Raw genomic sequence first — 102798 nt, forward strand, 5'->3', positions numbered from 1 at the left:
CGCGGCCCGCTCGGGGTCCTTGGCGAACAGCTCCCGCAGCAGCGGGGTGTTGACCGGCCCCGGGCACAGGGCGTTGACGCGGATGCCCTCGCGGGCGAACTGCACGCCCAGTTCCCGGGACATCGCGAGCACGCCGCCCTTGGAGGCGGTGTAGGAGATCTGCGAGGTGGCCGCGCCCATCCGGGCGACGAAGGACGCCGTGTTGATGATCGACCCCTTCCCCTGGCGCCGCATGTACGGGATGGCGGCCTTGCAGCACAGGAACACCGAGGTCAGGTTGACCTCCTGGACCCGCTTCCACGCCTCCAGGCCGGTGTCCAGGATGGAGTCGTCGTCCGGCGGCGAGATGCCCGCGTTGTTGAACGCCACATCCACCGACCCGTACGTCTCGAACGCCGTGCGGAACAACGCCTCCACCTGCTCCGGGTCGGTGACGTCCACCTGCACGAACAGGCCCCCCGCCTCGTCCGCGGCGGCCTTGCCGGAACTCGCGTCGACGTCGCCGCACACCACGTGCGCGCCCTCCGCGGCCAGACGGCGCACGGCCGCCAGGCCGATGCCGCTGCCCGCCCCGGTGACCACGGCGGTACGGCCCACGAGGCGGCGGCAGACGGGCTGCCCGCTGGTGTCGGTCATCGGTCGGACCCTTCCGTGCTGATGAAGACGTTCTTGGTCTCGGTGAAGGCGGCCAGCGCGTCCGGGCCGAGCTCCCGGCCGAGCCCGGAGGAGCCGAAGCCGCCGAACGGCGTCCAGTACCGCACGCTGCTGTGCGAGTTGACCGACAGGTTGCCGGCCCGCACGGCCCGGGAGACCCGCAGGGCGCGGCCCACGTCACGGGTCCACAGGGAGCCGGCCAGCCCGTACTCGGTGTCGTTGGCGAGCCGGACCGCGTCGGCCTCGTCCTCGAAGGGCAGCACGACGGCCACCGGCCCGAAGATCTCCTCGCGGGCCGCCGGCGCGTGCGGCGCGACACCGGTGAGCACGGTCGGCGGGAACCAGAAGCCGGGGCCCTCGGGCGCCCGGCCGCGGATCGCGGGCACGGCGCCCTGGGCCACGGCGCCGTCCACCAGGGTGCGCACCCTCTCGAGCTGGGTGCGGGAGATCAGCGGGCCCATCTGCGTCCGCTCGTCCGCGGGGTCGCCCACCCTGACGGACGCGACCGCGGGCTCCAGCAGTTCCAGGAAGCGGTCGTACACCGGGCGCTGCACCAGGATCCGGGTGCGGGCGCAGCAGTCCTGCCCGGCGTTGTCGAGGAACGACATCGGGGCGCCGGCCGCCGCGGCCTCCAGGTCGGCGTCGGCGAAGACGATGTTGGGACTCTTGCCGCCGAGTTCCAGGGTGACCCGCTTCACCCGGTCGGAGCAGAGGGCCATCACGTGTCTGCCGACGCGGGTGGAACCGGTGAAGACGATCTTGGCGACGCCGGGGTGGCGGACCAGTGCCTCGCCCGCGACGTCGCCGCGCCCGGGCAGCACCTGGAGCAGGTGCTCGGGAAGCCCCGCCTCGAGGGCGAGTTCGGCCAGGCGCAGCGCGGTGAGCGGGGTGGTCTCGGCGGGCTTGAGGACCACCGCGTTGCCCGCCGCGAGCGCGGGCGCGAACCCCCAGGCGGCGATGGGCATCGGGAAGTTCCACGGCACGATGACACCCACCACGCCGAGCGGCTCGAGGAAGGTGACGTCGACGCCGCCGGCCACCGGGATCTGACGGCCGTTGAGCCGCTCCACGCCGCCCGCCGCGTAGTCCAGCAGGTCGCGGACGTTGCCGGCCTCCCAGCGCGCGTTGCCGGCGGTGTGCCCGGCCTCGCGGATCTCCGTCCGGGCCAGTTCCTCGACGTGCTCGTCGACGACGGCCGCGAACCGCCGCAGCAGGCGGGCGCGTTCGCCGGGGGCCAGGGCCGCCCACGCGGTCTGCGCGCGGGCGGCCCGGCGCACGGCCGTGTCGACGTCCTCCTCGGTGGCTCCGGCGACGGTGGCGATCACCTCCGCCGTGGCCGGGTCGAGCACGTCGAGGTCGTACGGGTTGCTCATGCCGTTCCGTTCTCGGCGGTGTGCCTCAGAGCCGTTCGAAGGAGCGGCGCAGCTCCCAGTCGGTGACCGCGGCGTCGTAGGCGGCGACCTCGACGCGGGCCATGTTCAGGTAGTGGTCGACCACCTCGTCGCCGAAGGCGGAGCGGGCGATGTCGCTGTGCTCCCACAGGTCGGCGGCGTCCCGCAGCGTGCCGGGCACCCGGGCGTAGCCGGCCGCGTAGGCGTTCCCGGCGCAGGCCTCGGGGAGTTCGAGCTTCTGGTCGATGCCGTGCAGGCCGGCCGCTATCAGGCCGGCCAGGGCGAGGTAGGGGTTGACGTCGCCGCCGGGCAGCCGGTTCTCGAACCGCAGCGACTGCCCGTGTCCCACGACGCGCAGCGCGCAGGTGCGGTTGTCGTGGCCCCAGGCGACGGCGGTGGGCGCGAACGAGCCGGGCTGGAAACGCTTGTAGGAGTTGATGTTCGGGGCGTACAGCAGGGTGAACTCCCGCAGTGCGGCGAGCTGTCCGGCCAGGAAGTACCGCATGGTCTCCGACATGCCGTCCTCGCCGTCGCCGGACATCACGCTGCGGCCGTCGGTGTCCCACAGCGAGAGGTGGACGTGGCAGGAGTTGCCCTCGCGTTCGTTGTACTTGGCCATGAAGGTCAGCGAGAGGCCCTCCTGCGCGGCGATCTCCTTCGCCCCGGTCTTGTACAGGGCGTGCTGGTCGCAGGTGGTGAGCGCCTCGTCGTAGCGGAACGCGATCTCGTGCTGCCCGGGGTTGCACTCCCCCTTGGCGGACTCCACGACCATCCCGGCGGCGGCCATCTCGTTGCGGATGCGGCGCAGCAGCGGCTCCATCCGGCCGGTGCCGAGCACCGAGTAGTCGACGTTGTACTGGTTGGCCGGGGTGAGGCCGCGGTATCCGGCGTCCCAGGCCTGCTCGTAGGTGTCCTTGAAGACGATGAACTCCAGCTCGGTGCCCGCCTTGGCGGTCAGTCCGTGGGCGGCCAGCCGGTCCAGCTGGCGGCGCAGGATCTGACGGGGCGACTCGGCGACGGGGCTGCCGTCGGACCAGGCGAGGTCGGCGGTGAGCAGGGCGGTGCCGGGGTGCCAGGGGATCCGCCGCAGGGTGCTGACGTCGGGGTACATGGCGAAGTCGCCGTAGCCGCGGTCCCAGGAGGACATCGCGTAGCCGTCGACGGTGTTCATCTCGGTGTCCACGGCCAGCAGGTAGTTGCAGCCCTCGGTGCCGTGGTCGAGCACCTCGTCGAGGAAGAAGCGGGCGGCGAACCGCTTGCCCTGCAGCCGTCCCTGCATGTCGGTGAAGGCGAGCACGACGGTGTCGATCTCCCCTGCGGTCACCAGGGCCTTGAGTTCGTCGACGCCGAGGTGGGGTGTGCGGTCGGCCACGGGAAGGTCCTCCTTCAGGCTCGCGCACAGGCCCTTCGGCCTGCCGCGGTCCTTAACGTACGGTTCGGGGCGTTCACCGGGGAAGGGGGCACGACGGGGGTTCCCGGGGCGCCCTCCGCCCCCGAGGGCTCCGGTTCCCTCAGGTTGAAAACCTGAACGGGACCCACAAGGGTGTGCGGCAGGACCGTGGGAGGAGTGCCGTATGTCCGGACGTCCGTTGATCGGGGTCAGCACCTACCTGGAGGCAGGGGTGCGGTGGGGCTCGTGGGAGCTGGACGCGGCGCTGCTGCCGTCCGGCTACCACCGGCTGGTGCAGCAGGCCGGGGGCATCGCGGCGCTGCTGCCGCCGGACGCGCCGGAGCTGGCGGCGGAGGCGGTCGCCCGGCTCGACGGCCTGCTGATCGCGGGCGGCCCGGACGTCGACCCCGCGCGCTACGGCGCGGAGCGCGACCCGCGCACGGGGCCGCCGGCGCCGGAGCGGGACGCGTGGGAACTGGCGCTGGTCGGGGCGGCGCTGGAGGCGCGGGTGCCGCTGCTCGGGGTCTGCCGCGGCATGCAGCTGCTCAACGTCGCGCTCGGGGGCACGCTCGTGCAGCACCTCGACGGGCACGCCGGGACGCCGGGCGCGTTCGGGCGGCACCCGGTGGCTCCGGTCCCCGGCACCCGGTACGCGGAACTGGTCCCGGAGGTGACGTCGGTGCCCACCTTCCACCACCAGGCGGTGGACCGGCTGGGCGCGGGGCTGGTGGTCGCGGCGCGGGCGGTGTCCGACGGGACGGTCGAGGCGGTCGAGCGGCCGGGGCCCGACCTCGTCCTCGGCGTCCAGTGGCACCCCGAGATGGGCACCGACCTCCGCCTCCTCCACGCCCTGGTGCACGCCTCCGCTTTGACCCGCGCGTAGGGGGGCCGCGGCCGGGGTGCCCCTTGTTGACGGTGACGCCGGGCCTTGACCCGCGCGTAGGGGGGCCTGCGGGCCGGTGCCGCCCGGCCGTGGACTGCGGGCAGTGCTGCCCGGCCGTGGCTTCGCGGGCGGCACCGCCCGGCCGGGGCGCGCGGGCGGGGACCGCCCCCGTGCCACGGCCGGGGCGCGCGGCGCGGAGTCAGACGCGGGTGAGGGCGAGGAGTTCGCGGGCGGGGCCGACGGGGCGGTGGCCGGCGGGCCAGACGGCGCGGAGGTCGCGGCCGAGCCGCAGGGACGGGTCCAGCCGCACGGGAACCAGCCGCCGTGCCGCGACCTCCTCCGCGACCGCCAGCTCGCTGACCACCGCGGGCCCCGCCCCGCCGACCGCCGCCGTCTTGACCGCCGTCGTCGAGGACAGCTCGATCAGCGGCCGGGTGAGCCCGCCCAGCGCGACCTCCAGCACCTGCCGCGTCCCCGACCCCTCCTCGCGCAGGATCAGCGGCGTGCGGGCGAGTTCCCCGGCCGTCACCGGCTGCCGCCGCCGCGCCCACGGGTGCCCGGGCGCGACGACCACCAGCAGCAGGTCGTGCGCGACGACCGCCGAGTCCAGCCCCTCCGGCACGCTGAGCCCCTCCACGAACCCGAGGTCGGCCTCGTCGGACCGCACCCGCCGCGCCACCTCCGCCGAGTTGCCCGCGTGCAGCGAGACCGCCGTGCCGGGCCGCCGCTCGCTCAGCGCGATCAGCCATCCCGGCAGCAGGTACTCGGCGATCGTCATGCTGGCCGCGACCCGCAGCCGGGAGTCCCGCCGGTCCTTGAGCGCCTGCGTGCCCGCGTCGAACGCCGCCGCCGCCTCGACCACCTTGCGGGCCCAGTCCGCCACCAGCTGCCCGGTGTCGGTGAGCCGGGAGCCGCGCGGCGAGCGGTCCACCAGGGCGAGCCCGAGGTGGCGTTCCATCGACCGCACCCGGCTGCTGGCCGCCGGCTGCGAGACGCCCAGCTCGCGGGCCGCCCGGCCCAGACTTCCCAGCCTGGCCACCGCCAGCAGCAGCTCCAGCGCCCCGAGGTCCGGCACCCGGTGGGCGAGGGACCCGGCCACGTAGGAGGCGTCGTGCTGGTCGTCGGGGCGGCTGCTCATAACCTCAGCTTATGTCCTCATAGGAACGGGCCCTCTGCCCGCCCCGGGGCCCGCGCCGGAGGCTGGGGACATGATCCGCGCTGTACGTCATCTCGGCCCCAACTGGTACGCGTCCGTGATGGGCACGGCCGTCCTCGGCACCGCCGGCGCGGGGCTCCCGTCCGGTCTCGGGGAGGCGCGCGACCTCTGGGCCGGTCTGTGGGCGCTGTCCCTGCTGATGCTGGTGGCGCTGCTGACCGCCCGCGCCCTGCACTGGCGTCACCACGGCGACCAGGCCCGCCGCCACCTGCTGGACCCGGCCGTGGCCCCGTTCTACGGCTGCCAGTCGATGGCACTGCTGGCCGTGGGCGGCGGCGCGGTCACGGTCGGCCGGGACTGGATCGGCCTGCCCGCCGCCGTCGCCCTGGACGTCGTGCTGTTCGCCGCCGGCACGCTGACGGGCCTGACGGCGGCCGTCGCCGTCCCGTACCTGATGGTGGTGCGCCACCGCCCCGCCCTCGCCGACGCGTCCCCCACGTGGCTGCTGCCGCTGGTCGCGCCGATGGTGTCGGCGGCGCTGGGCCCGCTGCTGGTCCCGTACCTGCCGCAGGGCGCCGCCCGCGAGAGCGTGTCGACACTGTGCCTGGCGCTCTTCGGCCTGAGTCTGCTGGCGGTGCTGGTCACCCTGCCCGTGGTGTTCGCCCGGCTCCTCACCGGCGGACCGCCGCCCCTGGCCCTCACCCCGACACTGTTCCTGGTCCTGGGCCCGCTGGGCCAGTCGGCCACCGCCGCGGGCAACCTCGCGGCCGTCGCGCCGGGCGTCGCCCCCGCCCGGTACGCCGAGGTGGCGGACGTCGCGGCGGTGCTCTACGGCGTCCCGGTGACCGGCTTCGCCCTGCTGTGGCTGGCCCTCGCCGCCGCGCTGGCGGTGCGCGCGGTCCGCGCGGGCATGGGCTTCTCGATGGCCTGGTGGGCGTTCACCTTCCCGGTGGGCACCTGCGTGACCGGGGCGACCGCGCTGGGACACCGGACGGGGCTCGCCGTGTTCGACGCCCTCGCGATGACCCTGTACGCGCTGCTGCTCGCCGCCTGGGCCGCCGCCGCGTTCGGCACCGCGCGGGGCCTCCTGCGCGGCGAGCTCCTGGCCGGCCCGCCGGCCGCCGCACCGCTGCCCGCAGTGCCGCCCTCCACCGCTCCGGCACAGGCCGCCTCGACCGGAACCGCTCCGGCACAAGCCGCTTCGACCGGAACCGCTCCGGCACAGGCCGCCTCGACCCGATCCGCTCCCGCACAAGCCGCTCCGGCAGGACGGGCCTCCGCCGGAACCGCCTCCGGGCGCACCCCGGCGACGGTCTGACCCCGGGCGGGGCGGGGCGTGAAGGACCGCTACCGCGCCCGGTCCTGCGTCGCCTCGATGTGCTCGGCCACCGCGACCACCACCACCCGGGTCCCCGGCTCGGTGGCCCGCCACCGGTGCCGGACCCCGCCGGTGAGGTAGAGCGTGTCGCCGCGCCCCAGCCGGTAGGCGCGGCCCTCGGCCTCGACCTCCACCGCCCCGTCGGCGACGTACATCAGCTCGTCGTTGCGGTGCTGGAACTCGCGCCCCGCGTCGTACTCCCCGCTGATCTCGGTGGCGTGCATCTGGTGGTGCCCGCGCACCAGCGTGCGGGTCCGGGTCTCCCCCACCGCCGGCGCCGAGCCCTCGCCGCCGAAACCCTCGCCGCGGACCAGGTCGACGCTGCAGGCCGGGTCGGCCGCCGCCAGCAGTTCCACCGCGGTGGTCCGCAGCGCGTCGGCGACCTTCTCCAGGGAGCGCTGGCTGGGCCGCGCCCGTTCGTTCTCGATCTGGCTGAGGAACGGCACGGACAGGCCGCTGCGTTCGGCCACCGCGGCGAGGGTGAGCTCGAGCGCGCGGCGGCGCCGCCGAACGGCCGCCCCCACCCGAAGGGGCTGTTCCTTGTGGTCGCCCATCGCTCCGGCTCCCTCCCTCGCTGCTGTCGGCGCGCGCCCGAGAAGACCCGCGCGTACTCCATGGTGCGGGAAGTCCTGTCGAAGACTTCCTTGACCCCCGGCCCTCCGGCCAAACAGAACCCGACGGACCGTCACCATCGGTGTCCGCCGCGTGACGGACCGCACGACGAGGTCCGACCCCGGCTGCGAGGGCAGCCGGGGTCGGAGCGTAGCACTACGTGGCCGTCCGGATCCTCCCCGTGCACGAGACCGTGCACGGGGAGGCGTCCGGGCCGGCGGCCGTCACCCGCCGGAGGTCATCCGGCCGGGTACGTCCGGGTGTTCCTCGAGCCAGGCCTCGACGGCCTGTGGTTCCTTCCCCTTGCCCCGGCGGACGATCTCCGCCTCCAGCGAGGCGAGCTCCTCCTCGGACATCCGGAAGCCCTTGATCCAGCCGGCGAGCCTCGGGTACCGCTCGGTGAAGTCCCCGGCGGCGATGGTGTGGATCTTGTTGCCCGCGCCCCAGGCCTTCTTCGGATCGGCGAGCTTGGTCAGCTCGTACTCGTCGTAGGCCCAGTGCGGCGACCACAGGGTGACCGCCACCGGCTTCTTCTCCGCGTACGCGCGCTCGAGTTCGGCGAGCATGGCGGGCGTGGAGCCGTCGACCACCTCGTACTCGTCCTCGAGCCCGTAGGCCGGCAGGACGTCCTTCTTCAGCAGGTTCATCTCGCCGGTGCCCGGCTCGATGCCGATGATCCGGCCGCCGAACTCGTCGGCACGGCCCCGGAGGTCCCGCATGGAGTCGACGCCCTTGACGTAGGAGGGCACGGCGATCTCCAGCGAGGTGGGTTCGTACCAGCTGCCGAGGTCGGTCAGGTCGTCCTTGGTCTTCTCCCAGAAGTTGCTCTGGGCGTGCGGCAGCCAGGCGTCGAAGTTGAGGTCGACGTCACCGCTCGCGAGGCCGGTGTAGACCGGGCCGACGTCCATCTGCCTGAGGTTCATCCGGTAGCCGCGGTCCTCCAGGACGTGCTTCCAGAGGTGGGTGACGGCGACGTCCTCCTCCCACGGGAACCAGGCGACCTCCAGCGGCCGCCGCGTCTCCGCGTCGCCCTCGCCGCCCTTCGCGCCCTTCGGGAGCGGGGCCCATGTGTCGACCAGCTCGGGGTGCTCCTTCAGCCACGCCTTGACGGCCTTGTCCTGGTTGCCCTTGCCCGCCGCGTTGATCTCCGCCTCGAGCCCGGTGAGCTGCTTCTCGGACATCGAGAAGTCGCGCAGCCAGCCGGCGACGACCGGGTTCTCCTTCGCGTACCCGTCCCGCGCCAGCGTGTGGATCTTGTCGCCGGTGCCCCAGGCGCCCTCGGGGTCCTTCAGCTTCTTCAGCTCGAAGTCGTTGTAGGCCCAGTGCGGCGACCACAGGGTGACGGCGATGGGCTTCTTGGCCTCGTAGGCGCGCTTGAGCTCGGCGAGCATGGCCGGGGTCGAGCTGTCGACCACCTTGTACTCGTCCTGGAGCCCGTAGGCGGGCAGGACCTTGTCCTTCAGCAGCTCCATCTCGCCCGCGCTGGGCTCGATGCCGGTGATCCTCCCGCCGAACTCGTCGGCGCGGCCCTGGAGATCGGCCATGGAGTCGATGCCGTCCAGGTAGGCGGGGACGGCCAGTTCCAGCGAGGTGGGCCCGTACCAGGCGCCCAGGTCCTCCACCTTGCCGCCGTGCTTCTTCAGGAAGGGGCCGGAGGTGGTGGGCAGCCAGGCGTCGGTCTGGAAGTCGATGTCGCCGCTCGCGAGCGCGGTGTAGAGCGGCGCCACCTCGTACTGCTGCACCTCGACGTCGAAGCCGCGCTGCTCCAGGACGTTCTTCCACACGAAGGTGGAGGCGACGGCCTCCTCCCAGGTGACGTAGCCGATGGTGACCTTCTTGCCCTTGCCGACGTCCGCGGCGTCGCCGACGGCCGTGGCGGGGGCGGTACCCGTCCCGCCGACCGCTCCGAGCAGGCCCGCGGTGAGCGCCAGCGCGACCACGCCGACGCCCGCGACGACCGGTCGCGGCCGGTACGACAGCACCCGGGCGAGCCCGGTGGTGCGCACGGCGGCGGCCGCGCGGCGGCCGAGGGGGGACAGCTCGCGGCCCAGCGCGGAGGTCATCCGGTCGAGGTACACCGCGAGGATCACGATCGACAGGCCCGCCTCCGCGCCGAGCCCGACGTCGAGCTGCCCGATGGCCTCGTTGACGGCGCCGCCGAGGCCGCCGGTGCCGACCATGCCGGCGATGGCCGCCATGGACAGGCCCAGCATGATGACCTGGTTGACGCCCGCCATGACGGTGGGCAGCGCCAGCGGCAGCTGGACGCGCAGCAGCGTGTTGCGGCGGGTGGTGCCGAACGCCTCGGCGGCCTCGACCAGTTCGGGGTCGACCTGCCGGATGCCCAGCTCGGTCAGCCGGACGGCGGGGGCCACCGCGAAGATCAGGGTGGCGACGATGCCCGCGGGGGCGCCGGTGCCGAAGAAGATGATGGCCGGGATCAGGTAGACCATGGCCGGCAGGGTCTGCATGAAGTCCAGCACCGGGCGCACCGCGGCGCTCACCCGGTCCGAGCGGGCGGCCCAGATGCCCACCGGCACGCCCACGGCGAGCGCGATGACGGTCGCCACCAGCAGCAGGGCGAGGGTGGACATGGAGTCGGACCACAGGCCGAGCGCGTCCACGAACGCGAAGCCGAGGAAGCTGAGCAGACCGGCCGACAGGCCGCGCAGCCGCCAGGCGATCACCGCCAGGATGCCGGTCATGAGCAGCGGCTCCGGCGCCTGCAGGACGGCGTCCAGCCCGTCCCAGGCGCCCTCGAAGACGGTCTTGCACAGGTCGAAGAACCAGGCCAGGTGCGCGCGGAGCCATTCGACCCCGCTGTCGACCCACTCGCCGAAGGTGATGCGGGGCATCAGGCGGCCACCTCCCCGGCGCCGGCGTCCGGCCGGCCGCAGTCGGCGCTCCGCGTGGCCTGCCCGGCCTCGTCGGGGTCGACGTCGCCGATCACGGCGACCAGCCGTTCCTGCGAGACGGTGCCGACCAGTGCCCCGCCGGCGTCCACCACGTCGACGGGGTGACCGGTGCGGGCGCCCAGGGCGCACAGCTCGTCGAACGGCGTGTCGGGCGTGGCGGCCGGGCAGCCGCAGGCCGTCTTGCGGCCGCGGGCGGCCGGTTCCATCACGGAGGCGGCGGTCAGCACCTTGGAGCGGTCGACGTCCCGGGTGAAGGAGGCGACGTACTCGCCCTCCGGGCGGACCAGGATGTCCTCGGCGGTGCCGATCTGCACGATCTCGCCGTCGCGCATGACGGCGATGCGGTCGCCGAGGCGCATGGCCTCGTTGAGGTCGTGGGTGATGAAGACGATGGTCTTGTGCAGCGTCTTCTGCAGTTCGAGCAGCTGGTCCTGCATCTCGCGGCGGATCAGCGGGTCGAGGGCGCTGAAGGACTCGTCCATCAGCAGCAGGTCGGCGTCGGTGGCCAGGGCGCGGGCGAGGCCGACGCGCTGGCGCATGCCGCCGGACAGCTCGTCGGGCCAGGACTTCTCCCAGCCCTCCAGCCCGCACAGGGCGAGCGCCTCGGCGGCGCGCCTCTCCCGTTCGGCGCGCGGGACGCCCTGGACCTCGAGGCCGTAGGCGGCGTTCTGCAGCACGGTGCGGTGCGGGAAGAGCGCGAAGTGCTGGAAGACCATGCTGATGCGCCGTGAGCGCAGGGTGCGCAGCTCGGCGGCGGAGAGCGAGGACAGGTCCTGCCCGTCGAAGCTGACGCTGCCCGCGGTGGGTTCCAGCAGCCCGTTGAGCATGCGCAGCAGCGTGGACTTGCCGGACCCGGAGAGGCCCATGACCACGAAGATCTCGCCCGGCTCCACCGTGAAGGAGGCGTCGACGACGGCGGCGGTGATGCCGTCGGACCTCAGCTCCTCACGGTCGGCGCCCGCGCGCAGCCGCTCCACGGCCCGCTCGGGTCTTCTGCCGAACACCTTGTAGACGTTCTCGGCCCGCAACCTGGATGACAACGTTCAGCCTCTCGTCCTGCCGTCCCGATCCCCGGGCCGTTGGCAACTGCAACGGCCCGGCCAGGACCCGTGCCTGCCCGGGCCCCTTGGTGACAAACGCCTGTTCAGACCGCCTGCACGGCACGCTCACATTTGTGTCCCGTCCGAGACACTCCCCAACCACGGGTACGGCAAGATGGCGAGGCGTGACCGGACGACTGATGCTTCTCGACACCGCCTCCCTCTACTTCCGCGCGTACTTCGGCGTGCCCGAATCGGTGAAGGCGCCGGACGGCATGCCGGTGAACGCCGTGCGCGGGCTGCTGGACTTCATCGACCGGCTGGTCAAGGACCACCGGCCCGACGCGCTGGTGGCCTGCATGGACGCGGACTGGCGGCCGGCCTGGCGGGTGGAGCTGATCCCCTCCTACAAGGCGCACCGGGTGGCCGAGGAGCGCGAGGGGGGCCCGGACGCCGAGGAGGTGCCGGACACCCTCTCCCCGCAGGTCCCGGTCATCGAGGCCGTGCTGGACGCCCTGGGCATCGCCCGGGTGGGCGTGGCGGGTTACGAGGCGGACGACGTGATCGGCACCTTCACGGCGCGCGCCACCGGGCCGGTGGACATCGTCACCGGCGACCGCGACCTGTTCCAGCTGGTCGACGACGCGCGTGGGGTGCGGGTGCTCTATCCGGTGAAGGGCGTCGGCAACCCGCAGATCATGGACGAGGCCGCCCTGCGCGAGAAGTACGGGGTGGACGGCCGCGGCTACGTCGACCTGGCGCTGCTGCGCGGCGACCCGAGCGACGGCCTGCCCGGCGTCCCCGGCGTCGGGGAGAAGACGGCCGCCAAGCTGCTGGACCGGTTCGGCGACCTGGCGGGGATCATGGCCGCGGTGGACGACCCGGCCTCCGGCCTGACCCCGGCGCAGCGCCGCCGCCTGGACGAGTCGCGGCCGTACGTGGCGGTGGCGCCGAAGGTGGTGCGGGTGGCCTCCGACGTGCCGCTGCCCGAGGTCGACACGACGCTGCCCAAGGCGCCGCGGGACCCGGAGATGGTCGAGGCCCTGGGCGCACGGTGGAACCTGGGCGGCTCGCTGCAGCGGCTGCTGCTCACCCTGGAGGCGTGAGCGCGACCCTGGGGGCGTGAGCGCGACCCTGGAGGCGTGAGGGAGCGCGGCCGGGGCGGCGGACGGGCGGGGGGCTCGTCGCGGCAACGCCGGCGACATTCTCGCCGCATCGGACCGTGACCACTGATTCGGTGTTAGCTTAGGGGAGCCTAAGCTAACTCGCAGGGAGGCCAGTCATGGCAGCGCGCCCCGTCCGCAAGTCCCCGCCCGTGCCGCATCTGGGACGGGTGATCCGCACCCAGCGGCTCAGCCCGCACATGCAGCGGGTGGTCTTCGGCGGCGAGGGGCTGTCCGCCTTCGAGGCGGGGACGCACACGGACCACTACGTGAAGCTGGTGTTCCCGGCCGACGGCGTCGCGTACCCCGAGCCGTTCAGCATGGCGCGGGTCCGCGAGGAGTTCCCCCGGGAGCAGTGGCCGGTCACCCGCACCTACACGGTCCGCGCCTGGGACCCCGGACTGCGCGAGCTCACGATCGACTTCGTGGTCCACGGTGACGAGGGCCTGGCCGGCCCCTGGGCCCTGCGCGCCCGTCCGGGCGACACCATGCTGATGCTCGGCCCGGGCGGCGCCTACGCCCCCGACCCCACGGCGGACTGGCACCTGCTGATCGGCGACGAGAGCGCCCTGCCGGCCGTCGCGGCGGCCCTGGAGTCGCTCCCGGAGGGGGCCGAGGTCCGCGCGTTCCTCGAGGTCGCCGGCCCGGAGGACGAGCAGAAGATCGACACCGACGCGGAGATCGTCTGGCTGCACCGCGGCGACGCCCCGGTGGGTTCGCTGCTGGTCGCGGCCGTCGCGTCCATGGAGTGGCCCGCGGGCCGCCCGCACGCCTTCGTGCACGGAGAGGCGGGCTTCGTGCGTGACCTGCGGCGGATGCTGCGCGTCGAGCGGCAGATCCCCCGTGAGGACCTCTCGGTCTCCGGCTACTGGCGTCTGGGGCACACCGAGGACCGCTGGCAGGCCGCCAAGCCCGAGTGGAACGCCGCCGTCGAGGCCGAGCAGGAGGGCGCCCCCTCCGCGGGCGCGCCCGCCGCCGCGGCCCCCACCGACGCCGCGCCCGCGCAGGCCTCCGCCCGGGACCTCGCCCCGGCCGCCGCCTGACCGTCCGACCGCACGGAACCCCGCCCCGCCCATGGCCCGCAGAAGCTCCGCACCGCCCTCCCCGCTGCCGCAGCGCGACGGGGTCGACCCGGTGCGGGTCCGCCTGCCCGCGGGCGGCCCCGGTTCCACCGTGGGCGAGCACCTGCGGCTGCGGCTGGCGGCGGGGCCCGGGGTGATCGACGCGATGTTCGCCGAGGGGGCGGTCGTCGGCGCGGACGGGCGCCCCGTCGATCCGGCCACCCCCTACCGGGCCGGTCTGCACGTCTGGTTCCACCGCGAGCTGCCGGCCGAGGAACCGGTGCCGTTCCCGGTGGAGGTGGTGTACCGCGACGAGCACGTCGTGGTCGCCGACAAGCCGCACTTCCTGGCGACGACGCCGCGCGGCGCCCACGTCGCCGAGACGGCGCTGGCGCGGCTGCGGCGCGAGCTGGGCGTTCCCACGCTGACCGCGGCGCACCGGCTGGACCGGCTGACCGCGGGCCTGGTGCTGTTCACCGTGCGGCCCGAGGAGCGGGGCGCCTACCAGGCGCTGTTCCGTGACCGGCGGGTCGCCAAGGAGTACGAGGCGATCGCCCCCTGGGCCCCCGCGCTGGAGCTCCCCCGGGTGGTGCGCAGCCGCCTGGTGAAGGAGCGCGGCTCGCTGACCGCCCGTGAGGTCGAGGGCGAACCGAACGCGGTGAGCCGGGTGGAGCTGGTGGAGCGCCGCGGCGCCCTCGGCCGGTACCGGCTGCTGCCGGAGACGGGGCAGACGCACCAGCTGCGCGTCCACCTGTGCGCGCTCGGGGTGCCGATCCTCTGGGACCCGCTCTACCCCGAGGTGGCGCCGCGGACGGCCCCCGGCGACTTCTCCCGGCCGCTGCAGCTGCTGGCCCGCGAGCTGCGCTTCACCGATCCGGTGACGGGGCTGCGGCACGCGTTCCGCAGCGGGCGCGAGCTGGAGGGCATGCCCCCGCGGCCCGCGCCCCGCGAACGCGTCGGTCAGCCCACCGAGGAGTAGGCGACCACGCCGCGCAGCAGCGCGTCGACCGCCTTGCGCGCCGTCCTCGGCACGGTCGATCCCTCGGAGGGGGCCGCCGCGGCGATCTGGCCGAGCACGTCGATGACCTGCTTGCACCAGCGCACGAAGTCGCCGGCCGGCATCTCCGCCTCCCGCAGCACCTCGTCGAGCCCCTTGCCCGAGGCCCACATGTAGGCCGCCCAGGCGAAGCCCAGGTCCGGCTGGCGCTGGCCCACGCCCTCGGTCTGCCGGATGCGGAAGTCCTCCTCCAGCGCGTCGAGCCTGCCCCAGATGCGGACCGTCTCGTCGAGCGCGGCCTTGGCCTTGCCGGAGGGCACCTTGGGGGCCAGGGCGTCGTCCGCGGCGCGGGACTCGTAGACCAGCGCCGACGCGCAGGCCGCCAGCTCGGCGGGGAGCAACCCCTCCCAGACGCCGGCCCGCAGGCATTCGCTGGAGAGCAGGTCCAGCTCGCCGTAGAGGCGGGCCAGCCGCTTGCCGTGCTCGGTGACCTCGTTGCCGCGCAGGTAGTCCAGCTCGGTCAGCAGGGCGACGATCCGGTCGAAGGTGCGGGCGATGGTGTTGGTCCGGCCCTCGATCCGCCGCTCCAGCTGCGAGGTGTCGCGCAGCAGCCGGTGGTAGCGCTCGGCCCACCGGGCGTGGTCCTCGCGGTCGTCGCAGCCGTGGCAGGGGTGCGCCCGCAGGGCGGTGCGCAGCCGCTTGATCTCACGGTCGTCGGCGGCCTCGGCGCGGCGCTTGCGGTGCCGCTCGGGCGCGATGTGACCGGCCTTGGTGCGCAGCGCGGAGGCCAGGTCGCGGCGCGACTGCGGGGAGCGCGCGTTGAACGACCGGGGGATGCGCATCCGGTCCAGCGCCTCCACCGGCACCGGGAAGTCCATCTCGGCCAGCCGCTTGACCTGGCGCTCGGCGGTCAGCACCAGCGGGCGCGGGCCGTCGTGCCGGTCGAGCCCGCGGTGGCCGCCCGTCCGCCCCGCGGGCAGGCCCGGGTCGAGGACCAGGGCGAGCCCGGCGTACTTGCCGGTCGGCACGTGGATGATGTCGCCCGGCTTCAGCTTCTCCAGGGAGGCGGCCGCCTCCGCCCGGCGCACGTGGGCGCCCTGCCGGGCCAGCTCGTTCTCCCGGTCCTTCAGCTCACGGCGCAGCCGGGCGTACTCGTCGAAGTCGCCCAGGTGGCAGGTCATGGCCTCCTTGTAGCCGGAGAGGCCCTCCTCGTTCTTCTGCACCTGCCGGGAGATCCCGACCACCGACTTGTCGGCCTGGAACTGGGCGAAGGAGGTCTCCAGCAGCTCGCGCGAGCGGTGCCGGCCGAACTGCTCGACCAGGTTGACGGCCATGTTGTACGACGGCTTGAAGCTGGAGCGCAGCGGATAGGTGCGGGTGCCCGCGAGACCGGCCAGGTGCTCGGGGTTCATCCCGCGCTGCCACAGGACCACGGCGTGGCCCTCGACGTCGATGCCGCGGCGGCCGGCCCGGCCGGTGAGCTGGGTGTACTCGCCGGGGGTGATGTCGGCGTGGGTCTCGCCGTTCCACTTGACCAGCTTCTCCAGCACCACGGAACGGGCGGGCATGTTGATGCCGAGCGCCAGCGTCTCGGTGGCGAAGACCGCCTTGACCAGGCCGCGGACGAAGAGCTCCTCGACGACCTCCTTGAAGGTCGGCAGCATGCCGGCGTGGTGGGCGGCGATGCCGCGCTCGAGGCCCTCCAGCCACTCGTAGTAGCCGAGGACGTGCAGGTCCTCCGCCGGGATGGAGGCGGTGCGTTCCTCGACCAGGTCGCGGACCTTCTGGCGGGCCTCCTCGTCGTTGAGCCGCAGCCCGGCGTACAGGCACTGCTGGACGGCGGCCTCGCAGCCGGCCCGGCTGAAGATGAAGGTGATCGCGGGGAGCAGGCCCTCGGCGTCCAGGCGCTCGATGACCTCCGCCCGGCTGGGCGTCCAGACGCGGGCGCGTGATCGCCGCTCGCGCTCCCGGTCGGCCTCGCGCATCATCTTGCCGCGACGGCGCTCCTGGTAGGACGGGCGACTGGCCTCCAGCCGGGCCATCCGGGTCAGGTCCGGGTTGACGGCCTTGCGGCTGCCCTCGGCCTCCTCGAACAGGTCGTACATCCGGCGGCCGGCCAGCACGTGCTGGAACAGCGGCACGGGGCGGTGCTCGGAGACGATCACCTGGGTGTCGCCGCGCACGGTGTCCAGCCAGTCGCCGAACTCCTCGGCGTTGGAGACGGTCGCGGACAGGGAGACCAGGGTGACGGACTCCGGGAGGTGGATGATCACTTCCTCCCACACCGCGCCGCGGAAGCGGTCGGAGAGGTAGTGCACCTCGTCCATCACCACGTAGCCGAGGCCGAGCAGGGTCTGCGACCCGGCGTAGAGCATGTTCCGCAGCACCTCGGTGGTCATCACGACCACCGGGGCGTCGGAGTTCACGCTGTTGTCGCCGGTGAGCAGGCCGACCTTGTCGGCGCCGTAGCGGCGGCACAGGTCGGAGTACTTCTGGTTGGAGAGCGCCTTGATGGGCGTGGTGTAGAAACACTTCTTGCCCTGGCCCAGGGCGAGGTGGACGGCGAACTCGCCGACGATCGTCTTGCCGGAGCCGGTGGGGGCCGCGACCAGCACGCCCTTGCCGGCCTCCAGCGCCTTGCACGCCTCTGTCTGGAACGGATCGAGGCCGAAGTCGTACATCTCGCGGAACGTGCCGAGTGCCGTGGCCTGCTCCGCGGCGCGCCTGCGGGCTGCCGCGTACCGCTCGGCGGGAGAGAGATCCTCTGTCATCGTACGTTCGAGCGTACCGGGCGCCGCCGACAACGGACGATCTTTTGCGGGGCCCACTCGTCGACCCGTCGGCCGCGGCGCGGCAGGCCCGGCCTGGGCGGCCTGCCGGCTTCCGGCCCCGGTTCCGGCCCGGCGCACTCCGCGCCGGCCCGGCGGACGCCGCCGTCAGGCGGCTCCCGCCACCCGCACCGCGCCGGGGACGCACTCCGCGGTGATCGGCAGCGGACCGAGCCGCTCCCCGTCGACGTAGGCGGTCAGCCCCGGCGCCATCAGCTCGATCCGCGAGGCGCGGTGGGTGGTGACGACCGGGTGGTCGACGTGCGTCCCCCGGTAGACGCGGGGGAAGACCTTGAGCAGCGTGGTGCGGCCGCAGGCGCCGACGACGGTGACGTCGAAGAGCCCGTCGCGCAGGTCGGCGCCCGGGCAGATGCGCATGCCGCCGCCGTAGGAGGAGCCGTTGCCGACGGCGACCAGGGTGGCCTCGACGTCGCGCGTCCCGCCTCCGTCGAGGGTGAGCCGGTACGGCAGGGGTTTGAAGGCGGCGAGCTCCGCGACGATCGCCAGGTCGTAGCGGAAGCGGCCGACCGGCAGCCTCATCCGGTTCCCGCGGTCGTTGACCCGCGAGTCGAAGCCGGTGGCGATCACGGTGCCGAACCAGCGCCCGTTCACCCGGCCCAGGTCGATCGCGGTGAGCCGGGACTCCTTCAGCGCGCCGGCGATCCGCCGCGCCGCGGCCGCCGGGTCGCGCAGCGGGAGGCCGAGGGCGCCCGCGAAGTCGTTGCCGGTGCCGACCGCCACCACCCCGAGGGGGGTGTCGGTGCCGGCCACCGCCTGCAGCGCGAGGTGAACCAGCCCGTCGCCGCCGACGGCGACCAGGGCGCCCGTGCCGCCGGCCACCGCCTCGCGGGCCCGGTCAAGCGCGTCGTCGGCGTCGAGGCCGACGATCGTGCGCACGGAGAAGCCCGCGTCCCGGAACGCCGACGCGGCCGGCTGCGCCGCCTGGGCGCCCCGGCCGCGTCCCGCGGTGGGGTTGACGAAGAGCACTATCTCGCTGGTCACGGCGGCACCCTACGAGGTCCGCGTGGCGGAGGGGAGCCCGGTCAGGTCACGTCGTCGTAACCGTTGATCCCCTCGGGCCTGCCCGTGCGCCCGCCGTCGGCCTGCTCGGGGAGCATCGGCGCCGCGGCGACCGGTTCCACCGCCTCGACCGGCTCGGGCGTCAGGTCCAGCTCGGAGGCCTCGTCGTCCGCCGGGCCCAGTGCGTCGCGGCGCGTGCGGCGCCGGTCGTTGACCAGGGCGATGCCGGCAGCGGCGAAGTACAGGACCCAGATGGGGCCGGCCAGCGCCAGCATGGAGAGCGGGTCGGTGCTGGGCGTGGCGATCGCCGCGAAGAGCGTGATGCCGAGGATCATGCCCCGCCACCAGCCGGCGATCTTCTTGCCGGAGAGCACCCCGCCGAAGTTCAGCATGACCAGCAGGAGCGGCAGCTCGAAGGAGAGGCCGAACACGATGACCATCCGCATGATCAGCTGCAGGAGGTCGTCGAGCGGCAGCTGGTTGTCGCTACCGATGATCGAGAACTCCAGCATGACCGAGGCCATCTTGGGCAGCGACCAGTAGGCGAAGTAGCCGCCCATGGTGAACAGCGGGAACCCGGCCGCCACGAAGGCGTAGGCGTACCGCTTCTCGTGGCGGTGGAGGCCCGGGGCGAGGAAGCCCCAGAGCTGGAACAGCCACACCGGTGCGGCGAGCACCACGCCGGACGTCAGGGCGACCGTGAGGGCGAGCGTGAACGGGCTCAGCAGGCCGTTCTGCACGATCCTCGCGCACGTCGTCTCGTTGGTGTTCTCCGCGAGCTCCGCGAAGCTGTAGTCGCAGCCGACCGCCTCGAGGACGGGATCCGTGAAGAACTGGATGACGTCCTTGTAGAAGAAGGCGGCGACGACCGTGGCGACGACGATGGCCAGCAGGGACTTGACGAGCCGGTTGCGCAGCTCACGCAGGTGCTCCGCGAGGGGCATCCGCCCCTCGGGGTCCCTCTCCTGTTTGCGGGCAGACTTGAGCAACCCACGTCCTCATCTCGTGCGGCGGACCGGAGACTTGGGCTCCGGTCCGGACGTCAGCGCTTGGTCGTGTCGGTCGGCTCGCTCACCGGACGCGAGCTGGTCACGTCGCCGGGGGCGGCCTGGATGACACGCGGCGCCGGCTCCTCGGAGGCGGGCGGACCGGCGGGGGCCGCCTCGTCCTTCTTGCCCTCTTCCTTCATCGCCTTGGCCTCGCTCTTGAGGATGCGGGCGGACTTGCCCAGGGAGCGCGCCATGTCCGGCAGCTTCTTGGCGCCGAACAGCAGCAGGATGACGACGAGGATCAGAATGATCTCGGTAGGTCCGAGCCGTCCGAACATGTCTTTACCTTCTCACCGAGGCCAGTGGGGGTGTGTGGCTGACGGGGCGGACCGGGTCCGGCCTCCGTAAGCGATCGTAACGTCCGGGCATGAACGACAGGCATCCCACGGACGTACTCCCGGTCACACGAGCCGATGCCTCGTTCCCCGGCCCGCGAAGATGCAGCGTACCTGGCGCCGCCCCCGCTCGAACAGGGTCGGTCGGGTGGTCCCGCCGCGTGTGCGGGCCTTCGGCGCTCACCGGAACGAAGGCTTCCCACAGGTGAGCGCCCTGACGGCTCACAGGCTCCGGGCCGCCCGGGCGGTGCGCTCGGCGGCCCGCTCGAGGTCGGCCGAGGCCACGGAGATCCGGCGGGCCGAGGCCTCCACCTGCGCCCCCAGCCGCCGGGCCTCGACGAACACCCGTACGGCCAGCACGCCGAGCACGGCCGTGCCGAGGAAACCGAGGGCGACCGCGAGCATCGCCCAGAACATCGCACCGGACATGGGCAGGAGCCTACGCGCCCGCCGGGGCGGCGCCCGCACCGGCGGGGTCGGCCGGGGCGGTGGTGCCCTCGGACACGGTGGCGCCGGCCGCGCCCAGCGCCTCCGCGGCGTCGAACAGGTCCTCGCCGCCGCCCTCGCCGTAGGCGGCCAGCGCCTCGCGGGCGGCCCGCCGGGCGCTCTCCGCCAGCTCCACGGGGGCGACGATCCGCCCGTCGGGGCCAAGCCGCAGCGCCAGGCGGCGCAGCGACTCGGGGGCGGGGGTGCGGATGGTGATCCGCAGCCCGCCGTCGGGCAGTTCCTCGGCGGCCTCGTGCGGGTAGTACTCGGCGACCCAGCGGCCGGCCGGGCCCACCTCGACCACGACCTCCGGGTCGTCGGCGGAGGGCTGGACCAGCCCGGCGGACAGGTCGCGTGGCTCGATCCGCGGCGGCTCGGAGGGCTCGTCGAGGATGCTGATCTCGGCCACCCGGTCCAGCCGGAAGGTGCGGCGCGCCTCGGAGCGGCGGCACCAGGCCTCGACGTAGGTGTGGCCGACGCTCACCAGGCGGATCGGGTCGATCTCCCGCTCGCTGACCTCGTCGCGGGCGGGCGACCAGTAGCGGATCCGCAGCCGGCGGCCCTCGGAGATGGCCCGGTCGACGTCGGCGAAGACGCCGCCCTCGGACTCGAAGGTCACCGACAGGCGGGAACTGGCCTCGGCGCTCTCCCCCGCGGCGGCCTCCACCTTGGCGGTGGCGCGCAGCAGCGCCTGCCGGTCGCCCTCCCGCAGGCCGGGCAGCGTGGCGACGGCACGGGCGGCGACCAGCAGGGCGGTGGCCTCGTCGGAGGCGAGCCGCAGCGGCTGGGCGGCCTCGGCGCCCAGCGCGGCCGGGTTGTGCCACCAGATGTGCTCGCCGTCGGTGTCGATGTCGAGCAGGTCGCCGCCGCGGAAGCTGGTGCCGCACATGGGCAGCAGCTCGAGGTCGGCGATCAGCTCGTCCCCGCTGACGCCGAAGGCGCGGGCCACGTCGGCGACCCGGGCGCCGGGGCGCTCGCGCAGGTAGGTGACCAGGGAGAGCATCCGGCGGGTCTGGTCGATGGCGTTGGCGGGGCGGTTCCCCCGGCTGGTCGTCATGCTCGCCTTCCCCTCGTCGATGCGGCCCGCGTCGGTGCCGGCCTTCCCCTCGTCACTGCGGCGCCCGTCAGCGCGGCGCCCAACGTTGCGGCGCCCATCGTCGCGGCACTCATCGCTGCGGCGCCCGTCGTCACGGCGCTCGTCGTGGTGGCACTCATCGCCGGCGCCCCTCAGCCCTTGGCCACGGCGCGCAGCCGGTCGATCACGTCGGCCCGCAGCTCGGCCGGCTCCAGGGCCACCACGTCGGGCCCGAACTCGACCAGCAGGGCGTCGAGGCCGCGGCCGTACGGGATCTCGACCTCGTCCCAGCCGTCACCGAGCGGGCGGACGGCGGTGGCGCGGGCGCGCAACGGGTAACCGCAGCCGGCCCGGAGGCGGATCAGCGCGGAGCGCTCGGCGCTCTCCCCCGCCCAGCGGGCCACCGTCTCGCGGACGCGGACCACGTCGGGGACCTCGGCGGTGAACGCGCCGGCGCGGGTGCGGACCTTGCCGGTGATGCGGGAGAGGCGGAAGACCCGCTCGGCGCCGCGGTCGCGGTCCCAGCCGGCCAGGTACCAGTGGCCGCGCCAGCACTCGAGCGCCCAGGGCTCGACCTGGCGGGGCTCGGGGGCGGCGGCGGTGGCCTTGCGGTAGTCGAAGACGACCGGACGGCGGTCGCGGCAGGCCAGCATCAACGGCTCGAAGGCGGCCTCGTGGACGGGGATGCGCGGCTCGAGGGCGCCGTGGGCGGCGTACGGGTCGACGTCCTCGGGCAGTCCGGCGGCGCGCAGCTTCTGCAGGGCGCCGCTGGCCGCTCCGGCGAGCCGGGCCTGCTGCCAGACGCTGGCGGCCAGGCCGAGGGCGGCGGCCTCCTCGGCGTCCAGGGTGATGGGCGGCAGCTGGTTGGAGTCGTGGCGGGCGAGGTAGCCGACCTCGCCGTCGAGGTTCTCGACGGTCTCGATGACCAGTCCGAGCTCCCGGAGGTCGTCCTTGTCCCGCTCGAACATACGGTTGAACGACTCGTCGGTGGTGGCCTCCATGTAGGCCTCCAGGGACGCGCGCAGTTCACGCTTGCTCAGCGGGCGCCGGGTGCCCAGCAGGCACAGTGCCAGGTTCATCAGCCGCTCTGCCTTGGCAATCGCCATCGACGACCTACGCCCTCTCCCTCGTCACTTCCGACGGCCGACCGTACCGCTCCGGAGGGCTGGGGGGGAAATTCCGCAGGCCCTTGGTACGGCATTCCGCGGCCCCCGGTACGGCACGTGGAAAGGCACAGGGTCCGCGCCCGGACGGACACGGACCCTGAGGAGCCCACTGCGGTCGTTCCCGATCACGCTCCGACCGCCCGGAGGCGGTCGCGGATCAGACCGAGACCAGGTCGCAGACGAAGATCAGCGTCTCGCCGGGGCCGATGGCGCGGCCCGCGCCGCGGTCGCCGTACGCCAGGTGCGGCGGGATGATCAGCTGGCGGCGGCCGCCGACCTTCATGCCCTGCACGCCCTGGTCCCAGCCGGTGATGACCTGACCGACACCGAGCTGGAAGCGCAGCGGGGTGCCGCGGTTCCAGGACGAGTCGAACTCCTCGCCGGACGAGAAGGACACGCCCACGTAGTGGACGGAGACGACGTCGCCCGCCTTGGCCTCCTCGCCGTCGCCCTCCCAGATGTCCTTGATCTCGAGGTTCGCCGGCGGCTCGCCGCCCGGGAAGTCGACCTCGGGCTTCTCGATGCTCACGAATCTGTCTCCTGCTGATGGACGAAAAGATGCAACGGGATCAGTCTCCCATCCCGGGCGTCACATCTTCGCCAGCAGGTCCACGGTGAAGACGAGCGTCGAGTCCTTCTTGATGGTGCTTCCCTGCGGCGGGTTGTCGCCGTAGCCGAGGTCCGGCGGGATGACGATCAGGACGCGGCTGCCGACCTTCTTGCCGGCCAGGCCCTGCGCCCAGCCGGGCACGACCTGCTGCAGCGAGAACGAGGTCAGCTGGCCGCGGCTGTAGGTGGAGTCGAACTCCTTGCCGTCGGCCCACAGCACGCCCTTGTACTGGACGAGGACGGTGCTGTCCTTCGCCACCTCGGGGCCGTCGCCCTCGATGACGTACTCGGAGACCAGCTTCTTCGGCGGGTCGCTCTTGGGGACCTCGACCGAGGGGGCCTTGCCGTCGGTGTTGGTGCCGACCTTCGGCAGCGCGGCGTCGGAGGAGGCGACCGTCCTGCCCTTGGCGGAGCTGCGGGAGTTGAAGGTGTTCTCGATGTCCACGACGAAGACCAGGGTGTCGTCGCCCTTGATGCCGGCCTGCTCGTTGCCCTGCTCGCCGTAGCCCCAGGTGGGCGGGACGGCCATCATCACGCGGCTGCCGGCCTTCTTGCCGCTCAGCCCGTAGCGCCAGCCGTCGATGATGCCGCCCTGGGCGAGCTGGATGACGATCGGCGTCTTGCGGTCGTAGGAGTTGTCGAAGACCTTGGCGTCGTCCCAGGTCTGGCCGAGGTACTGCGCCTGGATGAAGTCGTTCTCGGCGACCGTGCGGCCGTTGCCGGCGATCAGCGTGCGCACGGCGAGGTCCTTCGAGGGCGCGCCGTTGCCCTTGGCCACCGTCGGCTTCTGCCCGAACTCGGTGCCGCTGGTGATCTTGGGGAGCGGACCGTCGACGATCTTCGGCGACGGCGCCGGGGTGGGGGACTGGGCGGACGGCTTGCCGGACGGGTCCGCCTCCTTGTCCGACGAGTCGGAGCCGCAGGCGGAGAGGGTGGCCAGTCCCGCGGGAACGGCCAGGAGGAGTGAGCGTCGGCGCACGATGGGGGCCTCTATCGATCGATCTTCGAGTTGGCTTCCCGCGTCACTCTACGGTGTTCGGACCCCGCGGCCCCCGTACGAGCACGCGGGGGCCGCGGATCGGATCCGCGGCCCCCGCGAGCGGTACGGCCGTCGTGCACCGGTGCGGTTACATGCCGGCGATCAGCTTCTCCACCCGGTCGTCGACGGACCGGAACGGGTCCTTGCACAGGACCGTGCGCTGGGCCTGGTCGTTGAGCTTGAGGTGGACCCAGTCCACCGTGAAGTCGCGGCGCTGTTCCTGGGCGCGCTTGATGAAGTCGCCGCGCAGCCGGGCCCGCGTGGTCTGCGGCGGCACCGACTTGCCCTCGAAGATCTTGACGTCGTTGCAGATCCGCTTGGCCTGGCCGTTGCGCTCCAGCAGGTAGTAGAGGCCCCGGCGGCGGTGGATGTCGTGGTACGCGAGGTCTATCTGGGCGACCCGCGGGTTCGACATGGTCATGTTGTGCTTGGCGCGGTAGCGCTCCAGCAGCTTGTACTTGATCACCCAGTCGATCTCGGTGGCGACCCGGTCCAGGTCCTCCTCCTCGATCGCTTCCAGGGTGCGGCCCCACAGCTCCAGGACCTGCTCGACGACGCCGGTGCGGATGCCCCGCCGGGCGACGAACTCGCAGGCCTTCTCGTAGTACTCGCGCTGCACCTCGAGCGCCGAGGCCTCCCGGCCGCTGGCCAGGCGCACCTTGCGGCGGCCGGTGAGGTCGTGGCTGACCTCGCGGATGGCCCGGATCGGGTTCTCCAGGGTGAGGTCGCGCATGACCGTGCCGGCCTCGATCATGCGCAGCACCAGGTCGGTGGCCCCGACCTTGAGCAGCATGGTCGTCTCCGACATGTTGGAGTCGCCGACGATCACGTGGAGCCGGCGGTAGCGCTCGGCGTCCGCGTGCGGCTCGTCACGGGTGTTGATGATGGGCCTCGAGCGGGTGGTCGCCGAGGAGACGCCCTCCCAGATGTGCTCGGCGCGCTGGCTGACGCAGTACACCGCGCCGCGCGGGGTCTGGAGGACCTTGCCCGCGCCGCAGAGCAGCTGCCGGGTGACCAGGAACGGGATCAGGATGTCCGCCAGCCGGGAGAACTCGCCGTGGCGGGCCACCAGATAGTTCTCGTGGCAGCCGTACGAGTTGCCGGCGGAGTCGGTGTTGTTCTTGAAGAGATAGACGTCGCCCGCGATTCCTTCCTCGTGCAGGCGGCGTTCCGCGTCGACGAGAAGTCCTTCGAGAATGCGCTCGCCGGCCTTGTCGTGGGTGACGAGCTCCGTCACGTTGTCGCATTCGGGTGTCGCGTATTCCGGATGCGAACCCACGTCGAGATAGAGGCGGGCGCCGTTTCGCAGAAACACGTTGCTGCTGCGGCCCCATGACACGACACGCCGGAAGAGGTACCGCGCCACCTCGTCAGGCGACAGACGGCGCTGTCCCCTGAACGTGCACGTGACGCCGTACTCGTTCTCCAGCCCGAAAATTCGGCGGTCCATGTCTGAACATTACGCCCGATCACCCGAGCTGAAACGGGGTTCGACGGTCCGATTCGGATCATTTTCCGATCCGGCGGCGACTCTCCCGAGATTCCTCGGCCTGGCGAGCACGCCGCGGGAGGCGAGCAGGACGGCCAGCGACACCGTTCCGGCGACGGCCGGGACGGCGAAACCGGCGCGGGTGCCGAGGCTCTCCAGGACCGGTCCGGCGATGCCGGTGCCGACCGAGGAGCCGACGGTGAAGGTGGTGACCAGCCAGGAGAACGCCTCGGTGACCGTGCCGCGCGGGGCGTGCCGGTCCACCAGGACGAAGGCGCAGGCGATGGTGGGCGCCAGGAACACTCCGGCGAGCGCGGCCAGCAGGGTCATGGGCGCGGGTGCGGGCATCGCGATCAGCGGGAGGTAGCCGAGGGCGAGGGCGGCGACCAGGCCCTTCAGGCGCCGCTCGGGGGCCCCGGCCCACTCGCGGGCTCCGTAGAGCCCGCCGCCGACCAGGGCGCCGAAGCCGAGCGCCGCGAGCAGGACGGCGTACACGGCGTCGCCGTCGGGGCCGGTGCGGTCGGCGTAGGCGGCCGCGGCGACGGTGATGGAGCCGAGGGCGATGCCGACGAAGAACAGCGCGCCCAGCAGCACCAGCAGCCCGCCCGAGCGCAGGGCGCCCAGCCAGTGCGCCTCCCGGGGCGCGGACCGCCAGGCCCGCGAGGGCGGCGAGAGGACCACGGACAGGGCGCCGAGCACGCCGATCGCGTTCAGCGCCAGCAGCGCGGCCATCGGCGACCACAGGGCCACGAAGAGGGAGACCAGCAGCGGGCCGACGGTGAACATCACCTCCTGCGCCACCGCGTCCATGGCGTAGGCGGTGTGGATCTGGTCGTCGCGGCGCAGCACGGAGGGCCACAGGGCGCGCAGTCCGCCCTCCAGCGGCGGGGTGAACAGGCCCGCGCCGGCCGTGGCCAGGTAGGCGACGGGCAGCGGGTCCAGGCCGGTGACGGCGAAGACGGCCATCGACGCGGCGGCCAGCACGGCGGCGGGCAGCTGCACCCGCGGCTGGCCGTGCAGGTCCACCAGGCGGCCCAGGACCGGCTGGCCGACGGCGTTGGCGACGCCGTACACGGCGGCCAGCACGCCGGCCAGGCTGTAGGAGCCGCCCTCGGCGCGGACGAACAGGACGATGGCGATCGCCGAGGTGGCGTTGGGCAGCCGCCCCACGAGCGTTCCCGTCAGCAGACGCGCGGCATGCCGGGCCTTGAGGATCTCCAGGTACCGCGAAAACATGCAGCGCCCCTCCGTTTTACGTATAACGTGAACGTCATACGTAGCATGGTCGACGACCCGTAGTCCAGACCGGAGAAGTGCGCCGACGATGCCCTCACCAGGCAGGACCCGCCCGACGAGCCGCGACGTGGCCCGAGTTGCCGGCGTCTCGCAGGCCTCCGTCTCCCTCGTCCTGGGGGGCAAGTGGCACGGCCGGATCTCCGCGCCCACCGCGGAGCGGGTACGGGAGGCCGCCCGCACCCTCGGTTACCGGCCCAACCTGGCGGCGCGGAACCTGCGCACCGGCAGCGCCCGGACGGTCCTGCTGGTGGTCCCCTCGCTGACCACGCACTTCTTCGCGGGGGTGCACACCGGCGCCGCCCGGGTGGCCGCGGCGCACGGGTTCTCGATCGTGCTGTACCCGTCCCCGGCCGGCGTGGGCCCGGCACGCGACCCCTTCGCCTCGGCCCCGGCCGCGCTGGACGGCGTGCTGGCCTCCTCCATGGCCGCCCAGGCGCTCACCGTGCTGCGCGGCGACCGGCTCCCCCTGGTGATGCTGGACAGCGAGCCCGACGCCACCCCGGGCACCGCCACGGTCAACCTGGACATCGCCGACGGCGTGCGCCAGGTGGCCGACCACCTGCTGGGCCTGGGCCACCGCCGCTTCCTCCACCTGCGGGCCGACGTGCCCTCCTGGACCTTCGCCCAGCGGGCCCGCGCCCTCGAGGAACGGCTCGCCGCCGTGCCGGGCGCCACGCTGCGCACCGCGGCCTCCTCGATGACCGCCGACCACGGCCGCGCCGCCGTGGAGGGCGCGCTGAGCGCCCCGGGCCCCCGGCCGACCGCCGTGGTCTGCGACGACGACATGCTCGCGGTGGGCGCCTACAAGGCGGCCCGCCGGCTGGGGCTGCGGGTGCCGCACGACCTCTCGGTCACCGGGGTGGACGACCAGGTCCTGGCGATGGCCCTGGAGCCGGAGCTCACCACCGTCCGGCTGGACGCCGAGCTGACCGGGGAGCGCGGCATGGAGGCGCTGCTGTCGGTGATCGAGGGCCGCGCCCCGGTGACCCACGACATCCCGGTGGAACTGGTCGTCCGCGGCTCGACGGGGCCCGCGCCCCGGACATGACGGTGCCGCGCGGTCACGGCGCACAGCCGTCACCACGCGGCACGGTCACGTCCTTCCGGCCGGGGCCGCCCGGACCGGGTCACTCCTCGGAGGCGTCCTCCGGGTCCTCGCCCTTCCCGGCGTCCGTCGCCGCGGCGCCGCCCTCGCCGCCGCCCGCGAGCAGCCGCTCTAGGCGCGGGCCGGTGATCCGGCGGAACTTCCTGCGCTGCGGCCGGGTGCGGTCCAGCACGGCCACCTCGAGGCGCTCGGCGGGGATCTCCCGCTCCGAACCGCTGGTGTCGCGGGAGAGGGCCTGCACGGCCAGCTTGAGGGCCTCGGCGAGGGTCATGCCCTCCCGGTGGCGCTGGTCCAGGTAGGAGCTGATCTGCTCCGCGTTGCCGCCGACCGCGACCGAGCCGTGCTCGTCGACGATCGAGCCGTCGTGCGGCAGCCGGTAGATCTGGTCGCCCTCGGGGGTCTCCCCGACCTCGGCCACCACCAGCTCGACCTCGTAGGGCTTCTCCCCCGCGCTGGAGAAGATGGTGCCCAGCGTCTGCGCGTACACGTTGGCCAGGCCGCGCGCGGTCACGTCGCCCCGGTCGTAGGTGTAGCCGCGCAGGTCCGCGTAGCGCACGCCGCCGATGCGGAGGTTCTCGTACTCGTTGTACTTGCCCGCCGCGGCGAAACCGATCCGGTCGTAGATCTCGCTGAACTTGTGCAGCGCGCGGGACGGGTTCTCACCGACGAAGACGATGCCGTCGGCGTACTGCAGCACGACCAGACTGCGGCCGCGCGCGATGCCCTTGCGGGCGTATTCCGCCCGGTCCGCCATCGCCTGCTGGGGTGAGACATAGAACGGCGTCGACACCGGTTATCCGTCCCTTTCCGTCGATTCCGTCGAAGAGTCTGTAGGGGTCACAGGGATCGTCCTGAAGGTCCGTGGTTCCGCGACGGGCCGTCAGAGCAGCGCCGCACGAGGGCCGTCGGGCTCCTCGAGCCGGCGGTCCAGGACCGAGCGGGCGATCTGCGAGGACTCCTGGTCCGTCAGCCGGCGGAACCCGTCCTCGGTGATCACGGTGACGATCGGGAAGATCCGGCGGGCCATGTCGGGGCCGCCCGTCGCCGAGTCGTCGTCAGCCGCGTCGTACAGCGCTTGGACGACCAGGGTGGTGGCCTGTTCCTCCGTCAGGTCCTCGCGGTAGAGCTTCTTCATCGAGCCGCGCGCGAACAGCGAGCCGGAGCCCGTGGCCGCGAAGCCCGCCTGCTCGTCGGAGCGGCCGCCCGTGACGTCGTAGGAGAAGATCCGGCCCTTGCGGCGGTCGAGGTCGTACCCCGCGAACAGCGGCACCACGGCCAGGCCCTGCATGGCCATGCCGAGGTTGGAACGGATCATCGTCGACAGCCGGTTGGCCTTGCCCTCCAGCGAGAGCTGGGCGCCCTCGACCTTCTCGAAGTGCTCCAGCTCCAGCTGGAACAGCTTCACCATCTCCACGGCGAGACCGGCGGTGCCGGCGATGCCCACCGCGGAGTACTCGTCGGCCGGGAACACCTTCTCGATGTCGCGCTGCGCGATCACGTTGCCCATGGTGGCGCGCCGGTCACCGGCCAGGACCACGCCGCCGGGGAAGGTGACGGCCACGATGGTGGTGCCGTGCGGCGCCTCGATCACGCCCTGGGTGGGCGGCAACTGCCGGTTCCCGGGCAGCATGTCCGGCTGGTGTCCCGCCAGGAAGTCCATGAAGGAGGAGGATCCCGGAGTCAGGAAGGCGGCCGGCAGTCGCCCGGTGTCACGAGTGTTGGCTTCCACGCAATTCCTTCCGAAGAACACGGCGTCCGCGCCGCGGTCGAATCACAGCCGCGCGGTTGGCAAGCTGCAGCACAGTTGTGTCACGGACCCTACCCGCACGGCGGCGATGATCCACCTCCGAACGGCGAAGCACGGGGGCCACCCAGGAGCAGTCCCCGTGCTTCGGCACTGTGCCTTCGCTTCGAAGGCCCTCCGGCCTTACTGGCCGCCCTTCTGGACGAACGAACGCACGAATTCCTCGGCATTGGACTCGAGTACGTCGTCGATCTCGTCGAGGACGGAGTCGACGTCGTCGCTCAGCGCCTCCTGCCGTTCCTTCAGGTCCTCGCTCGCCTGCGCGTCCTGCGCCTGCTCGTCGACCTCCTCGGTCGACCGCGTGGCCTTCTGCTGTCCGCCGCCGGTGTCCTTGGTCGCCATAACCCTCACCCCGCTCGGTTCGACGTTCTTGATCAGACCCTACAAGCAGGGTCCGACATCGACCCCACAGTTCCCACACACGGAGAAACCATCCCGATGATTCCCCTTCGGGACCCGTCCCACCCCGCATCCGGGGGTGGAAGATCGCTCAGTTGTTGCCGCTCAGCACCTTGACCAGGTCCTCCGCCGTCCGGCAGCGGTCCAGCAGCTCCTTCACGTGCGCCCGGGTGCCGCGCAGCGGCTCCAGCGTGGGCACCCGTTGCAGCGAGTCACGGCCCGGCAGGTCGAAGATCACCGAGTCCCAGGAGGCCGCCGCCACGTCGTCCGCGTACTGCTCCAGACAGCGGCCCCGGAAGTAGGCCCTGGTGTCCTCAGGGGGCTGTGTGACGGCCCGGAGCACGTCCTGCTCGTCCAGCAGCCGCTTCATCCGCCCGCGGGCCGCCAGGCGGTTGTACAGGCCCTTGTCGGGCCGCACGTCGGCGTACTGCAGGTCGACCAGGTGGAGCCTGGGGGCGTCCCAGTCCAGGGAGTCCCGGCGGCGGTAGCCCTCCATGAGCTCCCGCTTGGCCACCCAGTCCAGCTCGCCGGCCAGGCTCATCGGGTCCCTCTCGAGCCGGCCCAGGACGTCCTCCCAGCGGGTGAGCACGTCCCTGGTCTGGTCGTCCGCGTCGGCCCCGAAGCGCTCCTCGACGTACTTGCGGGCCAGCTCGTAGTACTCCATCTGGAGCTGCACCGCGGTCAGCCTGCGCCCGCTGCGCAGCTCGACCAGCCGCTTGAGCGACGGATCGTGCGAAACCTGGTGCAGGGTGCGCACCGGCTGGTCCACGGCCAGGTCGACGGCGATGAAACCGTCCTCGATCATGGAGAGGACCAGGGAGGTGGTGCCGAGCTTGAGGTAGGTGGAGATCTCCGAGAGGTTGGCGTCGCCGATGATCACGTGCAGGCGGCGGTACCGCTCCGCGTCCGCGTGCGGCTCGTCGCGGGTGTTGATGATGGGCCGCTTGAGGGTGGTCTCCAGCCCCACCTCGACCTCGAAGTAGTCCGCCCGCTGGCTCAGCTGGAATCCGTGCTCGTTGCCGTCCTGGCCGATGCCGACCCGGCCCGCGCCCGCGAAGACCTGGCGGGAGACGAAGAAGGGCGTCAGGTGGCGCACGATGTCCGAGAAGGCGGTTTCCCGCTTCATCAGGTAGTTCTCGTGCGTCCCGTAGGAGGCGCCCTTGTTGTCGGTGTTGTTCTTGTAGAGGTGGATGGGCTGCGCGCCGGGCAGCTGGGCGGCCCGCTCGGCCGCCTCGGCCATGATCCGCTCGCCGGCCTTGTCCCACAGCACGGCGTCCCGCGGGTTGGTGACCTCCGGGGAGCTGTACTCGGGGTGGGCGTGGTCCACGTAGAGACGGGCGCCGTTGGTCAGGATCACGTTGGCGAGGCCGATGTCCTCGTCCGTCAGCTGGCTGGAGTCGGCCACCTCCCGCGCCAGGTCGAAGCCACGCGCGTCCCGCAGCGGGTTCTCCTCCTCGAAGTCCCAGCGGGCCCGGCGGGCCCGGTGCATCGCCGCCGCGTAGGCGTTGACGATCTGGGACGAGGTGAGCATGGCATTGGCGTTCGGGTGGCCCGGAACGGAGATCCCGTACTCCGTCTCGATCCCCATCACTCGCCGTACGGTCATGCGGCCCTCCTTGCCCGGCGGCGCCCTCGGTCGGGGGCGGCCCTGAAGTACCACCCGTGCTCCGGCGCAGGTCCGCGTTCCGGTCGGCCCGCTGCGGCGGAGCGGCGGTACCGGAAAGCCTAGAACGCGACCGCGCCGGCGGGGAGATCATTTGCCTCTTTGCCACGCCCGCCGCGCCCGGCCGGGCGAGCGTCTGCCGGACGCCGCGGGAGTGACAGGCGGCCGCGGACGCCCCTACGGGCACCCGCGGCCGCCCCCTTCTCGCTACAGGTACTGACCGGTGTTGGCCACCGTGTCGATGGACCGTCCGGTGTCCGCGCCCTGCTTCCCGGTGATCAGGGTGCGGATGTACACGATCCGCTCGCCCTTCTTGCCGGAGATACGGGCCCAGTCGTCCGGGTTGGTCGTGTTGGGCAGGTCCTCGTTCTCCTTGAACTCGTCCACGCACGCCTGGAGGAGGTGGGAGACCCGCAGACCCTTCTGGTCCTTGTCCAGGAAGTCCTTGATCGCCATCTTCTTGGCCCGGCCCACGATGTTCTCGATCATGGCGCCGGAGTTGAAGTCCTTGAAGTACAGGACCTCCTTGTCGCCGTTGGCGTAGGTGACCTCCAGGAAGCGGTTCTCCTCGGACTCCGCGTACATGTGCTCCACCGCGGACTGGATCATGGCCTGGACCGTGGCGGACTTGTCGCCACCGTGCTCGGTCAGGTCGTCCCCGTGGAGCGGCAGGCGCTCGGTGAGGTACTTGCCGAAGATGTCCTTGGCCGCCTCGGCGTCCGGACGCTCGATCTTGATCTTCACGTCGAGCCGGCCGGGACGCAGGATGGCCGGGTCGATCATGTCCTCACGGTTGGAGGCGCCGATCACGACCACGTTCTGCAGGCCCTCGACGCCGTCGATCTCGGCGAGGAGCTGCGGGACGATGGTGTTCTCCACGTCGGAGCTGACGCCGGAACCGCGGGTGCGGAAGAGGGACTCCATCTCGTCGAAGAACACGATGACGGGCGTGCCCTCGCTGGCCTTCTCACGGGCCCGCTGGAAGACCAGGCGGATCTGCCGCTCGGTCTCGCCGACGTACTTGTTGAGCAGCTCGGGGCCCTTGATGTTGAGGAAGAAGCTCTTGCCCGCCGCCTGGCCGGTGACCTCGGCGACCTTCTTGGCCAGCGAGTTCGCCACCGCCTTGGCGATGAGCGTCTTGCCGCATCCGGGCGGGCCGTAGAGCAGGACGCCCTTGGGCGGGCGCAGCTCGTGCTCCTTGAACAGGTCGGGGTACAGGTAGGGGAGCTCGACCGCGTCCCGGATCGCCTCGATCTGGCCGCCGAGGCCGCCGATCTGGTCGTAGCCGATGTCGGGGACCTCTTCGAGGACCAGCTCCTCGACCTCGCTCTTGGGCACGACCTCGTAGACGTACCCGGAGCGGGGCTCGAGCAGCAGGGCGTCGCCGGCCCGGATGGTGACGTCGAGCAGCGGTTCGGCGAGCCGGACCACCTTCTCCTCGTCGGTGTGCCCGATCACCAGGGCCCGCTCGCCGTCCTCCAGGACCTCCTTGAGGGTGACGATCTCACCGACGCGCTCGAAGTGCATGGCCTCGACCACGTTGAGCGCCTCGTTGAGCATCACCTCCTGGCCGCGCCGGAGCTCGTCGAGGTCGATGCTGGGACTGACGTTCACCCGGAGCTTGCGGCCGCCGGTGAAGATGTCGGCGGTGCCGTCCTCGTTCGCCGCGAGGAACACTCCGAACCCGGCCGGCGGCTGGGCGAGCCGGTCGACCTCCTCCTTGAGGGCCACGATCTGGTCGCGGGCCTCACGGAGCGTGCCGGCCAGCCGCTCGTTCTGCGCGGACACGCCGGCCAGATTGGTCTGCAGTTCGACGATCCGCTCTTCGAGAAGCCTCGTGTGTCGCGGAGAGTCGGCGAGCTTGCGTCGCAGGACGGCGATCTCCTGCTCAAGGTAGGCGATCTGCCCGGCCGGGTCCTCGGACCCTCGACCCGGGCGGATGCCGCGGTTCATGTCGTCGTCGTGGGCTGCCACGGTCCTCACCTCCTCCAAAGGGAGCTGGACGCTTCCAGACCCTACCTGGGCGGGTGTCGATTGAAACCCTAGATCACGAACACCGTCGGAAGGTGTCCCATCTTCACCCTTGCGCTCTCCCTCACTGCCTGGGAGATACCCAAGGAACGCGGATCGAAAGCAGTGAACATCAACGGCTGTGACCGGGCGGCAGACGGCGTGGGGCTCAGACCTGTTCGGTCGCCTCCGGCGAACCGCGGTGGAACGCGCCGTCGGCCCAGCGCCAGTTGACGTCCTCCTCGACGTCGGGGCAGCAACTGGGCACGTCCTTCGAGGAGTACCCGAGCACGGTGGCCTCGACCTGTCCGTCCCGCACGGTGAGGGCGGTGACCGTGCGGCGCTCCTTGTGCCCCACCAGCGTGGCGACCAGGCGCGGCTTGCCGGTGTCGGCCGCACGGGTGATGACGTAGACGGCGTCCGGCGGCGTCCCCATCGCGCTGTCGCAGTGCACCGCGGCGACCGTCTCCGGGCTGCCGTCGCCGTCGAGGTCGCCGGCGGCCTGCCGGGCCACGACGGGCTCGGCGACCTCGCCGCACTCGAGCGGGAAGGACACGGCGTCCGCCTCGGGCGCCGGGCGGGCCGGGGCGGCCGGCGCGGCGGCCACCGCCTTGCCGTCCCGGGGCTGCGCCGCGGTGGCGTGGCCGGGCTGCACCAGGGAGGACAGGGCCATCACGCCGGCCACGGCGGTGGCCGTGGCGAGCCAGTGGACGGGGCGGGGGGAGGCGTGCGCGTGCGCCAGTTCCGGGACGTCGGGATGCTGCACGAGTGGGTGTCTCCCGTGGAGGGACGGTGCCGGTGGGATGCCCTGCATCGTGCCACACGTCACAGTTTCGCGGAACCGCGGGGTCACCGTGCGCGGGCCCTCCACGGGGCGGGCACCGCGCGTCGACCCGCCGGGCACCGCACGTCGACGTGCGGCGACGCGCGACGACGGGGCGCCGCCAACGACAGGACGCACCTGCCGGGTTGCCGTGCGGGGCGCGGCAACCCGGCAGGTGCGCCGGGGAGTTGCGGGAGCGTGCGGGTGGAGCCCGCGCGCCGGGGGTGGGCGGTCCGGCTAGCGGGAGCCGCCGTCGGCGTTGGGGCCGGCGTAGTCCTCGCCGTAGGCGCCCTTGGCGGGGCGGCGGCGGCGCATGGGCGGCTCGACGCCGTCCGCGAGGCGGCGGGCGGTGAGCAGGAAGCCGGTGTGGCCGATCATCCGGTGGTCCGGGCGGACCGCGAGGCCCTCGATGTGCCAGTTGCGGATCATCGACTCCCATGCGGTCGGCTCGTTGAAGCAGCCGATCTCACGGATGGACTCGACGGTGCGGGCCAGCTGCGTGGTGGTGGCCACGTAGCAGCAGAGGATGCCGCCGGGGACGAGCGCCTTGGAGACGGCCTCCAGGCACTCCCAGGGGGCCAGCATGTCGAGGATGACCCGGTCGACCTCGGTGTCGCTCAGGTTGTCCTGGAGGTCGCCCACGGTGAGCTGCCAGGCGGGGTGCTCGCCTCCGAAGTAGCGCTCCACGTTCTGCTTCGCGATGTCGGCGAAGTCCTCGCGGCGCTCGTAGGAGTGGAGCATGCCCTGGTCGCCGATGGCGCGCAGCAGGAAGGAGCTGAGCGATCCGGAGCCGACGCCGGCCTCCACGACGCGGGCGCCGGGGAAGATGTCGGCGAAGGCCAGGATCTGCCCCGCGTCCTTGGGGTAGACCACGGCGGCGCCGCGGGGCATGGACAGGACGTAGTCGGGGAGCAGGGGGCGCAGCGCCAGATAGGCGACGTTCCCCGTGGTGCGGACAACGCTGCCCTCGGGGGCGCCGATCAGCTCGTCGTGCGGGAAGGAACCCTTGTGGGTGTGGAAGTTCTTTCCCGCTTCCAGCGTGAACGTGTAGTGGCGGCCCTTGGGGTCGGTCAGCTGAACCTGGTCCCCGACCTTGAAGGGCCCGCGCCTGCGGGCGGCACCGGTCGGTTCGGACATGTGACCAGCCTACCGGTCCGTGACGGGTGTCCCGACCGGGCCGGTCAGCCGCGGCGGGCCATCGCCTTCACGAAGGCCTTCTCGACGTCGGCGGCCGACAGGACGCCGTAGATCGCGCCGGACTCCTCCACCACCAGGTACTCGGTGGCGGGGGCGGCCCGCAGGGCCTCCAGCAGTTCCTCGCCGTCCAGCTCGGCGGAGACCCGCATGCCCTCGGTGAGGTCGGTCGCCAGGGTGCTCACCGCGACCCAGGGGCGCCGGTGCTCGGGGACGCCGGCGATGCCGGTCTCGCGCACCAGGGACAGCGGCTCGCCCGCGGCGTCCACCACGACCAGCGCGCGGGCGCCGGCGGCGTTGGCGCGGCGCAGCGCCTCGGAGACGGGGGTGTCCGGCTGCACGGGGACGGCCCGGCGGGTGAGGGTGCGGGCGCGCAGCTCGGGCAGGCGCTCGCGCAGCCGGGCCATGCGGAGGCTGTTGCCCGCGCCGGTCCACATGATCGCGGCGACGACGGCGGCCAGCAGCGCGTCCAGGACGGTGTCCATGCCGTCCGTCTCGGCCTGCCCGACGGCGCCGGAGCGGGTGAGCAGCGGGAAGCCGATGAGGACGGCGACGGCCAGTGCCCGGCCGACCCACGCGGCGGCGACGGTGCCGGCCATGGGCCTGCCGGTGATCTTCCAGACCACGGCGCGGAGCATCCGGCCGCCGTCCAGGGGCAGGCCGGGGAGCAGGTTGAAGGCGGCGACGATCAGGTTGGAGATCATCAGGCCGGCCAGCAGGACGCCGGGCACGGTGCCGGGCTCCACGGCGAACAGGGCCAGGTAGAAGACGCCTCCCAGCACCAGGGAGAGCAGCGGGCCGACGAAGGCCAGCACGAACTCCCGGCCGGGGGTCTCCGACTCCTTGCCGATGTCGGAGTAGCCGCCGAAGAACTGGAGCTGGATGCGGCGCACCGGCAGCTGGAAGCGGAGGGCGGCGACGGTGTGCGCCAGCTCGTGCACCAGCACGGAGGCGTAGAGGGCGACGGCGAAGAACAGCGAGACCAGGTAACGGGCGGCGCCGAGGTCGGGGAGGATCCGCTCGAGCTGGTTGCCGAAGACCCAGGTGATCAGTGCGGCGACGAGGAACCAGCTGGGCGACACGTAGACGGGCACGCCGAAGGGGCGTCCCATCAGCAGCCCGCCGCGGGTCTCCTTCCCGTGGTCCTCCGGTCCGCCCGGCCGCCGCGGGCCCTCGGGGGCGGGGCCGTGGCCCTGGGCGAGCGTCCGTCCCGAGGGGGTGACCGGCGCCTGGGCGGGCGGCTCCTGCGCCCCGGGCGCCCCCCGCTCCTCCTCGCCGGACCGTTCCTCCTCCGCCGCACCCGCGCCGGCCCCGGGGGGCTCGACGCCACCCGGCTCGGCGGGACGGGGCTCGGTGGGACGGGGCTCCGTGGGACGGGGCTCGTTGCCGCCCGGCTCGGCGGGACGGCCGGCGGAGGCGGTCCCCGCGTCACCCGGCTCGGCGGCACGGGAGCCGCCCGACTCGGGCCCGGTGTCGGCGGCGCCCGCGGGCTCCGGCCCGCGCCCGGCGTCGTGGGCCCCGGGCTCCCCGGCCGCGCCCGCGCCGGACTCCTCGGGCAGCGGCGCGGGGGCGGGCTTCGCGGACGGGGCGGGCGGCGTGGCGTCGCCCTCGGGCCGCGGATCCTCGCTCGCGCCGCTCTGCTCCACGCCGTCAGTCCCCTCGATCGATGAGCGTCGCCCTCCACGCGCCCGCGTGCGGTGGAGCGGCTCGAGGTCGATGGTATGCGGCGGAGCCCGCTTCGCACGCCTTGGCGCCCCCCTGAGCCCTTCCCCCTGTGACCATGCCCATGTCCGGCCCGTGCCCCCGCTGTCCGCGCCGGGCCGTAAGGTCTGAGGCCATGGAGACCAGCACCGCCGACCCCGCCGGGACCCCGGACGCCACGCCGGGCGCCACGCCGGACGCCACGCCGGGCGCCGCCTCGGAGAACACGCCGGGAACCGCCCCGGACGCCCCGGCCGGCACCCGTGCCCCCGCGCCGCCGCGGTCGCTGTCCCCCTCGCGCGCCGCGGACTTCATGCGGTGCCCGCTGCTCTACCGCTTCCGGGTGATCGACCGGCTGCCGGAGAAGCCCAGCGAGGCGGCCACCCGCGGCACGCTGGTGCACGCGGTGCTGGAGCGCCTCTTCGACGCGCCCGCCGCCGAGCGCACCGCGCCCCGCGCCCGTGACCTGCTGCCCGGACAGTGGCAGCGGCTGCGCGAGAGCCGCCCGGAGGTCGCGGAGCTGTTCGCCGACGACCCCGGCGGCGTCCGCCTCGCCCGCTGGCTGGAGGAGGCCGAGCGGCTGGTGGAGCGCTGGTTCACGCTGGAGGACCCGACGCTCCTGGAGCCGGTGGAGCGCGAGTTCACGGTGGAGACGGAGCTGGAGTCCGGCCTGCGGCTGCGCGGCATCATCGACCGGGTCGACGTGGCGCCCACCGGCGAGGTCCGGATCGTCGACTACAAGACCGGCAAGGCCCCCCGCCCGCAGTACGCGGAGGAGGCCCTGTTCCAGATGAAGTTCTACGCCCTGGTGGTGTGGCGCCTGAAGCGGGTGCTGCCGCGCCGGCTGCAGCTGGTGTACCTCGGCAGCGGCGACGTGGTGACGTACGACCCGGTCCCCGAGGACCTGCGGCGGGTCGAGCGCAAGCTGCTCGCGCTGTGGGAGGCGATCGCGCAGGCGACCGCGACCGGCGACTGGCGGCCGCGCCGCGGGAAGCTGTGCGACTGGTGCGACCACCAGGCGCGCTGCCCCGAGTTCGGCGGCACTCCCCCGCCGTACCCGCTGCCGGTCACCCTGCCCACGCCCCGGCCGCGCACGGCAGAATGAGCCGGGGCCGGCCGCCGGGGGACGCGTGCCGGCCGATGAACGAGGGAGATCTCAGGTGGCGATCCGTGTCCTGCTGGTGGACGACCAGCCTCTGCTGCGCACCGGCTTCCGGATGATCCTGGAGGCCGAACAGGACATCGCCGTCGTCGGCGAGGCCGGTGACGGCCGCCAGGCGGTGGAGCAGGTCCGGGCGCTGCAGCCGGACGTGGTGCTGATGGACATCCGGATGCCGCGGATGGACGGCGTGGAGGCGACCCGGCGCATCACCGGACCGGAGCGGGACGGCCCGGCCAAGGTGCTGGTGCTGACCACCTTCGACCTGGACGAGTACGTGGTGGAGGCGCTGCGCGCGGGCGCCGGCGGCTTCCTGCTGAAGGACGCCCCGGCGCACGAGCTGGTGCAGGCGATCCGTGTGGTGGCGGCCGGCGAGGCGATGCTGGCGCCCAGCGTGACCCGGCGGCTGCTCGACAAGTACGCCACCCACCTGCCGTCCGGCGAGGAGACCGTGCCGGACGCGCTGCGCACGCTGACCGAGCGTGAGGTGGAGGTGCTGAAGCTGGTGGCGCGCGGGCTGTCCAACGCGGAGATCGCCGCGGACCTGTTCGTCGGCGAGACCACGGTGAAGACCCACGTCGGCCACGTGCTGACCAAGCTCGGGCTGCGCGACCGGGTGCAGGCCGCGGTCTACGCCTACGAGAGCGGCCTGGTGCGCCCCGGCGGCCGCTGACGGCGCCCCCGCCGCCCGGCCCGGGCCGCGCGTACGACGACGGCGCCCCCGCCACCCGGTCTCCGGGTGGCGGGGGCGCCGTCGTCGTGGTGCGTGCGATCAGCCGCGCGAGGTACGTGCCGTCAGCCGCGCGAGGTGCGTGGGATCAGCCGGTGCCCTTGCTGATCTCCCAGAACCGGAAGACCGTCGAGGCGTCCAGGCACTTCTCCAGGCCGTACACGCCGTCGCGGACGACCGCGTACTGCTTGGCCTGCCAGATCGGCAGGAGCGGCAGCTCCTCGGCGACGATGTCCTGCAGCTCCCCGTAGTCGCGGGTGGTGGACGCCCGCTCCCGCTGGGCACCGGTCGCCGGGATCAGCTTCTCGGTGATGGTCTTGTTCTCGTAGTTGTTGTCGAGGACGTTGCCCTCGCCGAAGAACGGGGCGGTGAAGTTCTCCGGGTCCGGGTAGTCCGGCACCCAGCCCTTGACGTAGACGCCGTACTTGCCGGCGGCAATGTTCTTCTCGTAGGTGTCGAACTTCACCGACTTGACGTCCGCCTGGAACAGCCCGCTGTCGTTGAGCTGTTTGGCGATCGCCTCGAACTCCTGGTCCGTGGACGGGCCGTAGCGGTCCGGGGTGGACCACAGCGTCAGCTTCACCTTGCTGGTGATGCCCGCCTCGGTCAGCGCCTGCCGGGCGGCGGCCTTGGAGGGCTTGCCGCCGTAGGTGTCGAAGAAGGCGGTGTTGTGGCCGTTGATGCCCGCCGGGACGATCGAGTAGAGCGGCGTGGCGGTCTGCTCGTAGACCTGGTCCATCAGGGCCTCGCGGTCGAGCAGGTAGGCGATGGCCTTGCGCACGCCCAGATTGCCGACGACCGGGTCCTTGACGTTGAAGACCAGGTGCTGGACCTCGGCGCTGGAGCCCTCCAGGACCGATATCTCCTCGTGGCGGTCGGCGCTCTCCTCGATGTCCGCGATGTCCCCGGCGGACAGGCCTCGGTAGGCGACGTCCACCTCGCCCTCGGTCAGGGCGTCCTTCAGGTGCGCGCGGTCGCCGTGGAAGAGCTTGAGGGTGACGCCCTCGTTGCGCGTCTGCGCGGTGCCCTTGTAGCCCTCGTTGAGGGAGAAGACGGCCTCGTCGTCGTCGAAGGAGTCGAGCCGGTAGGGGCCCGAGCCGACGGCCTTGCCGTCCTCACGCAGCTTGTCGGCCGGGTACTCGCCCCGCGGCACGATCGATCCGGCGCCCGAGGCGATCTTGCTGGGGAAGGTCGCGTCGGGGAACTTCAGGCGGAAGACGACCTTCGTGTCCTCCGGCGCCTCGACCTTGTCCAGCGCGGCGAACATCACGGCGGGGCCGGACGGGTCGTCGATCTTCAGCATGCGGTCGAAGGTGAACTTCACGTCCTCGGACGTGAAGGGGTCGCCGTTGCTGAACTCCAGGCCCTCACGCAGGGTGCACTCGAAGACCTGCGCCTTGTCGTCGGCGAAGTGACACTCCTCCGCCGCCTCCGGCTCCGGCTCGATGGCGCCGCGCGGGAAGGACAGCAGCGACTGGAAGACGTTGTTGAACAACAGCCAGGAACCCGGGTCGTAGCCCGAGGCCGGGTCGGTGGCGAGCACGTCGTCGGTCATGCCGACGACGACCTCGGAGTCGGTGCTCTGCGCCGACTCCTCCCCCGTGCCGCAACCCGCGAGCAGGACGGCCGCCAATGCGACCGACGCGGGCATTACCGGCCACCGATGATGTCTCTTCACGTGATGTGCCTTGTCATGCGTTCGAAACGGAAGCCGGGCTCGGCCGAGCCCGGTCGCGGTGCGGGGGGACGGCTCCCGCCGGTCCCCGGGGACCGGCGGGAGGGTGGGTCACTGGGAGCCGACGCCTCGGCTCAGCTCCCACAGCTGGAGGTTGGAGGAACTGTTGAGCGCGTAGGCCGTGCCGGTGACACCGTCGCGGGCGGCGATGTACTGCTTGCCCTGCCACAGCGGCAGCACCGGGACGTCCTCGGCGACGATCTCCTGCATCTCGGTCAGGCTCAGCACGGCGTCGGACCGGTCGCGCTCGCGGCGCGACTGGGGAATCAGCACCTGCTGTGCCTTGCGGCTGGAGTAGGGGGAACCGAGGAAGTTCTTCTTCTCGAGGAAGGGAGCGAGGTAGTTGTCCGCGTCCGGGAAGTCGGGGAACCAGCCCATGCCCCAGACCTCGTAGCGGCCCTTCATGGACGCGGGGCGGAACTCCTTCCACTTCGCGCCCTTGGGGTCGGCGACCTTGAACAGCCCGCTCTCGCGGAGCTGTTCGGCCAGCACGTCGAACTCCTTGGACGTGGCGGAGCCGTAGTGGTCCACCGTGTAGTGGAGGTCGATCGGCACCGGGGTGCTGATGCCGGCGTCGGCGAGGATCTTGGCGGCCTTGGTGGTGCTGGGCTCGCCGTACTTGTTGAAGAAGCTGTTGGAGTGCCCGGTGAGGGTGGCCGGCACCAGCGAGTACAGCGGCTCGGCCTGCGCGCCGTACACCCGGGCGATCAGCTCGCTGCGGTCCACGACCTGCGCCACCGCCTGGCGGACCGCCTTGTTCTGGACGGCCGGGGCGTCGGTGTCGAAGGCCAGGTAGCGGATGTCGAGGCCGGACATCTCGACGAGCTCGATGCCGTCGTCCTTCGTGGCGTCCAGCTTCGTGACCTGCTCGGGCGTCATGGTGCGGGACATGACGTCGATCTCGCCGTCGGTCATCGCCGCGCTCATCGCCTCGGCGTCGGCGAAGGAGACCAGTTCCGCCTGCTCGTTGGCCACCTCGAGGGAGCCCCGGTAGTGCGGGTTGCGGGTGAAGACGGCCTTCACCAGGACGCCGTCCTCGACGTCGGACTCGAGGGTGTACGGGCCCGAGCCGTCCACGGCGAAGCCCTCGCGGAGCTCGGAGGCGGGGTACTCGTCCGGGTCGACGATGGAGGCGACCGGGGTGGAGAGCTTGTACGGGAAGGTGGCGTCGGCGGCCTTCAGGTGGAAGACCACTTCGCGCTCGCCCCGGGTCTCCACGGCGTCCACGCCGTTCAGCAGGCCCGCCACGCCGCTGTCCGAGTCGATCCGCAGCACGCGCTCGACGGAGTACTTCACGTCCTCGGCGGTCACGGCGTCGCCGTCGGTGAACTTCAGGCCCTTGCGCAGGGTGCAGGAGTAGCGCTCGTTGCCGGTGTCGGTGAAGCGGCAGTCCTCGGCGGCCTCGGGCTGCGGGTCGCCGCCGCCCCTCGGCTGCACCAGGAGGGTCTGCAGCGACTGGCGCAGGACGTTCCAGGAACCGACGTCGTAGGCGTAGGCGGGATCGAGCGGTGCGGGGGCCTCCGCCGAGGAGGCGACCTGGTCCGTGGTCCCGACCTTGACCGGCGCGTCGCCCGAACCGCCGTCGGATCCGCCACAGGCGGCCATCAGCGGAGCGACCAGACCGATCACGGCCGGCAGCACCAGAGTCTTGCGGTTCATGCTCGGACGTCTCCAGGCTGTCTGTTTCCACGGGTTCCGTCGGCCGGGGTGTGGCACGTCGGGCCGCGGGAGTGGGGGGAATGTTTCTCGCGGCCGACATTAGCCGCCGCCCCCGGGGCCCTTCGAAGCGACCGGTTCCGAATTGCCGTCACGCTTCGGAACCGGCCGTGGACGCTACGGCAAGGCTCTCGGGGAAGGATTCGTGCGGCAGTTCCCCAAAACGGGCGCGAACGACCTGCGCGGACAGGCGGATCGGGCCCTTCTGTCCGGATCACCGCAGGTGCCGGACCCTCTCGACGTGGTGAAGGTCACAGAATGAATCGCGGGAAAGAGGGCCGCCCACGCAGGCGCCGCCTCTTTCCGGTATTCCGCGGAAGCGACGCCCGTCATTGCCCCGCCCAGGGGAGGTGAGCAATTCGTGAACGGGCTGGGCCTATTGCGTGGGGGCGTTCCCTCAGCGGGAGTGGATCAGCGAGCGCAGGAATCCCAGGTCGACTTCTTCCAGCGACTTCACGACGGTGCGCCGCGGCCCCGGGTGCATCGGGGTGACGGAGGGCACCGCGACCACCCGGCAGCCGGCCGCCTCCGCGGCGGCGACCCCGGTGGGGGTGTCCTCGACGACCGCGCAGCGGGCCGGATCGGCGCCGAGTCCGGCCGCGGCCCGCAGGTAGGGGTCGGGGTGCGGCTTGGTGCGCGGCACCTCGTCGCCGGCCACGGTGAGGCGGAAGTGGTGGGCGCCCAGCGCGGTGAGCACCCGGTCGATGACCCGGCGGTGGGAGGCGGAGACCAGCGCCGTCGGGACGTCGTGGGCGTGCAGTTCGGCGAGCAGGCGGGCCGCGCCCGGCATCAGCGGCAGGTGCTCCTCGATGCGCGCCTCGAAGCCCTGGTTGAGCAGGACGGACAGCTCCTCCAGCGCGATGTCCGCGCCGGTGGCCCGGATGAGGAAGCCGGCGCTGCGGCTCATCGGCCCGCCGACCACCACCTCACGCCAGGACTCGTCCAGCCGGTGCCCCAGCGCTCCGAAGACCTCCCTCTCCACGTCCCACCAGAAGCCCTCCGTGTCGACGAGGGTGCCGTCCATGTCGAGCAGTACCGCCTGGAGGCCCGACTCCTCGGCCGTCCGGGTCGTGGTGGCGGGGACCGTGCTGGTCATCCGTGGAGACCTCCTCGCGATAGAGCCTGCTGCCGACGGGGGCCGACAGGCCGGCCGCCCTCCCCGAGCGGGGAGAACGACCGGCCTGCGGCGGATCGACCAGTGTACGACCGGTTCGCGCCGATCGCCCGTCGGAAACGGCGGGAGCGGGCGCGGGCGGCTCAGCGGGCGTTGAAGTACTTCGCCTCGGGGTGGTGGATGACGATGGCGTCGGTGGACTGCTCCGGGTGGAGCTGGAACTCCTCGGAGAGGTGGACGCCGATGCGCTCCGGCTTCAGCAGCTCCGCGATCTTCGCCCGGTCCTCGAGGTCGGGGCAGGCCCCGTAGCCCAGGGAGAAGCGGGCGCCGCGGTACTTGAGCTCGAACATGCCGCTCATGTCGTCCGGGTCCTCGCCGGCGTAGCCGAGCTCGGAGCGGACCCGGGCGTGCCAGTACTCGGCGAGCGCCTCGGCGAGCTGCACGGACAGGCCGTGCAGCTCCAGGTACTCGCGGTAGGAGTCGGCGGCGAACAGCCGGGCGGTCTCCTCGCCGATCCGCGAGCCGACGGTGACGACCTGCAGGCCGACCACGTCCGTCTCGCCGGACTCCTGGGGGCGGAAGAAGTCCGCCAGGCAGAGCCGGCGGCCGCGGCGCTGGCGGGGGAAGGTGAAGCGGGTGCGCTCGCCGCCGTCCTCGTCCAGCAGGATCAGGTCGTCGCCCTTGGAGACGCAGGGGAAGTAGCCGTACACGACGGCGGCCTCCAGCAGGTTCTCCGTCTGCAGCCGGTCCAGCAGGCCGCGCAGCCGCGGCCGACCCTCGGTCTCGACCAGTTCCTCGTACGACGGGCCGTCGCCGGTGCGGGCCTGCTTGAGGCCCCACTGGCCCTTGAACAGCGCGCCCTCGTCGAGCCAGGAGGCGTACTCCTTGAGCTGGATGCCCTTGACCACGCGGGTGCCCCGGAAGGGCGGGGTCGGCACCGGGTTGTCGGTGGCCACGTCGGAGCGGACCGGCCCCTCGTCCTGGCGCTCCTCCACCTGGAGGGCGGGGGCGGCCTTCACCCGGCGCTGCCGCAGTTCCGGCAGCTTGGCGCCGGGCACGCCGCGCTTGATGCCGATCAGGGCGTCCATCAGGCGCAGGCCCTCGAAGGCGTCGCGGGCGTAGCGGACCTCGCCCTGGTAGATCTCGTGCAGGTCCTGCTCGACGTAGGCGCGGGTGAGGGCGGCGCCGCCGAGGATCACCGGGTAGCGGGCGGCCAGCTCGCGCTGGTTCAGCTCCTCCAGGTTCTCCTTCATGATCACCGTGGACTTCACCAGCAGGCCGGACATGCCGATGACGTCGGCCTTGTGCTCCTCGGCCGCCTCCAGGATGGCGGAGACCGGCTGCTTGATGCCGAGGTTCACGACGTTGTAGCCGTTGTTGGACAGGATGATGTCGACCAGGTTCTTGCCGATGTCGTGGACGTCGCCGCGGACGGTGGCCAGGACGATGGTGCCCTTGCCTGCCGTGTCCTCGCCGTCCGCGACTTTCTCCATGTGCGGCTCGAGGTGCGCCACGGCCGTCTTCATGACCTCGGCGGACTGCAGGACGAACGGCAGCTGCATCTGGCCGGAGCCGAACAGCTCGCCGACCACCTTCATGCCGTCCAGCAGCGTGTCGTTGACGATGTCGAGCGCCTTGCGGGTGGTCAGCGCCTCGTCGAGGTCGGCCTCCAGCCCGTTCTTCTCGCCGTCGATGATCCGCCGCTTGAGGCGCTCGTCCAGCGGCAGGGCCGCCAGCTCCTCGGCCCTGCCGGCCTTGAGCGACTTGGCGGTGGCGCCCTCGAAGAGCTGCATCAGCTTCTGCAGCGGGTCGTAGCCCTCGCTGCGGCGGTCGTACACCAGGTCGAGGGCGGTGGTGACCTCCTCCTCGCTGAACCGGGCGATCGGGAGGATCTTGCTGGCGTGCACGATCGCCGAGTCCAGACCGGCCTTGACGCACTCGTCCAGGAAGACGGAGTTGAGCAGGATGCGCGCGGCCGGGTTGAGGCCGAAGGAGATGTTGGACAGGCCGAGCGTGGTCTGCACGTCCGGGCGGCGGCGCTTGAGCTCGCGGATCGCCTCGATGGTGGCGACGCCGTCCTTGCGGGACTCCTCCTGACCGGTACAGATGGTGAAGGTCAGGCAGTCGACCAGGATGTCCGACTCGTGGATGCCGTAGTTGCCCGTCAGGTCGTCGATCAGCCGCTCGGCGATCTCGACCTTCTTCTCCGCCGTGCGGGCCTGGCCCTCCTCGTCGATGGTCAGCGCGATCAGCGCGGCGCCGTGCTCCCGGGCGAGCTCGGTGACCTTGGCGAAACGCGACTCGGGGCCGGCGCCGTCCTCGTAGTTGACGGAGTTGAGCACGGCGCGCCCGCCGAGCTTCTCCAGACCGGCCCGCAGCACGTCCACCTCGGTGGAGTCCAGCACGATCGGCAGGGTGGAGGCGGTGGCGAAGCGGCCGGCCAGCTCCGCCATGTCGGCGACGCCGTCGCGGCCCACGTAGTCCACGCACAGGTCGAGCATGTGCGCGCCCTCGCGGATCTGCTCGCGGGCCATCTCCACGCAGTCGTCCCAGCGGCCCTCGAGCATGGCCTCGCGGAACTTCTTGGAGCCGTTGGCGTTGGTGCGCTCACCGATGGCGAGGTACGAGGTGTCCTGGCGGAACGGCACCGTCTGGTAGAGCGAGGCGGCGCCGGGCTCCGGGCGCGGCGCGCGCTCGACCGGGGTGGCGCTCTGGACGCGCTCGACGAGCTGCCGCAGGTGTTCCGGCGTGGTGCCGCAGCAGCCGCCGACCAGGGACAGGCCGTAGTCGCGGACGAAGTCCTGCTGGGCGTCGGCCAGCCCCTCGGCGTCCAGCGGGAAGTGCGCGCCGTCCTTGGTGAGCACGGGCAGGCCGGCGTTGGGCATGCACAGCAGCGGGATGCGGGAGTGGCGGGCCAGGTAGCGCAGGTGCTCGGTCATCTCGGCGGGGCCGGTCGAGCAGTTCAGGCCGATCATGTCGATGCCGAGCGGCTCCAGCGCGGTGAGCGCGGCGCCGATCTCGGAGCCGAGCAGCATGGTGCCGGTGGTCTCGAACGCCATCGACACCATCAGCGGCACCTGGACGCCGGTGGCCTCCATGGCGCGGCGGGCTCCGACGACGGCGGCCTTGGTCTGCAGCAGGTCCTGGGTGGTCTCCACGATCAGCGCGTCGGCGCCCCCGCCGAGCAGGCCCTCGGCGTTGGCCTGGAAGCCGTCGCGGACGACCCCGTAGCCGATGTGCCCGAGGGTGGGCAGCTTGGTGCCGGGGCCCATGGAGCCCAGCACCCAGCGCTGCCGGCCGGTGCGCGCGGTGAAGTCGTCGGCCGCCTCACGGGCGATGCGGGCACCCGCCTCGGAGAGCTCGTGGATCCGGCCGGCGATGTCGTACTCGGCGGCGGCCGAGTGGTTGGCGCCGAAGGTGTTGGTCTCGACGCAGTCGACGCCCACCTCGAGGTAGGCGTCGTGGACCGAGCGCACGATGTCGGGACGGGTGACGTTCAGGATCTCGTTGCAGCCCTCGAGCTCCTGGAAGTCCTCCAGGGTCGGGTCCTGCGCCTGGAGCATCGTGCCCATCGCCCCGTCGGCGACCACCACACGGGTGGCCAGGGCCTCTCGGAGGGCGGACACGCGGGCACGGGCGTCGGCTGTGGACGGGGACGGCGACGAGGCCATGGAGAAGCTCCCTGGGATGCGACGGCTGTCGGCTTTGCGCGGTCGCGGACCGATTCCGCGGGGTGCGCACCAGCTCAGCCTAGCCGGGGTGTCCGCACGGTGGCGCTCCGGTCCACTGTGCGGACGCCGCCGGACGGCCGTACGGCGGACCCGCGAAGGGCGTAGGGGCGGCGCGCCGCGGACGCGTGGGCGGGGCCCGGCGGAGGTGGACGGGAGGGCGGTGGGCAGGCCGGGATCTTGGCGTAATCACGCCATCACCCTCAGGTATCGCCCCTGGGGTCCCGTCGTTACCATCCGAAGGATGACGAGCTCCCAGATCTTCATCGGCGAGACAGTAGGGACGGCTCTTCTCATCCTCCTCGGCGGCGGCGTGTGCGCCGCCGTCACACTCAAGGCGTCCAAGGCCCGTAACGCCGGATGGCTCTCCATCGCCTTCGGCTGGGGCCTGGCCGTGATGGTCGCGGTCTACGCCACGGGCCCCGTGTCCGGGGCCCACCTCAATCCGGCGGTCACCCTGGCCCTGGCCCTGAACGGCGGCACCGCCTGGGCGGACCTGCCGCTGTACTGGGCCGGGCAGATGCTCGGCGCGATGATCGGCGCGGCCCTCGTCTGGGTCGCCTACTACGGGCAGTTCCACGCCCATCTGACCGACCACGAGATCGTCGGCGGTCCCGGCGCGCAGAGGACGCCGACCGCCGAGGGCAAGGCGGTCGAGGCGCGGGAACCGGCCGCCGGACCGGTGCTGGGCGTCTTCTCCACCGGCCCGGAGATCCGCAAACCGCTGCAGAACCTCCTGACGGAGATCATCGGCACCGTGGTCCTGCTGCTCGGCGTGCTCACCCAGGGCCTGAACGCCGACGGCGACGGCCTGGGTCCGATGGGCGGTCTGGTCACCGCCCTGCTCGTGGTCGCGATCGGCCTGTCGCTGGGCGGCCCGACCGGCTACGCCATCAACCCGGCCCGCGACCTGGGCCCCCGGGTGACGCACGCGCTCCTGCCCCTGCCCAACAAGGGCGGCTCCGACTGGGGGTACGCCTGGGTGCCGGTGGCCGGTCCCCTGATCGGGGCGGTGGTCGCGGCGGGTCTCTACCGGTGGCTGTTCCCCTGAGAGACCATGCGCACGCCGCGGTGGAGCAGACGCACCGACCCGCACGTACCACGTCCGCAGACCTCGGGGAGTGACAAGTGACCGACCAGCAGCCAGTGACCCAAGGACGCAGCGCCGGCCCGTACATCGCGGCCATCGACCAGGGCACCACGTCGACCCGCTGCATCGTCTTCGACCGCGACGGCCGGATCGTCGCGGTGGACCAGAAGGAGCACGAACAGATCCTCCCCAGGCCGGGGTGGGTCGAGCACGACGCGATGGAGATCTGGGCCAACCTGGAGGAGGTGGTCGCCGGCGCGATCGGCGCGGCGGGCGTCACCCGGGACGACATCGTGGCGATCGGCATCACCAACCAGCGCGAGACGACCGTGCTGTGGGACCGGCACACCGGCCGCCCGGTGCACAACGCGATCGTCTGGCAGGACACCCGCACCGACGCGCTCTGCCGCGAGCTGGGCCGCAACGTGGGCCAGGACCGCTTCCGCCGGGAGACCGGCCTGCCGCTGGCGTCCTACTTCGCCGGGCCCAAGGCGCGCTGGCTGCTGGACCGGGTGGACGGCCTGCGGGAGCGGGCGGAGGCCGGGGACATCCTCTTCGGCACGATGGACAGCTGGGTGATCTGGAACCTGACCGGCGGGGTGGACGGCGGGCGGCACGTCACCGACGTCACCAACGCCTCCCGCACCCTGCTGATGAACCTGCGCACCCTCGACTGGGACGAGCGGATCTGCGAGTCGATCGGCGTGCCCGCCGCGATGCTGCCGGAGATCCGCTCCTCCGCCGAGGAGTACGGGAAGATCAGGGGCGGTCGCCTGGGCCACCTGCTGGGCGGCATCCCGGTGGCCTCGGCGCTGGGCGACCAGCAGGCCGCGCTGTTCGGCCAGACCTGCTTCGCCGAGGGCGAGGGCAAGTCGACCTACGGCACCGGCACCTTCCTGCTGATGAACACCGGCGAGAAGATCATCAACTCCTACAGCGGCCTGATCACCACGGTCGGCTACCGGATCGGCGCCCAGAAGCCGGTCTACGCGCTGGAGGGGTCCATCGCGGTCACCGGCTCGCTGGTGCAGTGGATGCGCGACCAGATGGGGATGATCTCCAGCGCGGCCGAGATCGAGCCGCTGGCCGCCTCGGTGGAGGACAACGGCGGCGCGTACTTCGTGCCGGCGTTCTCCGGCCTGTTCGCCCCGTACTGGCGCTCCGACGCCCGCGGGGTGATCGCCGGGCTCACCCGGTACGTCACCAAGGCGCACCTGGCGCGCGCGGTGCTGGAGGCCACCGCCTGGCAGACCCGCGAGATCACCGACGCCATGGCCAAGGACTCCGGCGTCCAGTTGGCGACGCTGCGGGTGGACGGCGGCATGACCGCCAACGACCTGCTGATGCAAATCCTCGCGGACTGCCTGGACGCGCCGGTGGTGCGTCCCGAGGTGTCCGAGACGACCTGTCTGGGCGCGGCCTACGCGGCGGGCCTGGCGGTCGGCTTCTGGAAGAGCGTGGACGAGCTGCGCGCCAACTGGCGCCAGGACGCCGAGTGGACGCCCGGGATGGACCCGGCGGTCCGCGACCGCGAGTACCGCAACTGGCACAAGGCGGTGCAGCGGACGATGGACTGGGTCGAGGAGTGAGCGGGTGACGTCCGGGCGGCCCCGGCGCGCGGGAAACCGGTCGGCGCCCGGGGCCGCCGGGGCGGGTGTGCACTCCTTCCTCTCGGGGCAGTGATCGCTCACGGGCCCCTCGAGGGGCTGCGGGCAGTGCCCTCGATGGCCGTAAGGTTGTGGCGTACGCGAGGGATCGTCGGAAGGAGGCGCTGGGTGATCGAGCTCGAGGGGGTTCCCGAGCTGATCGACCCGGTCATGGTGGCCGCGTTCGAAGGCTGGAACGATGCCGGTGACGCCGCCTCCGCCGCGGTCGCGCATCTCGAGAAGGAGTGGAAGGGCGAGGTGTTCGCGGCGCTGGACGCCGAGGACTACTACGACTTCCAGGTCAACCGGCCCACCGTGTGGCTGGACAACGGGGTCCGCAAGATCACCTGGCCGACGACCCGGCTGTCGGTGGTGCGCGTGGGCGGGGACAAGCCGCGCGACCTGGTGCTGGTCCGCGGCATCGAGCCGTCGATGCGCTGGCGCACCTTCTGCAACGAGCTGCTCGGCTTCGCGCACGAGCTGGGCGTGGAGCTGGTGGTGATCCTGGGCGCGCTGCTCGGCGACACCCCGCACACCCGGCCGGTGCCGATCAGCGGGACCACCTCCGACGCCGACCTGGCGCGGCGGATGGACCTGGAGGAGACCAAGTACGAGGGTCCCACCGGCATCGTGGGCGTGCTGCAGGAGGCCTGCACGCACGCCGGGGTGCCGGCGGTGAGCCTGTGGGCGGCGGTGCCGCACTACGTGTCGCAGCCGCCGAACCCGAAGGCCTCGCTGGCGCTGCTGAACCGGCTGGAGGACCTGATCGACATCCGCGTCCCGCTGGGCGAGCTCCCGGAGGACGCGCGCGCCTGGCAGGTCGGCGTGGACCAGCTGGCCGCCGAGGACAGCGAGGTCGCCGAGTACGTGCAGACCCTGGAGGAGGCGCGGGACACCGCGGACCTCCCCGAGGCATCCGGCGAGGCGATCGCGCGCGAGTTCGAGCGGTACCTGCGCCGCCGGGACACCCCGGGCGGACGCTCCCGCCCCGGGAAGCCGCCGCGGGCAGGGGACGACGAGGACCCGCCGCAGGGACCCGGTCCGGGGCCCGGCGCGGGTCCGGGCGCGGGCTCGGAGGACTGACCCGGTCGCCGCCGCGGGACGACCGGAACGAGGGAGGCTCCCCACGCCGTCGGGCGTGGGGAGCCTCCCTCGTGCGTGTCCGCCGGCCCTTACAGCGCGACGCCGAGCAGGGCGTCGACCGCGCGGGTGACCACGCCGGGGGCGCCGATGTCCTGGCCGCCGGTGCTGTGCTGGACGGCGGCCCAGCGGTCCACCGCGGCCAGCGCGGCGGGGGCGTCGAGGTCGTCGGCGAGGGCGTCGCGGATCTCCTCGACCAGCGCGTCGGCGGGCGGGCCGTCCGGCCGGGAGACGGCTGCGCGCCAGCGGTCCAGGCGCTCGACGGCGTCCCGCAGGACCTGGTCGGTCCACTCCCAGTCGCTGCGGTAGTGGTGCGCGAGCAGGGCCAGCCGTATGGCGGCCGGGTCGACGCCGTCCGCGCGCAGCCGGGAGACGAAGACCAGGTTGCCCCTGGACTTCGACATCTTCTCGCCGTCCAGGCCGACCATGCCGGCGTGGACATACGCCTTGGCCATGGGGTACTCGCCGGTCAGCACCTGGGCGTGCGAGGCGCCCATCTCGTGGTGCGGGAAGGCGAGGTCGGAGCCGCCGCCCTGCACGTCGAAGCCCATGCCGAGGTGGTCCAGGGCGATGGCGACGCACTCGATGTGCCAGCCCGGGCGGCCGCGGCCGAGGCTGCCGCCGTCCCAGCTGGGCTCGCCCTCGCGGGCGGCCATCCACAGCATCGGGTCGAGGGGGTTCTTCTTGCCGGGGCGCTCCGGGTCGCCGCCGCGCTCGGCGGACAGCAGCCGCATCGCGGCGGCGTCGAGGTTCGACACCTGCCCGAAGTGCGGGTCGGACTCGACGGAGAAGTAGACGTCGCCCTCGAGCTCGTAGGCCGCGCCGGCCGCGAGCAGGCGCTCCACCAGCGGGACGATGCCGGGGATGGCCTCCACGGCGCCGATGTAGTGCTTCGGCGGCAGCATCCGCAGGGCCGTCATGTCCTCGCGGAACAGGGCCGTCTCGCGCTCGGCGAGGGCCACCCAGTCGACGTCGTCGCGCTGGGCGCGCTCGAGCAGGGGGTCGTCGACGTCGGTGACGTTCTGGACGTAGTGGACCTGGCGCTTGGTGTCCAGCCAGACGCGCTGGACGAGATCGAACGCGTTGTAGGTCGCCGCGTGACCCATGTGGGTGGCGTCGTAGGGCGTGATGCCGCAGACGTAGATGCGGGCGACGGGGCCGGGGGTGAGGGTGACGCGACCACCGGTCGCGGTGTCGTGGATCCTCAGGTCGCGGCCCTGACCGGGCAGGGCGGGGACGTCGGAAGCGGGCCAGGCATGCATGTCACGAGACTAACCGGACAGGTGTTCCGGCCACGAACCGGTCCGCGCCACACGGCCTCCACGTGACCGAAGAGGCACTCTTGCGTGATCGCCTCCACCGTGCACCCGGCCGTCGGGCGGCCCGGCGCGGGCCGTCAGATCGGGGGCCACGGCAGGGCGGGCCACTCGCCGCCCGGCTGCGGATGCGTCCCGCTCTCCAGGAGGGCGGCGATCCGCGCCCGGGTGGCGTCCAGCTCCGCGGCGGTGATCAGGGGGGCGAGGCGCCCGGTGAGGGGGCCGTCGTCGGCCAGCGCGGCCGACAGGCCGCGCAGGGCCTCCACGGCCTCCGGCGGGAGCGGCTCGCCGGCCCAGCCCCACAGCAGCGTGCGCAGCTTGTCCTCGGTGTGGAAGGTCACCCCGTGGTCGATGCCGTACAGCTCCCCGCCGGGCCCCCTCAGCAGGTGGCCGCCCTTGCGGTCGGCGTTGTTGATCACCGCGTCCAGCACGGCGAGCCGCCGCAGGCGCGCGTCGTCGGCGTGCACCAGCAGGGCGGTGCGCCCTTCCCCCACCTCGGCGAGGCCGATCTCCTTCCAGCCCGGCCCTGGATTCGCCGGGTCGACCAGGGCGAGCAGTTCGCTGCCCGGCTCCGGCTCGTCCGGCTGCTCGATCCACAGCTGGCACATGCCCTCGCCGTAGGGCCCCTCGCGCAGCACGGTGGGCGGGACCAGCCCCCAGCCGGTGGCCTCGGACACCTCGTAGGCGGCCACCTCGCGGCGGGCGAGGTTCCCGTCGGGGAAGTCCCACAGCGGGCGCTCCCCCGCCACCGGCTTGTAGACGCACGCCGCCTCCTGCCCGTCGAGCGCGACGGTGCAGTACAGGGCGGCGTTGGACGCCTCCGGGATCCGGCCGCGCACGGTGAGCCCGCCGCGGGCCAGCAGCTCGGCGGGCGGCAGGCTCAGCGCCGGTATCCGTTCTGGCGCGGACATACGTGTCCCTCCGGGTCGAGCGGCAGGCTGCACAGGGGGCACGGCGGGCGCCCCGCGTCGACGACCTCCATGGCGCGCTTGGCGAACGATCTCGCCTGCGCCCCGGTGAGCCGCACCCGCAGCACGGGCGGGCCGTTCTCCTCGTCCTGGAGCATCTGCTCCTCGGCGGCGGCCAGGTCCTCGTCGGTCTCCGCCTCCAGCTCGACCAGGGCCTGCGCCTCGACGACCATGCGCTGGTCGGAGCCGTCCCAGGCCAGGGCCATGGTGCCGACCCGGAACTCCTCGTCCACCGGTGTCTGCAGGGGCGCGGTGTCCAGGACGTCGGCGGGAGCGACCGCGGGGACGGAGGCGCTGCCGCCGCTGCGGCGCACCACCTCGTCCAGCAGCTCGTCCATCCGCTCGGCGAGCGCGGCGACCTGGGTCTTCTCCAGCGCGACGCTGGTCACCCGGGTCCCGGCGCTGGCCTGGAGGTAGAACGTACGGCGCCCGGGCAGCCCCACCGTGCCGGCCACGAAGCGGTCCGGCGGATCGTAGAGGAACACCTGACGTGACACGTCCTGTCTCCTGGGATTCGTCGTCGGGTACGGGCTGACGCGGTTCACCCTACTGCGGGGACGATCACGGTGCCCCGGCGCCGCCCCCGACCGTGGCGTCGCCGCCGGACGCCTCCGGCGCCCGGTCCGGGCGCGGGATCAGCGAGGCGAAGTCGCCGGTGTCGCCGAGGCGCACCAGGAAGGGCCGGGTGCGGGTGTAACGCACCACGGTCACCGAACAGGGCTCGACGGAGATCCGCTGGAACTGGTCGAGGTGCAGCCCCAGCGCGTCCGCGGCCAGCGACTTGATGATGTCGCCGTGGGAGCACATCAGGTAGACGGCGTCGGCACCGTGCTCGTCCTCGATCCGCCGGTTCCACTCCCGGACCGCCTCGGCGGCCCGGTGCTGCATGGCGCGCATCGACTCGCCGCCGGGGAACGCGGCGGCGGTGGGGTGGGCCTGCACGATCTCCATCAGCGGCTCGCCGGCCAGCTTGTCCAGCTTGCGGCCGGTCCAGTCGCCGTAGTCGCACTCGGTGATGCCGTCCTCGGTGTGGACGCGCAGCCCCGGGCGGGCGGCCAGCAGCGGCTGGACCGTCTCCCGGCAGCGCCGCAGCGGACTGGTGACGACCTCGGCCAGCGGCACCCCCTCCAGACGGGCCGGCAGGGCGGCGGCCTGCGCGGCGCCGCGTTCGTCGAGCGTCACACCGGGCATGCGTCCGGCGAGCAGTCCCGCGGTGTTGGCGGTGGAACGTCCGTGCCGGACCAGGATGAGCGTGGGCATGTCGCCCAGGGTAGGGGTACCAGGGACTGCGAGGGCCTCACCGTGGGGTCCGTCGGGACGAGGGAGAACGCACCAGGTGATCGTCGACTGCGCCGTCTACCGGGACGGGAAGCGGATCCCGGCCGAGGAGGACTACTCCGACGCCCTGGCACAGGCGCGCGCCGCAGGCAGCGGCTCGTCGTTCGTCTGGATCGGGCTGCACCAGCCCACCCCGGAGGAGTTCGACCTGGTCGCCAGCGAGTTCGGGCTCCACCCGCTGGCCGTCGAGGACGCCCTCAAGGCGCACCAGCGGCCGAAGCTGGAGGTCTACGACGACTCGCTCTTCGTGGTGCTCAAGCCGGTGGTCTACGAACCGCGCAGCGACCAGGTCTCCACGGGCGAGATCATGATCTTCCTGGGCGACGCCTTCGTGGTCACCGTCCGGCACGGCGACACACCGCTGCACGCGGTGCGCGACCGGCTGGAGCGGGAGCCGGACACCCTGGGGCGCGGTCCGACGGCGGTGCTGTACGCCATCGCCGACACCGTGGTCGACCACTACCTGGAGGTGGGGCGCGAGCTGCACACCGACCTGGAGGAGGTCGAGGCGGAGGTCTTCTCCCCGTCGGCGGGCGGCTCGCGGAACACCGCGGAGCGGATCTACACCTTCAAGCGGCAGGTCCTGGAGTTCCGCCGGGCCACCGGGCCGCTGACCGCCCCCGTGCTGCGGCTGGCCGAGAACGGCCGCGGCGGCAGCAGGGTGCCGTTCGTCGACGACGAGGCCCGGCCGTTCTTCCGTGACGTCGGCGACCACCTGATGCGGGTCAACGAGTCGGTGGAGGGGCTGGACCGCCTGATCTCCGACATCCTCTCGGCGCACCTGGCGCAGATGAGTGTCCGGCAGAACGACGACATGCGGAAGATCTCCGCCTGGGCGGCCATGGCCGCGGTGCCGACGATGATCGCCGGCATCTACGGGATGAACTTCGAGCACATGCCGGAGCTGACCTGGACCTGGTCCTACCCCGCGGTGATCGCGGTCATGGCGGTCATGGAGTACTTCCTCTTCCGGCTCTTCAAGAAGCGCGACTGGCTCTGACCGCCCGCCGCGGCGGGACGCGGCAACGCCGAAGGGCCGCGGTCGTCGACCGCGGCCCTTCGTGTGGTGTCCGAGGGGGGACTTGAACCCCCACGCCCGATAAAGGGCACTAGCACCTCAAGCTAGCGCGTCTGCCATTCCGCCACCCGGACAAGGTGTCTGTCGCTGCTGAGGGGTTTCTCTGTTCCCCTCGCGGCGACAGGAGAAACATTACCAGGCTTTCCAGGGTGCCCGATCACGCCCCCTCTCGTCCGTGTGGGCCAGGAGGGGGAGGATGTGGCAGGACCACATCCGGACGACAGCGGGAGGTAGCGCGTGAGCGAGAAGGTCACCGGGGAGGACGAGGTCGTCGACCTCTGCCGGGAGCTGATCCGGATCGACACCAGCAACTACGGCGACGGCTCGGGGCCGGGCGAGCGCAAGGCCGCCGAGTACGTGGCCGAGAAGCTCGCCGAGGTGGGCCTGGAGCCGAAGATCATCGAGTCGCGCCCCGGCCGGGCCTCCACCGTGGCGCGCATCGAGGGCGAGGACTCCTCCCGGCCGGCGCTGCTCATCCACGGCCACACCGACGTCGTCCCCGCCAACGCGGACGACTGGACGCACCACCCCTTCGCCGGGGAGATCGCCGACGGCTGCGTCTGGGGGCGCGGCGCGGTGGACATGCAGGACATGAACGCGATGACCCTGGCCGTGGTCCGCGAGCGCCTGCGCACCGGCCGCAAGCCCCCGCGGGACGTCGTGCTGGCGTTCCTGGCCGACGAGGAGGCCGGCGGCACCTACGGCGCGCGGCACCTGGTGGACAACCACCCGGACCTCTTCGAGGGCGTCACGGAGGCGATCGGCGAGGTCGGCGGCTTCTCCTTCACGGTCAACGAGAAGCTGCGGCTCTACCTGGTCGAGACGGCCCAGAAGGGCATGCACTGGATGCGGCTGACCGTGGACGGCACGGCCGGCCACGGTTCGATGACCAACCACGACAACGCGGTCACCGAACTGTGCGAGGCGGTCGGGCGGCTCGGCCGGCACACCTGGCCGGTGCGGGTGACCAAGACCGTCCGCTCGTTCCTGGACGAGCTCTCCGACGCCCTGGGCACCGAGCTCGACCCGGAGAACATGGAGGAGACGCTGGCCAAGCTGGGCGGCATCGCCAAGATGGTCGGCGCCACCCTGCGCAACTCGGCCGCGCCCACCATGCTCGGCGCCGGCTACAAGGTGAACGTCATCCCCGGCCAGGCGACCGCCCACGTCGACGGCCGCTTCCTGCCGGGCTACGAGGAGGAGTTCCTCGCCGACCTGGACCGGCTCCTCGGCCCCCGGGTACGGCGGGAGGACGTGCACGCGGACAAGGCCCTGGAGACGGACTTCGACGGCCGGCTGGTGGACGCCATGCAGAGCTCGCTGGTGGCGGAGGACCCCATCGCGCGGGCGGTGCCGTACATGCTTTCCGGCGGCACCGATGCCAAGTCCTTCGACGACCTGGGGATCCGCTGCTTCGGCTTCGCGCCGCTGAAGCTGCCCCCGGAGCTGGACTTCGCCGGGATGTTCCACGGCGTGGACGAGCGGGTGCCGGTCGACGGACTGAAGTTCGGGGTGCGGGTACTGGACCGCTTCCTCGACGCCTGCTGATCCGTCAATTCGGTCAGACGTCCAGCAGCCTCCCGGGACGGGTGAATGCGCTCATAGGCTCGTAGCCCTATTAGCCCTTCCTCGTTACAGGTGATGCGACCGCACTTGGGTCGCGTTTGCCTTTCCAGGAGGAATCATGATCAAGAAGATCGTCGCCGCCGCCGCTGCCACCGGTGGACTCGTGCTGGCCGGTGCGGGCATGGCCGCCGCCGACGCGGGAGCCGAGGGCGCCGCGGTCGGCTCCCCCGGTGTCGTCTCCGGCAACGTCATCCAGGTGCCCGTCCACGTGCCGGTGAACGTCTGCGGCAACACGATCAACGTCATCGGCCTGCTGAACCCGGCCTTCGGCAACGCCTGCGTCAACGGCTGACACTCGCTCCGTTCCACACGGCGCCGAGACGGCCGGCCCCGGGTTTCCCCCGGGGCCGGCCCGTCGGCCGCCCTCTCAGGTACCAGACAAGGTCGAAGGCAGGAAGTTCTCAGAATGCGACACGTCACCCGCAAGGGCCTGATGACCGTGGCGGCGGCGACCGGTGTCATCGCCGCGGCCGGAGGTCAGGCTCACGCCGACGCCCACGCCGGCGGCTCCGCGGCCAACTCCCCCGGCGTGCTGTCGGGGAACACCGTGCAGGTGCCGGTGAACATCGGCGTCGACGTCTGCGGCAACACCGTGAACGTCGTGGGTCTGCTCAACCCCGCGGCCGGCAACGGCTGCGCGATCGGCGGCGGCCACGGCTCCGGCAAGCACGACGGCGGCAAGCACGACGGCGGGAAGCACGGCGGTGGCAAGCACCGCGGTGGCCACGACGGCCACGGTGGCGCGCACGCCGACGGCCGGAGCTCCGGCTCGCCCGGCGTGGGATCCGGCAACACCGTCCAGGTGCCGGTGGACGTTCCGGTGAACGTCTGCGGCAACAGCGTCGACGTGGTCGGCCTCGGTAACGCCGCCGTGGGCAACGACTGCGTCAACGAGGGCACCGGCCGCCACCGCAAGCCCCCGGCCACGCCGGAGCGGCCCGACGAGCCGGGGAAGCCCGGAAAGCCGGACACCCCCGACACTCCGGGCAAGCCCGGGAAGCCCGGCAAGCCGGGGACCCCGGACAGGCCCGACACACCCGGTTCCCCCGCGACCCCGGACACCCCCGGAGGACCCGCCCCGCACGGTGGCACCCCGCCGCAGCTCGCCGAGACCGGCGCGGGCGTCCCGGCGGGAGCCGTGCTGCCGATCGGCGCGGGCGCGCTGCTGGCCGGCGTGATGCTCTTCCGCCGGGCGCGCGCCGCGGTGTGAGACACGTCTCCCCTCGGGAGACCTCCCAGGACGGGTGAAGCGGGCTCCGCCGAGGCGGGGCCCGCTTCACCCGTTCACCATGTCGCGCGTACCTGTCGGATGATCCGTCTGCGGAGGCGCACCCTGCGGCTGCCGTCCCGCATGAGGCTGAGGCGGTACAACTCCCAGTGCCCGTACTCCGCGTGGTCCGTCAGCAGGCGTGCCGTGTCCTTGCGGGAGACCCCGCGCGGTACGTACACGTCGACAAATTCGTATTCGGCCATCCCATCCATTGTGCGGGCACCCGCCCGGTACGGATAGCGTCTGCACCATGTCTGATGCTGCGCAGCCCACCGCTGCCGAGGTCCGTGCCGCCGTCGAGGCGGTCAAGGTCGCGCTCGACCGTCACCTTGCGGCGGTCGAACGGCGGTCGGGTGAGGACGACCCGGCCGTCCACGAGGCGTTCAACCAGCTGGCCGCGGCGGCCGAGGTCTACGACGAGCTGCTGTACACCGTCCACGACGAGGTGACGCCGTTCGAGATTCCGGGGATCGAGGAGTCGCTCCCGCCGTACGAGGGACCGGCCGAGCCGCAGGCGGTCGGCGTGCTGATCCGGCGGGACTACACCGTCGTCGAGCCGCAGCGGCTGCTGGCCGCGGCGCGCCGGATCGAGGAGGCGGACGAGGACGTGGCCGACGACCTCGGCGACGACGCGTTCTCCCGGACGACGCACGGCGCGCTGGGGCTGCTGTTCGGCGAGTACGAGCCGGACGAGATCGCCTCGCGGCACCGGGAGTTCGGGCTGGAGGAGGGTGACTCCACGCTCTGGGTGACGGCGCAGGAGGAGCCCGCCGAGCCCGGTGAGTGGCTCGCCGCCCCCTTCGAGGCCGCGGACCCCGCCCAGGTCGTCTGCCGCTTCGACGTCTCCGCGGTGTTCGACGACGACCCCGACGACGACCTGGGCTGACGGGACCGCCGCGCGGGCCCCGCGCGGCGGGTGCGGCCCGCGGCAGCGACGCGCGCGGCACCCCCTTCGCCCCGCAGAACCCCCACGGGCCCCGTGGGCGGCCCGGACCTCCCGGACCGCCCGCGGGGCTCTCCGCTTCCGTCAGGCCTGGCGGGCGGCCCGCAGGAGGGCCGGGAGGCGGGTCGTGCGGGGCCTGGGCACGCCGGAGGCGACCGCCTCGGCGAGGGCCGGGCCGACGCCCTGGACGACGGAGAGGTGCCGCTCCGCCCGGCCGAAGGCGGTGTACACCCACGCCCGGTCGAGCGCGGCCCCGGCGTCCCCGGGCAGCACCGCGACGACGGCGGGCCAGCGCTGCCCGACCGCCTGGTGGGCCGTCACGGCCCAGCCGTGGCGCAGGGTGCGCTCGACGGCGTCCGGCGGGACCACGACGGCCGCTCCGGCCAGGTCGAGGTGGAGTCCTTCGGCGTCCCCCTTGGCGACGCGCCCCAGGACCGTGCGCCCCGGCTCCGGCGACCAGGCGACGCGGTCCCCGGGGTCGAAGCCGCCGAAGCGGCCGGGACCGGGGTTGAACCGCTCCTTGAGCGCGGCGTTCAGCACCCGGGTGCCGACCGCGCCGCCGTGGCCGGGGGTGAGGACCTGGGTCTGCTCGGACGGGATCCCGATGGCCCGGGGCACCGAGTCCGCGATCAGCTGCACCGTCCGGTGCACCGCCTCGCGGGGGTCCCGGACCGGCACGACGGCGACCTCGTGACCGGGCGACTCGACGGCGATCAGCTCGCCCACCCCGATCGCGGAGACCAGCTCCCCGACCGGCCCGGGGTCGGGCGTCCGGGAGGCCACCTGCGGGCAGACCTTGGCGGCCAGCAGGTCGGCGAAGACCCGGCCGGGCCCGGCCGACCACAGCACCCCCGGATCGCCGGTGAGCACCAGCCGGGCGCCGTCCGGCAGCGACTCCACCAGCACGGCGGCGCTCTCCACGCCGAGCTGGGGCGCGTCGAGCACCACCAGCAGGTCGAGGCCGAGCGCCCCGTCGGCGTCCCGGCCCGGGCCCTGGGCCCCGGACAGCAGCCCGGCGGTGGTGACGACGGCCCGCTCGTCCACGGGAGAGCCGGCCAGCGCGGCGCGCAGCCGGCGGCGGCCGTCCGCGGTGTGGGTGACGGCACAGACCCGCAGCCCCAGGGAGGCCGCGGCGGCGAGCAGCGCGGCGGGTTCGGCGCGGGCCGCCTCACCGCCGGTGTGCAGCACCAGCGCGTGGCCGGCGACGGCGCGGACCAGGTCCGCGGCGGAGCCGCGGAGCCGCGCGGCGGCGGCCTCCCAGCCGTCCGCCGAGCCGGTGGGCGTGGTGTTGACCAGGCGGGCCAGGCCGTCGGCGAGGCTCTCCTCGGCCAGGGCGTACCGCTCGAGTCCGACCAGCACCCGCACCGGGTGCTCCTCCTCGCCCTCCTGCTGGTCCCCCTCCGCGGCCGCGGACGGCGCGGGGGCGGGGGCGGGGACGGGGGTCGCGGCGGGCACGTCGTCCAGGGCGTCCTGGAACACCAGCACGTCTCCCTCGGCCACGGCGCTCCGCACGGCGGCGTCCGGCTCGGGCACGCCCTGCGCGCCGAGGGCGGCGGCGAGAGCGGGCGCCTCCAGGGCGGTGTGCCCGGACAACGCCGCCCGCTCCAGCGCCCGGACCGTGAGGGCACGGCCGCGGCGCTCGTCGTCGGGACCGGCCTCGGATCCCAGCAGGGCGCGGGCGAAGGCGTCGGCGTGCTCCGGCCGCACTCCCTCGACCCGCAGCAGCTGCCAGGGGTCCTCGCGCAGCAGCGCGTCGGCGCCCTCGCCGAGCACGGCGGCGGCGGAGGGCGCGAGCGCCTCGGGGGCTCCCCCGGCCGCCAGGACGGCGCGGACGGCCTCCACGGCGGCCGGGTCGGGGCCGGTGGGGGCGGCGGCGGGCCGGGGGGCCGGGCGCTGCCGCTCGGGCTCCGGCACGGCGGGCCGGCGCGGGGCGGGCGGCTCACTGAACACGCTGCCCGCGGGCTTCTCGCCCTTCTCGACGGCGCGCACCGCGGCGAGCAGCTCGGCGGCGGTGCCGGACAGCTTCCCGCCGGCCTCCACCGGGCCCTGCCTGGCCGCCTTGCGGCGCTCGATCCGCTCCCGCTCCAGCTTCTGCGCGAGCAGCTCGGCCTCCGCCTCGGACATCTCCGGCGCGGCGGCCTGCTCCCCGGCCGCGGGCGCCTCGCCCTCCCCGGACTCCGCCTCCGCGCCGCCCCCGGCGTCCTCCCCGGGCTCGGCCTCCTCGCTGCCACCCGCCTCCCCGGACTCCGCCTCCGCGCTGCCACCGGCCTCCCCGGGCTCCGGCTCGGCGCCGCCGCCCTCCCCGGCGGCGTCCTCCGAAGCCTCCTCCGCGACCGCCCCGGGGGTCTCGTCGGCGGGCCCGGTGGCGGTCCCGGCGCCCTCGTCCCGCGGCCCCGGCTCGGGTTGCTCCGTGGTCTCGGGGTCCGTCGTCACAGCGTGCTCCAGTCGTGATCGGGATAGCGGTGCTCGGGCGCCGACACGTCGTCGAGAGCCCTGCAGATCTCGTCCGGAAGCGTAAGCGTCTCCACCGACAGTGCCGCCTCCAGCTGCTGCGGCGTGCGCGCCCCGACGATCGGGGCGGTCACTCCGGGCCGGTCGCGGATCCAGGCCAGCGACACCTGGAGCGGCGTGACCGCCAGCCCGTCGGCGGCGGTGGCGACCGCGTCGACGATGCGCGCGGCGGCGTCGTCGAGGTACGGGGCGACGAAGGGGGCGAGCTGCTCGGAGCCGCCGCGCGAGTCGGCGGGAGTGCCGGTGCGGTACTTGCCGGTGAGCACGCCGCGCCCGAGCGGCGAGGACGGCAGCAGGCCGATCCCGAGCTCCTTCGCGGCGGGCAGCACCTCGCGCTCGACGCCGCGCTGCAGCAGCGAGTACTCCATCTGGGTGCCGGCGAGCGCGGTCCGCGCGCCGGGGGCGGCGAGCTGCCAGGTGGCCGCCCGCGCGAGCTGCCAGCCGCAGAAGTTGGAGACCCCTACGTAGCGGGCCCGGCCGCTGGTCACGGCGATGTCGAGGGCCTGCAGCGTCTCCTCGAGCGGGGTGCAGTCGTCGTACGCGTGCACCTGCCACAGGTCGACGTGGTCGGTGCCGAGGCGGGCGAGCGAGGCGTCGAGGGCGGCCAGCAGGTGGCCGCGCGAGCCGTCGACCCGGCGCTCGGGGTCCGGCACGCTGCCCGCCTTGGTGGAGATGACCAGGTCCTCGCGCGGCACGAGGTCGGCGAGCAGCCTGCCCAGCAGGTACTCGGCCTCGCCCCCGCCGTATATGTCGGCGGTGTCGACCAGGGTGCCGCCGGCCTCCCAGAACGTCCTCAACAGGTCGGCCGCCTCGTGCTCCTCGGTGTCCCGGCCCCAGGTGAGGGTGCCGAGCCCGATGCGGGACACGCGCAGGCCGGTCCGGCCGAGATGCCTCTGCTTCATGGACGCGCACATTACTGGCCGGATTCCTCTCCCGGGGAACCCTGTGGACAACCCGGGCCCTGCCCTTACCGGCAGTCACCCTCCGACGTGACCCGCGTCGCCCCCTCCCCCGCTCCCCACCGGGCCCTTCGCGCGCTAGGGTCCTGCTGGACAGGGACGTTACTGATCGGTAAGGGGAGCGGTATGCGGCTCGGGATCAACCTCGGCTACTGGGGCGCCGGAATGGACTTGGACAACCTGGAGGTGGCCAAGGAGGCCGACCGTCTGGGTTACTCCGTCTGCTGGGCCGCGGAGGCCTACGGCTCCGACGCCGCCACGGTGCTCAGCTGGGTCGCGGCCCAGACGGAGCGCATCGACGTGGGTTCGGCGATCTTCCAGATCCCGGCCCGTCAGCCCGCGATGACGGCGATGACCGCGGCCACCCTGGACTCCCTCTCCGGCGGCCGTTTCCGCCTGGGTCTGGGCGTCTCGGGCCCGCAGGTCTCCGAGGGCTGGTACGGCGTCAAGTTCGACAAGCCGCTCGCCCGTACGCGTGAGTACGTGGAGATCATCCGCAAGGCGATGACCCGTGAGCGCCTGTCCTACGAGGGCCAGCACTGGACGCTGCCGCTGCCGGGCGGCCCGGGCAAGCCGCTGAAGCTGACCGTGCACCCGGAGCGCGAGCACATCCCGGTCTACATCGCGGCGATCGGCCCGAAGAACCTGGAGCAGACCGGCGAGATCGCGGACGGCGCGCTGCTGATCTTCCCGTCGGCCGACCACCTCGAGGAGACGGCGGTCCAGCACATCCGCGCGGGCCGCGAGAAGGTGGGCAAGACGCTGGAGGGCTTCGACATCGTCCCCACGCTGCCGCTGGCCGTGGGCGAGGACAAGGACGTCCCGGCGCTGGCCGACGCCTTCCGCCCCTACACCGCGCTGTACGTCGGCGGCATGGGCAGCCGGAAGCAGAACTTCTACAACCAGCTCGCCCAGCGCATGGGCTACGAGGAGGCCGCCGCCGCGATCCAGGACAAGTACCTGGCCGGCGACAAGGACGGCGCGGCCGCCGCGGTTCCGCAGGACCTGATCGACAGCACCACCCTGCTGGGCTCCGTGGACCGGATCGCCGACCGGATGAAGGCCTACGCCGCCGCCGGCGTCACCACCCTGACCCTGGCCCCGGCCGGCTTCACGCTCGAGGAGCGGATCACCGCGCTGCGCGCCGGCATGGAGGCCCTGGAGCGCGCCGGCCTCGCCTGAGACCGGCGCCGGACGCCCGGTCACCGAGGCCGGCGTCCGAGGCCCGGTACGCGAGCCGGTGCGCGAGGAAGTCCTGCGGCCGTGGTGGGGGCTCGGGGGTCCTCCCCGCCACGGCCGTCACGGGGAACAACGCGCCGGCGGCGCGCCGGTTACGTGCGGGCGCCGTCCGCCGGTCCTCCGATCGGCCCACGGGCCGCCCGGAGCTGTTGCGGCGCCGGTGCCCCGGCCGTTGACTCGGTCTCCGGGGGTCCGCGTCCGTGTCCTCGGAAGAGGGGTGCTCCATGCTGTCCGCCAGGAGTCTGTTCCAGGAGATCTTCGACAACGACGAGGCGTTCCGCCTGTTCTGTTCCGTCGCCGCCGGCGGCGAGGCGCAGGGCGGCTGGGAGAACGCCCGGATCGCGGCGCTGGTGCCGGCCGAGGAGCGGGAGATGGCGCCCCGGATCGCGCGCCACGGCGCGGACGAGGACAAGCACGGGCGGATCTTCACCGCGCTGCTGCGCAAGCGCGGGCTCGAGGCGGTGGAGGTCCCGACGGACGTCGATTACACGATGCTGCTGGAGCGCGACGGCATCGGGCTCCCGCACCACAAGCTGCGCCGCGAGGAGCAGCTGAGCGTCCGGGACCTCGTGGTGTACCTCGCGCACAGCCGCGTCACCGAGCAGCGGGCGTCGGAGCAGATGCGGCTGCTGTGCGGGGTCTTCGGCGACCACCCGGACGTCGGGCGGGCGGTGCGGATGATCTCCGCCGACGAGGAGAACCACCTGGCCTACTGCCACGAGGAGCTGTTGCGGCTGTCGGCTGCCGGGTACGGGCGGCTGATCCGGCGGACGCTGCGCACGACGGCGCTGGCCGAGATCGCGGTCTACCGGGACGTCAGCCTCGCGGTGATGGCCCGCATGGGCCGGATCCTGGGCTGGTCCGCCCCCAAGCGTGCCGCGCTGGCCGCGGGCGTCCACGCGGTGTACGCCGTCGAGCGGGCGGGCGGCTGGCGGCGCATGGTCACCCTGCGGATGCCGGAGCCCGCGATGCGCAACGCCCTGGGCGGCCCCTCCGTCCCGGCCCCCGAGTTCGCCTGAGCCCACGCCACGCCCCGGGGGCGGGCACAATGGGCGCATGTCCACCGCGCGTTCCTGCCCCTGCGGGCTGCCCCAGCCGTACGACGCCTGCTGCGGGCGGTTCCACTCCGGTTCCGCCGTCGCGGCCACCGCCGAGCAGCTGATGCGCTCCCGGTACAGCGCCTTCGTGCGGCTCGAGGCGGGGTACCTGCTGCGCACCTGGCATCCGCGGACCCGTCCGGCGGAGCTCGACCTGGATCCCGGCACCCGCTGGACGGGGCTGGAGATCCTGGCCACGGAGGGCGGGTCCGCCTTCCACTCGACCGGCACGGTCACCTTCCGCGCCTCCTACCGCGGCGGCGCGATGACCGAGCACAGCCGCTTCGAGCGGGAGCGGGGCGGCTCGGGCGGCTGGCTGTACGTGGACGGCGACGTCTCCGGCTGACCTCGGGTCCGGGGCCCGGAGCCGCTCAGGCGCGCCCGCGGAACTCGCGCAGCCGGTGGTGGGCGGCCAGGCCGTCCGGCACCCAGTCCCAGACGCCGACGCGCGCCTCCAGCTCCTCCTCCGTGAGGAAGGCGTGCCAGGCGACCTCCTCGGGCTGTGGCCTCACCGGCTGCTCGCAGCGGACCTGGTACACGGCCGACCACCAGCTGTGGCCGGCGCCGTCGTCGTAGAGGAAGGTGAAGAGGAACTCCGGCTGCGGCAGCCCGCTCACCCCCAGCTCCTCCTCGGCCTCGCGCAGGGCGGCCACCTCGTAGGACTCCCCCGCGCCGACCACCCCGCCCACGAACATGTCGTACAGGGACGGGTACACGAGCTTGGTGGCCGTCCTGCGGTGGACGAAGATCCGGTCCTCGGCGTCCCGCGCCTCGACGAAGACGCACCGGTGCCGCAGCCCTCGCGCGTACACCTCCCCGCGCGGCCGCCGGCCGACGACCCGGTCGTGCTCGTCGACGACGTCGAGGATCTCCTCCGCGGAACGCGCGGCGTGGGCGGCCAGGAGGTCCGCGGCGTCGGACGGGTGCTCGGCTCCGGTACCAGTCATGCCGACATCCAACCGCACCACGCGGCGGCGAAAGCGCCCGCGGCCCCGGGAGCGTCAGGAACCCGGGACCGCGGGCGGTCGGAAGGAGGCGGCGTGCCTCGCTGGACGAACGGTGCCTCGCTAGACGAACAACGACAGCAGCAGCACCGTCGCCCCGCCGACCACGGAGATCAGCGTCTCCATCACCGACCAGGTCTTGATCGTCTGGCCGACGGAGAGCCCGAAGTACTCCTTGACCAGCCAGAACCCGGCGTCGTTGACGTGGCTGAAGAAGACCGAGCCGGCGCCGATCGCCAGGACCAGCAGCGCCGTCTCCGCCGGGGACATGCCCGCCGCGAGCGGGGCGACCAGGCCGGCCGCCGAGATGGTGGCGACGGTCGCCGAGCCGGTGGCCAGGCGGATCACCACGGCGATGAGCCAGGCGAGCAGCAGCGCCGGGATCGACCAGTTCTCGGATATCTCGAGGATCATCTGCCCGACACCCGAGTCGATCAGGGTCTGCTTGAAGCCGCCGCCCGCGCCGACGATCAGCAGGATGCCGGCGATCGGGGCGAGGGACTTCTCGACGGTGCTGGAGAGGCGCTCCTTGGTGAAGCCGGCCGCGCGGCCCAGCGTGAACAGGCCCACGAGCACGGCGGCGAGCAGGGCGATCATCGGGGAGCCGACGACGTCGAAGACGCGCTGGACGGAGTTCTCCGGGTCGTCGACCACGATGTCGACCAGCGCCTTGGCCAGCATCAGCACCACCGGCAGCAGCATGGTGGCGAGGGTGGGGCCGAAGCCGGGGCGCTTGTCGGGGTCCTGGTCCTCGTCGACGACGGGGACCATCCGCTCGGGGGCGGGGACGTCCACCCAGCGGGCGGCGTAGCGGGAGAAGAGCGGACCGGCGACGATCACCGTGGGGATCGCGACGATCAGGCCCAGGGCCAGCGTGAGGCCGAGGTCCGCGTCGACCGCGTCGATGGCGGCCAGCGGCCCGGGGTGCGGCGGGATCAGGCCGTGCATCACGGAGAGGCCCGCGAGGGCGGGGATGCCGATCCGCATCAGCGAGAAGTTGCCGCGGCGGGCCACCATCAGCACCACCGGGATCAGCAGGACCACGCCGACCTCGAAGAACAGCGGCAGGCCGATCACCGAGGCGATCAGCACCATCGCCCACGGCATGGCCCGGCCGTTCGCCCTGGCCAGGATGGTGTCCACGATCCGGTCGGCGCCGCCGGAGTCGGCCAGCAGCTTGCCGAGGACGGCGCCCAGGGCGATCAGCACGCCGACGCCGGAGACGGTGGAGCCCAGGCCGGTGGTGAAGCTGGCGATGGTCTTGTCCAGCGGGGCGCCCGCGAAGGCGCCGAGGGCGAGCGAGCCGACGGTCAGCGCCAGGAAGGCGTGCAGCTTGAACTTGGTGATGAGCACGACGATGACGGCGATGCCCGCGAGCACGGCGAGGCCCAGGTGGGCATGGCCGGCCGAGGTGATCGGCTCGACGGCGTCCGCCGCCAGAGTCTCGACGCTGAGTCTGGTCACGGTGGTTCCTTGCGAGGGGGGGTGTGGGGCCTGGTGTGGGGGTGGGTGGGGCGGGGTGGGCCGTGGGGACCCGTGGGGGGGAGGTTCGGGGGCCGGCGGTCAGGAGGCGGCGCGCACGGCGGCCTCGGCCGTCCGGGCGATCTCCTCCGGCTGCGCCGCGAGGTCGACGACGACGCCGGCCTCGTCCGGCTGGAGCGGCTCGAGGGTGGCGAACTGGGAGTCCAGCAGCGAGCCGGGCATGAAGTGGCCCGTGCGGCCCGCCATCCGCCGCTCGACGAGGGCGCGGTCGCCGCTGAGGTGGACGAAGAAGAGGCCGGGGTCCGCGGCCCGCAGACGGTCGCGGTAGGCCCGCTTGAGGGCCGAGCAGCTGACCACGCCGCCGGTGGCGCGGCGCTCGTGCGCCCAGGCGCCGATCAGGTCCAGCCAGGGGGCCCGGTCCTGGTCGTCCAGCGGGGTGCCGGCCGTCATCTTGGCGATGTTGGAGGGCGGGTGGAACTCGTCGCCTTCGGCGTAGGGGACGCCGAGGATCTCGGCGAGGCGGCGGCCGATCGTGGTCTTGCCGGTGCCGGCGACCCCCATGACCACCACGACCGGTGGGACGGGCTGGGCGGGTTCAGGGGCCATGGTCTTCTCGCAGTCTTCGTCGACTTCCGTTGCCGGGGGACACTGAAACCCATGTGATGTGACAAATTCAAGACCTCGACGCTAAAAAGTCTGACTTTTGAGGTGTGCGACATCCCATACCCTGATGCCATGACCGTCCAGGCCCGAGGGCTGCACGCACAGGTACTCGACCGCCTCGGGCCCGCGATCACCGCGGGGGAGCACCCGCCCGGCAGCGTGCTGCGCACCGACGAGCTCGCCCAGGAGTACGGGGTGTCGAGGTCGGTGATGCGCGAGGCGGTGCGGGTCCTGGAGTCGATGCAGCTGGTCGCCTCCCGCCGCCGGGTCGGCGTGACGGTGCGGCCGGTGGAGGAGTGGAACGTCTACGACCCGCAGGTCATCCGCTGGCGGCTGGCCGGCGCCGACCGCGCCCGGCAGCTCCGCTCGCTCACCGTCCTGCGTTCCGCCGTCGAGCCGGCCGCGGCCGGCCTGGCCGCGCGCCACGCCTCGCCGGAGCAGTGCGCGGAGCTGACGCGGTGCGCGCTGGGCATGGTGGCCACCTCCCGCGGGCAGCGGCTGGCGGAGTACCTGGTCCACGACGTGGCCTTCCACCGGGTGATCCTGAGCGCCTCGGGCAACGAGATGTTCGCCCGCCTCGGCGACGTGGTGGCCGAGGTCCTCAGCGGACGCACCCGCCACGAGGTGATGTTCGAGGACCCGGATCCGGCCGCCGTGACGCTCCACGTGCGCGTGGCGGAGGCGGTCCGCGAGGGCGACGCGGCGGAGGCGGAGCGTCTGACCCGGGAGATCACCGTGGGCGCACTGCGCGAGCTGGACGTGCTGGCGCCCTGACCGCGACGGCGCGCGGAGGCCCGCGGACCCGCGCGAAGGTACACGGCGACGGAAGTTGTTCCCGTCACGTTGGGTTCCGGCTATGGACGGCATACCGACCGGTCGGCATCATGATCTGGTGTCTTCGTCGTCGTCGCCCGAAGGAGCTCGAGAATGAGCCGCCCCGACCATCCGCCAGGCCTCGATCCGGTCCGGCTGCGCGATCTGCTCGAGCGCGAGCGGCCCGGCCTGCTGCAGGGTGAGCTGTCCGCCCGCCTCATCGAGGGCGGCCGGTCGAACCTCACCTACCACGTCACCGACGGCGTCGGCCGCTGGGTGGTCCGCCGTCCGCCGCTGGGGCACGTGCTGGCCACCGCGCACGACATGCGCCGTGAGCACCGGGTGATCAGCGCCCTGCACCCGACGGCCGTGCCGGTGCCCGCCCCGGTCCTGTTCTGCGAGGACGAGGAGGTGCTGGGCGCGCCGTTCTACGTGATGGAGTTCGTCGCCGGCACGCCGTACCGGACCGCGGAGCAGCTCGCCCCGCTCGGCCCCGGGCGCACCCGTGAGGCAGTGCTGGGGCTGGTCGACACGCTCGTGGAGCTGCACGCGCTGGACCCGGAGGCGATCGCCCTGGGCGACTTCGGACGCCCCGAGGGCTTCCTGGAGCGCCAGCTGCGCCGCTGGGGCAAGCAGCTGGCCGCCTCCCGCAGCCGCGAGCTGCCCGGCATCGACGAGCTGCACGCCGCGCTGGGCGCCCGGCTGCCGGACTCCCCCGCGCCCGCCGTGGTGCACGGCGACTACCGCCTGGACAACGTGCTGATCGGCGATGACGACCGGATCAAGGCCGTCCTGGACTGGGAGATGTCCACCCTGGGCGACCCGCTGACCGACCTCGGCCTGCTGGTCATGTACAGCACGCCGCACGGGCTGCCGGGCTCCCCCGTCTCCACCACCGCCGAGGCCGCGGGACACCCCGCGCCGTCCGAGCTGGTGGAGCGGTACGCGGCGCTGTCCGGCCGCGACGTGTCGGCCGTCTCCTGGTACACGGCCTTCGCCTGGTTCAAGCTCGCGGTGATCCTCGAGGGCATCCACTACCGCTACACGCTCGGCCAGACCGTCGGCGGCGGCTTCGACCGCATCGGCGACCTGGTGCCCTACTTCATCGAGCAAGGCCTCACCACTCTGCAGGAAGGCTGATCATGGACTTCGCGTTCGACGCGCGCACCGAGGAACTGCGCGCCGACCTCCTCGACTTCATGGAGGAGTTCGTCCACCCGGCCGAGCAGGTGGCCCGTGAACAGCGTGCGGCGCTCGCCGACCCGTGGGGGCACGTGCCGGTGCTGCACGACCTGCAGGCCGAGGCGCGCCGCCGCGGGCTGTGGAACCTGTTCCTGCCGGACGCCGAGTACGGCGCGGGGCTGACCAACCTGCAGTACGCCCCGCTCGCCGAGATCACCGGCCGCTCCCCGCAGCTGGCGCCGGACGCCCTGAACTGCGCCGCGCCGGACACCGGCAACATGGAGCTGCTGAACCAGTTCGCCACCGACGAGCAGAAGAAGCAGTGGCTGGAGCCGCTGCTGGCCGGCGAGATCCGCTCCGCCTTCGCGATGACCGAGCCGGAGGTGGCCTCCTCGGACGCCACCAACATCACCACGCGGATCGAGCGGGTGGGCGACGAGTACGTCATCAACGGCCGCAAGTGGTACATCTCCGGCGCGATGAACCCGGCGTGCCGGATCTTCATCGTGATGGGCAAGACCGACCCGGACGGCGCGGACGTCCGCCGCCAGCAGTCGATGGTCCTGGTCCCGCGCGACACCCCGGGCCTGCGGGTGGAGCGGGCGATGACGGTCTTCGGGTACGGCGACGAGTACCACGGCGGGCACGCCGAGGTGGTCTTCGAGGACGTCCGGGTGCCGGTGTCGAACCTGGTCGGCGAGGAGGGCGGCGGCTTCGCCATCGCCCAGGCACGGCTGGGCCCGGGCCGCATCCACCACTGCATGCGGCTGATCGGCATGGCGGAGCGGGCGATCGAGCTGATGTGCCGCCGTGCCGTGTCGCGCACCGCCTTCGGCAAGCCGCTGGCGCAGCAGGGCGTGGTGCAGAACTGGATCGCCGATGCCCGGGTCGCGGTGGAGCAGCTGCGGCTGCTGGTGCTGAAGACGGCCTGGATGATGGACACGGTGGGCAACAAGGGGGCGCACACCGAGATCCAGGCCATCAAGATCGCCACGCCGCGGACGGTGTGCGGCATCCTCGACCAGGCCATCCAGCTGTACGGCGCGGGCGGGGTCTCGCAGGACTTCCCGCTGGCCGAGCTGTACGCCGGGGCGCGGACGCTGCGGCTGGCCGACGGGCCGGACGAGGTCCACCAGCGGTCGCTGGCCCGCCGTGAGCTGAAGAAGTACCTCTAGGCGCACGGACCAAGGCGCGGGGCGGGGACGAGATCGATCTCGTCCCCGCCCCGCGCCTTTCGGCCGTCCCTCAGGGCCGCAGCGCGCGCAGCAGCAGGTCCGCCAGGTGGTCGGCCACCTCGCGGGGGCTCAGCGGTCCGTTGGGCCGGTACCACGTCGACAGGTGGTGGATGGAGCCGAAGTGGTAGTCGACCACCAGGCTGGCCGGGGTGGCGCGGGAGAAGACGCCCGCCTCCTGGCCCTCCTCGATGAGCCCCTTGAACTGCTCGTGGTAGCGCCGCCGCTCGGCCCGCACCTGCTTGTTCTTCTCCGGGCTGAGGTGGTGGATCGACTGAAAGAAGATCGACGCGTCGTCGAGGTTCTCGATGGTCGTCACCACCACGTCGGCGGCCGCCTCGCGCAGCCGCCGGTCCACCGGGGCGTCCAGCCGGGCGAAGTGGTCCAGCCGCTCCTGCTGGAGCCGCAGCACCCGGGCGTAGACCTCGTGGAGCAGGTCCTCCTTGGAGCCGAAGTAGTGGTACAGCGCGCCCTTGGTGACGCCGGCCGCCTCCACGATCTCCTGCACGGAGGTGCGGTCGTAGCCGCGCTCCGCGAAGAGGCGGGTGGCGGCGGCCAGCAGCCGCTGGGGAACGGGCGTGCCGTCTCCGTCCGTCGTCCTGGCCATCGTGCCGCCACCTGTCCTTCCGTTTCCTTCGTCGTACGCGTGTGCGGGAACTACTTCGCTCGCAGTTCCCTGCGCAGGATCTTGCCAGTCGCCGTCTTCGGCAGGTCGGGCAGGATCTCGACCAGCCGCGGGTACTTGTACGCGGCCAGGCGCTCCTTGCAGTATGCGGCGAGGTCCTCGCCGGTGGCCTCGGCCCCCGGGCGCAGCGAGATGTACGCCTTCACCGTCTCCCCGCGGTAGCCGTCGGGGACGCCGACCACGGCCGCCTCGCGTACCGCCGGGTGGGTGTAGAGCACGTCCTCGACCTCGCGCGGCCACACCTTGAAGCCGGAGGCGTTGATCATGTCCTTCTTGCGGTCGACGACGTACAGCCAGCCCTGCTCGTCCATGAAGCCGATGTCGCCGGTGCGCAGCTCGCCGTCGGGGAAGGTCTCGGCGGTGGCCTCGGGGCGGCGCCAGTAGCCGGGGACGACCTGCGGGCCCTTGACGACGATCTCGCCCTGCTCGCCGAAGGGGACCTCCTGGCCCTGGTCGTCCAGGATGCGCACCACGGTGTCGGCGCCGGGGACGCCGACGGCCAGGGTGCCGGAGACCGGGTCGACGGGGGCCCGCAGGCCTCCGGTGACCGAGGCGCAGGGGGCGCTGCACTCGGTGAGCCCGTAGCCGTTCTGGATGTACGGGCCGAAGGCGGCCTCGAACTTGTCCACGAGCGCGGGCGGCAGCGGGGCGCCGCCGGAGGAGATCTGCGCGAAGGAGGTGAAGTGGTCGCGGCCGACCGACGGGTGGGCGGCCAGCGCCATGAAGGCGGTGGACGGGCCGACGGTGTAGGCCGGGCGGTGCTCGGTGAAGGCGTCCAGGACCACGCCGGCCTCGAAGCGGTAGGCGAGCACCAGGCTGCCGGCGCTGTTCAGGGCGGCCAGGAACTGGCAGACCATGCCGGTGATGTGGAAGAGCGGGGCGAGCGCGAAGTAGGCGGCGTGCTCGGGCAGTCCGAGGCCGGTGGCCTGGCGCTCGGCGTTGTACATCAGGTTGCCGTGGGTGTTGGTGGCGCCCTTGGGGGTGCCGCTGGTGCCCGAGGTGTAGCTGATCAGCGCGATGTCCTGGGGGCCGGTCTCGCGGCCCTCGGGCGCGGGGTGGCCGGCCCGGGCGGCCTCGGTGAGGTCCTCCGCGTCGGCGGCCACGGGCAGCCGCTCGAAGTCGAGGACGCGCTTGTCGTCGCGGCTCTGGAAGTCCAGCTCGCAGGCGGTGAGGGCGAACTCGACGGGGGTGCCGTCGGCGGCGTCGCGCAGGTAGGCCTCCCAGGCGCGGTCGGAGCAGATCAGCGCCCTGACCTCGCCGTCGGTGAGGACGTGCCTGACCTCTCCGGTCTTGTACATGGGGTTGACCGGCAGCACGATCGCGCCGGCCTTCCACGCGCCCAGGACGGCGAGCACGAAGGCCGGGGAGTTCTGCAGCAGCACGGCGACCCGGTCGCCCTTGGCGACGCCGCGGGCGGCGAGGCGGCCGGCCACCGAGTCGGTGAGCGCGTCGACCTCGCGGTAGGTCAGGCGGCCGTCGAAGTAGGTGAGGAAGGTCTCGTCCGCGCGGGTGGCCAGGGCGCGCTCCAGGGCGTGCACCGCGCCGGCCGGCGGGGTGAGGGGGGCCTTCTGAGCGTCGGTCAGAAGGGCCAGCCAGGGCTTGGCCGCGTACCGGGATTCGGTCGTCATCGGATGCTCTCCCACTTCTGGTGCAGACGGTTCATGTGCGTCAGCCAGCGCTCCGGGTCGGCCGCCCGGGCCGCGTAGTACTCGGCGACCTCCGGGTGCGGGAGGATCAGGAAGCGGTCCTCCGCGATGCCCTTGAAGAGGGCGTCGGCCACGTCCTCGGGCTCGATCGCGGTGGGGGCGAGGACCAGGTCGCCCGCGCTGCCGGAGCCGGCCAGCATGTCGGTGCGCACGCCCTGGGGGCAGATCGCGTGCACCTTGATCCCGCGGTGGCGGTAGGTGAGCGAGAGCCATTCCGCGTGGGCGTAGGCGGCGTGCTTGGTGGCGCTGTAGGGGGCAGCGCCGATCATGGTGAGCAGGCCGGCCGCGGAGACGGTGGCCACGAAGCGGCCCCCGCCGCGCTCCAGCCACTCGGGCACCAGGGCGCGGGCGGCGCGTACGTGCGCCATCACGTTGACGTCCCAGGCGCGCTCCCACGCCTCGTCGTCCGGGGCGAGGCTGCCGTCGCTGCCGGCGATGCCGGCGTTGGCGCAGAAGACGTCGATCCCCCCGCCCAGGGCCTCGCGGGCGGGCTCCAGCACCGCCGAGGCGTCTCCCGGGACGGCCGTGGCGCCGATCTCCCCCGCCACCGCCTGCGCCTTGTCCGCGTCCAGGTCGTTGACCACGACCCGGGCCCCCTCGGCGACGAAGCGCCGGGCCATCGCGGCTCCGATGCCGCCCCCCGCCCCGGTGACGACGACACGGGCATCTCGCACGGCTTCCACCATCGGTTACCTCCGGCACGACGTGACACGGCGCTGTCGCCGCTGACTGCGGCGTCAGACTAACCGGTCGGTATGTTGCGCGGAAGGGGTAGCGCAGGGCCGTTCGGGGACATCGGGCCCGCGCGGGGGGTGGACCAACTCCCGCGTGGGCATGACACTCGGCACCGGCCGCCCCACAAGGGCGCCGCGGCACCGTCCGTCAGCGAGAAGAGCCGGGCACCACCCCACGATCCACGGAGGTCACGCACCATGAGACTGTCCAGACGAGGCCTGCTCACCGCCGCCACGGCAGCCCTGTCCGCCACCGCGGCCGGCGCCGCGCAGGCGGCCGAGCCCTCCGCGCCGCCGGTCGGCGACACCCCGCCCTCGGGCGGGCGGCCGCTGCGCACCGGGTTCGAGCGCCTCGTCGCGGACGGGTACGCGCCGCTCGCCGGCCGGAAGGTCGGCGTCGTCACCAACCCGACGGGCATCACCCGCGACGCCACGCACATCGTCGACGTGATGCACGCCGACGACCGGGTCGACCTGACGGCGGTCTTCGGGCCCGAGCACGGCTTCCGCGGCACCGCGCAGGCCGGCGGCTCCGAGGGCTTCTACGAGGACCCCGCCACCGGGCTCCCGGTGTACGACACCTACCTCAAGAGCGGCCAGGCGCTGGCGGGCGTCTTCACCGCCTCGGGCGTGGACACCGTGGTCTTCGACATCCAGGACGCAGGCGCCCGCTTCTACACCTACATCTGGACCCTGTACGACTGCATGGAGGCCGCCGCCCTGGCCGGCAAGCGGTTCGTGGTGCTGGACCGGCCCAACCCGGTGTCCGGCCGCTCGGCCGAAGGTCCGGTGATGCACCCGCAGTTCGCCACCTTCGTCGGCCGCAAGCCGATCTCCCAGCAGCACGGCATGACGGTGGCGGAGCTGGCCCTGCTCTTCAACGGGGAGTTCCTGTCCACCCCGGTGGAACTGGAGACGGTCCGGATGACCGGGTGGCGGCGCGACGAGTTCTACGACGCCTCCGGGCTGCCGTGGGTGCCGCCGAGTCCCAACATGCCGACCCCGGACACCGCGCTGGTCTACCCGGGCACCTGCCTCTTCGAGGGCACCAACCTTTCCGAGGGCCGCGGCACCACCCGCCCCTTCGAACTGCTGGGCGCGCCGGGCGTCGACGGGTCCTGGGCGGCGGCAGCCAACGAACTGGGCCTGCCCGGCGTCCGGTTCAGGGAGGCGTATTTCCAGCCGACCTTCAGCAAGTATTCCGGCCAGACCGTCGGCGGCGTCCAGGTCCACGTGCACGACCGCGCCGCGTTCGAGCCGGTGCGCACCGGCATCGGCCTGCTGATCACCGCCCGGGCCACCTGGAGCGGCTTCGCCTGGCGCGCGGACAACTGGATCGACAAGCTCACCGGCTCGACCGGGGTCCGCGACCGGATCGACGCGGGCGCCGGCCTCGACGAGGTGGTGGCCGGCTGGCGGGACGAACTGGCCGCCTTCCGCGCCACCCGGAAGCGGTATCTCCTGTACCGCTGAGCCGGGTTGACGGACACGGGCGGGCCGCGGACCGACGCGGCCCGCCCGTTCTGTTCGCTCTTGTCGCGCATAGTCCCGCCGTCAACAGGAACCCGCATAGGTGTGTCGTCCCGCTTATGGCAGACCCCGGCCGAACCGATGGAGCCGGTTGGGCGGTCGGCACGTCCCATCGGCGACAGCCTTGCGGGGACGCCGAGTTGGACGACGTTGGACAGCAGTCGAGGGCACGTGCGACGGAGGTACGGTCGATGGCGGGATTCCGGAGTCTGGCGAGACAAGTGCGTGACCAGCGGTGCGACCTGGCGTTGCGGCGGTACTCGCTGCGCAAGTGCCTGGAGAGGTTCGCGCCCTACGGCCACCGGGCGACCTGGGACCACCTGTGCGTCACCTGGGGGTTCGGCCCGGAGGACCGGTCCCCCGATCCGCGCCGGCTGGTGGGCGCGGTGGCGGAGCTGGAGCAGGCCCGGGAGATCTGGCTGCGCTACGAGGTGGCCTTCGCGCAGCGGCGGCGCCGGGAGAAGCACGACGGTCTGCGCCGGCCCGGGTCGGTGGACGACTGGCACCGCAGGACCTGGGGCGGGTTCGGGATCGCCTGGTGCGACGATCCCCGCGTCCACCCCGCGGACCCGCTGCCGGAGGTGCTGCGCCGGCTGATCGGGGCACTGGAGCGGGAGCCGGGGAGGAGCTGCCCGGTCTGCGGCGACGAGGACCTGGCCTGGCGTCACGGCATGAACCACGAGCCGTCCAGCGGACCGGTGTGCGTCGGGTGCGGGATCCTCGTCCCGCTGCCGGTGCTCACTCCGGAGGCCGTGGAGACGGCGCGGCGGGGACGGCGGCAGCTGGCCGCCGTGTGACGGCACGTCCGCGCCGCCCTCGGCGGCGGGCGCCGCGAGGGGCGTCCGCCGCCGGGGCCTGTCCGTGCCCGCGCGGGAGCGGCGGTCCGTGCTCGCGCCGGACCGGCGGTCCGTGCCCGCGCGGGAGCGGCAGGGATCAGCCGCGGAGCGGGCGGCCCTGCGCGTCGGTGTGGTCGCCGGCCAGCAGCAGGATGCCGTCGACCAGCGACCAGATCCCGAGGCCGCCACAGGTGAAGAGCTGCGCGAGGGCGATGCCGACGTGGCCGGTGTAGAACCGGCCGACCCCGAAGCCGCCGAGGAAGAGCTGCAGCAGACCGGCGGCCAGCTTCGACTTGTCCGAGTAGGGGCGCCCGTAGATGTCGTAGCCGTACGGCGCCTGGGGGTCGCCGGTCCAGGTGCCGGGCGGCACCTGCCCCTGGTAGGGGTACGAGCCGTAGCCGGGGTGCTGCCCGCCGGGCGGGGGCGGGTAACCGGGGCCGGGGCCCTGCGGACCGGGCGGGGGCGGGTAGCTGTAGCCGGGCGCCTGCCCGGGCGGGGGCGGATAGCCGTAGCCGGGCCCCTGCGGACCGGGCGGAGGCGGATAGCCGTAGCCGGGCCCCTGCGGACCGGGCGGAGGCTGGTGGCCCTTGGGTCCGTCCTGCGGGTAGGGAGGCTGCTGGGGCTGGTCGGTCACGGGGTGGTGCTCCTGCGATGAGAGGGGTGCGGAAGGCCGCGGACGGAAGTCGGTCGGACGATCATCGTGCAGGAACAAGCCTGCCGGGTACAGAGGGACCGGGAAATGCGGTGGCCCGGCCCCCGCGCGGGCGTGCTCACCCGCTCACCCCTTCCCCGGCTCGGGGGCCAGCCGGGAGCCGGTCAGGCCGGCCCCGATGGTGTCGTCCGGGTTGGACAGGGCGCACGTGCGCATCGACAGGCACCCGCAGCCGATGCAGTCGGTGAGATGGTCCCGCAGCCGCTCCAGGCGGCGGATGCGGTCGTCCAGTTCGGCCCGCCACAGCTCGGACAGGCGCGCCCAGTCCTCGCGGGTGGGCGTACGGCCGTCGGGGAGTGCGCCGAGGGCGTCGCGGATGGCGGTCAGGGGCATCCCCACCCGCTGGGAGGCCCGGACGAAGGCGACGCGGCGCAGGGTGTCGCGGGTGTAGCGGCGCTGGTTCCCGGGGGTCCGGCGGCTGGTGATCAGCCCCTTGGACTCGTAGAAGTGCAGCGCCGAGACCGCCACGCCGCTGCGCGCCGCGAGCTGACCGACGGTGAGTTCCTGGACCTTGGCGGGGATCTGGGGCACGGGGCGACCCTACCCAGCGCGCCCGCGAGGCCGGCGTCCGGCATTGACAGGACAGCGGACCGCAACCATGCTAAGCAGTCGCTTAGCATCAGCGCTCAGTTCACCGCAGACGCGAGAGGCCAGGGACAGCGACATGGCAGAGCCGAGGATCTTCACCTCCCCCGACGAGCTGAAGGCCGCCGTGGGCGAGCAGCTCGGGTACACCGACTGGGTCGAGGTCGACCAGAAGCGGATCGACCTGTTCGCGGAGGCCACCGGCGACCACCAGTGGATCCACGTCGACCCGGAGAAGGCCGCCCGGGGCCCCTTCGGCACCACGATCGCGCACGGCTACCTGACGCTGTCGCTGCTGCCCCTCTTCGGCCCGCAGCTCATCGCGGTCGAGGGCGTGAAGATGGGCGTGAACTACGGCACCAACAAGGTCCGCTTCCCCGCCCCCGTCCCGGTGGGCTCCCGGCTGCGCTCCACGGCGACCATCACGAACGTCGAGGACGTGCCGGGCGGCGTGCAGCTCTCGCTCGCCTTCACCGTCGAGCGCGAGGGCGGCGACAAGCCGGTCTGCGTCGCCGAGTCGGTGTCGCGCTACTACCTCTGAGGCCGGCCCCCGCCTCCGCGGCCGGGCGGGCTACCGCTTCGCGCCCACCATGTTGAGCACGAGGTCGGCGTAGAGCGCGCCGACCTCGTCGGGCGTCCAGCGGCCGTCCACCCGGAACCACCGGGCCACGTCGATGCACAGCGACATGATCGCCAGCGTGGCGCCCTGGACGTCCGGCACGTCGAACTCGCCGGCCGCGACGCCCTCCTGGATGATCCGGCGCACCTGCGCGTCCACCTGCTTGCGCAGCGCCACGATCTCGTCCCGCGAGTCCTCGCCGAGGGCCTCGAGCTCGTACTGCACCACCCGCGCGGTGGTGTGCTGGGCGGCGTGCCAGCGCACGAAGGAGCCGACCGCCCCGGCGAGCCGTTCGGCCGCCGTGCCCTCGCCCTCCGCGGCGGTGCGCAGGATGGCGAGGGCCTTCTCGTGACCGATCCGGCTGATCCGAGCGAGCAGCTCTTCCTTGGTCTTGTAGTGGATGTAGAGGGCGGCCGGGCTCATGCCCGCGCGGCCCGCGATGTCGCGGGTCGTCGTGGCGTGGTAGCCCCGCTCGGCGAACGCGTCGACCGCGGCCACCAGCAGGCGCCGGGCGGCCTCGGGTGTGACCTCGGCCCAGGGCTGCTGCTGCTCGCCGCCGGACGTCGTCTCCTCCGCCGTACTCATCGCTCGCCTCGCCTCTCTCGCTCCCCGTCCCGCACACCCTGGACGAGGACCCTCCGGACCGCACGCCGTACGTGCGGGGCACCACCATACCGCCGGAGTCTGAGCGGGCGCTTAGACCGGTGGGCCCGAGCCGCGCCGGCGCACCTGCGGGAGTGCCGTCAGAGCTTCTGGAAGGGGTCGTGCTCGGCGAGCAGCTTCTCCAGGCGGGCCTGGTCCACCCGGCTGACGATGGCCCCGGCCTCCTGGCGGTCGCGGATCACCTTGGCCAGTGTGAAGGCCGAGGTGACCAGGTAGAGGACGGCCACCGCGAAGAAGCCGCGCACCCAGGCACTGGCCTCCATGCGGACGATGCCGACGCAGGTCGCGCTCAGCGCGAGGACGAACGATGCCACCGCCTGGCCGTAGAAGGCCACGGTGCTCTGCTGCTTGACGGGTGTCTCGGTCATGGGAGAAGCATCGGGCGGACGCGCCCTGGGCACATCCGCCCGCGTACTCAGCCGCCGGTGGTCCGGCGTACTCAGGGAAGGGGCCTGGCGCCCGGCCGTGCGGGCAGGCCTCGCGCGAGTGCCGTTCGGGAGGCCTCGCTCCCGGCCGTTCGGGAAGGCCTCCTCCCGCGCGGCCGGTCAGAAGGCGGAGACTCCCGTCAGGTCGCGGCCGATCAGCAGCTTCTGGATCTGGCTGGTGCCCTCGTAGAGGGTCATCACCCGGGCGTCGCGCAGCAGCTTGCCGGCCGGGTACTCGTCGATGAAGCCGTACCCGCCGAAGACCTGCAGCGCGTTGTTGGCGCAGCGCACGGCCGCCTCGGAGGCGAACAGCTTGGCCTTGGACGCCTCGACGGTGAACGGCAGCCCGCGGTCGATCAGGTCGGCCACCCGCCACACCAGCAGCCGGGCGGCGTCCACGTCGAGCGCGATGTCGGCGAGCAGTTCCTGCACCAGCTGGTGGTGGGCGATGGTCTTCCCGAACTGCTCGCGCTGGCCCGCGTACTCCAGGGCGCAGTCCAGCGCCGCCTGGGCGATGCCGACACAGCCGGCGGCGACCGACATCCGGCCCTTGGCCAGGGTGGACATGGCGACGGTGAAGCCCTTGCCCTCGGGGCCGAGCAGCGCGGAGGCGGGCACCCGCACGTCCTCCAGCACCAGTTCGGCGGTGGCCTGGCCGCGCAGGCCGAGCTTGCCGTGGATGGTGTTGCGGGTCAGGCCGGGGGTGTCGGTGGGGACCAGGAAGGCGGACACGCCCTTGTGGCCCGGCGCGTCGGTGGAGCGCGCGAAGACGATCGCCACGTCGGCCCAGGTGCCGTTGGTGATGAACATCTTGGTGCCGTTGATGACGTAGTCGTCGCCGTCGCGCACCGCGCGGGTGGTGAGGTTGCCGGCGTCGGAGCCGGTGCCCGGCTCGGTGAGGCCGAAGCAGCCCAGCGCCTCGCCCGCGGTCAGCCGCGGCAGCCACTCCCGCTTCTGCTCCTCGGTGCCCCAGCTCTGGATGGTCTTGGTGACCAGGCCGAGCGAGACCGAGACGATGCCGCGGACCGAGGAGTCGCCGCGGCCGAGTTCCTCGGTGACCAGGCAGTAGGCCAGGTGGTCGCCTCCGGAGCCGCCGTACTCCTCGTCGATGGTCAGCCCCAGGAACCCGACCTCGCCCAGCTTCCGCACGATCGAGCGGTCCACCTGCTCGGCGCGGTCCCAGGCGACCACGTGCGGGGCGATCTCCCGTGCCACGAAGTCCCGGGCGAGCTCCTGTACGGCCGCCTGCTCCTCGCTGAGCCCCAGATTCACGGTGCGCCACCCCACGGTCGAGTCGGTGTTCCTGTCCCGCGTTAAATTAGCACTGCTAGTTTATTCGGTCGAGACTCTACGATGTGCGTCATGCCACGCCCCCGCACGCCGTTGCTGTCCACCGGCCGGATCGTCGAGACGGCCCTGACCCTGGTCGACGCCGAGGGCCTGGCCGCTCTCTCCACGCGGCGCCTCGCGGCGGAGCTGGGGGTGAGCGGGCCCTCGCTGTACAACCACTTCCGCAGCCGGGACCAGATCGTGGAGGCGGCGGCGGACGCGGTGAGCGCGCAGGTCGACCTGTCGATGTTCGAGAACGGCACGCCCTGGCGGGAGGCGCTGCGGGAGTGGGCGGCCTCCTACCGGGCCGCGCTGCGCAGACACCCCAACATCGTGCCGGTGCTGGCCGCCGGGCCGGGCCGGCGTCCGGCGGCGCTGCGGCTGGCGGACGCGGTGTACGGGGCGATGGTCGAGGCGGGCTGGCCGCCGGCCCACGCGACCTCCGTCGGCGCGCTGATGCGGTACTTCATCATGGGGTCCGCGCTGGGCTCGTTCGCGGGCGGCTTCGTCGGCGACGAGACGGCCTACGACCCGGCGGACTACCCCCACCTCGGCCAGGCGCACCTGCTGGCCGGGCGGCAGGAGGAGATCGACGAGCGCGCCTTCGACACCGGGCTGCGGGCGCTGCTGGACGGGCTGGAGCGCCAGTACGAGGAACTGACCGGCACCCGATGAGCGGGCCCCCGCCGGGTCCGCGCGGCCCGGGTCGGGCGGACCCCGCCCTCCGTGACGGCGGACCCGGGCGACGGGAGCGGCCGACCCAGGCGACGGGAGCGGCCGACCCGGGCCCCCGTGACGGCGGGCCCGGGTGTTGGAGCGGTGGGCTAGAAGACGACCAGCGCGCGGCCGCCCTTGCCCGCGGTCATGTTGTCGAAGGCGGACGGGATGTCTGCGAGCCCGATGCGGTCGGTGACCAGCATGCCGAGGTCCAGCCGCCCGGCACGGACGTGCTCCGCCAGCACCGGAAGGTCCCGCGCCGGGTCGCAGTTGCCGTACACGCAGCCGGCCAGCGTGCGGCCCCAGTGGAAGATCTCCAGGGCGTTGAAGGTGACCTGCTGGTCCTTGCCCCCGATGCCGACCACCGTCGTGCGGCCGCCGCGGCGCGTCGACTCCCAGGCCGTGCGGATGGTGACCGCACGGCCCACGCACTCCACCGCCACGTCGACGCCCTGCCTGCCGGTGAGGCCGCGGATCTCCCGCGCCGTCTGCTCCGAGGCGACGACGTAGTCCGTCGCGCCGGCCGCCCGCGCCAGTTCCTCCTTGGCCGGGGAGACGTCCACCGCGATCACCTTGGACGCCCCGGCGATGCGCGCCGCCTGGACCGTCGCGAGGCCCACGCCGCCCACGCCGTAGACGGCGACCGTCTCGCCCTCCCGCACCCGCGCCGCGTGGTGCACGGCGCCGTAGCCGGTGAGGACGGCGCAGCCCAGCAGCGCCGCGTCGGTCAGCGGGATGCCCTCCGGCAGCGGCAGCACCGTGTTGGCGGCGACCACCGCCTCCTCGGCGAAGGCGGCCACGTTCAGCCCGGGGTACAGCTCCAGGCCGTCCGACGCCCGGCGGGCGTAGGGGGCGGTGGCGCCGTCCAGCGAGCGGGCGCACAGCCAGACCTCGCCCAGTTCGCAGGACGGGCAGCTGCCGCAGGACGGGGACCAGTTGAGCACCACCTGGTCGCCCACCGCGACGTGGGTGACGCCCTCCCCCACCTCCGTCACGGTGCCCGCGCCCTCGTGCCCGAGGACGGCCGGCAGTGGCACCCGCATGGTGCCGTTGGCGATGGAGAGGTCGGAGTGGCACACCCCGGCCGCGGCCAGCCGGATCCGGACCTGGCCGGGGCCGGTCTCCGGCAGCTCTATCTCGGTGACTTCCAGCGGGGCGCCGATCGCGGGCGCCACGGCGGCGAGAACCATGGGATGAACGCTCCTCGAAGTGGGGGGACTCAGAACTGGAGGGACTTGGTCTGGAGGAACTCCGCGAGCCCGTGCGAGCCGAGCTCCCGGCCCACGCCGGAGTGCTTGTAGCCGCCGAAGGGGGCGAGCGGGTTGAAGCGCCCGCCGTTGATGTCGACCTGCCCGGTGTCCAGGCGGCGCGCGAAGGCGGCGGCCTCCGCCTCGTCGGCGGCCCAGACCGCGCCGGCCAGCCCGTAGACGGTGCCGTTGGCGATGCGCACGGCGTCGTCCTCGTCCCGGTACTTCAGGACGCAGAGCACCGGGCCGAAGATCTCCTCCTGGGCGATGGTCATCTCGGGGGTGACGTCGGCGAAGACGGTGGGCGCGACGTGGAAGCCCTTGTCCGCGGGGGCCTCGGGGCCGCCGGCCACCAGGCGGGCGCCCTCGGCGACGCCCTTCTCGATGTAGCCGCGCACCCGTGCCTGCTGCTTGGCGTTGACCAGCGGCCCGATCCGGTCCCCGTACTTGGCGGCGGCCTGGGCGGCGAGCTCCACGGCTTCCTCGTAGCGGTCCTCGTGGACCAGCATCCGGGTCCAGGCGCTGCAGGTCTGGCCGGAGTTGGCCATCACGTTGGCGACGCCGACGGCGACCGCCCTGCCGAGATCGGCGCTCGGCAGGATCACGTTGGCGGACTTGCCGCCGAGCTCGAGGGCGACCTTCTTCAGTCCGGCGCCGGCGGTCGCGGCGATGGAGCGGCCGACGGCGGTGGAGCCGGTGAAGGAGACCATGTCGACGCCGTCGTGCTCGGCGAGCGCCTGCCCGGCGACCGGGCCGAGCCCGGTGACCAGGTTGAGGACGCCGGCCGGCACTCCGGCCTCGTGGACCGCCTCGGCGAAGAGCTGGGCGGTCAGCGGGGTGTCCTCGGCCGGCTTCAGGACGACCGTGCAGCCGGCGGCCAGCGCGGGGGCGACCTTGGCGACGATCTGGTGCAGCGGGTAGTTCCAGGGGGTGATCGCGGCGACCACGCCGATCGGCTCCTGGTACACGGTGGAGTTGCCGACCTTCTCCTCGAACGGGAAGGAGGCGGCCAGCTCGGCGTAGGAGCCGCAGACCGCGATCGGCGAGGCGGCGTGCACCTTCTGCGAGAACGGCAGCGGGGCCCCCAGCTCGGCGGTGACCGTCTCGGCGATCTCGTCCTTGCGGGCCGCCAGGACGTCGCGCAGGGCGGCCAGCCGGGCGGCGCGCTCGGCGGGCGCGGTGGCGGCCCAGCCCGGCAGCGCGGCGCGGGCGGCCCGTACCGCGGCGTCCACGTCCTGTGCCGATCCGGCGGGCACCTGCGCGATGACCTGCTCGTCGGCGGGGTTCAGGACGGCGATGGTGTCCGGCCCGACGGCCGCCCTCCAGGCTCCGTCGATGTACATGCCGTCGTGTGCCTTCATCAGTGCGTCCTCCGGGCGGGATGGGGTTCCCCCTGCCGACGGCGGTCCCGCCGCTCGGTCGAGGTGCCGGGAGCGGGAGGGAGGAGCCGGGAGCCGGGGGGCGTCGTCCGCCGCTCAAGTTAGCGAGCGCTTGCTTTGACGGCCAGAGCGCACGGGGCCGGTCTGGGAGGAGAGACAAGGTTCACACAGCGATCGGCGGCGTCCGCACAGCGTCCGGGCACAGCGCGACGCCGGCCCTCCGCTGCGAGCCGTGGGGACGGCGGGAGTGTCTGCGCGCAGCGGAGAACCGGCGGGATGGAGCGGTGGTGGTCAGCGACCCCCGAAGAGCGAGCGGGTGAGCCGGCGCAGCGGCGCGAAGAGCGACACGCGCTGGACGCGGTGTCCCCTGCTCCGCTCGCGCGGCACGTCACGTGCCGTGAGCTCACGCATCAGCGAGGTGGCCTCCACCGTCTCGCGCTGCGGTATGGCGGGACCCGACAGCACCGAGAGGTGGCGGTCGAGGCGCGAACTGGTCGCGCTGCTTCCGCAGGTGATCGCAGGGACCCGCGCCCTGCTACGCATCGTTATCTGATCCATGACACTCCCCACCCGTACGAGTCCACCCGGCCCGGGCAGGGCAACCTTATCGTCCTTGGTGGGGGATGGCGCATCTCGATCACAGAATTCACCTTTTCCGCAAGACGGTTGACAACTCCTCACCCGATGCATGAAGTTTCAGGGCGAGTTGGACAACCGGCACAGCAGCCGTCCGGTCCTCGGCACCAGGATCGCAGGTCACCGCGGGTGACGCCCGTCGCGCATCGCCGACGCCGTCGGCGGGCAGAACACCGGGGAGGTTACGCCCCGGCAGACCCCGTACCCCGGGAGAGCGTTCCGAAAAGCGTTCCCGTGGTGAACCGGCCCACCGGTCCTCACCGGTTCCGGAGAAAGAGGTGACCCTTGACCGAGGAACCGGACGCGGAACGCCTCGTCTCCGGCCGCTACCGCCTGCTGTCCACGCTCGGCAGCGGCGGCATGGGCACGGTGTGGCGGGCCCGGGACGAGGTCCTGCGCCGCGAGGTCGCCGTCAAGGAGGTGCGCGCCCCGGCCGGGCTGCCGGACGACGAGGTCACCCGTCTGTACGCCCGCCTGGAGCGCGAGGCCTGGGCCGCGGCCCGCGTCTCGCACCGCTCGGTGGTCACCGTGTACGACGTGGTCACCGACGGCGGCCGCCCCTGGATCGTGATGGAACTGGTCCGCGGCCTGTCCCTGTCCGACGTGCTGGAGGCCGAGGGCGCCCTGGCGCCGGCCCGGGCGGCGGCGGTCGGGGCGGACGTGCTGGCGGCGCTGCGGGCCGCGCACGAGGTGGGGGTGCTCCACCGGGACGTGAAACCGGCCAATGTGCTCATCGGCAACGACGGCCGGGTGGTCCTCACCGACTTCGGCATCGCCACGCTGGCCGGCGACACCGCGCTGACCCGGACCGGCGAGGTGATCGGCTCGCCGGAGTACCTCGCCCCCGAGCGTGCGCTGGGGCGCCCCTCCGGCCCCGAGGCCGACCTGTGGTCGCTGGGCGTGCTGCTCTACGCGGCGGTGGAGGGCAGTTCCCCCTTCCGCCAGGACACCCCGCTGACCACGCTGCGCGCGGTGGTCGACGAGCCGCCGGCCCCGCCGCGCTGGGCGGGCCCGCTCGCCGTGGTGATCGACGGGCTGCTGCGCAAGGACCCGGCGGAGCGGACCTCGGCCGAGGAGGCCGAACGGCAGCTGCGCCTGGTGGCCGCGGGCGGAACCCCCGAGCCGTCGGCCGCCGGGGGCGTCGCCGCCGGCCCGACGGCCCCCCTGCCGCCCGGCGGGGGCCAGGGGTACGGGACGTCCGCGCACCGGTCGGCCGCGCCGCCCCCGCCTCCCGTGCGGCACTTCGACGGCGAACGGCGCGACGGACGGCGTCCGGACGACGGGGGCGACCGGGCGAGGACCGCGCTGGTGATAGGCGTCCTGGTCCTGGCCCTGCTGGTGGCCGGGCTGGCCTGGCGGCTGGCGAACCCGGACGACAAGGACGCCGCCGAGGACTCCACCGCCACCTCCGACACCGGCACCCCCGACGACAGGCCCACCCGGGAGCGGACCAGGACGCCGAGTCCTTCGGCCACCGCGACCTCCGCGAGCCCCGGCCCGTCGAAGTCACCGGAGCCGGCCCAGTCGGTGAAGGTGTCCGTCACCGGCTCGCACACGGACCGCACCGGCCCCTGCCCGGCGCCGGAGGCGGAACGGCCCTCCCTCACCGCCTCGTTCACCGTGGGGCGTTCGCCCGCCCAGGTCCGCTACCGGTGGGTGGCCGATCTGACCGACGGCGTGGTGGACGAGAGCTGGCGGACGCTCTCCTTCGAGAAGGGCACGACGACCCACGAGGTGTCCGTCCCGCTGTCGCTGGACGGGGTGGAGGGCGCCGTGGAGGGGTCCGTGCACGTCGAGGCCGACCGGCCGGTCGAGGCCGCCTCCGAGCCCGTGTCCGTCGCCCTCGTGTGCGAGGCCCCCGAGGAGCCGGAACCTGATCCTTCCGCCGAGGGCGAGGACTGAGCGGACCGCGCCCCGGGAGCCGGTCCCGACAGCACGACGTCCCCCGTCGCCCGGTCAGGGCACGGGGGACGCGGCGTTCCGGCGCGCGGATCGGGCGCGTGGATCAGTCGTTGGCGTTCAGCACCGGCAGGTAACCGCCCGACTGGCCGGCCGCCTTCGGGTGGTAGGACTCGCCGATGGAGATGTTGACGCTGTGCAGCCACGAGCTGCCGGAGCAGATCTCGTGCCCGGTGAACGGAGGCCGGACGTCGCCGAAGCGGAACCCGTAGGCCGCCGCGCGCTGCGAGGTGACCGAGTTCAGCAGGTCCGCCGCCGAGTTGATCGCGGTGCGCTTGGTGTCGGAGAGCCCCGCGCAGACCGCCGCCACGTCGTAGAACCTGGGGTACCCGATCACCACGACGCGGGCGTTGGGCGCACGGTTGCGGATGTCGGTGTAGAGGGCGTTGAGGTTGCCCGGCAGCGTGGAGCTGATGTAGCTGCGCGCGGTGTTGATCCGGTTGAGGCACGTCGTCTCGGTGCTGAGGACACAGGTCTGCATGACGTCCGCGAAGCCCGCGTCGTTGCCGCCGGCGGTCACCGAGACCAGCTGGGTGCCGGCGCTGAGCGGGGCGAGCTGGGTGCTGCGGACCGAGCTCGTGGTCGCCCCCGAGCAGGCCATGAAGGAGAAGGAGGACGGCGCGTTCGCGTTGGCCCACAGCTGCGGGTAGGCGAGCGTGCTGCGCTTGCAGTCCCCGCTGGAGGAGATGTAGCTGCCGGAGCCGACTCCCGAGGAGTAGGAGTCGCCGAGCGCGACGTAGGAGGTCGCGGCGGCCTGCGCCTGGGTCGCGCCGGTGAAGGCGAGGGTCAGCGCGAGCAGGAACGAGCTCACGAGGGACGACGTACGGGCACGTCTCATGGTGGGGGCCTCCATGGTCGGCGGGTTTGACGGAGGAACTGTGGCAGCTACGCGCGTTGACTGGAAGTGCTCATGCCAAGAAATCCGTGCAGCGGAGCCGCTTTTTTCGCGACGTCCAGCACCGCGCCGGAGGTGAACGACACGTCCCCCGCGCCCTCTTCGGGTGCGGGGGACGCCGCGCGCGGGAGGACGGGTCAGTCGTTGGCGTTCAGAACAGGGAGGTAACCGCCCGACTGGCCGGCGGCCTTGGGGTGGTAGGACTCGCCGATGTTGGTCCAGTTCACGCTGTGCAGCCAGGCACTGCCGGAGCAGAGCTCGTGCCCGGCGAAGGTGGTGCGGACGTCGCCGAACGCGAAGCCGTAGGCCGCCGCACGCTGCGACATGACCGAGTTCAGCAGGTCCGACGCGGCGTTGATCGCGGTCCGCTTGGTGTCGGAGAGCCCGACGCAGATGGCCTGCACGTTGTAGAACTTCGGGTAGCCCAGGACGACGACGCGGGCGTTGGGCGCCCGGTTCCTGATGTCCGTGTACAGGGCGTCGAGGTTCCCCGGAAGCGTCGAGGAGATGTACGACCGGGCCGTGTTGATCCGGTTGAGACAGGTCGAGTCGGAGCTGACCACACAGGTCGTCATGACGTCCGCGAAGCCGGCGTCGTTCCCGCCCGCCGTCACCGAGACGAGCGCGGTGGAGGAGTTGAGGGGGCCCATCTGGCTGCTGCGGACGGAGCTCGTGGTCGCGCCGCCGCAGGCCACGAAGGCGAACGACGAGGGTGCGTTGGCGTTGGCCCACAACTGCGGGTACGCGTTCGTGCTGCGCTTGCAGCTGCCGCTCTCGGCGGTGTAGCTGCCGGCCCCGACGCCGGAGGAGTACGAGTCGCCGAGGGCGACGTACGCGCCCGCCGCCTGGGCGGAGGCCTGTGCCGCGGCCGCCCCGGTGAAGGCGAGCCCTACGGACAGAAGGAACGAGCTCACGACGGCGGACGTACGGAAACGTCTCATGGTGGAGCCTCCCTGTTCTGCAGTTGTTTCTGCACCAACTGTGGTACCAGCTACACGCGTTGACAGGAAGTGTTCATGTCAACAATTCGACGGAGCGGCACACCTCCAGGCCATGATGGCCTACGCAATACCTGATGAATCAGCGATTAACGCGTGTCACAGGCGAATTCGGCATCTTGACCCGCATACCGCCATTGCGTCAGATTGGCCCCGACCGCCATCTCTTGGGCCGGTAAACGCACGGAACGCCTCAACCCGTCATAACGCCCGATCACCTTTCAGGTGTTGCGAATACCGACCAATAACCCATATCGTCATACATCTCTTACGCACCGGTCCGTCGTCCTGCGGTTCAGGGGAGGGCTCGGAACCAGGACGGACCGGGGCGGACGCGCGGTAGGGGGGTGCTCGATGACGCGACCGGTCGTCGGGTCGTGCCGCGCGCCCGGGTTCCGGCCCACGGATCCCGGACAGTTCTGCCGGCTCACCCGGCGCGCACGAAGATCCCTTCCTGCGTGCCGTGGGTGAGAACCCCCCTTTCGAACCGGACTCACAGCGGCCGCCCGGGGGCGGGCGGTCCGCCGGACGAGAGGGACCAACACATGAGCGCAGTGCTGCCCCCGGTCACGCCGGGGCCCGACATCGACACGGGGACCGACCGGTACCGGCCCATCACCACCCACCTGGCCATCGCTCCACCGGTCAGCGTGGTGATCCCCGCCATGAACGAGGCGGAGAACCTTCCGTACGTCTTCAAGACCCTGCCGGACTGGATCCACGAGGTGGTCCTGGTCGACGGCGACTCCACCGACGACACCGTGGCGGTGGCCCGCGAACTGCGGCCGGACGTCAAGGTGGTGCGGCAGACCGGCAAGGGCAAGGGGGACGCCCTGATCGCCGGCTTCGCCGCCTGCACCGGCGACATCGTCGTCATGGTCGACGCCGACGGATCGGCCGACGGCAACGAGATCGTCAGCTACGTCTCCGCCCTGGTCTCCGGGGCCGACTTCGCCAAGGGGTCGCGGTTCGCCAACGGCGGCGGCACCGACGACATGACCCTCGTCCGCAAGCTGGGCAACCGCCTGCTGTGCGCCGCCGTCAACCGGAAGTTCGGCGCCCGCTACACCGACCTCTGCTACGGCTACAACGCCTTCTGGCGTCACTGCCTGGAGCGGATCGACCTGGACTGCACCGGGTTCGAGGTCGAGACGCTGATGAACATCCGCGTCGTCACGGCCGGCCTCAAGGTGCAGGAGATTCCCAGCCACGAGTACCTGCGCATCCACGGGGTCAGCAACCTGCGGGCGGTCCGCGACGGCCTGCGGGTGCTCCGGGTGATCCTCACCGAGCGGTCCAACCGGCGCGCCCTGCGCGGCCGTCCGCGCAGGGCGCCGCTGACGGCCGTGGCCCCCGGCGAGGTATCGTGACGGGGCCCGCCGTGCACGACCGGAGCGGACTGCCGGCCGGCCCGGCCCTGCCGGAGGTCTCGGTGGTGGTCTGCGTCTACACCGAGGACCGCTGGACGGACATCCTCGCGGCGGTGGCCTCGGTGCGGGCGCAGTCCCTCCCCGCGCTGGAGACCCTGCTGGTCGTGGACCACAACCCGGCCCTGCGGAAGCGGCTGGAGCGGGAGTACCGGGACGAGCCCTCGGTGCGGGTGTGCGCCAACGCCGGCCCGCGCGGCCTGTCGGCGGGGCGCAACACCGGGATCACCCACGCCCGGGGGGAGGTGGTCGCCTTCCTCGACGACGACGCGGTGGCCGACCCGCGGTGGCTGCGCCACCTCGCGGAGGCGTACGACGACCCGCGGGTGATGGCGGTGGGCGGGCGCACCGAGCCCGCCTGGGCGTCGGGCCGCAGGCCCGCCTGGTTCCCCGAGGAGTTCGACTGGGTGGTGGGCTGCACCTACCGCGGCCTGCCGCCCGGCCGGGTGCGGGTGCGCAACGTGCTGGGCGGCAACGCCTCGTTCCGGCGCACCGCCTTCGACGCCGCGGGCGGCTTCGCCACCGGCATCGGGCGGGACGGCGGCCGGCGGCCGCTGGGCTGCGAGGAGACCGAGCTGTGCATCCGCCTCGGCCGTGCGCTGCCGGAGGCGGTGCTGCTGACCGACGACCGCGCGGTGATCCGGCACCGGGTGCCGGCGGCCCGGGAGCGGTTCGGGTACTTCCGCACCCGGACCTACGCCGAGGGGCTGTCGAAGGCGCTGGTGGCCCGGAGCGTCGGCGCGGACAAGGCACTGGAGTCGGAGCGGCGGTACGTCGCCAGGGTGCTGCCCGCGGGGGTGCTCCGCGGTCTCGGGGACGCGGTGCGGGGCCGGCCCGGCGGGGCGGCGCGGGCCGGGGCGATCGTGGCCGGCGTCCTGGTCACCGCGGCCGGCTACCTGGTCGGCACGGTGCGGACCCGGAGGGGCGGCGGGACGTTCGTGGTCCCGCCCTCCCCCACGGCCGCGGGGAGGACACCCGGCCGTGCCTGAGCGCGACGAGCCCGAGGGACCCGAGACACCTGAGGCGCACGGGGCGCACGAGGCGCACCGGGAGCACGGGAAGCCCGCGCGGCGTGAGGCGCGCGGCGGGAAGGAGGCGGACCGGGCGGTCCCGGTGCTGATGTACCACGCGGTGGCCCGGGACCCGGACCCCTCGACGCGAGGGCTGTCGGTGACCCCGGCGGCGTTCGCCGGACAGCTGGAGGTGATCGCGGCGGAGGGCTTCACCCCGGTGGACACCGCCGCCCTGGCCGCGGCCTGGCGCCGGGGCGGACCGCTCCCGCGGCGGCCGGTGCTGATCACCTTCGACGACGGCTACGAGGGCGTCCACCGTCACGCGCTGCCGGAGCTTGCCCGGCTCGGCTTCCCGGCCACCGTCTTCGTCACCACCGGCTGGCTGCGCGGGGCGTACGACACCGGGGGCGCCCCCGACACCATGCTGGACTGGGGCCAGGTCCGCGAACTCGCCGCCCACGGGGTGGAGATCGGTGGGCACAGCCACACCCATCCCCCGCTCGACCTGGTCGGCGAGGAGACGCTGCGGCGGGAGCTGGGGCTGTGCCGGGAGATCGTCGCGGCCGAACTGGGTGTGCCGCCCGCCTCCTTCGCCCACCCGTACGGGCACTCCACCCGCCGGGTACGGCGGGCGGTGCGGGACGCCGGTTTCGCCCAGGCCCTCGCCGTCGGCAACGACCTGGCCCGGCGCCGGCAGGGCCCCTACGCGCTGCGCCGGGTGACGGTGCGGCGGCGGACCGGGGCGGAGGAGTTCCTCCGGCTGCTCCACGGGCGGGAGCTGGCCCGGAACTTCGCCGTGGACCGCTGTCTCACCAAGGGGTACGCGGCACTCCGCGCGGCACGACGGCTCGCGCCGCGCGCGGGCTGAACGGAAAAGGTGCGCGGGGCGCCCGGAGTGCGTCCCGCGCACCCCCGCGACGGGGGCGAGCTGTGGTGATGCGGGCCGGCAATGCGGGAATTGCCGTGCGCTCGCAGCCGATCCCACGGATCATGACCCCATGGCCGAGAACCCTCACGCCCCTGTGCCCATCCGGCTCGCCCTGGACGACGGCGACTCCCCGATCGACGTCATCGACGCCCTGTTCCTGCAGCGTTTCACCACCGGCGAGCAGCCGTACTCCCGGACGGTCAGCATCGACCGGGTCCGCCCCGGCGCCCAGCTGGTGCCCTCCGAGGCCCGCGTCGTGCGGCAGGCCAGCAGCGACAAGCAGCGGTCCACCCTGGCCGAGGGCGACGGCTGGACCCTGCGGGTCTCCACCGCCCAGTGGGGCACCGGCACCCACGTTTCGGTGACGGCGGTCAGCGAGGAGCTGGCGGACTCGGTGATCCACCGTGCCACCGACGGCGTGGAGATGGAGCCGGAACCGGTCCCCGAGGAGGTGACCATGGGGTTCTGGCACCTCTCCCCGCGCCGCGGCCCGCTGCGCATCACCCGGCAGATCTCCGCCGCCACCTGGGACGAGGTCCGCGTCAACTACACGGCCCCGGTGGCCGAGGCGATGGACTCGCTGATGAAGACCACCCCCCAGGACATCGCCGGGCGCCTCCTGCTGCTGCACGGCCCGCCCGGCACCGGCAAGACCACCGCGCTGCGCACGCTGGCCCGCTCCTGGCGGGACTGGTGCCAGGTGGACTGCGTGCTCGACCCGGAGCTGCTGTTCTCCGACGCCGGCTACCTGATGAACATCGCCATCGGCGACGACGACGATGACGAGGACGGCGAGGGCCGCTGGCGGCTGCTCCTGCTGGAGGACTGCGACGAGCTGGTCCGCGGCGAGGCGAAGCACGTGGCGGGCCAGGCGCTGTCCCGGCTGCTGAACCTGACGGACGGTCTGCTCGGGCAGGGCCGCAAGGTGCTGGTCGGCATCACGACCAACGAGGACCTGGAGCGCCTGCACCCGGCGGTGGTGCGCCCCGGCCGCTGCATGGCGCGGATCGAGGTCGGCCCGCTGACCCGGCGCGAGTCGGTGGAGTGGCTCGGCACCGAGGAGGGCGTCGGCCGCGACGGGGCCACCCTGGCCGAGCTGTACGCGCTGCGGCGCGGCACCTCGCCGACGTCGCTGCCCGAGCCGCGGGCCGGGGAGGACGCGGGGCTCTACCTGTAGTGCTTTGATGGCGGTATGACCGTCTTCGTCGGCACCTCCGGGTGGCAGTACAAGGACTGGCGCGGCGTGCTCTACCCGGAGGGCACGCCGGTGCGCCGGTGGCTGGAGGAGTACGCCGCCCGGTTCGCCACGGTGGAGAGCAACAACGCCTTCTACCGGCTGCCGTCCCGCGAGACCTTCGCCGGCTGGCGGGAGCGGACGCCGGCGGATTTCACGGTCGCGGTGAAGGCGAGCCGGTTCCTCACCCACGTGAAGCGGCTCAAGGACCCGGCGGAACCGGTGGAACGGCTGATGTCGCACGCGGGCGGTCTGGGCGGGCGGCTCGGTCCGGTGCTGCTGCAGCTCCCGCCGACGCTGCGGGCCGACCCGGTCCTGCTCGGCGACTGCCTGGCCTGCTTCCCGTCCGGGCTGCGCGTCGCGGTGGAGCCGCGTCACGACTCGTGGTGGACGGACCGGGTGCGGTCGGTGCTGGAGGACCACGGCGCGGCCCTGTGCTGGGCCGACCGCGGCTCGCGTCCGGTGACCCCGCTGTGGCGGACCGCGGACTGGGGCTACCTGCGGCTGCACGAAGGCCGCGCCCGGCCGTGGCCGCGTTACGGCGCCCGCGCGCTGCGCACCTGGGCGGAGCGCGCCGCCGCCACCTGGCCGGCGGGCGACCTGTACGCCTACTTCAACAACGACCCCGGCGGGGCCGCCGTCCACGACGCCGTGCGGTTCGCCCGCGCGGCCCGCTCGGAGGGCCTGGACGTGACGCGGACACCGCGCTGAAGTCTTCGGCCGGCTATGCGGCGGGCCCCTCGTACACCGCCCGCACCGCGTCCGCCGCCGCCCGGCCCGCCGCGTCGGCGTCCAGCCCCAGCCGGCGCGCCGTCCGCGCGAACTCCCGGGCGGCGGCGGCCACCGCCCGCTCGGCCGCGGCACCGGCGGCCGCCACGAAGGTGCCGTTGCGGCCGCGGGTCTCGATCACCCCGTCGGCCTCCAGCGCGCGGTAGGCCTTGGCGACGGTGTTGGCGGCCAGCCCGAGCGTCTCGGCGAGTCCGCGCACGGTCGGCAGCCGGTGTCCCACCGGGAGGGCGCCGGACCGCGCCTGTTCGGAGATCTGCGCCCGCACCTGCTCGTAGGGCGCAAGGCTGCCGGCTCGGTCGTCGATGCGGATCCTCAGGCTGCTCACACCCGGATTCTGCCCCACCGGGCCACGCCCGGAAAATGAAGGGCGGGCCACCGCCCCCTCGCGTAGCGTCCCCGCCATGACCGTATCGGTACGCGCCCTCCGGCCGGGGAACCGCAGCGACGCCGAGGCCTTCGCCCGGATCAGGATGCTGGCCCTCCCCTACGTCTTCTTCACCGCCGACTCCGTCGAGCACCTGACGGCCCGCCTCCATCCGGACGCCCACTTCACCGCGCTCCTCGCGGAGGACGACGGCGAGGCGATCGGCACCGCCCAGCTCTCCCTGGCGCACGAGAGCCCGGAGCCCGGGCAGGCGCTGCTCAACGTCCACGTCCGCCCGGACCGCACCGGACGCGGCGCGGGCACCGCCCTGGTGCAGGCCGGCGAGGAACTGCTCGCCGGCCTGGGCGCGCACAAGGTGTTCTCCTGGGTCCTGGACGAGCCGGCCGACCGCGTCTTCGCGGAGCGCCGCGGCTACCGTCCCGGCAGCACTGCCCAGTTCCTCCTGCTGGACCTGGCCAAGGCGGAGCTGCCCCCGGTGCCGGCCCCGCCCCCGGGCGTGGAGCTGCGCACCGCCGCCGACTTCGCCGACGACCCGCGTCCGCTCTTCGAGCTGGACGCCGAGTGCACCGCCGACGAGCCCGGCGACGTCGACCACCGGCTCGGCGACTACGGGGCCTGGCTCGAGGAGACCTGGCGTCACCCGCTCCTGCGTCACGACCTGACCACCGTCGCCGTGGCGGACGGCCGCCCGGTGGCGTTCACCGCGGTCCGCACGGACGGCGGCGTCCGCTACGGCACCGGCATGACCGGCACGGCCCGCGCCCACCGCGGCCGGGGTCTGGCGAAGCTGGTGAAGGCCGACTCGCTGCACCGCGCCCGGGCGGCCGGCTTCACCGAGGCGCACACCGGCAACGACGCCGGCAACGAACCCATGCTGGCCGTCAACCGCTGGCTGGGCTACCGGGTCTGCGCGCGGGAGGTGCAGCATGTCCGCGAACTCGGCTGAGGACGGCGCGGGTGCGGAGCGGGTCGAGGTGGTGCTGCGCAAGGCGGGCCGCCTGAAGATCCGCTACCCCGCGGACCTGCTCTGCGACGACGGCGTGCGGATCGTCGTCCGCGCCGAGTGGGCCGGGGAGGGCGCCCGCGACTTCGGCTTCGTGCGGTTCGAGCCGCACGACCTGTTCACCGAGTGGTACTGGCGGGACCGCTGGTACTCGGTGAAGGAGGTCCGGGACCCCTCCGGCGTCCTCAAGGGCTGGTACTGCGACGTCACCCGCCCGGCGCGGCGGTCCGGCGGCCAGGTGGTCGTGGAGGACCTCGACCTGGACCTGTGGGTGTCCGGCGACGGGCGCCGGGTGCTGCGGCTGGACGAGGACGAGTTCGCCGCGAGCGGCCTGCGCGAACGCGACCCGCGCGCTGCCGCACAGGCCGAGGCCGCCTTGGACGAATTGGAGCGGCTGGCCCGGGAGGACGGCTTGGAGGCTCTGCTGCGGTAGCCCGCCGCGCCGCCGTCCGACGGCCCGTGCCGATCGCCGGACGGCGGTCGGCACGGGCCGAGGCCGCCCCGGCGAGCCGGTGTGCTCGCTCGCGGGGCGGCCCGGGGACCTCACGGTCCGGTGTGGGCGCCGGTCAGTTGACGGACACCGCTCCGCCCGGTCCGGTCACCGGCGCGTACTTGGCGGTGAAGTAGCTGTTGGACGGGCAGGTGGTCGACCCGCTCGTCTTGGTGAACAGCTGGTTGCTGAAGTTGATCGAGTCGTCAGCGTTGTTGGTGGTGCCGCTGATCGAGGACTTGTTGTACACACAGGTGACGTTGCCGAAGGGGGTCTTCAGCACGGCGGTGGCGGTGATCGGCCCGTTCACCGTCAGGGCTCCGCCGGAGGTGACGGCGGCGGTCAGCAACGGCGTGACCGTGATGGACGCGACGCCGGTGGTGAGCGGGATGTTGGACGTGCAGGTGGCCGCGTCGAACGTCTGCTTCACGTTGTTCTCGGTGGCCGTGCCGGGGGCCGTCGGGTTGGTGGCGACGATGGCCTCGATCGCCGAACCGGTGCAGGTCACACCGGTGCTGCCGCCCGCGGTGGTGGTGAGCTTGGCGGTGGTGCCGGCGGCCAGTGACGCGGTCAGCTTGGCGCCGACCGGGACGTTGGCGCCGGTGGCGTCGTACGTCAGGACCGAGGTGGCGGCCGCCGGCGCGGCGACGGCCGTCGTGGAGGCGCCCAGCGAGGCGACGCCGGCGAGGGCGGCGGTGGCGAGTAAGGCGGTACGACGATTGCGCATGACGGATTCCTTCCGTGGGGGATGGATCTCGGGGGGTGCGCACGGCGGTGACGCGGGTGCCGCCCCGTCACCGCCGTCAGCTCACTCGCGGGTAGGGCCCGTTCCGCAGTGAGAGTTTCGGGTGGCTCCGTGCGCTGCGGGCCTTCCGCCCCTGCCCCGGGGCGCAGCCCGGGACGGGTGCGTCCGAAGACGGGGCGACAGGAGGTCCGCAGTCGTTCCCTAGGTTTTGTAACGGCGGCGCCACGGACGGTCAAGAGGTCCGCCGCGTTTTTGTTACCCCGGGTAATCCCAGTTCATGCACAGGATGCCGGGGGAGCGCCGGACGTCGCCGCGGGCGTCCGGCCTTCGTTTCGGAGCAGGGCGGAGCGCCCGTGGGGCGGGGCGCGCGGCCACGCCCCACGGGTCGTTCGGCGGCCGGACGCCGTCCTGCCGCGGAGTCTGCCGCGGGGTCCGCCGCAGCCCGGGATCGGCTCAGCCGCGCGCGTCGTCCAGCGCCGCGGTGAGCGATTCGAGGCTGCCGTCGATGGCGATCGAGGTGTTGACGCCGGTGAAGGTCACCGCGTTCTTCCCCGCTCCGGCCGGCAGGTCGAAGAGCGAGTTCACGATCCAGTTGCTCTCCCCGAGCCCGAGGAGGCCGCAGCGGCTGGCACCGGGGATCGCGACCGAGGAGTCGGTCAGGGTGCCGTTGACGACCTTGAGGACCGCGGTGCCGTGCCCGTTGGGGTCGGCGTCGACGGTCATCTCGGGCGCGGCGGGCGAGGAGGCCCGCAGCACGATCGGGCTGGAGTCGGACCCCACGTAGCAGCGGGAGCCGAGCAGGGGGTGGATCACCTTCAGCTTGATCGGCATCTCGAACAGCGGGTGGTCGCTGCCGACGGCCAGCGGCACGAAGTTCTTGATCTTGCCCGCGGGCTCGACCTTGATGTCCGCGCTGGTGACACCAGGCCAGAAGTTGGCCAGTCCGGGCAGCGGCGCCTCGGTGACCGGGGCGTCCAGCAGCGGGCCGCCGGACGGGTCGGCGGTGTCGTAGACGTTGGCGGTGCTGCCCAGGACGTCGACCGTCGGGGCGGCCGACGACCAGCGGATCCCCCAGTTGAGCTTCATCGGGGCGCCGATCGGCACGCTGTAGTCACCGATCCGGAAAGTGCCCCCGGCGACCTCGGAGTGCACGCAGCCGACCTGCAGGTTGTCCGCCGCGGTGAGCAGCGGGGCGGTGACCGGGCAGGTGTCCATGCCCTGGTAGGGCGCGGCCAGCTGCGTCCCGGCGGCCGAGGCCGGTGTCGTCTGCAGCCCCAGCAGGGCGGCACAGCCGGCCGTCACGGTGACGGCCTTGCCGAGCACGCGGCGGCGCTGTCGGCGGTTGCGGGTGTTGTCCATGTGCGCGTTCTCCTCGCATCGGGCCCGTTCGGGCGGTGTCGTGCGGAACGGCGGCGCGGCGGATCCCCCTCGCCCGGCGCCACGGGCAAGGGGGACGTCCAACCGCAGGGAAACCCAACGGTGTTGTATCGGGAGCCGGTTGGGCGGTCAAGGCGCGGGGGAGATTTTTGTTACCCGAGGTAAGTCCAGTTCGGACGGCAGACGCCGGCGCGCGGAGGACTCCGGCGGGCCCTCCCGGCGACGGGTCCGCAGGTGGGAGCGCCGCCCCGCGGGAGAAGCCCCCGAAGCCTCCCCGGCACCGCGTGGCCACATCCGCACCAACCGGCTCACAAGGTCAACACTCTTTGTCCGCAAGCCAATTGACCCCGTTCCTCACTCGCCGGTAACTTCCAGGAATCCCCCCGAAGCCTCCGCCGCGCCGCCACCGACAGGACCAGGGGAAACCCGGCGCGCACCACGGGAGGCGCCGTCCGCGCCAGGACCTGCCCCGGTTCCATCGACATTGCCGTCACAGAGGAGAGCCGTTCATGTCAGAGTCCGCAATGCCCCTCAAGGGCAGGGTCCGCCTGCGCCGCTGGGCCGCTCTCGGCGTCCCCGGGGTGCTCGCCACCGCCGCGCTGGTCGTCGCCACCGCCCAGGGCATCCTGGCCGCCCAGTTCACGATCTCGGGCATGCCCTTCACCATCAACGCCGACAAGATCCAGGCCACCGGCATGGCCCAGTACGGCGGCCTGGACAACATGCACCCGGACAGCCCGCTCCACGGCGACACGGGCGGCCAGGTGGCGGTGTTCGTCACCACCATGAAGAACGCCGAGATCACCAACCTGTGTCAGGCGGTCGCGATCGGCGGCACCCACCTGACCATCACCGCCGGCAACAAGGGCACCCCGGCCAAGGCCACCAACCTGGCCACCGACTCGGACACCCTGACGGGCCGGACCGGCACCTTCAACGGCCTGGAGATGGGCCGCGACGCCGCGACCCTGGACAAGGGCTTCTCGCAGGGCCCGCTGGGCACCTTCGGCATGCAGGCCGACCGGATCGTGCTGGAGGACGTGTACCAGCACAACTGGGCGACCACCGCCGGGGCCATGACCCTGCCCAACCTGAAGATCGCGTTCAGCGAAGCCGGCTGCGGCAACTGACGCAGTCGCCGAGACCCGGCCGGCGGACGCGTTCCGCCGGCCGGGCCCGTGTCCGATCGGAAACGCCCGCGAAGGAGCCGCCGGCCGTGGCCAGCGACAGCACATCCGACAGCCCGCACACCGCCCCGCACGCCGGCCCGCCCGCCGTCGAAGCCTCCGCCGCCGAAGCCCCCGCCGGTGTGTCCGCGGCCGCTCCGCCCGGCGGCTCCGCCGGTCCGGCGCCCCGGCAGCGGTCCCGGTTCGCCGCCTGGCGCGGCAACCGACCGTTCCTGGGCGGCCTGCTGCTCGCCCTGGCCGGTGTGGAGATCATGCTGACCATGAAGGTCCTGGAGTCCTCGCTCCAGGTGATCCTCAAGGCGGGGGCCCTGGGCATCGCCGGCTATCTGCTGCCCGCCGTGATGGCCCTGTGCGGGGTGCTGATCCTCTTCAACCCCGCGCAGCGGATCTTCTACTCGATCATCGGGCTGCTGGCCACGCTCGGGTCGTGGGTCACCTCGAACCTCGGCGGGTTCGTCATCGGCCTGATCCTCGGCCTGCTCGGATCGACCCTGGCCTTCGGGTGGATGCCCGAGCAGGAGCCGCGCCGCAAGCTGCTGCGCCGGCGCGGACGCGAGGCCACCCCCGCGGGCTGACCCGCGCCCCCGGCGGCCCGCCCCCGGGCGTTCCCCGGGACCTCCCCGTCCCCGGGCATTCCCCGGGACCTCCCCGCCCGCGGGCCGTCTCAGCCGGCGCTGCCCGGGCTGCTGTGCCACAGCTTCCGCCCCGTGGGCGGGCCCCCGTTCCCCGCGGGACGGAGGTCCGCCCACGGGTGCATCTCGTACCCGGTGGGCATCCGGATGGTCCGCCCGTCGTGCGCGCCGCCGTCGTCGCCGTCCTGCCGTCCGCCGCCCTTCTCGCGCAGCGCGCTCTGCTCGGCCAGCGTCTCCGACAGCCGGGCCGCCACCCGCTCCAGCCCGCCCTCGGCGCGCAGCCCGGTCAGCTCGGCAAGGTTCCAGGCGGCCGTGCCCACCACGCTGAAGCTGCGCACCCCGCGGCGCTGCACGGTCCCGCGCACCAGCAGCAGCCAGGAGTGGAAGACGGTGTGCGCGCAGGCGTCGTGGGAGTCGTCGAAGAAGGCCAGGTCGACCAGGCCGGTGCCGTCGTCGAGGGTGGTGAAGATGACCCGGCGGCCGGACCTGATGGGCGGGGTCTGGGTGGCCACCTTGGACCCGGCCACCAGCACCGTCTCGCCGTGCCCGGCGGTGCGCAGCCGCTTCGCGGAGGTGACGCCCAGCTCGGCGAGGAACTCGGCGTGGTCGTCCATCAGGTTGCGCGAGGCGTCCATGGACAGCACGCCCAGCTCGGCGCTGAGCCTCTCCCCGTCGGTGAGCTCCGGCAGGCCCGCCGACGCGGTGCGCTCGCCGCCTCCCAGCGGCAGCTGTTCGGCCCCGGCGGCCCGGGCGGCGCCCCGGTGCAGCTCGCTGATGTGCAGCCTCAGGTCGCGCCGGTTGGCGCCGAACGCGTCCAGCGCGCCCACCTGCGCCAGCCGGTCGGCCACCGGGCGGCTGGGGCGGGCCCGCTGCCAGAAGTCCAGCAGGGAGGAGTAGGGCTGGGCCGCGGCGATCCGCTCCGCCTCCGCCTCGCTGATGCCGTGCACGTCCCCGAGGGCCAGCCGCAGCCCCCAGACACCCGCCGCCCCGGCGGCCGCCGCCCCGGCACCCGGTCCGGCGCTCGGTCCGGCATCCGGTCCGGCCCCCGCCCCGGCATCCGGCTCGCCCTGGTTTCCACCAGACACCAGTTCGACACGGTGGGTGACGCCGGACCGGTTGACGTCCAGCGGGAGCACGGGCACGCCCCGCCGGCGCGCGTCCGCCAGCAGCAGCCGCTTGGGGTACATCCCGGGGTCGTGGGTGAGCAGCCCGGCGTAGAAGGCGGCCGGGTGGTGCGCCTTCAGCCAGGCCGACTGGTAGGTCGGCACCGCGAAGGCCACCGCGTGCGCCTTGCAGAAGCCGTACGAACCGAAGGCCTCGATGATCTCCCAGGCGCGCGCCACCGTCCCGGCGTCGTACCCCCGGGCCGTGGCGTGCTCGGCGAACCAGGTCCGGATCCGCCCCTGGGAGTCCGGGTCGGACA

At 73.1% G+C, this 102798-nt stretch carries 93 protein-coding genes and 1 tRNA gene (1 of these 94 running past the window's edge); 36 read left to right on the forward strand and 58 right to left on the reverse strand.

What is annotated here, in order from left to right; genetic code table 11:
- The 3 genes in view from Sfr03f_RS24095 to Sfr03f_RS24105 are tightly spaced (at most 25 nt apart) and all read right to left on the reverse strand, a layout consistent with a single transcriptional unit that may run on beyond the window.
- Window positions 1-636, reverse strand: partial view of a 3-oxoacyl-ACP reductase gene (locus tag Sfr03f_RS24095; RefSeq protein WP_108956120.1) — the 5' portion only. Its footprint begins 156 nt before the window's first position; the window shows 636 of its 792 coding nt (coding positions 1-636); the start codon lies at window positions 634-636; the stop codon falls past the left edge of the window.
- Window positions 633-2027 carry an aldehyde dehydrogenase family protein gene (locus Sfr03f_RS24100; protein ID WP_108956121.1) on the reverse strand — a complete coding sequence of 465 codons (1395 nt, stop codon included), beginning with the start codon at window positions 2025-2027 and terminating at the stop codon, window positions 633-635. Before Sfr03f_RS24100 ends, Sfr03f_RS24095 begins: the two co-directional genes overlap by 4 nt.
- A gap of 25 nt (window positions 2028-2052) precedes the next feature.
- Window positions 2053-3417, reverse strand: coding sequence for a glutamine synthetase family protein (locus tag Sfr03f_RS24105; protein ID WP_108956122.1), 1365 nt, complete (start codon window positions 3415-3417; stop codon window positions 2053-2055).
- A 202-nt stretch (window positions 3418-3619) separates the two neighbouring features.
- On the opposite strand from Sfr03f_RS24105, the gene Sfr03f_RS24110 reads away from it, so the two are divergent.
- The gene (locus tag Sfr03f_RS24110; RefSeq protein ID WP_108956123.1) at window positions 3620-4318 is read left to right on the forward strand and encodes a gamma-glutamyl-gamma-aminobutyrate hydrolase family protein; all 699 of its coding nucleotides are present in this window, start codon (window positions 3620-3622) and stop codon (window positions 4316-4318) included.
- 199 nt (window positions 4319-4517) lie between these two features.
- On the opposite strand, the gene Sfr03f_RS24115 is transcribed toward Sfr03f_RS24110, so the two are convergent.
- Window positions 4518-5456, reverse strand: coding sequence for a LysR family transcriptional regulator (locus Sfr03f_RS24115; protein WP_108956124.1), 939 nt, complete (start codon window positions 5454-5456; stop codon window positions 4518-4520).
- Between the two features lie 70 nt (window positions 5457-5526).
- Between Sfr03f_RS24115 and Sfr03f_RS24120 the strand changes: the two genes are divergently transcribed.
- A complete protein-coding gene (locus Sfr03f_RS24120; protein WP_108956125.1) occupies window positions 5527-6792 on the forward strand; it encodes a TDT family transporter in 1266 nt (421 codons plus the stop codon).
- Window positions 6793-6821: 29 nt separating this feature from the next.
- Here the strand turns inward: Sfr03f_RS24120 and Sfr03f_RS24125 are convergent, their stop codons facing one another.
- The 3 genes from Sfr03f_RS24125 to Sfr03f_RS24135 form a co-directional block, all read right to left on the reverse strand.
- Window positions 6822-7406: a helix-turn-helix domain-containing protein gene (locus Sfr03f_RS24125; protein ID WP_108956126.1), complete on the reverse strand. Its 585-nt coding sequence runs from the start codon at window positions 7404-7406 to the stop codon at window positions 6822-6824.
- Window positions 7407-7688: 282 nt separating this feature from the next.
- Window positions 7689-10319 carry an ABC transporter permease/substrate binding protein gene (locus Sfr03f_RS24130; protein ID WP_108956127.1) on the reverse strand — a complete coding sequence of 877 codons (2631 nt, stop codon included), beginning with the start codon at window positions 10317-10319 and terminating at the stop codon, window positions 7689-7691.
- On the reverse strand, window positions 10319-11419 hold the full coding sequence (locus tag Sfr03f_RS24135) for a quaternary amine ABC transporter ATP-binding protein (RefSeq protein WP_108956128.1): 1101 nt from the start codon (window positions 11417-11419) through the stop codon (window positions 10319-10321). The genes Sfr03f_RS24130 and Sfr03f_RS24135 overlap by 1 nt, the downstream gene beginning before the upstream one ends.
- A 185-nt stretch (window positions 11420-11604) precedes the next feature.
- Between Sfr03f_RS24135 and Sfr03f_RS24140 the strand changes: the two genes are divergently transcribed.
- From Sfr03f_RS24140 to Sfr03f_RS24150, 3 genes are all read left to right on the forward strand, one after another.
- Window positions 11605-12525, forward strand: coding sequence for a 5'-3' exonuclease (locus tag Sfr03f_RS24140; protein WP_245967732.1), 921 nt, complete (start codon window positions 11605-11607; stop codon window positions 12523-12525).
- A 176-nt stretch (window positions 12526-12701) separates the two neighbouring features.
- On the forward strand, window positions 12702-13625 hold the full coding sequence (locus Sfr03f_RS24145; RefSeq protein WP_108956130.1) for a siderophore-interacting protein: 924 nt from the start codon (window positions 12702-12704) through the stop codon (window positions 13623-13625).
- A gap of 31 nt (window positions 13626-13656) precedes the next feature.
- Window positions 13657-14622: an RluA family pseudouridine synthase gene (locus Sfr03f_RS24150; protein ID WP_108956131.1), complete on the forward strand. Its 966-nt coding sequence runs from the start codon at window positions 13657-13659 to the stop codon at window positions 14620-14622.
- Here Sfr03f_RS24150 and Sfr03f_RS24155 read toward each other — a convergent pair.
- The 11 genes from Sfr03f_RS24155 to Sfr03f_RS24205 all read right to left on the reverse strand — a co-directional run bounded on the left by Sfr03f_RS24155 (window position 14604) and on the right by Sfr03f_RS24205 (window position 26972).
- A complete protein-coding gene (locus Sfr03f_RS24155) occupies window positions 14604-17411 on the reverse strand; it encodes a DEAD/DEAH box helicase (protein WP_108956132.1) in 2808 nt (935 codons plus the stop codon). The two genes, Sfr03f_RS24150 and Sfr03f_RS24155, sit on opposite strands and share 19 nt — an antisense overlap.
- Before the next feature lie 165 nt (window positions 17412-17576).
- A complete protein-coding gene (locus Sfr03f_RS24160; protein ID WP_108956133.1) occupies window positions 17577-18470 on the reverse strand; it encodes a diacylglycerol kinase in 894 nt (297 codons plus the stop codon).
- A gap of 41 nt (window positions 18471-18511) precedes the next feature.
- A complete protein-coding gene (tatC, locus tag Sfr03f_RS24165; protein WP_108956134.1) occupies window positions 18512-19477 on the reverse strand; it encodes a twin-arginine translocase subunit TatC in 966 nt (321 codons plus the stop codon).
- A 53-nt stretch (window positions 19478-19530) separates the two neighbouring features.
- Window positions 19531-19815 (reverse strand): Sec-independent protein translocase subunit TatA, encoded by a 285-nt coding sequence (tatA, locus tag Sfr03f_RS24170; RefSeq protein ID WP_108956135.1) that lies wholly within the window; start codon window positions 19813-19815, stop codon window positions 19531-19533.
- Between the two features lie 279 nt (window positions 19816-20094).
- Window positions 20095-20289 carry a hypothetical protein gene (locus tag Sfr03f_RS24175; protein ID WP_108956217.1) on the reverse strand — a complete coding sequence of 65 codons (195 nt, stop codon included), beginning with the start codon at window positions 20287-20289 and terminating at the stop codon, window positions 20095-20097.
- A 22-nt stretch (window positions 20290-20311) separates the two neighbouring features.
- The gene (locus Sfr03f_RS24180; protein WP_108956136.1) at window positions 20312-21415 is read right to left on the reverse strand and encodes a helix-turn-helix transcriptional regulator; all 1104 of its coding nucleotides are present in this window, start codon (window positions 21413-21415) and stop codon (window positions 20312-20314) included.
- A gap of 170 nt (window positions 21416-21585) precedes the next feature.
- Window positions 21586-22539 (reverse strand): helix-turn-helix transcriptional regulator, encoded by a 954-nt coding sequence (locus tag Sfr03f_RS24185; protein ID WP_108956137.1) that lies wholly within the window; start codon window positions 22537-22539, stop codon window positions 21586-21588.
- 217 nt (window positions 22540-22756) lie between these two features.
- A complete protein-coding gene (locus Sfr03f_RS24190) occupies window positions 22757-23128 on the reverse strand; it encodes an FKBP-type peptidyl-prolyl cis-trans isomerase (protein WP_108956138.1) in 372 nt (123 codons plus the stop codon).
- A gap of 60 nt (window positions 23129-23188) precedes the next feature.
- The gene (locus Sfr03f_RS24195) at window positions 23189-24187 is read right to left on the reverse strand and encodes an FKBP-type peptidyl-prolyl cis-trans isomerase (protein ID WP_108956139.1); all 999 of its coding nucleotides are present in this window, start codon (window positions 24185-24187) and stop codon (window positions 23189-23191) included.
- A gap of 148 nt (window positions 24188-24335) precedes the next feature.
- Window positions 24336-25697: a Pup--protein ligase gene (gene pafA / locus Sfr03f_RS24200; protein WP_108956140.1), complete on the reverse strand. Its 1362-nt coding sequence runs from the start codon at window positions 25695-25697 to the stop codon at window positions 24336-24338.
- 9 nt (window positions 25698-25706) lie between these two features.
- Entirely contained in the window at window positions 25707-26972 is a 1266-nt protein-coding gene (locus Sfr03f_RS24205; protein WP_108956141.1) for an MFS transporter, read from the reverse strand.
- An 88-nt stretch (window positions 26973-27060) separates the two neighbouring features.
- Here Sfr03f_RS24205 and Sfr03f_RS24210 point away from each other — a divergent pair, with 88 nt between their 5' ends.
- Window positions 27061-28080 carry a LacI family DNA-binding transcriptional regulator gene (locus Sfr03f_RS24210; RefSeq protein ID WP_108956142.1) on the forward strand — a complete coding sequence of 340 codons (1020 nt, stop codon included), beginning with the start codon at window positions 27061-27063 and terminating at the stop codon, window positions 28078-28080.
- Window positions 28081-28159: 79 nt separating this feature from the next.
- Here Sfr03f_RS24210 and prcA read toward each other — a convergent pair whose 3' ends face one another.
- The 8 genes from prcA to Sfr03f_RS24255 form a co-directional block, all read right to left on the reverse strand.
- Window positions 28160-28927 carry a proteasome subunit alpha gene (gene prcA / locus Sfr03f_RS24215; protein WP_108956143.1) on the reverse strand — a complete coding sequence of 256 codons (768 nt, stop codon included), beginning with the start codon at window positions 28925-28927 and terminating at the stop codon, window positions 28160-28162.
- A gap of 90 nt (window positions 28928-29017) precedes the next feature.
- Window positions 29018-29866 (reverse strand): proteasome subunit beta, encoded by an 849-nt coding sequence (gene prcB / locus Sfr03f_RS24220; RefSeq protein WP_108956144.1) that lies wholly within the window; start codon window positions 29864-29866, stop codon window positions 29018-29020.
- A gap of 198 nt (window positions 29867-30064) precedes the next feature.
- A complete protein-coding gene (locus Sfr03f_RS24225) occupies window positions 30065-30283 on the reverse strand; it encodes a ubiquitin-like protein Pup (RefSeq protein WP_108956145.1) in 219 nt (72 codons plus the stop codon).
- Window positions 30284-30431: 148 nt separating this feature from the next.
- Window positions 30432-31946 carry a depupylase/deamidase Dop gene (dop, locus tag Sfr03f_RS24230; RefSeq protein ID WP_218028185.1) on the reverse strand — a complete coding sequence of 505 codons (1515 nt, stop codon included), beginning with the start codon at window positions 31944-31946 and terminating at the stop codon, window positions 30432-30434.
- Window positions 31947-32210: 264 nt separating this feature from the next.
- The gene (gene arc, locus Sfr03f_RS24235) at window positions 32211-33977 is read right to left on the reverse strand and encodes a proteasome ATPase (protein ID WP_108956147.1); all 1767 of its coding nucleotides are present in this window, start codon (window positions 33975-33977) and stop codon (window positions 32211-32213) included.
- Between the two features lie 205 nt (window positions 33978-34182).
- Entirely contained in the window at window positions 34183-34779 is a 597-nt protein-coding gene (locus tag Sfr03f_RS24245; protein ID WP_108956148.1) for a hypothetical protein, read from the reverse strand.
- 294 nt (window positions 34780-35073) lie between these two features.
- Complete coding sequence (locus Sfr03f_RS24250; protein ID WP_108956149.1) at window positions 35074-35973, reverse strand: tRNA (adenine-N1)-methyltransferase; 900 nt, start codon at window positions 35971-35973, stop codon at window positions 35074-35076.
- Window positions 35974-36017: 44 nt separating this feature from the next.
- Window positions 36018-37676, reverse strand: a complete 1659-nt coding sequence (locus tag Sfr03f_RS24255) for a site-2 protease family protein (protein WP_108956150.1) — start codon at window positions 37674-37676, stop codon at window positions 36018-36020.
- Between the two features lie 191 nt (window positions 37677-37867).
- On the opposite strand from Sfr03f_RS24255, the gene Sfr03f_RS24260 reads away from it, so the two are divergent.
- Both Sfr03f_RS24260 and Sfr03f_RS24265 read left to right on the forward strand, forming a co-directional pair.
- A complete protein-coding gene (locus tag Sfr03f_RS24260; RefSeq protein ID WP_108956151.1) occupies window positions 37868-38836 on the forward strand; it encodes a RecB family exonuclease in 969 nt (322 codons plus the stop codon).
- Window positions 38837-38891: 55 nt separating this feature from the next.
- The gene (locus tag Sfr03f_RS24265; protein ID WP_108956152.1) at window positions 38892-39563 is read left to right on the forward strand and encodes a response regulator; all 672 of its coding nucleotides are present in this window, start codon (window positions 38892-38894) and stop codon (window positions 39561-39563) included.
- A gap of 145 nt (window positions 39564-39708) precedes the next feature.
- Here the strand turns inward: Sfr03f_RS24265 and Sfr03f_RS24270 are convergent, their stop codons facing one another.
- From Sfr03f_RS24270 to metH, 4 genes are all read right to left on the reverse strand, one after another.
- Complete coding sequence (locus Sfr03f_RS24270; RefSeq protein ID WP_290429979.1) at window positions 39709-41271, reverse strand: ABC transporter substrate-binding protein; 1563 nt, start codon at window positions 41269-41271, stop codon at window positions 39709-39711.
- Window positions 41272-41406: 135 nt separating this feature from the next.
- Window positions 41407-43014, reverse strand: a complete 1608-nt coding sequence (locus Sfr03f_RS24275) for an ABC transporter substrate-binding protein (protein WP_108956154.1) — start codon at window positions 43012-43014, stop codon at window positions 41407-41409.
- A gap of 454 nt (window positions 43015-43468) precedes the next feature.
- Window positions 43469-44167 carry an HAD family hydrolase gene (locus tag Sfr03f_RS24280; RefSeq protein WP_108956155.1) on the reverse strand — a complete coding sequence of 233 codons (699 nt, stop codon included), beginning with the start codon at window positions 44165-44167 and terminating at the stop codon, window positions 43469-43471.
- A 161-nt stretch (window positions 44168-44328) separates the two neighbouring features.
- Window positions 44329-47856, reverse strand: coding sequence for a methionine synthase (gene metH, locus Sfr03f_RS24285; protein WP_108956156.1), 3528 nt, complete (start codon window positions 47854-47856; stop codon window positions 44329-44331).
- Window positions 47857-48157: 301 nt separating this feature from the next.
- On the opposite strand from metH, the gene Sfr03f_RS24290 reads away from it, so the two are divergent.
- The 3 genes from Sfr03f_RS24290 (at window position 48158) to Sfr03f_RS24300 (ending at window position 51732) form a co-directional block, all read left to right on the forward strand.
- A complete protein-coding gene (locus Sfr03f_RS24290; RefSeq protein WP_108956157.1) occupies window positions 48158-48964 on the forward strand; it encodes an MIP/aquaporin family protein in 807 nt (268 codons plus the stop codon).
- A gap of 95 nt (window positions 48965-49059) precedes the next feature.
- Window positions 49060-50592 carry a glycerol kinase GlpK gene (gene glpK, locus Sfr03f_RS24295; protein WP_108956158.1) on the forward strand — a complete coding sequence of 511 codons (1533 nt, stop codon included), beginning with the start codon at window positions 49060-49062 and terminating at the stop codon, window positions 50590-50592.
- 186 nt (window positions 50593-50778) lie between these two features.
- Window positions 50779-51732, forward strand: coding sequence for a PAC2 family protein (locus tag Sfr03f_RS24300; RefSeq protein ID WP_108956159.1), 954 nt, complete (start codon window positions 50779-50781; stop codon window positions 51730-51732).
- 89 nt (window positions 51733-51821) lie between these two features.
- On the opposite strand, the gene mshC is transcribed toward Sfr03f_RS24300, so the two are convergent.
- The 4 genes from mshC to Sfr03f_RS24320 form a co-directional block, all read right to left on the reverse strand.
- Window positions 51822-53051 (reverse strand): cysteine--1-D-myo-inosityl 2-amino-2-deoxy-alpha-D-glucopyranoside ligase, encoded by a 1230-nt coding sequence (mshC, locus tag Sfr03f_RS24305; protein ID WP_108956160.1) that lies wholly within the window; start codon window positions 53049-53051, stop codon window positions 51822-51824.
- 134 nt (window positions 53052-53185) lie between these two features.
- Window positions 53186-54016, reverse strand: coding sequence for an SCO1664 family protein (locus tag Sfr03f_RS24310; protein ID WP_174721643.1), 831 nt, complete (start codon window positions 54014-54016; stop codon window positions 53186-53188).
- A complete protein-coding gene (locus Sfr03f_RS24315) occupies window positions 53986-54570 on the reverse strand; it encodes a DUF3090 domain-containing protein (RefSeq protein ID WP_108956161.1) in 585 nt (194 codons plus the stop codon). The genes Sfr03f_RS24310 and Sfr03f_RS24315 overlap by 31 nt, the downstream gene beginning before the upstream one ends.
- Before the next feature lie 64 nt (window positions 54571-54634).
- On the reverse strand, window positions 54635-55333 hold the full coding sequence (locus Sfr03f_RS24320; protein ID WP_108956162.1) for a histidine phosphatase family protein: 699 nt from the start codon (window positions 55331-55333) through the stop codon (window positions 54635-54637).
- Between the two features lie 76 nt (window positions 55334-55409).
- Here Sfr03f_RS24320 and Sfr03f_RS24325 point away from each other — a divergent pair, with 76 nt between their 5' ends.
- Window positions 55410-56411 carry a magnesium and cobalt transport protein CorA gene (locus tag Sfr03f_RS24325; protein ID WP_170145147.1) on the forward strand — a complete coding sequence of 334 codons (1002 nt, stop codon included), beginning with the start codon at window positions 55410-55412 and terminating at the stop codon, window positions 56409-56411.
- Between the two features lie 64 nt (window positions 56412-56475).
- Here Sfr03f_RS24325 and Sfr03f_RS24330 read toward each other — a convergent pair.
- Window positions 56476-56563, reverse strand: a tRNA-Leu gene (locus tag Sfr03f_RS24330).
- 163 nt (window positions 56564-56726) lie between these two features.
- Here Sfr03f_RS24330 and Sfr03f_RS24335 point away from each other — a divergent pair.
- The 3 genes from Sfr03f_RS24335 to Sfr03f_RS24345 all read left to right on the forward strand — a co-directional run bounded on the left by Sfr03f_RS24335 (window position 56727) and on the right by Sfr03f_RS24345 (window position 59325).
- Window positions 56727-58037 (forward strand): M20/M25/M40 family metallo-hydrolase, encoded by a 1311-nt coding sequence (locus Sfr03f_RS24335; RefSeq protein ID WP_108956164.1) that lies wholly within the window; start codon window positions 56727-56729, stop codon window positions 58035-58037.
- A gap of 136 nt (window positions 58038-58173) precedes the next feature.
- A complete protein-coding gene (gene chpH / locus Sfr03f_RS24340) occupies window positions 58174-58407 on the forward strand; it encodes a chaplin ChpH (protein ID WP_108956165.1) in 234 nt (77 codons plus the stop codon).
- Window positions 58408-58521: 114 nt separating this feature from the next.
- Window positions 58522-59325, forward strand: a complete 804-nt coding sequence (locus Sfr03f_RS24345) for a chaplin (protein ID WP_108956166.1) — start codon at window positions 58522-58524, stop codon at window positions 59323-59325.
- A 74-nt stretch (window positions 59326-59399) separates the two neighbouring features.
- On the opposite strand, the gene Sfr03f_RS24350 is transcribed toward Sfr03f_RS24345, so the two are convergent.
- A complete protein-coding gene (locus Sfr03f_RS24350; protein WP_108956220.1) occupies window positions 59400-59588 on the reverse strand; it encodes a DUF5703 family protein in 189 nt (62 codons plus the stop codon).
- A gap of 47 nt (window positions 59589-59635) precedes the next feature.
- On the opposite strand from Sfr03f_RS24350, the gene Sfr03f_RS24355 reads away from it, so the two are divergent.
- Window positions 59636-60271 carry a hypothetical protein gene (locus Sfr03f_RS24355; RefSeq protein WP_108956167.1) on the forward strand — a complete coding sequence of 212 codons (636 nt, stop codon included), beginning with the start codon at window positions 59636-59638 and terminating at the stop codon, window positions 60269-60271.
- A gap of 141 nt (window positions 60272-60412) precedes the next feature.
- Here Sfr03f_RS24355 and Sfr03f_RS24360 read toward each other — a convergent pair whose 3' ends face one another.
- Both Sfr03f_RS24360 and Sfr03f_RS24365 read right to left on the reverse strand, forming a co-directional pair.
- Window positions 60413-62761, reverse strand: coding sequence for a helix-hairpin-helix domain-containing protein (locus Sfr03f_RS24360; RefSeq protein WP_108956168.1), 2349 nt, complete (start codon window positions 62759-62761; stop codon window positions 60413-60415).
- Window positions 62758-63741 carry an aldo/keto reductase gene (locus Sfr03f_RS24365; protein WP_108956169.1) on the reverse strand — a complete coding sequence of 328 codons (984 nt, stop codon included), beginning with the start codon at window positions 63739-63741 and terminating at the stop codon, window positions 62758-62760. The genes Sfr03f_RS24360 and Sfr03f_RS24365 overlap by 4 nt, the downstream gene beginning before the upstream one ends.
- 183 nt (window positions 63742-63924) lie before the next feature.
- Here Sfr03f_RS24365 and Sfr03f_RS24370 point away from each other — a divergent pair, with 183 nt between their 5' ends.
- From Sfr03f_RS24370 to Sfr03f_RS24380, 3 genes are all read left to right on the forward strand, one after another.
- On the forward strand, window positions 63925-64980 hold the full coding sequence (locus Sfr03f_RS24370; protein ID WP_108956170.1) for an LLM class F420-dependent oxidoreductase: 1056 nt from the start codon (window positions 63925-63927) through the stop codon (window positions 64978-64980).
- Window positions 64981-65261: 281 nt separating this feature from the next.
- Entirely contained in the window at window positions 65262-66056 is a 795-nt protein-coding gene (locus Sfr03f_RS24375; RefSeq protein WP_108956171.1) for a hypothetical protein, read from the forward strand.
- A 37-nt stretch (window positions 66057-66093) separates the two neighbouring features.
- A complete protein-coding gene (locus tag Sfr03f_RS24380) occupies window positions 66094-66480 on the forward strand; it encodes a YchJ family protein (protein WP_108956172.1) in 387 nt (128 codons plus the stop codon).
- 25 nt (window positions 66481-66505) lie between these two features.
- Here the strand turns inward: Sfr03f_RS24380 and Sfr03f_RS24385 are convergent, their stop codons facing one another.
- The 3 genes from Sfr03f_RS24385 to Sfr03f_RS24395 form a co-directional block, all read right to left on the reverse strand.
- The gene (locus Sfr03f_RS24385; RefSeq protein ID WP_108956173.1) at window positions 66506-67081 is read right to left on the reverse strand and encodes an NUDIX hydrolase; all 576 of its coding nucleotides are present in this window, start codon (window positions 67079-67081) and stop codon (window positions 66506-66508) included.
- Window positions 67082-67201: 120 nt separating this feature from the next.
- A complete protein-coding gene (locus tag Sfr03f_RS24390; RefSeq protein ID WP_108956174.1) occupies window positions 67202-68602 on the reverse strand; it encodes a GntP family permease in 1401 nt (466 codons plus the stop codon).
- A gap of 99 nt (window positions 68603-68701) precedes the next feature.
- Window positions 68702-69226 (reverse strand): gluconokinase, encoded by a 525-nt coding sequence (locus Sfr03f_RS24395; protein WP_108956175.1) that lies wholly within the window; start codon window positions 69224-69226, stop codon window positions 68702-68704.
- Between the two features lie 129 nt (window positions 69227-69355).
- Here Sfr03f_RS24395 and Sfr03f_RS24400 point away from each other — a divergent pair, with 129 nt between their 5' ends.
- The 3 genes from Sfr03f_RS24400 to Sfr03f_RS24410 all read left to right on the forward strand — a co-directional run bounded on the left by Sfr03f_RS24400 (window position 69356) and on the right by Sfr03f_RS24410 (window position 72453).
- Window positions 69356-70057 carry a FadR/GntR family transcriptional regulator gene (locus tag Sfr03f_RS24400; RefSeq protein ID WP_108956176.1) on the forward strand — a complete coding sequence of 234 codons (702 nt, stop codon included), beginning with the start codon at window positions 69356-69358 and terminating at the stop codon, window positions 70055-70057.
- 153 nt (window positions 70058-70210) lie between these two features.
- On the forward strand, window positions 70211-71236 hold the full coding sequence (locus tag Sfr03f_RS24405) for a phosphotransferase family protein (RefSeq protein WP_108956177.1): 1026 nt from the start codon (window positions 70211-70213) through the stop codon (window positions 71234-71236).
- A 2-nt stretch (window positions 71237-71238) separates the two neighbouring features.
- Complete coding sequence (locus Sfr03f_RS24410; RefSeq protein WP_108956178.1) at window positions 71239-72453, forward strand: acyl-CoA dehydrogenase family protein; 1215 nt, start codon at window positions 71239-71241, stop codon at window positions 72451-72453.
- Between the two features lie 70 nt (window positions 72454-72523).
- On the opposite strand, the gene Sfr03f_RS24415 is transcribed toward Sfr03f_RS24410, so the two are convergent.
- The 3 genes from Sfr03f_RS24415 to Sfr03f_RS24425 are packed head-to-tail and all read right to left on the reverse strand — an operon-like array spanning window position 72524 to window position 75587.
- Window positions 72524-73117, reverse strand: coding sequence for a TetR/AcrR family transcriptional regulator (locus Sfr03f_RS24415; RefSeq protein ID WP_108956179.1), 594 nt, complete (start codon window positions 73115-73117; stop codon window positions 72524-72526).
- A 50-nt stretch (window positions 73118-73167) separates the two neighbouring features.
- The gene (locus tag Sfr03f_RS24420) at window positions 73168-74823 is read right to left on the reverse strand and encodes a class I adenylate-forming enzyme family protein (protein ID WP_108956180.1); all 1656 of its coding nucleotides are present in this window, start codon (window positions 74821-74823) and stop codon (window positions 73168-73170) included.
- A complete protein-coding gene (locus Sfr03f_RS24425) occupies window positions 74820-75587 on the reverse strand; it encodes an SDR family oxidoreductase (protein WP_108956181.1) in 768 nt (255 codons plus the stop codon). The genes Sfr03f_RS24420 and Sfr03f_RS24425 overlap by 4 nt, the downstream gene beginning before the upstream one ends.
- A 246-nt stretch (window positions 75588-75833) precedes the next feature.
- Between Sfr03f_RS24425 and Sfr03f_RS24430 the strand changes: the two genes are divergently transcribed.
- Window positions 75834-77108 (forward strand): exo-beta-N-acetylmuramidase NamZ family protein, encoded by a 1275-nt coding sequence (locus Sfr03f_RS24430; RefSeq protein ID WP_108956182.1) that lies wholly within the window; start codon window positions 75834-75836, stop codon window positions 77106-77108.
- Between the two features lie 248 nt (window positions 77109-77356).
- Window positions 77357-77962 (forward strand): hypothetical protein, encoded by a 606-nt coding sequence (locus tag Sfr03f_RS24435; RefSeq protein WP_108956183.1) that lies wholly within the window; start codon window positions 77357-77359, stop codon window positions 77960-77962.
- Between the two features lie 136 nt (window positions 77963-78098).
- Here the strand turns inward: Sfr03f_RS24435 and Sfr03f_RS24440 are convergent, their stop codons facing one another.
- Together Sfr03f_RS24440 and soxR are read right to left on the reverse strand one after the other, a co-directional pair.
- Window positions 78099-78635, reverse strand: a complete 537-nt coding sequence (locus tag Sfr03f_RS24440) for a TM2 domain-containing protein (protein WP_108956184.1) — start codon at window positions 78633-78635, stop codon at window positions 78099-78101.
- Between the two features lie 144 nt (window positions 78636-78779).
- Window positions 78780-79244 (reverse strand): redox-sensitive transcriptional activator SoxR, encoded by a 465-nt coding sequence (gene soxR / locus Sfr03f_RS24445; protein ID WP_108956185.1) that lies wholly within the window; start codon window positions 79242-79244, stop codon window positions 78780-78782.
- Window positions 79245-79377: 133 nt separating this feature from the next.
- Between soxR and Sfr03f_RS24450 the strand changes: the two genes are divergently transcribed.
- The gene (locus Sfr03f_RS24450; RefSeq protein ID WP_108956186.1) at window positions 79378-79839 is read left to right on the forward strand and encodes a MaoC family dehydratase; all 462 of its coding nucleotides are present in this window, start codon (window positions 79378-79380) and stop codon (window positions 79837-79839) included.
- A gap of 30 nt (window positions 79840-79869) precedes the next feature.
- Here the strand turns inward: Sfr03f_RS24450 and Sfr03f_RS24455 are convergent, their stop codons facing one another.
- The 3 genes from Sfr03f_RS24455 to Sfr03f_RS24465 all read right to left on the reverse strand — a co-directional run bounded on the left by Sfr03f_RS24455 (window position 79870) and on the right by Sfr03f_RS24465 (window position 82277).
- Entirely contained in the window at window positions 79870-80502 is a 633-nt protein-coding gene (locus Sfr03f_RS24455) for a TetR/AcrR family transcriptional regulator (protein ID WP_108956187.1), read from the reverse strand.
- A gap of 158 nt (window positions 80503-80660) precedes the next feature.
- On the reverse strand, window positions 80661-80948 hold the full coding sequence (locus Sfr03f_RS24460; protein ID WP_108956188.1) for a YiaA/YiaB family inner membrane protein: 288 nt from the start codon (window positions 80946-80948) through the stop codon (window positions 80661-80663).
- 177 nt (window positions 80949-81125) lie between these two features.
- Window positions 81126-82277: an acyl-CoA dehydrogenase family protein gene (locus Sfr03f_RS24465; RefSeq protein WP_108956222.1), complete on the reverse strand. Its 1152-nt coding sequence runs from the start codon at window positions 82275-82277 to the stop codon at window positions 81126-81128.
- Window positions 82278-82367: 90 nt separating this feature from the next.
- Here Sfr03f_RS24465 and Sfr03f_RS24470 point away from each other — a divergent pair, with 90 nt between their 5' ends.
- The gene (locus tag Sfr03f_RS24470) at window positions 82368-83009 is read left to right on the forward strand and encodes a TetR/AcrR family transcriptional regulator (protein ID WP_108956189.1); all 642 of its coding nucleotides are present in this window, start codon (window positions 82368-82370) and stop codon (window positions 83007-83009) included.
- 149 nt (window positions 83010-83158) lie between these two features.
- Here the strand turns inward: Sfr03f_RS24470 and Sfr03f_RS24475 are convergent, their stop codons facing one another.
- From Sfr03f_RS24475 to Sfr03f_RS24485, 3 genes are all read right to left on the reverse strand, one after another.
- Entirely contained in the window at window positions 83159-84241 is a 1083-nt protein-coding gene (locus Sfr03f_RS24475) for a zinc-binding dehydrogenase (protein ID WP_108956190.1), read from the reverse strand.
- 29 nt (window positions 84242-84270) lie between these two features.
- Window positions 84271-85659, reverse strand: a complete 1389-nt coding sequence (locus Sfr03f_RS24480; RefSeq protein WP_108956191.1) for an aldehyde dehydrogenase family protein — start codon at window positions 85657-85659, stop codon at window positions 84271-84273.
- Between the two features lie 309 nt (window positions 85660-85968).
- The gene (locus tag Sfr03f_RS24485) at window positions 85969-86235 is read right to left on the reverse strand and encodes a hypothetical protein (protein ID WP_108956192.1); all 267 of its coding nucleotides are present in this window, start codon (window positions 86233-86235) and stop codon (window positions 85969-85971) included.
- 363 nt (window positions 86236-86598) lie between these two features.
- Between Sfr03f_RS24485 and Sfr03f_RS24490 the strand changes: the two genes are divergently transcribed.
- Entirely contained in the window at window positions 86599-88215 is a 1617-nt protein-coding gene (locus Sfr03f_RS24490; protein WP_108956193.1) for a serine/threonine-protein kinase, read from the forward strand.
- A gap of 103 nt (window positions 88216-88318) precedes the next feature.
- Here the strand turns inward: Sfr03f_RS24490 and Sfr03f_RS24495 are convergent, their stop codons facing one another.
- On the reverse strand, window positions 88319-89110 hold the full coding sequence (locus tag Sfr03f_RS24495) for an SGNH/GDSL hydrolase family protein (protein WP_108956194.1): 792 nt from the start codon (window positions 89108-89110) through the stop codon (window positions 88319-88321).
- Window positions 89111-89304: 194 nt separating this feature from the next.
- Window positions 89305-90108, reverse strand: a complete 804-nt coding sequence (locus Sfr03f_RS24500; RefSeq protein ID WP_108956195.1) for an SGNH/GDSL hydrolase family protein — start codon at window positions 90106-90108, stop codon at window positions 89305-89307.
- 602 nt (window positions 90109-90710) lie between these two features.
- Here Sfr03f_RS24500 and Sfr03f_RS24505 point away from each other — a divergent pair.
- From Sfr03f_RS24505 to Sfr03f_RS24525, 5 genes are all read left to right on the forward strand, one after another.
- Window positions 90711-91535: a glycosyltransferase family 2 protein gene (locus tag Sfr03f_RS24505; RefSeq protein ID WP_108956196.1), complete on the forward strand. Its 825-nt coding sequence runs from the start codon at window positions 90711-90713 to the stop codon at window positions 91533-91535.
- A complete protein-coding gene (locus Sfr03f_RS24510; RefSeq protein WP_245967733.1) occupies window positions 91532-92581 on the forward strand; it encodes a glycosyltransferase family 2 protein in 1050 nt (349 codons plus the stop codon). The genes Sfr03f_RS24505 and Sfr03f_RS24510 overlap by 4 nt, the downstream gene beginning before the upstream one ends.
- Window positions 92582-92711: 130 nt before the next feature.
- Window positions 92712-93473, forward strand: a complete 762-nt coding sequence (locus Sfr03f_RS24515; protein WP_108956225.1) for a polysaccharide deacetylase family protein — start codon at window positions 92712-92714, stop codon at window positions 93471-93473.
- A gap of 130 nt (window positions 93474-93603) precedes the next feature.
- Window positions 93604-94710: a DUF5925 domain-containing protein gene (locus Sfr03f_RS24520; protein WP_108956197.1), complete on the forward strand. Its 1107-nt coding sequence runs from the start codon at window positions 93604-93606 to the stop codon at window positions 94708-94710.
- Window positions 94711-94725: 15 nt separating this feature from the next.
- Window positions 94726-95478, forward strand: coding sequence for a DUF72 domain-containing protein (locus Sfr03f_RS24525; protein ID WP_108956198.1), 753 nt, complete (start codon window positions 94726-94728; stop codon window positions 95476-95478).
- A 13-nt stretch (window positions 95479-95491) separates the two neighbouring features.
- On the opposite strand, the gene Sfr03f_RS24530 is transcribed toward Sfr03f_RS24525, so the two are convergent.
- Complete coding sequence (locus tag Sfr03f_RS24530) at window positions 95492-95881, reverse strand: GntR family transcriptional regulator (RefSeq protein ID WP_245967734.1); 390 nt, start codon at window positions 95879-95881, stop codon at window positions 95492-95494.
- A gap of 76 nt (window positions 95882-95957) precedes the next feature.
- On the opposite strand from Sfr03f_RS24530, the gene Sfr03f_RS24535 reads away from it, so the two are divergent.
- Together Sfr03f_RS24535 and Sfr03f_RS24540 are read left to right on the forward strand one after the other, a co-directional pair.
- Window positions 95958-96887 carry a GNAT family N-acetyltransferase gene (locus Sfr03f_RS24535; protein WP_108956200.1) on the forward strand — a complete coding sequence of 310 codons (930 nt, stop codon included), beginning with the start codon at window positions 95958-95960 and terminating at the stop codon, window positions 96885-96887.
- Complete coding sequence (locus Sfr03f_RS24540; RefSeq protein ID WP_108956201.1) at window positions 96868-97377, forward strand: ribonuclease FAU-1 family protein; 510 nt, start codon at window positions 96868-96870, stop codon at window positions 97375-97377. Before Sfr03f_RS24535 ends, Sfr03f_RS24540 begins: the two co-directional genes overlap by 20 nt.
- A 133-nt stretch (window positions 97378-97510) precedes the next feature.
- Here the strand turns inward: Sfr03f_RS24540 and Sfr03f_RS24545 are convergent, their stop codons facing one another.
- Both Sfr03f_RS24545 and Sfr03f_RS24550 read right to left on the reverse strand, forming a co-directional pair.
- Window positions 97511-98161: a Tat pathway signal sequence domain protein gene (locus tag Sfr03f_RS24545; RefSeq protein WP_108956202.1), complete on the reverse strand. Its 651-nt coding sequence runs from the start codon at window positions 98159-98161 to the stop codon at window positions 97511-97513.
- A gap of 471 nt (window positions 98162-98632) precedes the next feature.
- On the reverse strand, window positions 98633-99538 hold the full coding sequence (locus Sfr03f_RS24550; protein WP_108956203.1) for a hypothetical protein: 906 nt from the start codon (window positions 99536-99538) through the stop codon (window positions 98633-98635).
- A 527-nt stretch (window positions 99539-100065) separates the two neighbouring features.
- Here Sfr03f_RS24550 and Sfr03f_RS24555 point away from each other — a divergent pair.
- On the forward strand, window positions 100066-100686 hold the full coding sequence (locus Sfr03f_RS24555; RefSeq protein ID WP_108956204.1) for a DUF6230 family protein: 621 nt from the start codon (window positions 100066-100068) through the stop codon (window positions 100684-100686).
- 86 nt (window positions 100687-100772) lie between these two features.
- A complete protein-coding gene (locus Sfr03f_RS24560; protein WP_372514429.1) occupies window positions 100773-101318 on the forward strand; it encodes a DUF6114 domain-containing protein in 546 nt (181 codons plus the stop codon).
- 89 nt (window positions 101319-101407) lie between these two features.
- Here Sfr03f_RS24560 and Sfr03f_RS24565 read toward each other — a convergent pair.
- Window positions 101408-102798, reverse strand: a 1391-nt coding sequence (locus tag Sfr03f_RS24565) for a helix-hairpin-helix domain-containing protein (RefSeq protein WP_369693483.1), incomplete at its 5' end; no start/stop codon positions are given.

Source organism: Streptomyces fragilis (assembly GCF_003112515.1).
Lineage (GTDB): Bacteria > Actinomycetota > Actinomycetes > Streptomycetales > Streptomycetaceae > Streptomyces > Streptomyces fragilis.

Coding starts and splice junctions, on each gene's coding strand:
- Sfr03f_RS24100 (WP_108956121.1), bottom strand. CDS start 2,027: ATGAGCAACCCGTACGACCTCGACGTGCTCGACCCGGCCACGGCGGAG.
- Sfr03f_RS24110 (WP_108956123.1), top strand. CDS start 3,620: ATGTCCGGACGTCCGTTGATCGGGGTCAGCACCTACCTGGAGGCAGGG.
- Sfr03f_RS24115 (WP_108956124.1), bottom strand. CDS start 5,456: ATGAGCAGCCGCCCCGACGACCAGCACGACGCCTCCTACGTGGCCGGG.
- Sfr03f_RS24120 (WP_108956125.1), top strand. CDS start 5,527: ATGATCCGCGCTGTACGTCATCTCGGCCCCAACTGGTACGCGTCCGTG.
- Sfr03f_RS24125 (WP_108956126.1), bottom strand. CDS start 7,406: ATGGGCGACCACAAGGAACAGCCCCTTCGGGTGGGGGCGGCCGTTCGG.
- Sfr03f_RS24130 (WP_108956127.1), bottom strand. CDS start 10,319: ATGCCCCGCATCACCTTCGGCGAGTGGGTCGACAGCGGGGTCGAATGG.
- Sfr03f_RS24145 (WP_108956130.1), top strand. CDS start 12,702: ATGGCAGCGCGCCCCGTCCGCAAGTCCCCGCCCGTGCCGCATCTGGGA.
- Sfr03f_RS24150 (WP_108956131.1), top strand. CDS start 13,657: ATGGCCCGCAGAAGCTCCGCACCGCCCTCCCCGCTGCCGCAGCGCGAC.
- Sfr03f_RS24155 (WP_108956132.1), bottom strand. CDS start 17,411: ATGACAGAGGATCTCTCTCCCGCCGAGCGGTACGCGGCAGCCCGCAGG.
- tatA (WP_108956135.1), bottom strand. CDS start 19,815: ATGTTCGGACGGCTCGGACCTACCGAGATCATTCTGATCCTCGTCGTC.
- Sfr03f_RS24175 (WP_108956217.1), bottom strand. CDS start 20,289: ATGTTCTGGGCGATGCTCGCGGTCGCCCTCGGTTTCCTCGGCACGGCC.
- Sfr03f_RS24180 (WP_108956136.1), bottom strand. CDS start 21,415: ATGACGACCAGCCGGGGGAACCGCCCCGCCAACGCCATCGACCAGACC.
- Sfr03f_RS24185 (WP_108956137.1), bottom strand. CDS start 22,539: ATGGCGATTGCCAAGGCAGAGCGGCTGATGAACCTGGCACTGTGCCTG.
- pafA (WP_108956140.1), bottom strand. CDS start 25,697: ATGGACCGCCGAATTTTCGGGCTGGAGAACGAGTACGGCGTCACGTGC.
- Sfr03f_RS24205 (WP_108956141.1), bottom strand. CDS start 26,972: ATGTTTTCGCGGTACCTGGAGATCCTCAAGGCCCGGCATGCCGCGCGT.
- Sfr03f_RS24210 (WP_108956142.1), top strand. CDS start 27,061: ATGCCCTCACCAGGCAGGACCCGCCCGACGAGCCGCGACGTGGCCCGA.
- Sfr03f_RS24225 (WP_108956145.1), bottom strand. CDS start 30,283: ATGGCGACCAAGGACACCGGCGGCGGACAGCAGAAGGCCACGCGGTCG.
- dop (WP_218028185.1), bottom strand. CDS start 31,946: ATGACCGTACGGCGAGTGATGGGGATCGAGACGGAGTACGGGATCTCC.
- Sfr03f_RS24250 (WP_108956149.1), bottom strand. CDS start 35,973: ATGTCCGAACCGACCGGTGCCGCCCGCAGGCGCGGGCCCTTCAAGGTC.
- Sfr03f_RS24260 (WP_108956151.1), top strand. CDS start 37,868: ATGGAGACCAGCACCGCCGACCCCGCCGGGACCCCGGACGCCACGCCG.
- Sfr03f_RS24270 (WP_290429979.1), bottom strand. CDS start 41,271: ATGCCCGCGTCGGTCGCATTGGCGGCCGTCCTGCTCGCGGGTTGCGGC.
- Sfr03f_RS24275 (WP_108956154.1), bottom strand. CDS start 43,014: ATGAACCGCAAGACTCTGGTGCTGCCGGCCGTGATCGGTCTGGTCGCT.
- Sfr03f_RS24280 (WP_108956155.1), bottom strand. CDS start 44,167: ATGACCAGCACGGTCCCCGCCACCACGACCCGGACGGCCGAGGAGTCG.
- metH (WP_108956156.1), bottom strand. CDS start 47,856: ATGGCCTCGTCGCCGTCCCCGTCCACAGCCGACGCCCGTGCCCGCGTG.
- Sfr03f_RS24290 (WP_108956157.1), top strand. CDS start 48,158: ATGACGAGCTCCCAGATCTTCATCGGCGAGACAGTAGGGACGGCTCTT.
- mshC (WP_108956160.1), bottom strand. CDS start 53,051: ATGCATGCCTGGCCCGCTTCCGACGTCCCCGCCCTGCCCGGTCAGGGC.
- Sfr03f_RS24310 (WP_174721643.1), bottom strand. CDS start 54,016: ATGTCCGCGCCAGAACGGATACCGGCGCTGAGCCTGCCGCCCGCCGAG.
- Sfr03f_RS24320 (WP_108956162.1), bottom strand. CDS start 55,333: ATGCCCACGCTCATCCTGGTCCGGCACGGACGTTCCACCGCCAACACC.
- chpH (WP_108956165.1), top strand. CDS start 58,174: ATGATCAAGAAGATCGTCGCCGCCGCCGCTGCCACCGGTGGACTCGTG.
- Sfr03f_RS24345 (WP_108956166.1), top strand. CDS start 58,522: ATGCGACACGTCACCCGCAAGGGCCTGATGACCGTGGCGGCGGCGACC.
- Sfr03f_RS24350 (WP_108956220.1), bottom strand. CDS start 59,588: ATGGCCGAATACGAATTTGTCGACGTGTACGTACCGCGCGGGGTCTCC.
- Sfr03f_RS24355 (WP_108956167.1), top strand. CDS start 59,636: ATGTCTGATGCTGCGCAGCCCACCGCTGCCGAGGTCCGTGCCGCCGTC.
- Sfr03f_RS24365 (WP_108956169.1), bottom strand. CDS start 63,741: ATGAAGCAGAGGCATCTCGGCCGGACCGGCCTGCGCGTGTCCCGCATC.
- Sfr03f_RS24370 (WP_108956170.1), top strand. CDS start 63,925: ATGCGGCTCGGGATCAACCTCGGCTACTGGGGCGCCGGAATGGACTTG.
- Sfr03f_RS24375 (WP_108956171.1), top strand. CDS start 65,262: ATGCTGTCCGCCAGGAGTCTGTTCCAGGAGATCTTCGACAACGACGAG.
- Sfr03f_RS24380 (WP_108956172.1), top strand. CDS start 66,094: ATGTCCACCGCGCGTTCCTGCCCCTGCGGGCTGCCCCAGCCGTACGAC.
- Sfr03f_RS24385 (WP_108956173.1), bottom strand. CDS start 67,081: ATGACTGGTACCGGAGCCGAGCACCCGTCCGACGCCGCGGACCTCCTG.
- Sfr03f_RS24395 (WP_108956175.1), bottom strand. CDS start 69,226: ATGGCCCCTGAACCCGCCCAGCCCGTCCCACCGGTCGTGGTGGTCATG.
- Sfr03f_RS24400 (WP_108956176.1), top strand. CDS start 69,356: ATGACCGTCCAGGCCCGAGGGCTGCACGCACAGGTACTCGACCGCCTC.
- Sfr03f_RS24405 (WP_108956177.1), top strand. CDS start 70,211: ATGAGCCGCCCCGACCATCCGCCAGGCCTCGATCCGGTCCGGCTGCGC.
- Sfr03f_RS24410 (WP_108956178.1), top strand. CDS start 71,239: ATGGACTTCGCGTTCGACGCGCGCACCGAGGAACTGCGCGCCGACCTC.
- Sfr03f_RS24415 (WP_108956179.1), bottom strand. CDS start 73,117: ATGGCCAGGACGACGGACGGAGACGGCACGCCCGTTCCCCAGCGGCTG.
- Sfr03f_RS24420 (WP_108956180.1), bottom strand. CDS start 74,823: ATGACGACCGAATCCCGGTACGCGGCCAAGCCCTGGCTGGCCCTTCTG.
- Sfr03f_RS24425 (WP_108956181.1), bottom strand. CDS start 75,587: ATGGTGGAAGCCGTGCGAGATGCCCGTGTCGTCGTCACCGGGGCGGGG.
- Sfr03f_RS24430 (WP_108956182.1), top strand. CDS start 75,834: ATGAGACTGTCCAGACGAGGCCTGCTCACCGCCGCCACGGCAGCCCTG.
- Sfr03f_RS24435 (WP_108956183.1), top strand. CDS start 77,357: ATGGCGGGATTCCGGAGTCTGGCGAGACAAGTGCGTGACCAGCGGTGC.
- Sfr03f_RS24450 (WP_108956186.1), top strand. CDS start 79,378: ATGGCAGAGCCGAGGATCTTCACCTCCCCCGACGAGCTGAAGGCCGCC.
- Sfr03f_RS24455 (WP_108956187.1), bottom strand. CDS start 80,502: ATGAGTACGGCGGAGGAGACGACGTCCGGCGGCGAGCAGCAGCAGCCC.
- Sfr03f_RS24460 (WP_108956188.1), bottom strand. CDS start 80,948: ATGACCGAGACACCCGTCAAGCAGCAGAGCACCGTGGCCTTCTACGGC.
- Sfr03f_RS24470 (WP_108956189.1), top strand. CDS start 82,368: ATGCCACGCCCCCGCACGCCGTTGCTGTCCACCGGCCGGATCGTCGAG.
- Sfr03f_RS24475 (WP_108956190.1), bottom strand. CDS start 84,241: ATGGTTCTCGCCGCCGTGGCGCCCGCGATCGGCGCCCCGCTGGAAGTC.
- Sfr03f_RS24480 (WP_108956191.1), bottom strand. CDS start 85,659: ATGAAGGCACACGACGGCATGTACATCGACGGAGCCTGGAGGGCGGCC.
- Sfr03f_RS24485 (WP_108956192.1), bottom strand. CDS start 86,235: ATGGATCAGATAACGATGCGTAGCAGGGCGCGGGTCCCTGCGATCACC.
- Sfr03f_RS24495 (WP_108956194.1), bottom strand. CDS start 89,110: ATGAGACGTGCCCGTACGTCGTCCCTCGTGAGCTCGTTCCTGCTCGCG.
- Sfr03f_RS24500 (WP_108956195.1), bottom strand. CDS start 90,108: ATGAGACGTTTCCGTACGTCCGCCGTCGTGAGCTCGTTCCTTCTGTCC.
- Sfr03f_RS24505 (WP_108956196.1), top strand. CDS start 90,711: ATGAGCGCAGTGCTGCCCCCGGTCACGCCGGGGCCCGACATCGACACG.
- Sfr03f_RS24515 (WP_108956225.1), top strand. CDS start 92,712: ATGTACCACGCGGTGGCCCGGGACCCGGACCCCTCGACGCGAGGGCTG.
- Sfr03f_RS24520 (WP_108956197.1), top strand. CDS start 93,604: ATGGCCGAGAACCCTCACGCCCCTGTGCCCATCCGGCTCGCCCTGGAC.
- Sfr03f_RS24525 (WP_108956198.1), top strand. CDS start 94,726: ATGACCGTCTTCGTCGGCACCTCCGGGTGGCAGTACAAGGACTGGCGC.
- Sfr03f_RS24535 (WP_108956200.1), top strand. CDS start 95,958: ATGACCGTATCGGTACGCGCCCTCCGGCCGGGGAACCGCAGCGACGCC.
- Sfr03f_RS24540 (WP_108956201.1), top strand. CDS start 96,868: ATGTCCGCGAACTCGGCTGAGGACGGCGCGGGTGCGGAGCGGGTCGAG.
- Sfr03f_RS24545 (WP_108956202.1), bottom strand. CDS start 98,161: ATGCGCAATCGTCGTACCGCCTTACTCGCCACCGCCGCCCTCGCCGGC.
- Sfr03f_RS24550 (WP_108956203.1), bottom strand. CDS start 99,538: ATGGACAACACCCGCAACCGCCGACAGCGCCGCCGCGTGCTCGGCAAG.
- Sfr03f_RS24555 (WP_108956204.1), top strand. CDS start 100,066: ATGTCAGAGTCCGCAATGCCCCTCAAGGGCAGGGTCCGCCTGCGCCGC.